This window comes from Pseudomonas sp. Marseille-QA0332, assembly GCF_054950175.1.
In genome coordinates this window covers 2861856-2975610 of record NZ_CM143106.1, presented here as the reverse complement: position 1 = coordinate 2975610, position 113755 = coordinate 2861856, and the positions used below count along the sequence as shown (strand labels likewise).

At 64.6% G+C, this 113755-nt stretch carries 103 protein-coding genes, 2 tRNA genes, 1 pseudogene and 1 riboswitch (2 of these 107 only partly in view); of the genes and pseudogenes, 66 read left to right on the top strand and 40 right to left on the bottom strand.

What is annotated here, in order from left to right; all coding sequences use genetic code 11:
* The 4 genes from ACY8GK_RS13820 to ACY8GK_RS13805 form a co-directional block, all read left to right on the top strand.
* Nucleotides 1-295: the end of a 23S rRNA (adenine(2030)-N(6))-methyltransferase RlmJ gene (locus ACY8GK_RS13820; RefSeq protein WP_196175910.1), read on the top strand. Its footprint begins 542 nt before the window's first position; only the last 295 of its 837 coding nucleotides appear in the window; its start codon lies off the left edge, out of view; its stop codon occupies nt 293-295.
* 236 nt (nt 296-531) lie between these two features.
* Nucleotides 532-2283, top strand: a complete 1752-nt coding sequence (locus ACY8GK_RS13815) for a carbamoyltransferase family protein (protein ID WP_462401461.1) — start codon at nt 532-534, stop codon at nt 2281-2283.
* Nucleotides 2273-3178, top strand: coding sequence for a glycosyltransferase family 2 protein (locus tag ACY8GK_RS13810; RefSeq protein WP_462401460.1), 906 nt, complete (start codon nt 2273-2275; stop codon nt 3176-3178). The genes ACY8GK_RS13815 and ACY8GK_RS13810 overlap by 11 nt, the downstream gene beginning before the upstream one ends.
* Before the next feature lie 108 nt (nt 3179-3286).
* A complete protein-coding gene (locus tag ACY8GK_RS13805; RefSeq protein WP_462401459.1) occupies nt 3287-4768 on the top strand; it encodes a hypothetical protein in 1482 nt (493 codons plus the stop codon).
* Between the two features lie 122 nt (nt 4769-4890).
* On the opposite strand, the gene ACY8GK_RS13800 is transcribed toward ACY8GK_RS13805, so the two are convergent.
* Nucleotides 4891-5562, bottom strand: coding sequence for a toluene tolerance protein (locus ACY8GK_RS13800; RefSeq protein WP_462401458.1), 672 nt, complete (start codon nt 5560-5562; stop codon nt 4891-4893).
* Nucleotides 5563-5693: 131 nt separating this feature from the next.
* Between ACY8GK_RS13800 and msbA the strand changes: the two genes are divergently transcribed.
* The 7 genes from msbA to ACY8GK_RS13765 all read left to right on the top strand — a co-directional run bounded on the left by msbA (nt 5694) and on the right by ACY8GK_RS13765 (nt 14132).
* Nucleotides 5694-7514: a lipid A export permease/ATP-binding protein MsbA gene (gene msbA, locus ACY8GK_RS13795; RefSeq protein WP_196175918.1), complete on the top strand. Its 1821-nt coding sequence runs from the start codon at nt 5694-5696 to the stop codon at nt 7512-7514.
* Entirely contained in the window at nt 7508-8404 is an 897-nt protein-coding gene (locus ACY8GK_RS13790) for a GNAT family N-acetyltransferase (RefSeq protein ID WP_196175920.1), read from the top strand. Before msbA ends, ACY8GK_RS13790 begins: the two co-directional genes overlap by 7 nt.
* Before the next feature lie 6 nt (nt 8405-8410).
* Nucleotides 8411-9814 carry a PIG-L deacetylase family protein gene (locus tag ACY8GK_RS13785; RefSeq protein WP_196175922.1) on the top strand — a complete coding sequence of 468 codons (1404 nt, stop codon included), beginning with the start codon at nt 8411-8413 and terminating at the stop codon, nt 9812-9814.
* A 309-nt stretch (nt 9815-10123) separates the two neighbouring features.
* Nucleotides 10124-11545: a bifunctional D-glycero-beta-D-manno-heptose-7-phosphate kinase/D-glycero-beta-D-manno-heptose 1-phosphate adenylyltransferase HldE gene (gene hldE / locus ACY8GK_RS13780; protein WP_196175924.1), complete on the top strand. Its 1422-nt coding sequence runs from the start codon at nt 10124-10126 to the stop codon at nt 11543-11545.
* Nucleotides 11546-11596: 51 nt separating this feature from the next.
* Nucleotides 11597-12571, top strand: coding sequence for a glycosyltransferase (locus tag ACY8GK_RS13775; protein ID WP_196175926.1), 975 nt, complete (start codon nt 11597-11599; stop codon nt 12569-12571).
* 4 nt (nt 12572-12575) lie between these two features.
* Complete coding sequence (locus ACY8GK_RS13770; protein ID WP_462401457.1) at nt 12576-13268, top strand: hypothetical protein; 693 nt, start codon at nt 12576-12578, stop codon at nt 13266-13268.
* Between the two features lie 60 nt (nt 13269-13328).
* Complete coding sequence (locus tag ACY8GK_RS13765; RefSeq protein WP_196175930.1) at nt 13329-14132, top strand: hypothetical protein; 804 nt, start codon at nt 13329-13331, stop codon at nt 14130-14132.
* A gap of 45 nt (nt 14133-14177) precedes the next feature.
* Here ACY8GK_RS13765 and ACY8GK_RS13760 read toward each other — a convergent pair whose 3' ends face one another.
* From ACY8GK_RS13760 to ACY8GK_RS13745, 4 genes are all read right to left on the bottom strand, one after another.
* Nucleotides 14178-15143, bottom strand: coding sequence for a metal ABC transporter ATPase (locus tag ACY8GK_RS13760; protein WP_196175932.1), 966 nt, complete (start codon nt 15141-15143; stop codon nt 14178-14180).
* Nucleotides 15144-15180: 37 nt separating this feature from the next.
* The gene (locus tag ACY8GK_RS13755) at nt 15181-15993 is read right to left on the bottom strand and encodes an aldo/keto reductase (protein ID WP_462401456.1); all 813 of its coding nucleotides are present in this window, start codon (nt 15991-15993) and stop codon (nt 15181-15183) included.
* Nucleotides 15990-17165 (bottom strand): NAD(P)/FAD-dependent oxidoreductase, encoded by a 1176-nt coding sequence (locus tag ACY8GK_RS13750; protein WP_462401455.1) that lies wholly within the window; start codon nt 17163-17165, stop codon nt 15990-15992. Before ACY8GK_RS13750 ends, ACY8GK_RS13755 begins: the two co-directional genes overlap by 4 nt.
* An 81-nt stretch (nt 17166-17246) precedes the next feature.
* On the bottom strand, nt 17247-17579 hold the full coding sequence (locus ACY8GK_RS13745) for a DMT family transporter (RefSeq protein ID WP_462401454.1): 333 nt from the start codon (nt 17577-17579) through the stop codon (nt 17247-17249).
* 85 nt (nt 17580-17664) lie between these two features.
* Between ACY8GK_RS13745 and ACY8GK_RS13740 the strand changes: the two genes are divergently transcribed.
* Both ACY8GK_RS13740 and waaA read left to right on the top strand, forming a co-directional pair.
* Nucleotides 17665-18555, top strand: a complete 891-nt coding sequence (locus ACY8GK_RS13740) for a LysR family transcriptional regulator (protein ID WP_196175939.1) — start codon at nt 17665-17667, stop codon at nt 18553-18555.
* Between the two features lie 155 nt (nt 18556-18710).
* The gene (gene waaA, locus ACY8GK_RS13735; RefSeq protein ID WP_196175941.1) at nt 18711-19979 is read left to right on the top strand and encodes a lipid IV(A) 3-deoxy-D-manno-octulosonic acid transferase; all 1269 of its coding nucleotides are present in this window, start codon (nt 18711-18713) and stop codon (nt 19977-19979) included.
* 139 nt (nt 19980-20118) lie between these two features.
* Here the strand turns inward: waaA and ACY8GK_RS13730 are convergent, their stop codons facing one another.
* Nucleotides 20119-21555 (bottom strand): TolC family outer membrane protein, encoded by a 1437-nt coding sequence (locus ACY8GK_RS13730; protein ID WP_196175943.1) that lies wholly within the window; start codon nt 21553-21555, stop codon nt 20119-20121.
* A 153-nt stretch (nt 21556-21708) separates the two neighbouring features.
* Nucleotides 21709-21815: riboswitch (TPP riboswitch) on the top strand.
* A 155-nt stretch (nt 21816-21970) separates the two neighbouring features.
* On the opposite strand from ACY8GK_RS13730, the gene thiC reads away from it, so the two are divergent.
* Together thiC and cytX are read left to right on the top strand one after the other, a co-directional pair.
* Nucleotides 21971-23857, top strand: a complete 1887-nt coding sequence (gene thiC, locus ACY8GK_RS13725) for a phosphomethylpyrimidine synthase ThiC (RefSeq protein ID WP_196175945.1) — start codon at nt 21971-21973, stop codon at nt 23855-23857.
* A gap of 78 nt (nt 23858-23935) precedes the next feature.
* Nucleotides 23936-25219: a putative hydroxymethylpyrimidine transporter CytX gene (gene cytX / locus ACY8GK_RS13720; protein ID WP_462401453.1), complete on the top strand. Its 1284-nt coding sequence runs from the start codon at nt 23936-23938 to the stop codon at nt 25217-25219.
* Here cytX and ACY8GK_RS13715 read toward each other — a convergent pair.
* Nucleotides 25188-25934, bottom strand: coding sequence for an RsiV family protein (locus ACY8GK_RS13715; RefSeq protein ID WP_196175949.1), 747 nt, complete (start codon nt 25932-25934; stop codon nt 25188-25190). The two genes, cytX and ACY8GK_RS13715, sit on opposite strands and share 32 nt — an antisense overlap.
* A gap of 184 nt (nt 25935-26118) precedes the next feature.
* Here ACY8GK_RS13715 and ACY8GK_RS13710 point away from each other — a divergent pair, with 184 nt between their 5' ends.
* The 9 genes from ACY8GK_RS13710 to ACY8GK_RS13670 all read left to right on the top strand — a co-directional run bounded on the left by ACY8GK_RS13710 (nt 26119) and on the right by ACY8GK_RS13670 (nt 35387).
* Nucleotides 26119-26736, top strand: a complete 618-nt coding sequence (locus tag ACY8GK_RS13710) for an NUDIX domain-containing protein (protein WP_196175951.1) — start codon at nt 26119-26121, stop codon at nt 26734-26736.
* Nucleotides 26691-27179, top strand: a complete 489-nt coding sequence (locus ACY8GK_RS13705; protein ID WP_230375515.1) for a DUF1249 domain-containing protein — start codon at nt 26691-26693, stop codon at nt 27177-27179. The genes ACY8GK_RS13710 and ACY8GK_RS13705 overlap by 46 nt, the downstream gene beginning before the upstream one ends.
* Nucleotides 27180-27259: 80 nt before the next feature.
* Nucleotides 27260-28075 (top strand): 3',5'-cyclic-AMP phosphodiesterase, encoded by an 816-nt coding sequence (gene cpdA, locus ACY8GK_RS13700; protein ID WP_196175955.1) that lies wholly within the window; start codon nt 27260-27262, stop codon nt 28073-28075.
* Nucleotides 28076-28186: 111 nt separating this feature from the next.
* The gene (locus tag ACY8GK_RS13695; protein WP_196175957.1) at nt 28187-28795 is read left to right on the top strand and encodes a YqiA/YcfP family alpha/beta fold hydrolase; all 609 of its coding nucleotides are present in this window, start codon (nt 28187-28189) and stop codon (nt 28793-28795) included.
* A gap of 35 nt (nt 28796-28830) precedes the next feature.
* The gene (gene parE, locus ACY8GK_RS13690; RefSeq protein ID WP_196175959.1) at nt 28831-30735 is read left to right on the top strand and encodes a DNA topoisomerase IV subunit B; all 1905 of its coding nucleotides are present in this window, start codon (nt 28831-28833) and stop codon (nt 30733-30735) included.
* Complete coding sequence (locus ACY8GK_RS13685; RefSeq protein WP_196175962.1) at nt 30732-31718, top strand: esterase-like activity of phytase family protein; 987 nt, start codon at nt 30732-30734, stop codon at nt 31716-31718. The genes parE and ACY8GK_RS13685 overlap by 4 nt, the downstream gene beginning before the upstream one ends.
* Nucleotides 31715-32233, top strand: coding sequence for a retropepsin-like aspartic protease family protein (locus ACY8GK_RS13680; protein ID WP_196175964.1), 519 nt, complete (start codon nt 31715-31717; stop codon nt 32231-32233). Before ACY8GK_RS13685 ends, ACY8GK_RS13680 begins: the two co-directional genes overlap by 4 nt.
* Before the next feature lie 10 nt (nt 32234-32243).
* On the top strand, nt 32244-34502 hold the full coding sequence (gene parC, locus ACY8GK_RS13675; protein WP_462401452.1) for a DNA topoisomerase IV subunit A: 2259 nt from the start codon (nt 32244-32246) through the stop codon (nt 34500-34502).
* A 174-nt stretch (nt 34503-34676) separates the two neighbouring features.
* A complete protein-coding gene (locus ACY8GK_RS13670; protein WP_196175968.1) occupies nt 34677-35387 on the top strand; it encodes a PqiC family protein in 711 nt (236 codons plus the stop codon).
* Between the two features lie 53 nt (nt 35388-35440).
* Here the strand turns inward: ACY8GK_RS13670 and ACY8GK_RS13665 are convergent, their stop codons facing one another.
* Nucleotides 35441-36910, bottom strand: coding sequence for a histidine kinase (locus tag ACY8GK_RS13665; protein WP_462401451.1), 1470 nt, complete (start codon nt 36908-36910; stop codon nt 35441-35443).
* Nucleotides 36911-37044: 134 nt separating this feature from the next.
* Here ACY8GK_RS13665 and serB point away from each other — a divergent pair, with 134 nt between their 5' ends.
* Entirely contained in the window at nt 37045-38268 is a 1224-nt protein-coding gene (serB, locus tag ACY8GK_RS13660) for a phosphoserine phosphatase SerB (protein WP_462401450.1), read from the top strand.
* A 114-nt stretch (nt 38269-38382) separates the two neighbouring features.
* On the opposite strand, the gene asd is transcribed toward serB, so the two are convergent.
* From asd to ACY8GK_RS13645, 3 genes are read right to left on the bottom strand one after another with little or no spacing between them, the layout of a single operon-like run.
* Nucleotides 38383-39276 (bottom strand): archaetidylserine decarboxylase, encoded by an 894-nt coding sequence (gene asd / locus ACY8GK_RS13655; protein WP_462401449.1) that lies wholly within the window; start codon nt 39274-39276, stop codon nt 38383-38385.
* A gap of 9 nt (nt 39277-39285) precedes the next feature.
* Entirely contained in the window at nt 39286-40095 is an 810-nt protein-coding gene (locus tag ACY8GK_RS13650; protein WP_462401448.1) for a rhodanese-like domain-containing protein, read from the bottom strand.
* 44 nt (nt 40096-40139) lie between these two features.
* Nucleotides 40140-41663 carry an HDOD domain-containing protein gene (locus ACY8GK_RS13645; protein WP_462401447.1) on the bottom strand — a complete coding sequence of 508 codons (1524 nt, stop codon included), beginning with the start codon at nt 41661-41663 and terminating at the stop codon, nt 40140-40142.
* 122 nt (nt 41664-41785) lie between these two features.
* Here ACY8GK_RS13645 and motA point away from each other — a divergent pair, with 122 nt between their 5' ends.
* A complete protein-coding gene (gene motA, locus ACY8GK_RS13640; RefSeq protein WP_196175981.1) occupies nt 41786-42637 on the top strand; it encodes a flagellar motor stator protein MotA in 852 nt (283 codons plus the stop codon).
* 3 nt (nt 42638-42640) lie between these two features.
* Nucleotides 42641-43669 (top strand): flagellar motor protein MotB, encoded by a 1029-nt coding sequence (gene motB, locus ACY8GK_RS13635; RefSeq protein WP_196175982.1) that lies wholly within the window; start codon nt 42641-42643, stop codon nt 43667-43669.
* 45 nt (nt 43670-43714) lie between these two features.
* On the opposite strand, the gene rsgA is transcribed toward motB, so the two are convergent.
* Nucleotides 43715-44746 carry a small ribosomal subunit biogenesis GTPase RsgA gene (rsgA, locus tag ACY8GK_RS13630; protein ID WP_462401446.1) on the bottom strand — a complete coding sequence of 344 codons (1032 nt, stop codon included), beginning with the start codon at nt 44744-44746 and terminating at the stop codon, nt 43715-43717.
* Between the two features lie 134 nt (nt 44747-44880).
* Here rsgA and orn point away from each other — a divergent pair, with 134 nt between their 5' ends.
* A complete protein-coding gene (orn, locus tag ACY8GK_RS13625) occupies nt 44881-45423 on the top strand; it encodes an oligoribonuclease (RefSeq protein WP_196175986.1) in 543 nt (180 codons plus the stop codon).
* Nucleotides 45424-45547: 124 nt separating this feature from the next.
* Nucleotides 45548-46159, top strand: a complete 612-nt coding sequence (locus ACY8GK_RS13620) for a trimeric intracellular cation channel family protein (RefSeq protein ID WP_196175988.1) — start codon at nt 45548-45550, stop codon at nt 46157-46159.
* Nucleotides 46160-46292: 133 nt separating this feature from the next.
* Here ACY8GK_RS13620 and queG read toward each other — a convergent pair whose 3' ends face one another.
* The gene (gene queG / locus ACY8GK_RS13615; RefSeq protein ID WP_462403023.1) at nt 46293-47354 is read right to left on the bottom strand and encodes a tRNA epoxyqueuosine(34) reductase QueG; all 1062 of its coding nucleotides are present in this window, start codon (nt 47352-47354) and stop codon (nt 46293-46295) included.
* A gap of 68 nt (nt 47355-47422) precedes the next feature.
* On the opposite strand from queG, the gene ACY8GK_RS13610 reads away from it, so the two are divergent.
* The 13 genes and pseudogenes from ACY8GK_RS13610 (at nt 47423) to ACY8GK_RS13550 (ending at nt 61796) form a co-directional block, all read left to right on the top strand.
* Entirely contained in the window at nt 47423-48283 is an 861-nt protein-coding gene (locus ACY8GK_RS13610; protein WP_196175991.1) for an NAD(P)H-hydrate dehydratase, read from the top strand.
* Nucleotides 48271-48744, top strand: a complete 474-nt coding sequence (tsaE, locus tag ACY8GK_RS13605; RefSeq protein WP_196175993.1) for a tRNA (adenosine(37)-N6)-threonylcarbamoyltransferase complex ATPase subunit type 1 TsaE — start codon at nt 48271-48273, stop codon at nt 48742-48744. The genes ACY8GK_RS13610 and tsaE overlap by 13 nt, the downstream gene beginning before the upstream one ends.
* Entirely contained in the window at nt 48744-50186 is a 1443-nt protein-coding gene (locus ACY8GK_RS13600; RefSeq protein WP_230375519.1) for an N-acetylmuramoyl-L-alanine amidase, read from the top strand. Before tsaE ends, ACY8GK_RS13600 begins: the two co-directional genes overlap by 1 nt.
* Nucleotides 50186-52102: a DNA mismatch repair endonuclease MutL gene (gene mutL, locus ACY8GK_RS13595; RefSeq protein WP_462401445.1), complete on the top strand. Its 1917-nt coding sequence runs from the start codon at nt 50186-50188 to the stop codon at nt 52100-52102. Before ACY8GK_RS13600 ends, mutL begins: the two co-directional genes overlap by 1 nt.
* Nucleotides 52102-53061, top strand: coding sequence for a tRNA (adenosine(37)-N6)-dimethylallyltransferase MiaA (gene miaA / locus ACY8GK_RS13590; RefSeq protein ID WP_462401444.1), 960 nt, complete (start codon nt 52102-52104; stop codon nt 53059-53061). The genes mutL and miaA overlap by 1 nt, the downstream gene beginning before the upstream one ends.
* Nucleotides 53062-53153: 92 nt before the next feature.
* Nucleotides 53154-53414 carry an RNA chaperone Hfq gene (gene hfq, locus ACY8GK_RS13585; RefSeq protein ID WP_196176002.1) on the top strand — a complete coding sequence of 87 codons (261 nt, stop codon included), beginning with the start codon at nt 53154-53156 and terminating at the stop codon, nt 53412-53414.
* 12 nt (nt 53415-53426) lie between these two features.
* Complete coding sequence (hflX, locus tag ACY8GK_RS13580) at nt 53427-54728, top strand: ribosome rescue GTPase HflX (RefSeq protein WP_462401443.1); 1302 nt, start codon at nt 53427-53429, stop codon at nt 54726-54728.
* A 96-nt stretch (nt 54729-54824) separates the two neighbouring features.
* On the top strand, nt 54825-56003 hold the full coding sequence (gene hflK / locus ACY8GK_RS13575) for an FtsH protease activity modulator HflK (RefSeq protein WP_196176006.1): 1179 nt from the start codon (nt 54825-54827) through the stop codon (nt 56001-56003).
* Nucleotides 56003-56872, top strand: coding sequence for a protease modulator HflC (hflC, locus tag ACY8GK_RS13570; protein ID WP_196176008.1), 870 nt, complete (start codon nt 56003-56005; stop codon nt 56870-56872). The genes hflK and hflC overlap by 1 nt, the downstream gene beginning before the upstream one ends.
* Nucleotides 56873-57151: 279 nt before the next feature.
* Complete coding sequence (locus ACY8GK_RS13565; protein ID WP_462401442.1) at nt 57152-58339, top strand: ATP phosphoribosyltransferase regulatory subunit; 1188 nt, start codon at nt 57152-57154, stop codon at nt 58337-58339.
* Between the two features lie 57 nt (nt 58340-58396).
* Nucleotides 58397-59689, top strand: coding sequence for an adenylosuccinate synthase (locus tag ACY8GK_RS13560; protein WP_196176012.1), 1293 nt, complete (start codon nt 58397-58399; stop codon nt 59687-59689).
* 508 nt (nt 59690-60197) lie between these two features.
* Nucleotides 60198-60890: pseudogene (locus tag ACY8GK_RS13555) on the top strand (methyl-accepting chemotaxis protein); the annotation flags it as partial.
* A 21-nt stretch (nt 60891-60911) separates the two neighbouring features.
* On the top strand, nt 60912-61796 hold the full coding sequence (locus tag ACY8GK_RS13550) for a methyl-accepting chemotaxis protein (RefSeq protein WP_462403022.1): 885 nt from the start codon (nt 60912-60914) through the stop codon (nt 61794-61796).
* A 79-nt stretch (nt 61797-61875) separates the two neighbouring features.
* On the opposite strand, the gene ACY8GK_RS13545 is transcribed toward ACY8GK_RS13550, so the two are convergent.
* The 4 genes from ACY8GK_RS13545 to ACY8GK_RS13530 form a co-directional block, all read right to left on the bottom strand.
* Entirely contained in the window at nt 61876-63441 is a 1566-nt protein-coding gene (locus ACY8GK_RS13545; RefSeq protein ID WP_196176016.1) for an ABC transporter permease, read from the bottom strand.
* Nucleotides 63441-64454 carry an extracellular solute-binding protein gene (locus tag ACY8GK_RS13540; protein WP_462401441.1) on the bottom strand — a complete coding sequence of 338 codons (1014 nt, stop codon included), beginning with the start codon at nt 64452-64454 and terminating at the stop codon, nt 63441-63443. The genes ACY8GK_RS13545 and ACY8GK_RS13540 overlap by 1 nt, the downstream gene beginning before the upstream one ends.
* Before the next feature lie 230 nt (nt 64455-64684).
* Nucleotides 64685-64771 (bottom strand) — tRNA-Leu (locus ACY8GK_RS13535).
* Nucleotides 64772-64862: 91 nt separating this feature from the next.
* A tRNA-Leu gene (locus tag ACY8GK_RS13530) sits at nt 64863-64949 on the bottom strand.
* Nucleotides 64950-65234: 285 nt separating this feature from the next.
* Here ACY8GK_RS13530 and rnr point away from each other — a divergent pair.
* From rnr to ACY8GK_RS13490, 8 genes are all read left to right on the top strand, one after another.
* Nucleotides 65235-67820 carry a ribonuclease R gene (gene rnr / locus ACY8GK_RS13525; protein ID WP_462401440.1) on the top strand — a complete coding sequence of 862 codons (2586 nt, stop codon included), beginning with the start codon at nt 65235-65237 and terminating at the stop codon, nt 67818-67820.
* Entirely contained in the window at nt 67817-68563 is a 747-nt protein-coding gene (rlmB, locus tag ACY8GK_RS13520; RefSeq protein ID WP_196176022.1) for a 23S rRNA (guanosine(2251)-2'-O)-methyltransferase RlmB, read from the top strand. Before rnr ends, rlmB begins: the two co-directional genes overlap by 4 nt.
* Nucleotides 68564-68811: 248 nt before the next feature.
* Entirely contained in the window at nt 68812-69237 is a 426-nt protein-coding gene (gene rpsF / locus ACY8GK_RS13515) for a 30S ribosomal protein S6 (RefSeq protein ID WP_196176024.1), read from the top strand.
* Nucleotides 69238-69266: 29 nt separating this feature from the next.
* Entirely contained in the window at nt 69267-69497 is a 231-nt protein-coding gene (gene rpsR / locus ACY8GK_RS13510; RefSeq protein WP_009403887.1) for a 30S ribosomal protein S18, read from the top strand.
* A 34-nt stretch (nt 69498-69531) separates the two neighbouring features.
* Nucleotides 69532-70425, top strand: a complete 894-nt coding sequence (locus tag ACY8GK_RS13505; RefSeq protein WP_196176025.1) for a YybS family protein — start codon at nt 69532-69534, stop codon at nt 70423-70425.
* A gap of 20 nt (nt 70426-70445) precedes the next feature.
* Complete coding sequence (rplI, locus tag ACY8GK_RS13500; protein ID WP_196176027.1) at nt 70446-70892, top strand: 50S ribosomal protein L9; 447 nt, start codon at nt 70446-70448, stop codon at nt 70890-70892.
* A gap of 110 nt (nt 70893-71002) precedes the next feature.
* Entirely contained in the window at nt 71003-72400 is a 1398-nt protein-coding gene (dnaB, locus tag ACY8GK_RS13495; RefSeq protein WP_196176029.1) for a replicative DNA helicase, read from the top strand.
* A 190-nt stretch (nt 72401-72590) separates the two neighbouring features.
* Nucleotides 72591-74891, top strand: coding sequence for a YgiQ family radical SAM protein (locus ACY8GK_RS13490; protein WP_462401439.1), 2301 nt, complete (start codon nt 72591-72593; stop codon nt 74889-74891).
* 199 nt (nt 74892-75090) lie between these two features.
* On the opposite strand, the gene ACY8GK_RS13485 is transcribed toward ACY8GK_RS13490, so the two are convergent.
* Nucleotides 75091-75678 (bottom strand): LOG family protein, encoded by a 588-nt coding sequence (locus tag ACY8GK_RS13485; protein WP_196176033.1) that lies wholly within the window; start codon nt 75676-75678, stop codon nt 75091-75093.
* Nucleotides 75679-76026: 348 nt separating this feature from the next.
* Here ACY8GK_RS13485 and azu point away from each other — a divergent pair, with 348 nt between their 5' ends.
* Entirely contained in the window at nt 76027-76476 is a 450-nt protein-coding gene (azu, locus tag ACY8GK_RS13480) for an azurin (protein ID WP_462401438.1), read from the top strand.
* A gap of 58 nt (nt 76477-76534) precedes the next feature.
* Here the strand turns inward: azu and nadE are convergent, their stop codons facing one another.
* The gene (gene nadE, locus ACY8GK_RS13475) at nt 76535-77362 is read right to left on the bottom strand and encodes an ammonia-dependent NAD(+) synthetase (protein WP_196176037.1); all 828 of its coding nucleotides are present in this window, start codon (nt 77360-77362) and stop codon (nt 76535-76537) included.
* 3 nt (nt 77363-77365) lie between these two features.
* Nucleotides 77366-78571 (bottom strand): nicotinate phosphoribosyltransferase, encoded by a 1206-nt coding sequence (gene pncB / locus ACY8GK_RS13470; RefSeq protein WP_462401437.1) that lies wholly within the window; start codon nt 78569-78571, stop codon nt 77366-77368.
* 499 nt (nt 78572-79070) lie between these two features.
* Between pncB and ACY8GK_RS13465 the strand changes: the two genes are divergently transcribed.
* The 6 genes from ACY8GK_RS13465 (at nt 79071) to ACY8GK_RS13440 (ending at nt 85565) form a co-directional block, all read left to right on the top strand.
* A complete protein-coding gene (locus ACY8GK_RS13465; RefSeq protein ID WP_196176042.1) occupies nt 79071-80207 on the top strand; it encodes a branched-chain amino acid ABC transporter substrate-binding protein in 1137 nt (378 codons plus the stop codon).
* A 151-nt stretch (nt 80208-80358) separates the two neighbouring features.
* Nucleotides 80359-81273, top strand: coding sequence for an ABC transporter permease subunit (locus ACY8GK_RS13460; RefSeq protein ID WP_196176043.1), 915 nt, complete (start codon nt 80359-80361; stop codon nt 81271-81273).
* 2 nt (nt 81274-81275) lie between these two features.
* The gene (gene livM / locus ACY8GK_RS13455) at nt 81276-82565 is read left to right on the top strand and encodes a high-affinity branched-chain amino acid ABC transporter permease LivM (RefSeq protein WP_196176045.1); all 1290 of its coding nucleotides are present in this window, start codon (nt 81276-81278) and stop codon (nt 82563-82565) included.
* Nucleotides 82562-83437 (top strand): ABC transporter ATP-binding protein, encoded by an 876-nt coding sequence (locus ACY8GK_RS13450; RefSeq protein ID WP_196176047.1) that lies wholly within the window; start codon nt 82562-82564, stop codon nt 83435-83437. Before livM ends, ACY8GK_RS13450 begins: the two co-directional genes overlap by 4 nt.
* On the top strand, nt 83434-84150 hold the full coding sequence (locus tag ACY8GK_RS13445) for an ABC transporter ATP-binding protein (RefSeq protein WP_196176049.1): 717 nt from the start codon (nt 83434-83436) through the stop codon (nt 84148-84150). The genes ACY8GK_RS13450 and ACY8GK_RS13445 overlap by 4 nt, the downstream gene beginning before the upstream one ends.
* 647 nt (nt 84151-84797) lie before the next feature.
* Nucleotides 84798-85565 carry an SDR family oxidoreductase gene (locus ACY8GK_RS13440; protein WP_196176050.1) on the top strand — a complete coding sequence of 256 codons (768 nt, stop codon included), beginning with the start codon at nt 84798-84800 and terminating at the stop codon, nt 85563-85565.
* A gap of 204 nt (nt 85566-85769) precedes the next feature.
* Here ACY8GK_RS13440 and ACY8GK_RS13435 read toward each other — a convergent pair whose 3' ends face one another.
* From ACY8GK_RS13435 to ACY8GK_RS13420, 4 genes are all read right to left on the bottom strand, one after another.
* Nucleotides 85770-85970, bottom strand: a complete 201-nt coding sequence (locus tag ACY8GK_RS13435; protein WP_462401436.1) for a hypothetical protein — start codon at nt 85968-85970, stop codon at nt 85770-85772.
* Between the two features lie 183 nt (nt 85971-86153).
* Nucleotides 86154-87260 carry an AGE family epimerase/isomerase gene (locus tag ACY8GK_RS13430; protein WP_462401435.1) on the bottom strand — a complete coding sequence of 369 codons (1107 nt, stop codon included), beginning with the start codon at nt 87258-87260 and terminating at the stop codon, nt 86154-86156.
* A gap of 59 nt (nt 87261-87319) precedes the next feature.
* Nucleotides 87320-87952: an HTH-type transcriptional repressor FabR gene (fabR, locus tag ACY8GK_RS13425; protein ID WP_196176056.1), complete on the bottom strand. Its 633-nt coding sequence runs from the start codon at nt 87950-87952 to the stop codon at nt 87320-87322.
* Nucleotides 87953-88056: 104 nt separating this feature from the next.
* Complete coding sequence (locus ACY8GK_RS13420; protein WP_462401434.1) at nt 88057-88467, bottom strand: phage infection protein; 411 nt, start codon at nt 88465-88467, stop codon at nt 88057-88059.
* Nucleotides 88468-88784: 317 nt separating this feature from the next.
* On the opposite strand from ACY8GK_RS13420, the gene ACY8GK_RS13415 reads away from it, so the two are divergent.
* Nucleotides 88785-90848, top strand: a complete 2064-nt coding sequence (locus tag ACY8GK_RS13415) for an AsmA family protein (protein ID WP_462401433.1) — start codon at nt 88785-88787, stop codon at nt 90846-90848.
* 209 nt (nt 90849-91057) lie between these two features.
* Here ACY8GK_RS13415 and ACY8GK_RS13410 read toward each other — a convergent pair whose 3' ends face one another.
* Both ACY8GK_RS13410 and osmE read right to left on the bottom strand, forming a co-directional pair.
* The gene (locus ACY8GK_RS13410; protein ID WP_196176061.1) at nt 91058-91588 is read right to left on the bottom strand and encodes a ferritin-like domain-containing protein; all 531 of its coding nucleotides are present in this window, start codon (nt 91586-91588) and stop codon (nt 91058-91060) included.
* A gap of 46 nt (nt 91589-91634) precedes the next feature.
* Nucleotides 91635-91976, bottom strand: coding sequence for an osmotically-inducible lipoprotein OsmE (osmE, locus tag ACY8GK_RS13405; RefSeq protein WP_196176063.1), 342 nt, complete (start codon nt 91974-91976; stop codon nt 91635-91637).
* A gap of 111 nt (nt 91977-92087) precedes the next feature.
* Here osmE and ACY8GK_RS13400 point away from each other — a divergent pair, with 111 nt between their 5' ends.
* Both ACY8GK_RS13400 and ACY8GK_RS13395 read left to right on the top strand, forming a co-directional pair.
* Nucleotides 92088-92978 carry an esterase/lipase family protein gene (locus ACY8GK_RS13400; protein WP_462401432.1) on the top strand — a complete coding sequence of 297 codons (891 nt, stop codon included), beginning with the start codon at nt 92088-92090 and terminating at the stop codon, nt 92976-92978.
* An 84-nt stretch (nt 92979-93062) separates the two neighbouring features.
* Nucleotides 93063-94070 (top strand): AI-2E family transporter, encoded by a 1008-nt coding sequence (locus tag ACY8GK_RS13395; RefSeq protein ID WP_196176068.1) that lies wholly within the window; start codon nt 93063-93065, stop codon nt 94068-94070.
* Nucleotides 94071-94174: 104 nt separating this feature from the next.
* On the opposite strand, the gene ACY8GK_RS13390 is transcribed toward ACY8GK_RS13395, so the two are convergent.
* Nucleotides 94175-95440, bottom strand: a complete 1266-nt coding sequence (locus tag ACY8GK_RS13390; protein WP_462401431.1) for an Hsp70 family protein — start codon at nt 95438-95440, stop codon at nt 94175-94177.
* 163 nt (nt 95441-95603) lie between these two features.
* Between ACY8GK_RS13390 and cbpA the strand changes: the two genes are divergently transcribed.
* Nucleotides 95604-96548 (top strand): curved DNA-binding protein, encoded by a 945-nt coding sequence (gene cbpA, locus ACY8GK_RS13385; protein WP_196176072.1) that lies wholly within the window; start codon nt 95604-95606, stop codon nt 96546-96548.
* Between the two features lie 2 nt (nt 96549-96550).
* Complete coding sequence (locus ACY8GK_RS13380) at nt 96551-96856, top strand: chaperone modulator CbpM (protein ID WP_196176074.1); 306 nt, start codon at nt 96551-96553, stop codon at nt 96854-96856.
* Nucleotides 96857-97123: 267 nt separating this feature from the next.
* Here ACY8GK_RS13380 and ACY8GK_RS13375 read toward each other — a convergent pair whose 3' ends face one another.
* The 12 genes from ACY8GK_RS13375 to cbiE form a co-directional block, all read right to left on the bottom strand.
* Complete coding sequence (locus tag ACY8GK_RS13375; protein ID WP_462401430.1) at nt 97124-97639, bottom strand: N-acetyltransferase family protein; 516 nt, start codon at nt 97637-97639, stop codon at nt 97124-97126.
* 69 nt (nt 97640-97708) lie between these two features.
* Nucleotides 97709-99112 (bottom strand): D-serine/D-alanine/glycine transporter, encoded by a 1404-nt coding sequence (gene cycA / locus ACY8GK_RS13370; RefSeq protein ID WP_196176078.1) that lies wholly within the window; start codon nt 99110-99112, stop codon nt 97709-97711.
* Between the two features lie 267 nt (nt 99113-99379).
* Nucleotides 99380-100744: a PepSY-associated TM helix domain-containing protein gene (locus ACY8GK_RS13365; RefSeq protein ID WP_462401429.1), complete on the bottom strand. Its 1365-nt coding sequence runs from the start codon at nt 100742-100744 to the stop codon at nt 99380-99382.
* A 55-nt stretch (nt 100745-100799) separates the two neighbouring features.
* Nucleotides 100800-102869: a TonB-dependent copper receptor gene (locus ACY8GK_RS13360; RefSeq protein WP_462401428.1), complete on the bottom strand. Its 2070-nt coding sequence runs from the start codon at nt 102867-102869 to the stop codon at nt 100800-100802.
* 60 nt (nt 102870-102929) lie between these two features.
* Nucleotides 102930-103355: a DUF2946 domain-containing protein gene (locus ACY8GK_RS13355; RefSeq protein WP_462401427.1), complete on the bottom strand. Its 426-nt coding sequence runs from the start codon at nt 103353-103355 to the stop codon at nt 102930-102932.
* A 19-nt stretch (nt 103356-103374) separates the two neighbouring features.
* Complete coding sequence (locus tag ACY8GK_RS13350; protein ID WP_462401426.1) at nt 103375-103857, bottom strand: copper chaperone PCu(A)C; 483 nt, start codon at nt 103855-103857, stop codon at nt 103375-103377.
* Between the two features lie 47 nt (nt 103858-103904).
* Nucleotides 103905-104294, bottom strand: coding sequence for a DUF2946 domain-containing protein (locus ACY8GK_RS13345; RefSeq protein WP_462401425.1), 390 nt, complete (start codon nt 104292-104294; stop codon nt 103905-103907).
* Between the two features lie 120 nt (nt 104295-104414).
* Nucleotides 104415-105272 (bottom strand): SPFH domain-containing protein, encoded by an 858-nt coding sequence (locus ACY8GK_RS13340; RefSeq protein ID WP_196176089.1) that lies wholly within the window; start codon nt 105270-105272, stop codon nt 104415-104417.
* Complete coding sequence (locus ACY8GK_RS13335; protein ID WP_196176092.1) at nt 105269-105736, bottom strand: NfeD family protein; 468 nt, start codon at nt 105734-105736, stop codon at nt 105269-105271. The genes ACY8GK_RS13340 and ACY8GK_RS13335 overlap by 4 nt, the downstream gene beginning before the upstream one ends.
* Nucleotides 105737-105861: 125 nt before the next feature.
* Nucleotides 105862-106581, bottom strand: a complete 720-nt coding sequence (locus ACY8GK_RS13330) for a cobalt-precorrin-6A reductase (RefSeq protein WP_196176094.1) — start codon at nt 106579-106581, stop codon at nt 105862-105864.
* Nucleotides 106578-107672 (bottom strand): cobalt-precorrin-5B (C(1))-methyltransferase, encoded by a 1095-nt coding sequence (locus tag ACY8GK_RS13325; protein WP_462401424.1) that lies wholly within the window; start codon nt 107670-107672, stop codon nt 106578-106580. The genes ACY8GK_RS13330 and ACY8GK_RS13325 overlap by 4 nt, the downstream gene beginning before the upstream one ends.
* Nucleotides 107665-108876 carry a precorrin-6y C5,15-methyltransferase (decarboxylating) subunit CbiE gene (gene cbiE / locus ACY8GK_RS13320; protein WP_196176097.1) on the bottom strand — a complete coding sequence of 404 codons (1212 nt, stop codon included), beginning with the start codon at nt 108874-108876 and terminating at the stop codon, nt 107665-107667. Before cbiE ends, ACY8GK_RS13325 begins: the two co-directional genes overlap by 8 nt.
* A 178-nt stretch (nt 108877-109054) precedes the next feature.
* Here cbiE and cobG point away from each other — a divergent pair, with 178 nt between their 5' ends.
* The 4 genes from cobG to cobJ are packed head-to-tail and all read left to right on the top strand — an operon-like array spanning nt 109055 to nt 113430.
* A complete protein-coding gene (cobG, locus tag ACY8GK_RS13315) occupies nt 109055-110380 on the top strand; it encodes a precorrin-3B synthase (protein ID WP_196176099.1) in 1326 nt (441 codons plus the stop codon).
* Nucleotides 110373-110999 carry a precorrin-8X methylmutase gene (locus ACY8GK_RS13310; protein ID WP_196176101.1) on the top strand — a complete coding sequence of 209 codons (627 nt, stop codon included), beginning with the start codon at nt 110373-110375 and terminating at the stop codon, nt 110997-110999. The genes cobG and ACY8GK_RS13310 overlap by 8 nt, the downstream gene beginning before the upstream one ends.
* Nucleotides 110996-111730 carry a precorrin-2 C(20)-methyltransferase gene (locus tag ACY8GK_RS13305; protein ID WP_196176103.1) on the top strand — a complete coding sequence of 245 codons (735 nt, stop codon included), beginning with the start codon at nt 110996-110998 and terminating at the stop codon, nt 111728-111730. The genes ACY8GK_RS13310 and ACY8GK_RS13305 overlap by 4 nt, the downstream gene beginning before the upstream one ends.
* Nucleotides 111718-113430 (top strand): precorrin-3B C(17)-methyltransferase, encoded by a 1713-nt coding sequence (gene cobJ / locus ACY8GK_RS13300; RefSeq protein ID WP_462401423.1) that lies wholly within the window; start codon nt 111718-111720, stop codon nt 113428-113430. The genes ACY8GK_RS13305 and cobJ overlap by 13 nt, the downstream gene beginning before the upstream one ends.
* Nucleotides 113431-113499: 69 nt before the next feature.
* Here the strand turns inward: cobJ and ACY8GK_RS13295 are convergent, their stop codons facing one another.
* Nucleotides 113500-113755, bottom strand: the 3' end of a protein-coding gene (locus ACY8GK_RS13295; protein ID WP_462401422.1) for a hybrid sensor histidine kinase/response regulator. 2516 nt of this gene lie beyond the right edge of the window; only the last 256 of its 2772 coding nucleotides appear in the window; the start codon falls outside the window, past its right edge; the stop codon is at nt 113500-113502.

Below are 113755 nucleotides of genomic sequence, written 5' to 3'. Positions count from 1 at the left end.
GGCCATCGGGCGCATGCGCCAGACCGTGGTCGCGATCTGGTACCCGATCAAGGACCAGCGCCAGCTGACACGCTTCTACCAGGACCTGAGCAGTACCGGTGCGCCGAAACTGCTGCGCGCCGAACTGTACGTGCATCATCAGGACAGCCCCCAGGGCTTGAACGGTTCCGGGCTGGCCATCGCCAATCCGCCCTGGGGGCTGGAAGAGCAATTGCGCGAACTGCTGCCATGGCTGGCGCGCGAGCTGGCGCAGAGTCACGGCAGCTGGCGAATGGACTGGCTGATAGCAGAGTAGCGTCTGGAAGTTTTTCAGGGTGCGTCAAGGCGGGTATGGCCGCAAGCGTCCGCTGCCCTGCGCGGCTCGTCATTGCCGGCCTGGTGGCTGAGCCGCCAGCGATGGCCGACGAGTGCCAGCTGGTCGCCGCCATTGCGCTGCATTACCCAAACCCTGCTTTGCGTTATAATCGCGCCCTTTAGCCGTCATGTACCTCCAGACGTGGCGCATCTTTACCGAATGAAGAGGCTAGACCCTTGGCATTGACGATTCTTGGCCTGTCCGGCGCCCTTAGCCATGACCCTTCCGCGGCTCTGTACATCGACGGAAAGCTGATTGCCGCCGCCGAAGAAGAGCGCTTCGTGCGTGACAAGCATGCGAAGAATCGCATGCCTTACGAGTCGGCCAAGTTCTGCCTGGAGCAGGCAGGTATCAAGCCGTCGGATGTCGATGTGGTGGCCATTCCCTTCGCGCCGATCAGCCTGTTCGGCAAGGCTCGCTGGCACTATGCCAAGCGCTATTGGTACGCCCCGGATCGTGCGCTGGACGCCATCCTGATGGGCAACCGCCGCTACAAGCGCTATCGCAGGAAGATCGTCTGGTGCCTGGAACAGTTGGGCTTCGACCCGAAGAAGGTGAAGATCGAGCCGGTCGAGCACCACCTGGCCCATGCATCCAGCGCCTACCACTGCTCGGGCTTCCAGGAGAAGACCGCGATCCTCGGTATCGACGGCAAGGGCGAATATGCCACGACCTTCTTCGGCTACGGCGAGAATGGCCGAATCCACAAGATCAAGGAATTCTTCGATCCCGACTCGCTCGGTGGCCTGTATGGCGCAATGACCGAGTTCCTCGGCTTCGAGATGCTCGATGGCGAGTTCAAGGTCATGGGCATGGCGCCGTATGGCGATGCCAGCAAGTACGACTTTTCCCGCCTGGCCAGTTTCGAGAACGGCGAACTGGTGATCAATACCGAATACGCCAACGTCATCGGCTTGCGCCGCTACAAGGAGAAGGGCAAGGGGTTCTACTTCACGCCCAAGCTGATCGAATGGCTCGGGCCCAAGCGCGAGGGTGACATCGCCGACGAGCCGTACATCCATTACGCAGCCAGCATGCAGGCGCTGTTCGAGAAGCTTGCCCTGCAGATGATCGACCATTACCTGGGCGACATCCTCAAGGAGACCGGCAAGCTGGCCTTCGCTGGCGGCTGTGCGCTGAACGTCAAGCTCAACCAGAAGATCATCGATCGCGCCGACGTCAGCGAGCTGTTCGTCCAGCCGGCCTCCGGCGATGCCGGTACCGCGGTGGGCGCGGCGGCCTACGTCTCGCATGCTCGCGGCGTGCCGGTGGAAAAGATGGAACACGTCTACCTCGGCCCCGCCTACAGCAATGAGGACGTCATCGCGGCCTGCGCCCGCCACCCGAGCCAGCCGCAGTGGCGCAAGATCGACGACATGCCCCAGCGCATCGCCAGGATCATGGTCGACGGCAATCCGGTGGCCTGGTTCCAGGGACGCATGGAGTTCGGTCCGCGCGCGCTGGGCGGTCGCTCGATCATCGGCTGCCCTAGCGTGCCGGGCGTGGCCGACCGCATCAACGAACAGATCAAGTTCCGCGAACGCTGGAGACCGTTCTGTCCGTCGATGCTCGACACCGTCGCGCCGCAGATGATCAAGGTCGACCATCCCGCGCCGTTCATGACCTTCACCTTCGAGGTGGCCGAGGAGTGGAAGACCCGCGTGCCGGAGGTGGTCCACGAGGACGGTACGTCACGCGCCCAGGTGCTCAAGCGCGAGTACAATCCGCGCTACTACGACATGATGAAAGCCCTGGAAGCGCTGACCGGCAACGGCGTTTCACTGAACACCTCGCTCAATCGGCGCGGCGAGCCGATGATCTGCTCGCCGACCGACGCCCTGAACATGTTCTTCGGCTCGGACCTGCAATACTTGATCATGGAAGACATTCTGGTGGTCAAAGAGGGCGCGAACGGATATGCAGACTGACGTGCTGATCAGCGTCGTTATTCCTGCTTACAACTATGCCAAGGTCTTGCCAAGGGCTGTAACCTCCGTACTAGCGCAGCTGGACATCGATTGTGACCTGTTGGTCATCGATGACGGGTCCACGGATGAAACACCTGAGGTGCTGCATCGACTGTCGATGCAGCATGCCGGACGTTTTCGAACCTTGCGCAAGGCCAACGGCGGCCTGTCTTCGGTGCGCAACCTGGGGATCGCCGAAGCGCGCGGCCAGTACCTGATCTTTCTCGATGCCGATGACGAGATGGCGCCTGGCGCGCTGGATGCGCTGCGCCTGCATATCGATGCCAATCCCCGCACGCGCATGGTCATCGGAGGGCACTGGTCGGTATTCGAGGATGGCTCGCGCGTGCTGCACACGGCCAAGCCATTGCCGGCCTCGCCTTATGCCCGCGTACGCGGCTACCTGGTGGACAAGACCGTTTCGCTGTCCAACGGCGCGTGCGCAATGCACCGGGAGGTGTTCGTGCACGGCAACTATCCCGAACACCTGCGCAACGTCGAGGACATCCCGGTGTTCGCCCAGGTGCTGGCTCGCTGCGAATGCACCATTCTGGACCGACCGCTGGCCTTGATCTACAAGCATCACGACAGCATGCGTCACGACTTGCAGCAAAGCCTGGCGGCCGGAGTCGGCATGGTCGACGAGGTGTTTTCGCCCACGCGCATGCCCAGCGCCTTGCACAGCCTGCGCCAGGCGTTCCTGACCCAGCGTTGCCTGTCGCTGTTCCGTGACTGCTATGGTGCTGGCGACTATGCCCGGGCCAAGGGCCTATACCTGCAGGCACTGCGTTCGGACCCCTGCTCGCTCAGGCGTTGGTCCTATACCCGCAAAGCCATTCGGTGCCTGTTCAAGTGACAGTCGCCTGTCGCTGCGGCCGCTATACAGGTTTTTCAGCGCCGAGCGGCACTTGCCAAGCATCTCGTTGCCCAATGTCCCAGCATCAATTTTCCAAGGTCTGATTCCATGCGTACCGAAGCTTCTTCCAGTCGCGCAGGCATGCCTGTCACAGGTTCGATCGGGCGCTTCGACCCGGCAGTCCTGGCCTTGGTCGGCAGCCTTCTGCTCTCGCTGATCGCCATCCTCGGCGTGGTGACGGTCGGGCGCGATGGGGCGTTCTACCTGGACCTGGCGCGCCAGGCCAGCGAACAGGGCGCCGAGGTGGCCTGGGCGCGTTTCGACTGGCCGTGGTATTCACTACTGCTGGCCGGGACCCATGGGGTGCTGCGCCTGCCGCTGGAATACTGCGCCTACCTGTGGTCGACCCTGTTTCTGGCCGGCACCTGCGCCCTGATGGTCGACGTCGTGCGCCAGCGGGCGCCGCAAGCGGCCCATTGGGCTTGCCTGGTGGTCCTGGCGATGCCAGCCATGAACGAGTTTCGTGGCGACATCATTCGCGAGTCCGGTTTCTGGTTCTTCTGCACCTTGGCGCTCTGGCTGGCGGTACGCTGGCAGGCCAGGGGCGGCTGGGGCCTGGCTGCGGCCATCTCCGTGGCCATCGTGCTGGGCAGCCTTTTCCGCCTGGAAGCCGTGCTGCTGTTCGGCGCGATCCTGGCGTGGCGTCTACCCGACCTGTTGCGGGCCGGACAGCGGCAACGTTTTGCCCAGATAGCCTGGCTCCCGGTCCTGGCAGGCGTGGCTGGCGGCCTGGCCCTGCTGGCCTGGAGCGGCCTGGAGGTACGGCGCCTGGACTACTACATCGACCTGATCCGGCCCTCGGCGATGTTCGGCGCATTCAAGCAGCTGAGCCAGCAATTTGCCGATTCGCTGATCAACAAGTATTCGGCCAACGAGGCGGGCCGCATCATCTTCATCGGACTGACAGGCTCCTTGCTGCTCAAGTGCATCGGACTGATGGGGCCTGGCGCGGTCGCCTTCGCCAGCAGGCGCTCCTGGGCGGCCTTCGCCGTCTACTGGCGTGAGTTTCGCCTGGCGGCGATCATCGGCCTGCTCTATTTCGTCGTGCTGATGCTGTTCTTCATCCGGACGCAGTTCATCAATGGTCGTTACCTGAGCCTGCTGGTGTTGCTGCTCGTGCCGCTGCTGGCCGTGGGCCTGAGTCTCTTTTCCCGGTCCCACCCACGCTTGGGCAAGGCCCTGGTGGTGGTGGGGCTGCTGGTGATGCTGGCGAACGTGATTTCCCTGGGCGCACGCAAGACCCACTATATCGAGGCCGGGCATTGGGTATCGGCGCACACCCCGGCGAATGCCTCGATTTTCTATGAGGATGGGCGGATCGCCTATTATGCGGGGCGCGGCTACGAACTCAGCGAGCTGACCCGCGAGGCTGCCATGGGGCCGGAGCTGGTCGAGCGTTACCAGTACTTCGTGATCGAGGCGGACGCCGACGAACAGTGGCTGCAGACCTGGCTGCTGGAGCATCGGCAGCGGATACTGGCGAGCTTCGCCAACCGCAAGGGTGACAAAATGCTGGTGATCGGGCGCTAGGGTTTGTGCGAAACGTCGCCGAGCGCGTTCAGGCAAGGCGAAAACAGGCAAGCAAGCCCGGTTTACGAGGGGGATGAGCATTGCGAGCCTGTTTTCAGCGCGACATGATCGTCGCGCAGACGCTATTGCAAAGCCTGGCTGGCGAGCAGGGCGCGGATACGACCGAGCAGCCTTTCGCCTGCCTTGCCTGCCCCCAGGGCCCGGGCGTAGCCCCGGAGAAAGGCCTGGCCGGCATCCTGCGCGCGTAGCCAGGCATGATCGTGACGGTAGCGCAGCATGTGCTGGAAGTTGCGCAACCGCTTGCCCTGGCTGAGCGGGCCCGACCGGTAGCTCAGGTCGGCGATATCGATCAGGCCCAGCGTCTGTCCGGGCGTCAGCACCACGTTGCCCAGGTGCAGCGAACGGAAGTACACGCCCTGCTCATGCAGCCGGGCGACGAAGGCCCCGTACGCCTCGCGCAGTTCATCCGTGGCGGCCGATTCGGCGATCAGCTGGCGCAGGGTCTGGCCTTGGAGCGGGGAATAGTACACCGCGTCTCGCTCGATGCTCTTGATCCGATAGACCGCGAGCACTTCAGGCGTGGGCACGTCGAGCCTGCGCAACTGCCGCGCATTGTCCGCGAATCGCTGGGCATAGGGAAACAGCGCTGCCGAGGTCAGCCAGCGCTTGCGCCGGAACAGCTTGAGAAAGCGCCCATCGGGCATTTGCAGCACCTTGTCTCCCGAACCATCGGCCTCGATGACTTTCGCCCCTTCGCGAAGGGCAAGATAGGCGGTGTGGTCCAGTTGCTGCATGGCGTGTCCTCGGCAGATAAGCCCGCCATGGTACCGCAGTTGGTCGGCCAAGGGCTGCTGACGGCCACCATCCGGGCGTGGTTTTGGCTGTGTTACCATTGCCGTTTCATGCCGTTATGTAATGGAAACCCATGAGTCGCCCTGAACCTCGCGCGCAATCGACGCTCAAGATCTACCTGCGCCTTCTGACCTATGTCCGCCCTTACGTCGGCCTGTTCCTGCTGAGCATCCTGGGCTTTCTGCTCTTCGCCTCGACGCAGCCGATGCTGGCGTACATCCTCAAGTATTTCGTCGATGGCCTGGCCAATCCCGAGGCCAGGCTGTTCGCCGGTCATGCCTGGCTGCCCGAGCTGCAGCTGCTGCAGGCAGTGCCACTGATGATCGTGCTGATCGCCGCCCTGCAGGGCGTGGGCTCGTACCTGGGCAATTTCTTCCTGGCGCGCGTGTCGCTCGGGCTGATCCACGATTTGCGCGTGCTGCTGTTCAACAAGCTGCTGAAACTGCCCACCTACTATCTGGACAACCACAATTCCGGACACCTGATTTCGCGTATCACCTTCAACGTCACCATGGTGACCGGCGCTGCGACGGATGCGATCAAGGTGGTGATCCGCGAAGGCATGACCATTGTCTTCCTGTTTGTATCGCTGTTGTGGATGAACTGGAAGCTGACCCTGGTCATGCTGGCCATCCTGCCCCTGATCGGGCTGATGGTGAACAGCACCAGCCGCAAGTTCCGCAAGCAGAGCAAGAAGATCCAGGTGGCCATGGGCGACGTGACCCACGTGGCATCCGAGACCATTCATGGCTTCCGCGTGGTGCGCAGCTTCGGTGGCGAACAGTACGAGCAGCAGCGCTTCGCCAGGGCCAGCCAGAGCAATACCGAGAAACAGCTGAAGATGACCAAGACCGGCGCGGTCTACACGCCGATGCTGCAACTGGTGACCTATTCGGCCATGGCGGTGGTCATGTTCCTGGTCCTGTACCTGCGTGGCGATGCCTCGCCAGGTGACCTGGTGGCCTACATCACCATGGCTGGCCTGCTGCCCAAGCCCATCCGCCAGCTGTCGGAAGTCAGCTCGACCATCCAGAAGGGGGTGGCCGGCGCGGAAAGCATCTTCGAGCAGGTCGACGAGCCGGCCGAGCTGGACGAAGGCCAGCTGGAGCCGCAGCGGGTGAGCGGCAGGCTGGAAGTGCGTGGGTTGAGCTTCACCTATCCGGGCACCGACAAGCAGGTGCTCGACGATATCAGCTTCGTCGCCGAAGCAGGCCAGATGGTAGCCCTGGTGGGGCGCTCCGGCAGCGGCAAGTCGACGCTGGCCAACCTGGTGCCGCGCTTCTACCAGCACAGCCAGGGCCAGATACTGCTCGATGGCGAAGAGATACAGCGCTATCGCTTGCACAACCTGCGGCGCCATACGGCGCTGGTGACCCAGTCGGTCACCTTGTTCAATGACACGGTGGCCAACAACATCGCCTACGGCGACCTGGCGGGCGCGCCGCTCGAGCGCATCAAGCGCGCTGCGGCGGCTGCCTACGCCGACGAATTCATCGAGCGCATGCCCGATGGCTACCAGACCTTGGTGGGAGAGAACGGCGTATTGCTTTCCGGTGGTCAGCGCCAGCGCCTAGCCATCGCCCGGGCCCTGCTCAAGGATGCGCCCCTGCTGATCCTGGACGAGGCGACCTCGGCGCTCGATACCGAGTCGGAACGGCATATCCAGGGTGCCCTGGATGAAGTCATGAAGAACCGCACCACGCTGGTGATCGCCCATCGCCTGAGTACCATCGAGAAGGCCGACCTGATCCTGGTGATGGACGAGGGTCGTATCGTCGAGCGCGGCACCCACGGCGAGCTGTTGGCGCGCAACGGCCACTATGCTCGTCTGCACGCCAGGCAGTTCGAAGACGGTCCCGATGCCCAGTCCGAGCAGGTTGCCGGTCCATGCTGAATGCATTGCGGAGCTGGCGTGAGCGAGGCTGGACGGTCATCGATGCGGCGAGCTACGCCCAGGCCTGGGCGCGCTGGGGAGGCAGTGTCGCCACGCATCCGCAGGTAGTGGAACGCCTGGCCGATCTGGCCGGGATTCCCGTGCGCTACCTGGGCTGGGAAGTTCACGGCGAGGTAGTCGCGGCCATACCCTGCTGGGGACGCCACCTGGCATTGTCGAAGGACGTGCTCAAGCGTCGCGGGCAACGTGGCTTGTTCGACCTGGGCAATGCCGAAGTCATCCTGCCAGCCAGCAGCGAGGTGCAAGTGCCGCTGCGGCAGCGGGCGCGCTACGTGTCGGAACTCAACCATGGCAGCTTTCCGACGCTTGAGTTGCAACGCGAAGGGCTGGCGCTGGCCCGGGCACCGGAAGACTATTCCAAGAAGTTTCGCTACAACCAGCGCCGCGAGCAGCGACTGCTGGAGGAAGCCGGAGGTTCGCTGCGTCCGGTGCAGGAATTCTCGCCAGCCGAGCTGGCGCTGATGTATGCCGAGCTGTTCATGCGTCGCTGGAACTTCGCCGCTCCCGGCAAGGCAAGGCTGGAAGAGGTGTTCACGCTGCTGCGCGAGTTCATGACCGGCTTCGTCGTCCAGCTCGAAGGTGCCCCGGTGGCCATCCAGGTCCTTTACAAGGTGCAGGCGCCGGCCTGGGTTTCGGTCGAATACGTCAATGGCGGAGTCGACCCGCAGAGCCGGGCGTTCAGCCCCGGCAGCGTGCTCAGCTTCGTCAACACCCAGACCGAATGGGAAGCTGCCCGTGCGCTGGGCAAGCCGCTACGCTATTCCTTCGGCCGAGCCGACCGTGAATACAAGGATCGCTGGTGCCATACCGTACCGGTCTATCAGAGGTAGAGGCCGATGAGTAACCGAAAACAGGCGCTGCTCAAGGCCCACCGGCGCGCCAAGCGGATCGCCCTGCTGGTGGCCTTGCTGGCTCTCGCGCTGGCCGGCTTGCTGCTGGGGCCATGGGCGGTGCCCTTGCTCGCGCTGCTGGGGTGGATCGCCCACGAGGCCTGGTTCGCCGATCATCTGTTCTATCGACCCAGCGACGATTACCACCATGCCTTCGCGCCGAGCACCTCCAGCCAGCCAGTGAGCACGACACCGCGGGTCGTCCTGCAGCGACCGCTGGCCGAAGGCGAAACCCTGATCCTGGAGGTCACGCTCAAGGCTGGCTGGCTAGGCCGTCTGCTCGATCCGTACGTGCTGATCGGTGACGACCAGCAAGCCTTCGAGCGCGGGGTGGCGGGGCGTCGCTACCTGAACCTGTCGGGGCAGCGCGAGGCGCTCATGGCCGGTACGCTCCAGTTGCGCCCGCGATTCTGCCGCATTGCTGGCGAAGGCATACTGCACGTGCAGGGCAATCCGGACTACACCCGCCGGCGCATCATGGTGCTCGCGCCCCATGCCGACGATGCCGAGCTGGCTGCCTTCGGGCTTTATAGCCGTTCGCCCCAGGCCTGCATCGTGACGATCACCCAGGGCGAGATCGAGGCGCAAGCCTATCAGGCGCTAGGGCTGGATCCGATGCAGGCTGCCCGCCTCAAGGGCCGGCTGCGCAGCTGGGACAGCCTGGCCGTACCGCTCTGGGGCGGGGTGCCCGCCAGTCGTTGCGTGCAACTGGGCTACTACTGCCTGCGCCTGCCCGACATGGCCGGCGCGCCCGACAGCCCGTTCGGCTCGCTGGAGTCTGGTGAAGCCGATATCCGCTCGGCGCGCCAGGCCAACCCCCTGGCATTGCCTGGCGATGCCGACGGTCGCCCGACCTGGCACAACTTGGTGGCTGATCTGGGTGCGTTGCTGCGGCACTTCCAGCCTGAAGTGGTCGTCACCCCGCATCCCCAGCTCGATCCTCACGCCGACCACCTGGCCACGACCCAGGCGCTGCTGCAAGCCATCGCCGAGTGCGACCGCAAGCCGGAGGTGGCCTTGTTCTATGCCAACCACCTGCACGACAACGACCGCTGGCCGATGGGCCCGGCGGGAGCCGGCATCGCCTTGCCCCCTGCGGTCGACGAGCCGGTGACCGATGGGTTGTGGAGCCCGACCCTGGATACCCAGACGCAGCTCGACAAGGCCATGGCGCTACGCATGCAGCACGACCTGCAGGGCCGTCCGCCCTTGAAGAAGCGGGTACGTCGCTGGATCCAGCGCCTGCTCGCCGGGCGTCGCTGGCCTGTGACAGGCGAGGACGAGTTCTTCCGCAAGGCGGTACGTCGCCATGAGCTGTTCTGGGTGCGTCGTTTATCCGACCGAGCCTAAGGCGTTTTGGCACGCCTTGGCATGGGTAGTGGTCGGCTTGCCAGGACCGCCCGCCATGGCCCACCTCCGTTAGCACGACCGGCATACGTGCGGCTGTCTTTCGAGCCTGCCAGAACCGCAGGCCGCCGCGCGCCCTATCGCGGCCGTTCCTGCGCCGGCCCTGCAAACACTCACCGATGGTGCTGGAAGCACGCAACACCCATCGATGACACCCAGGCCAGCCAGGCCTCTCCGAGCGTGCGGCATTAAGGTCGGGCACAAACCCTGTGCTAATATCGCGGCCCTGTTCCTTTTGTATGTGGGTTGCCCATGAAGTTATCCATGCCGCGTTTCGAATCGGCCCCAGTACTCGTGGTCGGCGACGTCATGCTCGACCGTTATTGGCATGGCGGTACTTCGCGCATTTCTCCAGAGGCGCCCGTGCCGGTGGTCAAGGTCGAGCAGATCGAGGACCGGCCTGGTGGCGCGGCCAACGTGGCGTTGAACATCGCCGCGCTGGGCGCGCCGGCATTGCTGGTTGGGGTCACCGGCGAGGACGAAGCCGCCGACAGCCTGGCCAACAGCCTGGAAGCCGCCGGCGTCAAGGCCGTGCTCCAGCGCATCGGCCACCAGCCAACCATCGTCAAGCTGCGGGTCATGAGCCGCCATCAGCAACTCTTGCGTATCGACTTCGAGGAAGCGTTCGCCACCGACCCGGTGCAGCTGGGCGCCGAAGTCGAGCAACTGCTCGAGGGCGTCAAGGTGCTGGTGCTCTCGGACTATGGCAAGGGGGCGTTGAAGAACCACCAGGCCCTCATCCAGGCAGCAGTCGCCCGGCAGATTCCGGTGCTGGCCGACCCCAAGGGCAAGGACTTCTCCATCTACCGCGGTGCCAGTCTGATCACGCCCAACCTCAGCGAGTTCGAGGCGATCGTCGGTCACTGCGTCGACGAGGCCGAGCTGGTCGCCAAGGGCGCGGACCTGATGAGCGAACTGCAGCTGGGCGCCTTGCTGGTCACCCGTGGCGAACACGGCATGACCTTGCTGCGCCCTGGCCATCCACCGCTGCATCTGCCTGCTCGCGCACGTGAGGTCTTCGATGTCACTGGCGCCGGGGATACCGTGATTTCCACCCTGGCCGCGGCGATCGCCGCCGGCGAGGAGTTGCCGTGCGCGGTGGCCCTGGCCAACTTGGCCGCAGGCATCGTGGTCGGCAAGCTCGGGACCGCCGCCATCAGTGCTCCGGAGCTGCGCCGCGCCATCCAGCGCGAGGAAGGTTCGGAGCGTGGCGTGCTGAGCCTGGAGCAGCTGCTGGTGGCCATCGACGATGCCCGCGCGCATGGTGAAAGCATCGTCTTCACCAATGGCTGCTTCGACATCCTGCATGCCGGGCACGTGACTTACCTCGAGCAGGCGCGTGCCCAGGGTGATCGCCTGATCGTCGCAGTCAACGACGACGCCTCGGTCAGTCGCCTGAAAGGCCCCGGGCGGCCGATCAACAGCGTCGATCGACGCATGGCCGTGCTGGCCGGGCTGGGCGCGGTCGACTGGGTGATCAGCTTTTCCGAGAGCACACCGGAAAGCCTGCTGGCCCATGTACGCCCCGACGTGCTGGTCAAGGGCGGCGACTATGCGGTCGACCAGGTGGTAGGCGCCGATATCGTGCGCGGCTATGGCGGCACGGTGAAGGTGCTGGGACTGGTGGAGAACAGCTCCACCACCGCCATCGTGGAAAAGATCCTCAACCGGTAAGCGCAACAGGCTGGTGCCCGGTGGCGCCCATGGAAAGCGATAGATGAACGTATGAAAGTCATGTTACTGGTCATGGATGAACAGCGGGTCATTCTCGACCGTCTGTACGACATCGTGCAGCAGAACTGCGAGGAGTGCGTCATTCAGCGGCTGAGCAAGCAGCAGCAGATGAACCTGGGGCCGTTCCTCGCCTCGGTGGACCACCAGCAGTTCGACCGCATCGTGATCTTTTCCAGGGTCAAGCGTCTCGCACCGCAGCTGGCGGTATTGAGCTGCATCCCCGGCCTGGTGTTCCTGGAGCATGACGCGTATCAGAACTACATGCCGTCTAGCAAGTACCGCCAGGTCTATTCCCGCCTCTACAAGCGTCTGCCCTGGGCTCGGGTGCTGGTCTCCGGCGCCGTGGTCGCCAGGCGCATGCAGGCCGAAGGCATCGATGCCGCATTCGTCTCCAAGGGCTATGACGAACAGATGCTCGACAACCTGGGCCTGCAGCGCGACATACCGGCAGGTTTCCTGGGCAGCTTGAAAAGCCGGGAGTACGCCCAGCGCAAAGCCCTGCTCGAGACGCTGGCGCAGCGTACCGGCATGCTGGTGACGCGGACCAGTTCGGGCGAGGAGTACCTGCGGATGCTCAACCGGATCAAGGTATTCGTGAGCGCCGACATCGGCATGGGCGAGTTCATGATCAAGAATTTCGAAGCCATGGCCTGCGGCTGCGTGCTGCTGGCCTGGAGCCAGGGCGAGGAAGACCGGCTGCTCGGCTTCGAGGATGGGCACAACGTGGTGTTCTATCGTTCGCTGGAAGAGGCGCTCGAGAAGCTGCGGTGGCTGGAGGACAACCCTGGGCAGGCAGCGCACATCGCTGCCAATGGCCAGGCATTCGTCCGCCAGCGCTATGGGTTCGCCCGTGTCGGACGTGACCTGGCCGAACAGATCCAGCGACCGATGCGGCCCTGGCGCCGGCCCTCGGCGCTGGTTCGGCTGTGGGTGAAATGGCGCTACGGCATGCGTGTGGCGGAGTGAGCGAATGACTGTCGAGCACGCCACCATGCAGCTGGATGCGCTACCGGGTGGGCACCAGGATGTCTTCGCCAGTGTTTCCCCCGAGCTCAAGGCCTGCCTGCGCCGCGCCGAACGGGTGGTGCTGGTGGCCAACAACCCCGCCATCAGTGCGACCGACCTGCACGCCTTGCAACTCGGTGAGCGCGACGTGGTAGTGAGCTTCAACACCTGCCTCAAAGGTGGCCTGCTCAGCCCACGCAGCAGCCACGTGCTGGTGCATGGCTACAATGCACCGGATCATTATTTCTTCGGCCTGCCCATGCACCGCGACCTGCCGGCGTGGCTGCGCGATGGTGGCGCGGGCTGCTTCACCATGCTCGTCGGCTGCACCCAGCCGCTATGCCCCTTGCCAGGCGTGAGTCTTTTTCACGAACGCATACCGCTGCCAGCGCTCTGGAACTACCCTGTGGAGCGTCCTGGCGGCAAACGTTTCGTGGGGCCTTCCACCGGATTCAATGCCTTGGTGCTGTTCGATGCATTGCGCGGCCAGCCGGGGTTCGAGTATTCGCTAGCCACCCTCGGGTTCTCCAACGAAGCGGGCAAACTGTGGGGTGGCCACGCCTGGGACTACGAGCGTGCCTGGCTACTGCGTGCCAACGTCACCGTGGTGGAACTGCAGGCTCGCCGCAAATGGTGGCAGTGGTGGCGTCGTTGCTGACGTCGGCCTGACTCGCCTGGCCGCCGAGCTTGTCACTCATCTTCAATAGGGTTCACTCGCGTGTTGAAAGTCGCCGTTGCATTTTTCGGGATTCCCCGCAACTCGAGTATCTGCTTTCCCTCCATCGAGCAGAACGTTCTTGCGCAGATCCCGGCCGGTTGCCAGGTCCGAACGTTCTATCACCTGTATCGGATCGACGCGGTGCACAACGCTCGCTCTGGTGAAAGCGGCGCGCTGCACGACGACAACTACGCGCCGTTCGAGCGCATGAGCGGACGCCTGGATTCGACCGAAGGCGTGCTGGAGCAGTGGGATTTCGAGCGTATCAAGGCTCAGGGCGATACCTGGAACGACCAGCATGCCTCGTTGCGCAACCTGGTCTACCAGCTTCATTCGCTGCGCTGCGTGACGCAGATGGTGGAGGGCTTCGACCCCGACTTCGTGGTCTTCATCCGGCCTGACAATTTCTACCATTCGCCCCTGCCAGGCTACATCTTCAGCCACGCCAGGGCCCGCAGGCTGAACGCCTACATTCCCGACTGGCAATGGTGGGGCGGGCTCAACGATCGCTTCTCGATTTGTGGGCGCGACATATACCAGGCCTATGGCAAGCGCATCGAGCAGATCTTCGCTTTCTGCGAAAAGACCGGGCGCAAGCTGCATTCGGAGCGCTTGCTCAAGTTCGTCCTGCAGCGGGCAGAGGCGAAAGTCTGCACCTTGCCGACCACCGCTTCGCGCGTGCGCATCCATGGCGAATTCGCCGAGGAATCGTTCTCGCCCAAGCGTGGCATGGGCAAGCGCGAGAATCGCTATTTTCATTTCTTCGCCCGGCTGCGTACCTGGTGGGACAGGCGCTTGGGCTGAGCCAGCCCAGCATGGCTGGCTTGCTTGTCAGAGCGGCTCGATGCGTTATTTGCGCAATGCGCCGCGCATCATTCGTACCAGGCCGCGGGCCTGCTGCTTGAATCGCTGCAGGCCGCTACGGGGGCTGTTTGGCTCCACCAGCCCTTGCTGCCTCAACCACTCCTTCCAGCGAATCCGCTCGTCCGTCACTACCCAACCCGCTTGCGGAGCGAAGCTCTCCGCCAGGTACAGGCCACGGGTATTGGCCGGGATCAGCTCGCCCTTGCGCAACGTATACAGCTCGGCCAGCGGCCGTCCATCCTCGAGCGGCATCAGGTACAGGTCCGGGCGCTTGCGATCGAGCCTCGTCACCAGCTGGTCGCCTTCCAGGCGCTCGTCGACGTGGAACAGGCTCAAGGACTTGGCCTCCTTGGGCACTTGCAGGCGCATGTCATAGACCAGTTGCAGCGAGGCCGTGGGCAGGTGCACATAGGCCCTTGGCCGCTCCAGCAGCCTGAGACCGCCGCAGTGCACAGGTAGCGCGGCGCCCGACTCGGGCGTAAGGATGAAGGGCAACGCCTCGCGGTAATGCAGCGCGGCCGCGTAGGGCGCGGGCAGCCAGGTATCGTTGAAACGTCCGCCCAGCCAGCCTTCGGGCGTTTCCAGCAGGCATTCCTCGGCGACCTCCTGTACGGCGGTGTGCAGTGGCAGGTTGAGCTCATGCGCCGGTACGTAGCCGGAAATCAGCTTGAGCACCACGTCGCCGCGATCCTGGCGACGCTGGCGCACCAGTACCCAGTAGTCGCGATGCTGCCAGTGCAGCGTGAGCCGCACCGAGACGCCGAGGTTGGCCAGTTCGACCACGAAGCGCTCGTGGTCGGGGAGCTGGATCGGCCGGCGGCGGGCCTGGGTCTGGGCGAAGTTGCGAGGCATGCCGATGCTCTGGTAGGTCAGGCCCTCGGCGGTGGCCTCGACGTGCAGCGGCAGGGTCTTGAAGTTACTCGGGTTCTTGCGGATCAACGTTCGCGCCACGGGGTTGCTCCTCGTCTCGGGCGGCCGCGCGGGCGGCTCAAGGCCGGCCCAGGATACGAGCCACGGTAGCCACGTTGTGGGCCAGGTGCAGCGGGTTGATGGTGCCGACGATAGCACTGCTCACGCCGGGGTGGGCGAACAGCAGTTCGAAGCTGGCCCGGACCGGGTCGACACCGGGCGCGAGGCAAATGTGCCCGCTGGCCAGCGCTTTCTTGACCAGGATTGCCTTGCCCTGTTCGGCAGCGTAGTCCAGCACCGGCCGTTCCGCCTGCTCGTTCAGATTGTAGGTGACCATGGCGCAATCGCCTTGTTGCAAGGCTTTCAGGCCGCCGGCGACCGTCTTGCCGGAAAGCCCGAAGCCAAGGATCTTGCCTTCGCGCTTGAGCTCGGCAAGTGTGGCGTAGACGTCCTGGTGCTCGAGGATATCCAGGTCATTGCCGTCGGAGTGGACCAGCACCAGTTCGATGCGGTCGGTTTCCAGGCGCTGCAGGCTGCGTTCCACCGAGCGCCGCGTGTGCGCGGCGCTGAAGTCGAAGCGCGAGCGTCCCTGTTCGAACTCTTCGCCGACCTTGCTGACGATCACCCAATGCTCCCGCTGCCCGCGCAGCAGAGAACCGAGGCGCTCCTCGCTGATGCCATAGGCAGGCGCGGTGTCCAGCAGGTTGAGCCCAAGCTCGCGGGCCTGGCGCAGCAGCGCACGTGCGGCTTGGTCATCCGGAATGCTGAAGCCGGAGGGGTATTTCACTCCCTGATCGCGGCCAAGCTTGACCGTGCCCAGTCCCAAGGGCGATACGCTCAGGCCGGTACTGCCCAGTGGGCGATGGTGGTCATGCAGGGTAGGCAGGCTCATGGCAACAGATGCTCCCAGGCAGGGATACTGACTACCGGGCGCGGCAGGTCGGACAGGTTTGGCCGGGCGGTGGGACGGATCTCGTCACGCTCGAGAGCCGCCAGCACGCGGTCGGCGAAATCCGGGGCCAATGCCAGTTTGGTCGGCCAGCCCACCAGCAAGCGCTGCTGTTCTGCCAGGAAGGCGTTGTCGGGGCGCACGAGGCCGGACTGCGCCGGCTCCGCGCGGTCGACCCGCAGCGTCGCCCAGTGCAGCGGGCGCTGGTCGATCCAGGGCAGCAGGCTGGCGATTTCCTTCTGCGCCGCGGCAACCTGCGCGGCAGGCTCACGGGCCACCCCTTCGGCTTCGGCCAGATCGCCCCCCAGGTACCACACCCATTGCCCGTCGGCGGCCGGGTGACTGGTGACGGTGATCCTCGGCTTGGGGCCACCCCCCAGGCAATGGGCATACAGGGGTTTGAGGGTCGGTCCCTTGACCAGCACCATGTGCAGGGGACGCCGCTGCATCGCCGGCTGGCCAATGCCCAGGGCCTGCAGCAGCTGCTCGGTGCCGGCTCCGGCGCTAAGCACGATCCGCTGTGCACGGATCTCGCGGTCATCCACGCGCAGGCCGGCCAGCTCGCCGTCATCGCGCAGGGGTTCGATCCGCTCGCCAGCCAGCAGGCTGTCGCCGGCCAGGCGGCCCAGGTTGGCCAGTAGGCTAGGCACATCGATCACCAGCTCGGCCAGGCGATAGACCTTGCCTTTGAAGGCTCGATCCTGCAGGGCAGGGGGCAGTTGCTCGCCCTTGACCTGGTCGACGCGGCCACGCACGGCCTTGCTGGCGAAGAAGCTGGTGAGGTTGCCGGCCAGGGTGCCTGGCGACCAGAGATAATGCGCCTCGGACAAGAGGCGGGTAGCGCTCAGGTCGAGCTCGCCGTGACCGGCCAGCGCTTCGCGCCAGCGTCGCGGCATGTCGGCGATCGCTTCGGAGGCACCCGTGAGCGCGCCATGCAGGGCGTATTTGGCACCGCCGTGAATGATGCCTTGGGACTTGATGGTCTGCTCGCCGCCCAGGCTGCCACGCTCCACCAGCACCGTCGAATAGCCGAGCCGTCGCAACCTGGCGTTGAGCCAGAGGCCAGCGACCCCGGCGCCGACGATCAGGACGTCAGTGGAAATGGCGGATGGCATGCGGATACCTCGGAAACTAGGACAGGGGCCCAGTATACAGGCTGCGCTCGGCCCGCATGCGTCGGCATGCCGAGTTCGCCGTCAGTGTCCGGCCGTGCTGGAGAAAACCTGGATCACCACCACCCCGGCGACGATCATGGCCATGCCAAGCATCGCGGGCAGGTCGAGCTTCTGCCCGTAGATCACCAACGCCGCCACGCTGATCAGGACGATGCCCAGCCCCGACCAGATCGCATAGGCGATACCTACCGGAATGCTGCGCACCACCAGGGTCAGCATCCAAAACGCCACGCCATAGCCGCCAACCATCAGCAGCAGCGGCAGGGGCGTGCTCAAGCCCTTGACCGCCTTCATGGACGCGGTGGCGATGACTTCGGCGCAAATCGCGATGGCCAGGTAGATGTAGGCGTTCATTGGCAAATCCTCCGTTTGGAGCGGCATTCTATCCCTCAGGCGGCTGCGATAAAGTCATTACCTATCTGTCTGGGAGATGGGTTCGATGGCTGAGCATTGGAATCTCGAGCAGCTCCGGCTGTTCGTTCGCGTCGCCGAGCTGCGCTCGTTCTCGGCCGTGGCCCGCGAGCAGCGCAAGGCGCAATCGGCCGTGAGCAGTGCCATCGCTCTACTCGAGGCTGACCTGGGCGTGGGCTTGTTCGACCGTAGCAGCGGGCGCCAGCCGCGCCTGAGCGAAAGTGGCGCGGCCCTGCTCGAGGATGCCCGTGAACTGTTGCGCCAGTGCGAGCGTCTCGATGGTCGGGCGCTGGCGCTGATGCGTGGCCAGGAGGCGTCGCTGCGCGTGGCGCAGGACGAGGCGATGCCGTACCAGCCGGTGATCGACAGCCTTGACGAGCTGGCCAGTCGTTATCCCTATCTGCAAGTCCAGCTGGCCAGTGGCGCCCAGGGCGACGTTGCGCGCAAGCTGCTCGAGCGCCGGGCCGACCTGGGCCTGTTCTTCCATCACGAACGTATTCCGGCCTCGCTCGAACGGCGTTCGCTCGGCAGCGTGGAAATGGTCACGGTATGCGCAATCGACCACCCGCTGGCAAGCGAGCCAAGGGTGACTCGTCAGCGCCTGGCTCGCCACCGTCAGCTGCTGATCACCCCGCAACAGAGCGGCTACCCAGGTGGCGAGGCGATCAGCCCGCAGGTCTGGCGTGCCGACAGTTTCTATGCGATGGCCGAGCTGCTGATGCGCGGCCTGGGCTGGGCCTGGCTGCCGCGCCATGTGGTGCAATACCCCACCTACCAGGCGCAGATGGTCGAGCTGGCTTGCGACTGGTGCCCGCCGGCGCTGGTGGTGGAGCTCGCCTGGCGCCGCGACGAACCGCTGGGGCCAGCCGCGCAGTGGCTGGCGGAGCGTTTCGCGGTGCACTTGCGTGCGATCGGCTAGGGTTGCAAGGGAGGTCGTCGAGCGGCGCTCAGGCCAGGCGAAAACGGGCGGGCAAGCAGTGCACGACGGGTGGATGAGCAGTGCGGGCCTGCTTTCGAGGCAGCATGAGCGCCGCGCAGGCACTTTTCGTACGAAGCCTAGTACACTGCGCGGTCATGAACAGAACCCTTTACACCTTGTTGTTCCACCTGGGCCTGCCGCTGGTCGCGCTGCGCCTGTTCCTGCGCGGGCGCAAGGCGCCGGCCTATCGCCAGCGCATCGGCGAACGCTTCGCCTGTGGCCTTGCGGCTTTGCGCCCGGGCGGTATCTGGGTGCATGCAGTCTCGGTCGGCGAGAGCATCGCCGCCGCGCCCATGGTCCGCGCCTTGCTCGCAGCCTATCCGGGCCTGCCGATCACCTTGACCTGCATGACACCGACCGGCTCCGAGCGCATCCGCGCGCTGTTCGCCGACGAGCCGCGGGTACAGCACTGCTATCTGCCCTACGACCTGCCCTGGACCACTGGGCGTTTTCTCGAGCACGTCCAGCCACGCCTGGGCATCATCATGGAAACCGAGCTCTGGCCAAACCTGATTCACCAGTGTCATCGACGCGGTATCCCGGTGGCCTTGGCGAATGCTCGCTTGTCCGAGCGCTCCGCCCGTGGCTACGCACGCTTCGCCGGGCTGACCAGGCCGATGCTCGGCGAGATGAGCCTGATTGCCGTGCAGACCGAAACCGAGGCCGAGCGTTTTCGCCAGCTCGGGGCACGACCCGAGTGCGTGCAAGTCACCGGTTCGATCAAGTTCGACCTGCAGATCGACGCGCAGCTGCTGCCCCGCGCGCGTGAGCTGCGTCAGCGCTGGGGCGCCAGCCAGCGCCCGGTCTGGATCGCCGCCAGTACCCACGAAGGCGAGGATGCGCTGATCCTCGAAGCCCATCGCCAGCTGCTGGCGATCCACGGCGATGTCTTGCTGATCCTGGTGCCGCGTCACCCGGAGCGGTTCGATGCGGTGCATGCCCTGTGCAGCCAACGTTTCGCCACGGTGCGACGCTCGTCAGGCGCGGCGGTCGACGGGGCTACGCGCGTGCTGCTGGGCGACACGATGGGCGAACTGCTGTTTCTCTATGCGCTGGCCGACATTGCCTTCGTCGGTGGCAGCCTGGTCGCCAACGGTGGCCACAACCCGCTCGAGCCGGCGGCGTTGTCCTTGCCGGTGATCATGGGCCCGCACGTGTTCAACTTCCTCGAGATCAGCGCCATGTTGCGCCAGGCCGGCGCCTTGCAGCAGGTGGACGATGCCGATGGCCTGGCCCTGGCGGTGCGCCAGCGGCTCGAACTGCCACAGCAGGCGCGCCGGATGGGCGAGGCAGGTCGGGCCGTGATGCAAGCCAACCAAGGGGCGTTGCAACGACTGCTGGACGGGCTCGGCCGCCTGCTTTGAACCGAATCGCGCAACTAGGCGTACCAGCCGGCTCCCGTCCACTCACCCAAGTGCCATGCTTACCCAGCGCTGGATCTGCGCCGGCATGCTCGGCGTCTGCGCCGTGGACATGCTGCGCAAGCCTTGGGTCGAGGATCGTTCACCGCTTGCGCTCGAAGTTCTTCGCCGCGGCGGCAGCCAGGTCCGGGGGCAGGAAGTCGCGGTCCGGGTTGTAGTCGACCTTCAGGTAGCGCCCCAGGTCCTGCAGGTCCTGCGGGCTCAAGGTGCCGGCCGCCTGCTTGAGGCGCAGGTTGTCGAGGATGTAGTCGTAGCGGCTGTCGTTGTAGTCGCGCACCGAGTTGTACAGCTGGCGCTGGGCGTCGAGCACGTCGACGATGTTGAGGGTGCCGACCTGATAGCCGATCTCGGTGGCCTGCAGGGCGCTCTGGTTGGAGATGATCGACTGCTTGCGTGCCTGTACCTGCTCGACGTCGGTATTGACCGCGCGATGCAGATTGCGAGTGTTTTCCACGACCTGGCGGCGCAGGCTCTCGCGCTGCTGCTCGGCCTGGACCAGGCGCTGGTAGGCCTCGCGCACCTGGGAGCTGGTCAGCCCGCCACTGTAGATCGGGATGTTCAACTGCAGGCCGATGCTGGTCTGCTCGGCATCGCCGCCATAGATCACGCCGGGCTGCGGCGCCGGGTTGGTGAAGCCGAGGCTGTCATTGTCGCCTTTCTGGTAGCGCGCCACCGCGTCGACGGTCGGCGCATGGCCGGCCTTGCGCTGGCGCACGGTCTGCTCGGCAGCGGCGACCGCGTGGTTGGTCGCCAGCAAATTGAGGTTCTGGCGCGCGGCGGTTTCGACCCAGATCGTGGCATCGTTGGGGCTCGGCACCTGTACCGGCAGGCTGTGGACCACGCCCTGGAGCGCCGGATACTCGCGGTTGGTGAGCGTGACCAGCGCCTGGAAGGCATCCTGCACCTGGCGTTCGGCAATGAGGCGATTGGCCCGGGCAGTGTCATGGCTGGCTTGCGACTGCAGCACATCGGTCTTGTCCGAGAGGCCCACGTCGAAGCGTTCGTTGGACTGGTCCAGCTGGCGCTGGAGTGCAGCTTCCTCGGCCTTGGTCGCGGCCAGGTTGTCCTGAGCCCGCAGCACCGCGAAATAGCTCTCGGCTGTCTGCAGGATCAGGTTCTGTTCGGTCGCCGACAGCTCCAGCGCCGCCTGCTCGTCCACCGCCTCGGCCGCTTGCAGCTGAAACCAGCGATCGGCGCGGAAGATCGGTTGCGAGAGGGTGGCGCTCCAGGAGTTGCCACTGCGGTTGGCGGTGTAGGCGGGGCGATCGAGCCGGGTGCGGGTGTTCATCATCTCGGCGCCACCGGACAGGTTCGGCAGCAGCCCGGCGCGCGCCTGCGGTACCACTTCGCGGCGCGCCCCATAGTCAGCCCGTGCCGCGGCCAGGTCGGCGTTGTTGTCGACCGCCTCCTGGTAGACGCTGACCAGGTCGGTCTTCACCGTCCTGGGCACGTCCGCTGCCCAGGCCATTGCAGTGGACGCACAGGACACGGCAATGACCAGTGAAAGTTTGCGCAACATAGGGCAATCCTTGAACGATGTTGAGTGACTGAACTGTCGGTTCCGTGCGATGCGCCAGTGTAGTGCCGCGGATATCCAGCAACAATCGACCACCGGCGGCGTGGATCATTCCTGTCTCGCTTGGCTTATGGGTCGCTCCAGTCTAGACTGCCGGTGTTCTTGTCGGGGTGCCTTGAGTCGAAGGCTGAGATCGGAAAGTTCCGGATCCCGTTGAACCTGATCAGGTTAGCGCCTGCGTAGGGAACAAGATTTATCGCCATCCCGGCGAATCTCTTGTGCCGGTTCCGGGATGTCCAGCAGCTGTTTCGGCTCAGGCACTTCGCGTATCCGGCACAGCGCCCAGCATGGGTGCGTCCGCGCCTGCTCAGGTTCTTCCTCCGACATCCACCGCCAGGCGCTTGTCCGGGAGCCATTGATGAGCAAACAAGAAAGAGCGATCCACCTCAGCGAGTCGGCACAGGTCGACCAGCAGTCCGTGCAACCTTTCGCGCGTTCGCGCAAGGTCTATGTCGAGGGCTCGCGCCCGGACATCCGGGTGCCCATGCGCGAGATCAGCCTCGACGACACGCCGACCGACTTTGGTGGCGAGCCCAACGCCCCAGTGCTGGTCTATGACACTTCCGGCCCGTACACCGACCCCGATGTCGCCATCGATGTGCGCAAGGGCCTGGGCGACGTGCGTTCAGCCTGGATCGAGGCGCGTGGCGATACCGAGCGCCTGCCGGGCCTGAGCTCGCATTTCGGCCAGCAGCGCCTGGCCGATGCCGAACTGGCCAGGCTGCGTTTCGCCCATGTGCGCAACCCGCGCCGCGCCAAGGCTGGCGCCAACGTCAGCCAGATGCACTATGCACGCAAGGGCATCATCACCGCAGAGATGGAGTACGTCGCCATCCGCGAGAACATGAAGCTGCAAGAGGCCCGTGCGGCAGGGCTGCTGGCGCAGCAGCACGCCGGGCATAGCTTCGGCGCCAGTATTCCCAAGGAGATCACCGCCGAGTTCGTACGTGAGGAAATCGCCCGTGGTCGCGCGATCATTCCGGCCAACATCAACCACACCGAACTCGAACCGATGATCATCGGCCGCAACTTCCTGGTGAAGATCAACGGCAACATCGGCAACAGCGCGCTGGGCTCCTCCATCGAGGAAGAAGTCGCCAAGCTCACCTGGGGCATCCGCTGGGGATCCGACACGGTCATGGACCTGTCCACGGGCAAGCACATCCACGAGACTCGCGAATGGATCATCCGCAACTCGCCGGTCCCGATCGGCACGGTGCCGATCTACCAGGCGCTGGAAAAGGTCAACGGGGTCGCCGAGGACCTGACCTGGGAATTGTTCCGCGACACGCTGATCGAACAGGCCGAGCAAGGCGTGGACTATTTCACCATCCATGCCGGCGTGCTGCTGCGCTACGTACCGCTGACCGCCAAGCGGGTCACCGGCATCGTCAGCCGCGGTGGCTCGATCATGGCCAAGTGGTGCCTGGCCCACCACAAGGAAAATTTCCTCTATACCCATTTCGAGGAAATCTGCGAAATCATGAAGGCCTATGACGTCAGCTTCTCGCTGGGCGATGGCCTGCGGCCCGGCTCGATCGCCGATGCCAACGACCAGGCCCAGTTCGGTGAACTGGAGACCCTCGGCGAGCTGACCAAGATCGCTTGGAAGCATGACGTGCAGTGCATGATCGAAGGCCCAGGCCACGTGCCGATGCAGTTGATCAAGGAAAACATGGACAAGCAGCTCGAATGCTGCGACGAAGCGCCGTTCTATACCCTCGGTCCGCTGACCACCGATATCGCTCCAGGCTACGACCACATCACCTCAGGCATCGGCGCGGCGATGATCGGCTGGTTCGGTTGCGCCATGCTCTGCTACGTCACGCCCAAGGAACACCTGGGGCTGCCGGACAAGAACGACGTGAAGACCGGCATCATCACCTACAAGATCGCTGCCCACGCCGCCGACCTTGCCAAGGGCCACCCCGGCGCGCAGATCCGCGACAACGCATTGTCCAAGGCGCGCTTCGAATTTCGCTGGGAGGATCAATTCAACCTCGGCCTGGACCCGGATACCGCAAGGGCCTTCCATGACCAGACCTTGCCCAAGGAGTCGGCCAAGGTGGCGCATTTCTGCTCCATGTGCGGGCCGAAGTTCTGCTCGATGAAGATCACTCAGGAGGTGCGCGAATACGCCGCCAACCAGCGTATCGACGCGCTGGATGTCTCGCTGGAGGAGGGCATGCGCGAGCAGGCCGAGCGCTTCCGCCAGGCGGGAAGCCAGCTGTACCAGAAGGTCTGATGCACAAGCGGCCCCGGAGCCGCGATGGGCCGCACGGCGGCCCCAACGATCTATCCATCCTTCATCGAGTATCGATCCGTGAGCACGCCTAGCCAATTTTCCCCTGACCAGCCCATCCCGCTGGGCCACCGTCCCTTCGGCGCCCGCGATTTTTTCGCCCTGTGGTTTTCCCTTGGCACCGGCCTGATGGTCCTGCAGGTTGGTGCGATGCTGGCGCCCGGCCTGGGCCTGGGCGGCTCCTTGCTGGCGATCTGCTCTGGCACCGCCATCGGTGTGGTGCTGCTGGCCGCGGCCGGGGTGATCGGCACCGATACCGGACTGTCGGCCATGGCCTCGCTGCGTCTGACCCTGGGTGCCTATGGTGCCCGGGCGCCGGCTGTGCTCAATTTGCTGCAACTGGTCGGCTGGGGCGCGTTCGAGATCATCGTCATGCGCGATGCCGCCAGCCTGCTCGGTGCGCGTGCCTTCGGCGAAGGCAGCGCCTGGAGCAGTCCGTGGCTGTGGACGCCATGCTTCGGCGTGCTGGCCACCGTGCTGGCGGTCAGCGGCCCGCTGACCTTCGTGCGTCGCATCTTGCGCACCTGGGGCATCTGGCTGCTGCTCGGCGCCTGCCTGTGGCTGACCTGGAACCTGTTCGCCAAGGCTGACCTGGCCTCGATCTGGAACCGGGCAGGCGACGGCTCGATGCCCTTGGCCGTCGGCATCGACATCGCCATCGCCATGCCGCTGTCCTGGTTGCCGCTGATCGCCGACTATTCACGTTTCGGCCAGCGCGCCAGCCGGGTGTTCGGCGCCACGGCGTTGGGCTATTTCCTCGGCAACGCCTGGCTGATGAGCCTGGGCGTTGCCTATACCCTGGCATTCACCCAAGGCAGCGAGGCCAATGCGCTACTGCTGGCATTGGCCGGCGCCGGGCTGGGCATGCCCTTGCTGCTGATCCTGCTCGACGAGTCGGAAAACGCCTTTGCCGATATCCATTCGGCGGCCGTCTCGAGTGCCTTGCTGGTGCGGCTGAAGGTCGAGCACCTGGCCGTGGCGGTCGGTTTGCTGTGCACCTCGATCGCCTGCCTGGCTCCCCTGGCCCAGTACGAGAACTTCCTGCTACTGATCGGTTCGCTGTTCGCGCCGCTGTTCGGCGTGGTGCTGACCGACCACTTCCTGGTGCGTCGCCGGCGTGCGCCGGCCGCGGTGCGAGGGCTGCACTGGCATGCCCTGCTCGCCTGGTCGGCAGGCGTGGCGGCCTACCACGCCCTCGCCAGCCTGGCCCCGCAGGTCGGCGCGACCCTGCCGGCAGTGCTGCTGGCAGGGGCACTGCACGGTTTGCTGAGCGTCAGCCGCGCCCAGGAAACAGCTCGGGCCTGAGCACGCCATTGAGGCGCGGGTAAGGAATCTTCAGCTCGATGTGGCCCATGGAATAGGGCGCGATGGAATAGACCTCGTACTTGACCACCACCGCGCCATAGGTCAGGGCCACGTGCGGGCTCTTGCGAAACGGCCAGGTCTTGACGAACTCTGGATCCTTGTCCATGCCGGTGCTGATCAGCCAGGCGCGGTGGGATTGCGCGGCGGTCTTCCAGAAGGTCTCTTCCTGGCCAGGCAGCAGCATGTCCTGCAAGGTCAGGACCTTGTCCAGCTTGCGCGAGTAGTTGATGAAGCCGCGGCCGGGCATGCCATGGGCGCCGCCGCTGTCGAGGTAGCTGGACAGCTCGATGATCACCAGCCCGTCATGCTGCTCGCGTACCTTGGCCTGCAGGTAGCTGCTGTTGCGCTTGTCGGCCTGGGCCAGGTACTGCGTTTCGTAGTCCTTGAGCGTGGCGGGCGCGCCGCCATGCTGATTGTCTTCGGTGAGCTGCAGTAGGCGGCGTTCGACGATGGCATCGAGCTTGGGCAGCGCCGGGAAATGCACGGTGTCGATGTTCACCAGCGGGCAGTCGCTTTCGCTGCAGCCGGGCTTGACGTGCTCCCAGGCTTCGCGCTTGACCTCGAGCGGTGCCCGGTAATCGGGCGTGAACAGGCTCTGGCAGGCGCCCAGAGCCAGGGCCAGCACGGCCACGGAAGTCAGTTTGACCAGCGTCATGGTGATCCTTGCAAGACAAAGGTGAGTCGGCCTTCGACCGTCGGCGGGGCCTTCGGTTCGCCACTAAGCTAACAGAGTGATGACAGCCTGTCGTGACTGGCCGAGCGGGCAACGGAAAGGGATGAAAGCCAGCGATGTGCAGAGTAGGATGGCGCGATGCGGTAGACGAGGTCACGAGGTTTTCATGTCAGATACGTTGAATTCGATACCCCGGGCGGTCGAGATCGTCGAACGGGCCAATTGTTTCCAGGGCTTCTACAAGCTCGACAAGCTGCGCCTGCGTCACGAGCTGTTCGCCGGCGGCATGGGTCGTGAAATCAGCCGTGAGCTGTTCGTGCGCCATGACGCAGTCTGCGTACTGCCCTACGATCCGCTGCGCGACGAGGTAGTGCTGATCGAGCAGTTCCGCGTCGGTGCCCTGGGCAAGACCGACAATCCCTGGCTGATCGAACTGGTCGCCGGGTTGATCGACAAGGACGAGCAGCCCGAGGAGGTCGCCCACCGGGAAGCCGAAGAGGAAGCGGGCCTGGCGTTTTCCGCGCTGTGGCCGATGACTCGCTATTTTCCTTCGCCAGGCGGCAGCGACGAATTCGTCCACCTGTTCCTTGGCCGCTGCAGCAGCGAGGGGGCCGGGGGCCTGCATGGGCTGGAAGAAGAAGGCGAGGACATCCGAGTCAAGGTCTGGTCCTTCGAGGATGCCCTGCAGGCGGTGCGCGATGGGCGCATCGCCAACGCCGCCAGCATCATCGCCTTGCAATGGCTGGCACTGAACCGTGGCGAAGTCAGGGGCATGTGGTCGTGAGCCCCTTGCGCGAACGCTACCGGGTCGACCTGGCTGGCCTGCAGGCGGCCTGCGAGGCCAACTACGCACGCTTGATGCGATTGTTGCCGGACATGCGCAGCACCCAGAGTTCGCGTCGCATCGGCATGACCCAGGGCGACCAGATGCTCGGCGTGCTGGTGCTCGAGGTGGCACTGGCCTGCCCTTATACCACCACCTTGCGCGTGCGCCAGGAACACAGCCTGCCCTGGCTGCCGGTACCGCAGCTGGAAGTGCAGGTCTATCATGACGCACGGATGGCCGAGGTGGTCAGCGCCGAGCATGCCCGTCGCCTGCGCAGCATCTATCCCTATCCGAATGCGGCGATGCACCAGCCCGACGAAAAGGCCCAGCTCAACCTTTTTCTCGGTGAGTGGCTCAGCCACTGCCTGGCCTGTGGGCACGAACTCGCCGCGGTGCGCTGAGCGCCCGGCCAGGACCGTCCGGCACGACCGACGTGCTGCCGTTCAGCAGAACCCAATTCCATTGTCCAGGAGCCGGCTTCTTGTCGCAGTCACACCACAGGTCCGATCAGTCCTCCATAGAGGTGGTCCAGCTTACCGATGCTCACCTGTTCGGCGATCCACAAGGCGCCATGCTGGGCCTCAATACCCGCGACAGCCTGCGCCATGTGGTAGCGCAGGTCCGTCGCGAACGACCGCGGGTCGACCTGCTGCTTTGCACCGGGGATCTTTCGCAGGATGGCAGCGTGGCTGCATACGAAGCGTTTCGCGACCTGACGGCCACCTGCGGCACGCGGGCCCGCTGGCTGCCTGGCAACCACGACGACAGGCGGGTAATGGCGCAGCTGGCCGGCAGCGATGAACTGTTGCAGCAGGTCACCGATATCGGCGCGTGGCGCATCGTCATGCTCGACTCGACCGTGCGCGGCGCTGCCCATGGCTGGCTCGACGAGGCGCAGCTGGCGCTGCTCGACCAGGCCCTGGATGGCGCGGGCGGGCGGCATTGCCTGGTCTGCCTGCATCACCAGCCGGTGGATATCGGCTGCGCCTGGATGGCGCCGATCGGCCTGCGCAATGCCGACAGCCTGTTCCAGTGCCTGCGGGCGCACCCGCAGGTGCGCGCGTTGCTCTGGGGGCATGTGCACCAGGCCTGGGACCAGCTCGACGGCACCCGGCGCCTGCTGGCCTCGCCGTCTACCTGCATCCAGTTCGCCGCCTGCAGCGAGGACTTTCAGGTCAGCGAGGAGCATCCCGGCTATCGCTGGCTGCGCCTGCACGCCGACGGGGGCTTGGAAACCGGCATCGAGCGTGCGCATGATTTCATCGTGAAGCTGGATTTCGACAGTCCTGGCTATTGAACAATACGTCGCTACAAAGCCTGCGTTGCATCAAGACCCGGCGAACAGGCTAAACTGCGCGTCCCTGCGCCCGCATCGATGGGCGTGTCGCCGCCACATTCCAGGAGCAGCATGTCGGCCTCGATCCTCTATATCCACGGTTTCAACAGTTCGCCGCTGTCGAGGAAGGCACGTCAGCTCGAGTCCGTGATGCAGCGTCTCGGGCTCGCCGAACAGTTGCGAGTACCGGCGCTGCACCACCATCCACGCCAGGCCATCGCCCAGCTCGAGGCAGCCATCGCCGAGCTCGGCACGCCCTTGCTGGTCGGCAGTTCGCTGGGCGGCTACTATGCGACCTGGCTGGCCGAGCGCCATGCCCTGAAGGCCGTGCTGATCAACCCGGCCGTCGCCCCGCACCGGCTGTTCGACGGCTACCTGGGGCTGCAACGCAACCTCTATACCGGGCAGGCATGGGAGCTGACCCTGGACCACGTCCAGGCGCTGGCCGAACTGGAGGTCCCAGCGCCACGGGATCCCAGGCGCTTCCAGGTCTGGCTGCAGACCGGCGACGAGACCCTCGACTATCGGCAGGCGCAGCGTTATTACGCAGCCTGCGACCTGCGCATCGAGGAAGGCGGCGACCACGGGTTCCAGGGCTTCGCCGAGCGCATCGGGCAACTGCTCGCCCTTGCCGGCATCGCTGCAGAGCGATATGCGACATTCGATTTTTCTGTACTCTGATTTTCCAGCATTCACCAGACTGACGACGAGAACCCATGGCCAATCCCAGCGCTAGCGCCTATAACGCAGACGCCATCGAAGTCCTCTCCGGCCTCGACCCGGTCCGCAAGCGGCCGGGGATGTACACCGATACCAGCCGACCGAACCACCTGGCCCAGGAAGTCATCGACAACAGTGTCGACGAAGCCCTGGCCGGCCACGCTCGTTCGGTGCAGGTGATCCTGCATGCCGACCATGCATTGGAAGTGTCCGATGATGGTCGGGGCATGCCTGTCGATATCCACCCCGAAGAGGGCGTTTCCGGGGTCGAGCTGATCCTCACCAAGCTGCATGCGGGCGGCAAGTTCTCCAACAAGAACTACCAGTTCTCCGGCGGCCTGCACGGCGTCGGCATCTCGGTGGTCAATGCCCTTTCGTCCCAGGTGCGGGTGCGGGTCAAGCGTGACGGCAACGAATACCAGATGACCTTCGCCGATGGTTTCAAGGCCAGCGAGCTGGCGATCATCGGCTCGGTCGGCAAGCGCAACACTGGCACCAGCGTTTATTTCGCGCCGGATCCGAAATACTTCGACTCGCCCAGGTTTTCCGTCAGCCGCCTCAAGCACGTGCTCAAGGCCAAGGCCGTGCTCTGCCCGGGACTGTCGATCAGCTTCGAGGACAAGGGGACTGGCGAGAAGGTCGAGTGGCACTACGAGGATGGCCTGCGTTCGTACCTGGTCGATTCGGTCAGCGAGTTCCAGCGCCTGCCCGACGAGCCGTTCTGCGGTAGCCTGGCGGGTAACAAGGAAGCGGTGGACTGGGCGCTGCTGTGGCTGCCCGAAGGCGGTGACAGCATTCAGGAAAGCTACGTCAACCTGATCCCCACTGCCCAGGGCGGCACCCATGTCAACGGCCTGCGCCAGGGGCTGCTGGATGCCATGCGCGAATTCTGCGAGTTTCGCAACCTGTTGCCGCGTGGCGTCAAGCTGGCGCCCGAGGATGTCTGGGAGCGCATCAGCTTCGTGCTATCGATGAAGATGCAGGAGCCGCAGTTCTCCGGCCAGACCAAGGAGCGGCTGTCCTCGCGCGAGGCGGCGGCCTTCGTTTCCGGCGTGGTCAAGGATGCCTTCAGCCTTTGGCTCAACGCTCATCCCGAACTGGGCATGCAGCTGGCCGAACTGGCGATCAGCAACGCCGGTCGTCGTCTGAAGGCAAGCAAGAAGGTCGAACGCAAGCGCATTACCCAGGGGCCGGCCTTGCCTGGCAAGCTGGCCGATTGCGCCGGGCAGGACCCGATGCGGGCCGAGCTGTTCCTGGTCGAAGGCGATTCGGCCGGCGGTTCGGCCAAACAGGCGCGCGACAAGGAGTACCAGGCCATCCTGCCGCTGCGCGGCAAGATCCTCAACACCTGGGAAGTCGACGGCGGAGAAGTCCTGGCCAGCCAGGAAGTCCACAACATCGCCGTGGCCATCGGGGTCGACCCGGGCGCCTCGGACCTGTCGCAGCTGCGCTATGGCAAGATCTGCATTCTGGCCGACGCCGACTCCGATGGCCTGCATATCGCCACGTTGCTGTGCGCGCTGTTCGTCCAGCACTTTCGCCCGCTGGTCGAGGCCGGTCATGTCTACGTGGCCATGCCCCCGCTCTACCGCATCGATCTGGGCAAGGAAATCTACTACGCCCTGGACGAGGCCGAGCGTGACGGGATCCTCGACCGTCTGGTGGCCGAGAAGAAGCGCGGCAAGCCTCAGGTCACCCGCTTCAAGGGCCTGGGCGAGATGAACCCGCCGCAGCTGCGCGAAACCACCATGGACCCCAATACTCGGCGCCTGGTCCAGCTGACCCTGGACGATCTGCAAGGCACCCGCGAAATCATGGACATGCTGCTGGCCAAGAAGCGCGCCAGCGACCGCAAGAGCTGGCTGGAAACCAAGGGCAACCTTGCCGAGGTGCTGGTTTGATCCGTGGATGGCTGGCCGTCACGCTTGCCTGCCTGGCCTTGTCGAGCCAGGCCGCGCAGTGGCCTGAGCTCGAGTTCGTCGATGAGCATCCGATCGATGGCATGCTCGGTGGCAATCTGTCTGGCCTGGCCATCTGCCAGGGCGCGCTGTGGGCGGTGTCCGACCGGGACGACGATCGCATCTACCGGCTGGACCAGCGCCAGCGCACCTGGCAGGCCGAGTCGCGAATCGTCAGCGTGCCGCCAGTGCCGGACAGCGGGCTGCCGTTGGGGCTGCGTTCGAGCAGTTGGGCGGCTTCCTACCTGCGCGGCGGTGCCCTGGACTTCGAAGGGATCAGTTGCGACCAGGCTGGCAATGCCTATGTGGTCAGCGAAGCCAATGCCGCCGTGCTGCACATCCCCGTCGAAGGCGAGGCGCACTGGTTGAAGATCGACTCGGCCATGGTTCGCCAGGCGCGCGCCAGCGGCATGCTGCTGCGTTTCAACGCCCTGTTCGAGGGGCTGGCGATCAACCCGGCGGGTGATCGCCTCTGGCTGGCCGCGGAGCGTGAGCGGCGCGGCCTGCTGGCGGTGCAACGCCAGCAGTCGGTATGGAACTGCACTGGCAACTGCGTGCTGTTCAGCGAGGCCGGCACCGAGGCGCCACCAACGCAGACCGGGCGCACGCGTGCGGTGCCACGGGACTTCGCCGACCTGGCTTTCTACCAGGGCAAGCTGTTCACCCTCGAGCGCAACGCCTTCCGTATTTGCCGCCGCGATGTCGACAAGGGCGAAGTGGAGCGTTGCTGGTCGTTCGCCGAGGGAGCCATGGATGAGAAGCGTCGCTATGACGAACCGTTCGGCCTGGCCGAGGCCCTGGTGATCGATGCCGAGGGAGCCTGGGTCGGGCTGGACAACAATGGGGCCAGGCGCGCCGACGGCGAAACCCGACCGATCGTCTGGCGCTTCGCCGCGCCGAAGGATGGCTGGAGCGCCAAGCCGTGAGCCAGGCGCCGGGAACGCGTGCAGGCAAGGTGCTGATGATCCTTGCCTGGGCAGCGGCGCTGTTTCTGGCCACGCGTTTCTTCGGCGACTGGGAGCAGCGTCGCGACAATCCCAACCAGGTGGTGCAGTCCGAACGTGGTGCCGATTTCATCGAGGTGCGGCTGCTGGGCAATGGTCAAGGGCACTTCGTTGCCGATGGCCTGATCAATGATCAGCCGGTGCATTTCATGCTCGATACCGGCGCTACCGACGTGGCGATCCCCCAGTCGCTGGCGCGCCGGCTTGGGCTGGAGCGTGGCGCCAGCGTGATGCTCAGTACCGCCAATGGCCGCACCGAAGGCTATCGCACCCGTCTCGACAGCCTGCAACTGGGCGAGATTCGCCTGCGCCAGGTCCGCGCCCTGGTAGTGCCGGGCCTCGACGGCGACCAGGTGCTGCTGGGCATGAGCGCCTTGAAACAACTTGAATTTACCCAGCGCAGCGGCACCTTGCTGCTGCGCCAGAACCTGAAATGACGAGGCCCGCATGAGCCAATCCCTGGAACTCAGTCTCGACGGCGTCGAGCGCCGCTCCCTGGCGGACTTCACCGAACAGGCCTACCTCAACTATTCCATGTACGTGATCATGGACCGTGCCCTGCCGCACATCGGCGACGGACTCAAGCCCGTCCAGCGGCGCATCGTCTATGCCATGAGCGAGCTGGGCCTGGATGCCGATGCCAAGCACAAGAAATCCGCGCGTACCGTGGGCGACGTGCTTGGCAAGTTCCACCCCCATGGCGATTCGGCGTGCTACGAAGCGATGGTGCTGATGGCCCAGCCGTTCAGCTACCGCTATACCCTGGTCGATGGCCAGGGCAACTGGGGCGCGCCGGACGACCCCAAGTCCTTCGCCGCCATGCGCTATACCGAGGCGCGCCTGTCGCGCTATTCCGAAGTGCTGCTCGACGAACTTGGCCAGGGTACGGTCGACTGGGTGCCGAACTTCGACGGCACGCTGCAGGAGCCGTCGGTGTTGCCGGCGCGCCTGCCCAACATCCTGCTCAACGGTACCACCGGGATCGCGGTTGGCATGGCCACCGACGTCCCGCCGCACAACCTGCGTGAAGTGGCCAGTGCCTGCGTGCGCCTGCTCGACGAGCCCAAGGCCACCGTCGAGCAGCTCTGCGAGCATATCCAGGGACCCGACTACCCGACCGAGGCCGAAATCATCACGCCACGCGCCGAGATGCTCAAGCTCTACGAGAGCGGGCGCGGCTCGATTCGCATGCGTGCGGTCTATCGCATCGAGGATGGCGACATCATCGTCACCGCGCTGCCGCACCAGGTGTCCGGGGCGAAGGTTTTGGAGCAGATCGCCGGGCAGATGCAGGCCAAGAAGCTGCCGATGGTCGCCGACCTGCGCGACGAATCGGACCACGAAAACCCTTGCCGCATCGTCATCATTCCGCGTTCGAACCGTGTGGATGCCAGCGAGCTGATGCAGCATCTGTTCGCCACCACCGACCTGGAGAGCACCTACCGGGTCAACGTCAACATCATCGGCCTGGACGGGCGCCCGCAACTGAAGAACCTGCGCACGCTGCTGCAGGAGTGGTTGCAGTACCGCATCGCCACGGTGCGGCGGCGCCTGCAGTTCCGTCTGGACAAGGTCGAGAAGCGTCTGCATCTGCTCGAAGGCCTGCTGACCGCCTTCCTCAACCTCGACGAAGTGATCCAGATCATTCGCACAGAGGATCATCCCAAACAGGCCCTGATCGCTCGCTTCGCCCTGTCCGAAACCCAGGCCGACTACATCCTCGAAACCCGCCTGCGCCAGCTGGCGCGCCTGGAAGAGATGAAGATCCGTGGCGAGCAGGACGAATTGCTCAAGGAGCAGGCCAAGCTGCTCGGCCTGCTGGCCAGCGAAGCCAAGCTGCGCAAGCTGGTACGCACCGAGCTGCTCAAGGATGCCCAGACCTATGGCGATGATCGTCGTTCGCCGATCGTCGAGCGTGCCGAGGCCAGGGCGCTTTCGGAAAACGAACTGGTGCCTACCGAACCTGTGACCGTGGTGCTGTCCGAGAAAGGCTGGGTACGTTGCGCCAAAGGACATGACATCGATGCCACGGGGCTCTCCTACAAGGCCGGCGACGGCTTCAAGGCAGCCGCGCCCGGTCGCTCGAACCAGTCCGCGGTGTTCATCGACTCCACCGGGCGCAGCTACTCGGTGCCCGCCCATGGCCTGCCCTCGGCGCGCGGGCAGGGCGAGCCGCTGACCGGCCGTCTCGCTCCACCGCCAGGCGCTTCGTTCGAGTGCCTGCTGATGCCGGAGGACGAGGCGCTGTACGTGGTCGCCTCCGATGCCGGCTACGGCTTCGTGGTCAAAGGCGAGGACCTGCAGACCAAGAACAAGGCCGGCAAGGGCCTGCTGAGCCTGCCGAAGGGCGCCAAGGTGATGAGCCCGCGTCCGGTCACCGACCGCGAGCAGGACTGGTTGGCGGCAGTGACGACCGAAGGCCGGCTGCTGGTGTTCAAGGTTGCCGACCTGCCGCAACTGGGCAAGGGCAAGGGCAACAAGATCATCGGCATACCTGGCGAGCGCGTGGCCAGCCGCGAGGAATACGTCACCGACCTGGCGGTTCTGGCCGATGGCGCCACTCTGGTACTGCAGGCGGGCAAGCGCACGCTTTCGCTCAAGGGGGACGACCTGGAGCACTACAAGGGCGAGCGTGGCCGGCGTGGCAACAAGCTTCCGCGTGGGTTCCAGCGTGTCGATGGCATGACGGCGGAAGGCCCGGCATAAGGTTGGCGACGACCGGGACGACCGCTTCGGCGGCGTTCCGGCAGAAATGCTGGAGTTGCCTGGGCATTTCGCGGATGATAGTGCCCTCTCGGCGCCAGCGTGGCTGTGTGCCTGCATGAAACCTGACACGTATCACTGCGGTTTGCCGTGTTGGCAGCCGCCTGGGTGGGATGAATGAAACTTCTGCGCCTTCCATTTGTTCTGCTGATGACTGGCGTATTGGGCCTGGCTGGATGCAGCATGCACCAGCCGGTCGCCCTGTATCAGCTCGACAGCGGCGACCCCGGCCAGCCCACGCAAAGCGCGGGCATGGCGGTCGTGCTCGGCCCGGTATCGGTGGCCGATTACCTGCAGCGTGAGACGTTCCTGCAGCGCCGCGCCGACGGCAGCTTGACCGGTTCGACCGGCGGGCGCTGGGCCGGCAGTCTGTCCTCGGACATCGACCAGTTGCTGGTTCGCCAGCTGGCCTGGCGTCTCGACAGCCAGCGCGTGGTGCTGGCCCCGGCAAGTGCCGGCTTCACCCCGGATGTCCAGGTGCTGCTCTCCATCACCCGGCTCGATTCCGGCGCCGACCAGCCTGCCGTGCTCGACGCCCAATGGCGTTTGCTCGACCGTCGTGGCAAGGTCCGTGACAACCGTATCGTGCATCTGGAACAGCAGCATCAAGGCAGCGAGGCGTCGCAGGTCCAGGCCCAGGGGCAGTTGCTGCAGAAACTGGCCGAGCAGCTTAGCACCGCGCTCAAGCCGCTGGCCAACCAGCCAGCCATCGTCGAGGAGCCCGTGAAGAAACCGGCAGCGCCGGCCCAGGTTCGCAAGGAGCCGGAAAAGCCGAAGATTCCGATGGCTACCCCGATCCGGACCGACATGGAGATCTATCGGTTCTGACCGACCGTCCATGAAAAAGCCCGCAATGCTGCGGGCTTTTTCATTTCAGACGCTCAGCGGCTGCGTTCGTGCATCCGCGCCAGCTGGCGTTCGAGCATGGACGGGTACGGCTCCATCAGCCGCTCGACGCAGCAGGCCCCATCAGGGCTGGCGATCGGTCGGATACGGGCGCGCTGGCGGATCAGCGCGTCATCGCTGACGTTGCGCTCGACCAGCAGCAGGTTGCGGCTGTGCTGGGACAAGGCCAGCGCATCCTGAGCCTTTTCAGTCAGCAACAGGTCGACCTGGCTCAGGCCATGAAGATTCTCGCCCAATACCAGGCCCAGCTGCATTTGCAGGGTGATGCCGCTGTCGGCGACCTCGATTTGCAAGTCATGGCCCAGCGCACGCAGCAGTTCACCACAACAGATGGCGTTGGTCAGGTAGTCCTCGCCACTGTCGCCGCTATTGAACAGCAGCAGGGTGCTGCCGTCGTTCAAGGTGTACATGGTGCCTTCGTACAGCGATGCAGCCTGTTCCAGGCAATCTCGATAGCGCTCCAGCAGTTCGGCCAGGCGCGTGCGCGGCAGGCGACGCAGCTGTTCCTGCGAACCGAGCTGCACGGCCAGGACGGCGCTGGTCTGGGGTGGCTCGGGTGCGGCGGCGAGCCTGTCGGCAGGCGCAGGGTCGTCGATCAGACCGGCGAAAGCCTCGTCGTCCTCGACCTCGTCGACATGCACCTCGATCCTGGCCCGAGCAGGCCTGGACGTGTTCTTGGCCACCGGTTGCACAGGGTCCAGCTCGATATCCTCTGCATACGCTTGCTCGTCGTCTTCCGGCTCCGGAGGCGGCGGGGGCGCCAGGCGGGCATGCAGCTGGCGAGCCAGATCGCCGACTTCGTCCTGACGGTCGGTCGCCGGGGTGTACGGGTGCGGCTCGCGCAGCCAGACCCGCAGTTGAAGTAGCGGCGTGGTGATGTGTCGGCCCATGCGCAGGCTCAGGGCAAGCGCCAGGGCCAGCAGGATGGCCGCCAGGATGCCCATGCTCTGCAGGCTGATCAGCATGGGCTGCTGGAACTGGCTCATGTCCAGGCTGATGCGCAACTGGCCCGCGGTGACGTCCTGGAAAGTGATCCTGGTCTGGTACAAGCCTTCGGTCTCGCCGAGCAGGCCGTTGCGAGGGCGTTGCCCGGCCTCGGCCAGGATGCGGTTGTCCGGGCTGTAGATCGCCGCGTGGGCGACCAGCGGATTCTTCACCAGGTTGCCCAGCAGCACGTTCAGGCTGAGGATGTCGTTGGCCACCAGCAGCTCGGTGGCCGAGGTGGCGGTCTGCGTGGTGAGGCTCTGGCCGAGCGCGTCCGCCTGCTCATGCATGGCCTGCTTGAACTGCAGGCCCATCACGCAGGCATAGATCACCAGGGCAAGAGCCACCAGGAAGATGTTGTGGAAGGCTATCCGCAGCACCAGCGGGACACGACGCTGGCGCAAGGCACGGAAAAGCATCACGAAGAAGTTGTCAGGCTTGACTGGCGTGGGCCGGTTCACAGAGCTCGGCTCTTTGTGGCGGAAAAGTGGTGCGCAGTATAGCGAGCGGAGTTTTGTCGGCAAAGCGTCGTCCGCGCCCGATGGTCACGAAAAATCGGTAGAATGCGCCTTTTTCATCATTCTGGAGCCAGGTCTTGCGCGAAATCGTCCTGATCAACATCACTGGTGAAGACCGTCCCGGTCTGACCGCGGCCATCACTGGCGTCCTGCTCCAGGGCGGCGTGAGCATTCTCGATATCGGTCTTGCCGTGATGCACGGTACCTTGTCGTTCGGCATCCTGGTCGACATTCCCGACAACGAAGCCGCATCGGCCCTGCTTCAGGCGGTACAGGCCAAGGCCCACGAGCTGGACCTGCTGGCGCGCTACACGCCGATCTCCGAGAGCGACTACCAGCACTGGGTGGATGGGCACCGCGAGCCACGCCATGTGGTGACCCTGCTCAGCCGCAGGATCAGCCCCGAGCAGTTGCAGCGGGTCAGCGCGACCATCTCCCGTCACGGCCTGACGATCGAGCGGATCGAGCGCCTGTCCGCCCGGGTCGCGCTCGACGCCGCGACCGACAGGGGCAAGGCCTGCATCGAGATTTCGGTACGTGGCGAACCTGACGACGCGCAGGCCCTGCGCGCGGACTTCTTCGCCTTGGCCGAGGCGCTGGACATCGATCTGGCGTTCCAGAAAGACGACCTGTTCCGCCGCAATCGGCGCCTGGCGGTATTCGACATGGACTCCACCCTGATCGAAGCCGAGGTGATCGACGAACTGGCCAAGGCTGCCGGGGTCGGCGAGCAGGTAGCGGCCATCACCGAGCGCGCCATGCGTGGCGAACTGGACTTTCGGGCCAGCTTCAAGGAGCGGATGGCGCTGCTCAAGGGCCTGGACGTAGGTGTGCTCGACCAGATCGGTGCTTCCCTGCGCCTGACCGAAGGTGCCGAGAAGCTGTTCGCCGAACTCAAGCGCCTGGGCTACAAGACGGCGATCCTCTCGGGCGGCTTCTCCTATTTCGCCAAGCAGGTGCAGGCGCGCCTGGGCATCGACTACGTGTTCGCCAACGAGCTGGAAGTGGTCGATGGCAAGGTGACGGGCGTCGCCGTCGAGCCGATCGTCGATGCTCAGCGCAAGGCTGACCTGCTGGTGGAGCTGGCGCACAAGGAAGGGGTGCAGCTGGAACAGACCATCGCGGTCGGCGATGGCGCCAATGACCTGCCAATGCTCGCGCTGGCCGGCCTTGGCGTGGCGTTCCGGGCCAAGCCGCTGGTACGCCAGTCGGCGCGTCATGCCATTTCCACGCTGGGGCTGGACGGGGTGCTCTACCTGCTGGGCATGCGCGATCGCGAAGCGCAGGGGCGCGCTGCCTGATTCTCGAGGGTGTGCCGCGGGCCGCTCGCCGGCCCCGCGGACAGCACCGATGGGCAAACACAGCCCGAGAGCTGTGTAGGACCGACCGCGGCCGGGCTGGCTTGCGCCACAAGCTCACCCTTGTGCAGGAGTGTCCTCGGAACCGACGGCCTCGGCAGGCACCGCCAGCAACTGTCCCATGTTCACCACCGAGCCTGCCATCAGCAGCTCCGCCCATTTCACCTGTTGCGGCCCGAACAGCACGATCGCCGTCGAACCAAGCTTGAAGCGGCCCAGCTCCGCGCCTTTTTCCAGGTGGATCGGCGTGCGGCTGGCTTCGTCGTAGCGGAAGGTCTTCAGCTCGCGCTTGGGTGGCGTCACCAGGCCAGCCCACACGGTCTCGATCGAGGCGACGATCATCGCCCCTACCAGCACGACGGCCATGGGCCCACGCTCGGTATCGAACAGGCACACCACGCGCTCGTTGCGCGCGAACAGTTCGGGAACGTTCTCGGCCGTGGTCTGGTTCACCGAGAACAGGCGCCCCGGCACATAGACCATCTCGCGCAAGGTGCCGGCCAGGGGCATGTGCACCCGGTGATAGTCCTTGGGCGAAAGATAGATGGTGGCGAACTCGCCGCCCATGAACGGCGCGGCCAGCGCCGGATCGCCACCGAGCAGTTCCTGCGCGCTGTAGCTGTGGCCCTTGGCCTGGAAGATGCGGCCATGCTCGATCGGGCCGAGCTGGCTGACGGCACCGTCGGCCGGGCAGAGAATGGCGCCTGGGGTCTGGTCGAGCGGCCTTGCGCCTGGCTTGAGCGCACGGGTGAAGAATGCATTGAAGTGCTCGTAGGCGGTCAGGTCCTCGACCAGCGCCTGGGACATGTCCACCTGGTAGCGCTTGGCGAACCAGGCGATGAAGGCGTTCTTGAACCAGCGCACGCGGCACTCGGCAACGCAGCCGGCCAGACGCGACAGCAGGTGGTGCGGCAACAGGTACTGGCTGATGATGAACAATCGGGATTTCATTGGGTTTCCTTAGACTTCGACAGGCGTGTCCGGATGGTTGCCCCATTCGCCCCACGAGCCGGCATAAGCCTTCACTCGCGGATAGCCGAGGTGCTTGGCCACCAGATAGGTAAAGCCGGAACGGTGGTGGGTCTGGCAGTGGGTGATCACTTCCTTGTCCCTGGTGATGCCCAGGCTCTCGAGCACCTGCGGCATGTCCCGGCGAATGCGCAGGTCATCTGCGGGGTCCATGCCGGCGGTCCATTCGAAATTGACCGCGCCCGGCACGTGCCCGCCCTTGGCCGCGAGCACCTTTTCGCCACGGTACTCGCCCGGGCTGCGGGCATCCCAGACGACCAGATCGGCCGCGCCCAGGCGGCTTTGCAGGTACTCGCGGGTAGCGGTCGGCTCGCCGTCGATCTGCAGGCTCACCGGGGTCGCGAGGCTGGCCGGGACCTGGGTGGTCAGCCGGTCGGTCGGCCAGCCCTGGATGCCGCCATTGAGGTAGTGGTAGTGCTTGTGTCCGATCACGTCGAGGAGCCAGATGAAGCGGCCTGCCCAGCCGCCACCTTCGTCATCGTAGACGACATAGACGGCATCCTCGCGATGCCCGAGTTCGGCGAACAGCCTTTCCAGGTCCGCTTGCGCGGGCAACAGCCCCGGCGCCGGCGGCAAGCCAAGCTGGGTGCGCTTGGGATCGACGAAGCGGGCGCCTGGCACATGACCGCTGGCGTAGCGCTGTGCGCTGCTCAGGTCGACCAGGATCAGCCGTGGGCTGGACAGCCGCGGCAACAGGTCGGCCGGTTCGATCACCAAGGGCAAGCCGGAAAAGTCGGTCATCGGCAGTCTCCAAGAAAGATGGATCGGCGATTGTAGCGCAAGGCTCAGGCCTTGCGGTTGCCAAACGTGGCCAGGGCACGCTCCAGGCACTGGCTGGTCCTGCTGAAGGCCTGCACCCCTATGTCGGCCAGGGGACGACCGTCCTGGTCGGCGATGACCAGCATCAACACCTGGCCATTGACCGCCAGCGAGCGCAACAGCACATGTTCGCTGCGCCAGAGCGCCTGCAGAGACGCCGGTAGCGAGGCGCTCAGGCGGGCGTGGTTGTCCGGCGTCAGGCGCAACTGCGCGGCCTGGCTCATCAGGCGCTGCAGCACGGCGCCTTGCTCCAGTGGCAGGCTCAGCCTTGCTGCCTCCCGTGCCAACCCGGCGCTCTGCAGGACCCGCAGGCACTGGTTGGGCTTGTCGAGGGTCAGCAGCATGACGCGCTGCATGCCACAGGCCAGCAAGGCTTCCCGAGCCTGGTTGCCCAGGTGCACGGCGTTGGTGAAAGGGCTGGGCTGGGCGAGCAGTTCGCCGCACAGCTTGCGCCAGTGTTCCAGCTGCTGTGGCGAAGGCGGCTCGGGAGCCAGCATGTCCGGGTGCGGGCGACGCTGGTGCCATGGCCAGAGCAATGCCTCGGCCGGGTGGAACAAGGCCTTGCGCGCGTGTTGGCGCGCGCTGGCGGCAGCTTGCTGGTGGACCTGCTGACGAACATCGTCGAGCGAAGTCTGCAGATAGAGGCTGGTAAGCAGCTGCCAGCGCAGCAGGTGCGGGTTGTCCCAGCCCACCTGGGCCGCCAGTGCCAGGCCGTTGGCCAGCATCACGGTATTGGCCGGCTGGTTGAACCAGCGGCGCAGGGCCGGTTCCTCGTCCAGACGCCGCTGCTGGGTGAGCACTTGCGGCTCGCGGGCGATGTCGAGCACCTTGGCCAGTGACTCGCGTTCCTCGATCAGCAAGTGGTAGCCCTGGGTCACCCAGGCGGGCAGGCGCCAATGTCGGGCCAGGGCCTGGCACAGCTCCATGATCCGCACGCCGAACAGTTCGTATTCCACCGCCGCAGCGTTTTCACGCTTGTGGATCACTCGCAGCTCCCAGGCATCGAGCAGCCGGGGATGGGTCATGGCCAGTGGCCAGAGCGGGGCGAGGAACAGCAGGCTGCCCCAGTGGATTTCCTGCCACAGGCGCGCCAGGCGACTGGCGAACAGGCCGCTGGCCTGCTGGCTGGCATGCTGGCTGATCAGCTGGAACTGGCGCAGCACTGGGGGAATATCGTCTGGCTGCAGCGCCGGCAGGCGAGCAAGCAACTGCGCGGTGCGCTCGAGCCCCAGCCGGTTGAGCGCGATTTCCAGGCTCTCGGCCGGTTCGGCCTGGCTGGCATTGGCCCGATGATTGGCCTCGCGCATGACACCAAGGGCCAGCGCGGGACTGTCCTGCATCAATTCGGCAATCTCGCGCAGCGAACGGCGGCTGTCGTTGATGGCCGACAGGACCCGCTCGTGGCTGGGCTTGGGCACGGGCAGGCGGATCCCGTCGAGCAGTTTCACCCATGCATCGAGCGTTGCTGGAGTCTTGGTTTCGCTTGGCATTCTGATATCAGCTCGAACTGGCTTTTCGATTTGACCGGCTTTAGTCTGGCGCGGTTCTGCCGATAAGGAGATGAGCGTCTTCAAGCTCCCGACCCAGACCCCGACAGCAAGTGTTTTGAACCATGGCAAAAATTATCGGCATCATCGTCGTATTCGCGAGCGTGCTCGGCGGCTACGTGCTTTCCCACGGCAAGATCGCGGCCCTGATCCAGCCGTTCGAGGTCCTCATCATCGGGGGCGCTGCCTTTGGCGCGTTCCTCCAGGCCAACCCTGGCTACATGACCATGCATGTGATCAAGAAGTCGATCAAGATGTTCGGCTCGCGCTTTACCCACACCTTCTACCTCGAAGTGCTTGGCCTGGTCTATGAAATCCTCAACAAGAGCCGCCGCGAAGGCATGATGGCCGTCGAGGCGGACATCGAGGACCCGGCCGCCAGTCCGATCTTCGCCAAGTACCCGGCCGTGCTGGCGGACGAGCGCATGACCGCCTACATCTGCGACTACCTGCGCATCATGTCCACCGGCAACATGGCGCCGCACGAACTCGAAGGGCTGTTCGACATGGAACTGCTGAGCATGAAGGAAGAGCTCGAGCATCCCTCCCATGCGGTCACCGGCATCGCCGACGGCATGCCTGGCTTCGGTATCGTCGCGGCGGTGTTGGGCATCGTGGTCACCATGGCCTCGCTGGGCGACGGCGACCAGGCCTCGATCGGCCTGCACGTAGGCGCGGCACTGGTCGGCACCTTCTTCGGCATTCTCGCCGCCTATGGTTTCTTCGGCCCGCTGGCTACCTGCCTGGCCCACGATGCCAAGGAAGAAGTGAACCTGTACGAGGCGATCAAGGCCTCGCTGGTGGCCTCGGCTTCGGGCATGCCACCGTCGCTGGCCGTCGAGTTCGGACGCAAGGTGCTCTATCCCAAGCATCGTCCGAGTTTCTCCGAGCTGGAACAAGCCGTTCGCGGTCGTTGAGTCATGGAAAACAATCAGCCGATTATCATCAAGCGCGTCAAGCGCTTTGGCGGCGGTCACCATGGCGGCGCCTGGAAGATCGCCTTCGCCGACTTCGCCACGGCGATGATGGCGTTCTTCCTAGTGCTCTGGCTGCTCTCGACGGCCACGCCCGAACAGAAGATCGCCATCGCCGGTTACTTCAAGGATCCGATCGGCTTCTCGGAAAGCGGCACGCCCTATGTCATCGACCTAGGTGGCTCGCCACAGTTGTCGCCGGAGAAGACCATCAACCCCGAGCAGCAGGCCGAGCCCAGTCGCGAGAACAGTGTCCAGCTCGACAAGGAGCAGGTCGAAAGCCTTGCCGAACAGGTCGAGCGCGAGCGTCTGGAGCTGTTGCTGCAAGAGTTGCAGAACAAGGTCGAGGAGAACCCCGAGCTCCAGAAGTTCAAGGACCAGATCCTCTTCGAGATCACCCAGGACGGCCTGCGCATCCAGATCATGGATGCCGAGAATCGCCCCATGTTCGCCTTGGGCAGCGCGCGTTTGCAGCCTTATTTCGAAGATATCCTGCTGGCCATGGCCGATACCATCAAGGCGGTGCCGAACAAGATCAGCATCAGCGGCCATACCGATGCCAAGGCCTATGCCGGCAGCGGCGAGTTCGGCAACTGGGAGCTTTCCTCCAACCGGGCCAATGCGGCACGGCGCGCACTGGTGGCCGGCGGCTATCCGGACGAGCAGGTGGCGCGGGTGGTCGGCTATGCCTCGTCCTCGCTGTTCGACCGCAAGGATCCGTTCAATCCGGTCAACCGACGGATCGACATCATCGTCCTGACCAAGAAGGCCCAGCGTGACATCGAAGGGGAGCAGGGCGCGCCGGCCCAGCCCGATGCCACGACCCCGCCAGCCGGTGCCGCTCCCGCCGATGCCACGCCGAAGGCTCCAGCCGACAGCCAAGGCGCCCAGGCACCGATGCAGCCGCGGGAACTGAGGCAGAAGCTGAACATCTTCGAGCAAGGCACGCTGAAGCTGGACGAGCCCCGCGAGTGATGTCCTGCCAGGCCGCACTGCTTCGCGCGACCTGGCAGGGGCCTGTCAGTACTCGTCTTCAGGCAGGCTGGCGATGATCGACCGGTAGCTGTTCATCCGCTGCGGTCGAATCCGACCGCCCTCCAGCGCGCCCAGCAGGGCGCAGCCCGGTTCCCGGTCATGCTTGCAGTCGCGGAAGCGACATTTGCCCAGCAGCTCGCGAAACTCGATGAAGCCTGCCTCGACATCGTCGCGGCTGACATGCATCAGGCCGAATTCGCGGATGCCTGGGGAGTCGATCAGGTCGCCGCCATTGGGGAAGTGGTAGAGCCGCGCCGTGGTGGTGGTGTGAGTACCTTGTCCGGACCACTCGGACAGGTCGCCGACCTTGGTTCGCGCCGCGGGGAGCAGGCTGTTGACGAGGGAGGACTTGCCCACGCCCGACTGGCCGACGAATACGCTGGTGCAGCCGTCGAGTGCCTGTTGCAAGCGCTGCATGCCATCGCCATGGTGGGCCGACACCTCCAGCAAGGGGTAGCCCAGCTCACGGTAGACCGATAGCAAGGTCTCGAGCGCTTCGGCGTTCTGCTCGTTCACCAGGTCGGCCTTGTTGAGCAGCAACAAGGGCTGGATCCCGGCATGTTCGGCGGCCACCAGGTAGCGATCGATCAGGTTGGCCTGGGGCTCGGGGGCGGGCGCGAAGACGATCACGATCCGATCCACGTTGGCCGCGACCGGCTTGAGCTGGCCATGGTTGTTGGGCCGGCACAGCTCGGTGCTGCGCGGCATCTGCGCGACGATGACGCCGATGCCCTGGTTGCCGGCGCGCCATACGACCCGGTCACCCGTGACCAGGGCCGGCAGGTTGGCGCGCAGGTGACAGCGGAAGATTTCGCCGGCCGACTCGCCGTCGCTGGCCTCGACATCGACCTGGACGCCAAAGTGCGCGATCACCAGGCCCAACTGTTCAGGGCCCAGGTCGCCGCCCTCGAGCTCCTGCAGTACCTGCTGTTCCCGTTTGGCGGCGCGCGCGGCGCGCTCACCCTGGATTTTTTCGATACGCCAGTTCTGGCGACGATTGAGCTGGCGTTTGGCCATGTATGTTCCGTGTAGGCGGGCAGAGGAAAACGGTTGGCAGTCTAGCACGCCGCGCTTGCGACAAATCCTGCCGGATCGCAGGCCCGAACCACCTGCAACTGGGCTACCATGGTGGCCTAGTCGAGGAGCTCACCATGCACAACCCACAGAACCTGATCTGGATCGATCTGGAAATGACCGGCCTGGACCCGGATACCGACGTCATCATCGAGATGGCCACCATCGTCACCGACAGCGAGCTCAACACCTTGGCCGAAGGCCCGGTGATCGCCATCCATCATGGCGACGAAGTGCTGGCGCGGATGGACGAATGGAATACCCGCACCCACGGCGCCTCGGGGCTGACCCAGCGGGTGCGCGACAGCCGCATCGACATGGCCGAGGCCGAGGCACAGACGCTGGCGTTTCTGGAACGATGGGTGCCAAAGGGCAAGTCGCCGATCTGCGGCAACAGCATTTGCCAGGATCGCCGCTTCCTCTACCGGCACATGCCGACCCTGGAAGGCTACTTTCATTATCGCAACCTGGACGTTTCGACGCTCAAGGAGCTGGCGGCGCGCTGGGCACCGCAGGTTCGCGACAGCTTCAAGAAGGGCAACGCCCACCTGGCCCTGGACGATATCCGCGAGTCGATCGCCGAGCTGCGCCATTATCGCGAGCATTTCATCAAGGTTTGAGCTACAAGCTGCAAGCTGTACTCGGTGATTTTGCAGGCGTGCTTGGCAGACCCCTCAACGCGATAAGCTTGCGGCTTGCGGCCGGGCAGGTAGACTGCGCGCCTTTGCTGCCGGGAGCCATGCCATGCTGTTGCTGCTGTATCTGATCGCCATTACCGCCGAAGCCATGACCGGTGCCTTGTCGGCGGGGCGCCGGGGTATGGACTGGTTCGGCGTGGTGCTGATCGCCTGCATCACCGCCCTGGGGGGCGGCTCGGTGCGTGACGTGCTGCTTGGACACTATCCGCTGACATGGGTCAAACATCCCGAATACCTGGTCCTGACCAGTTGCGCGGCCTTGTTCACCATCTTCATCGCGCCCCTGATGAAACACCTGCGCTCGCTGTTCCTGGTGCTCGATGCACTGGGGCTGGTGGCCTTCACCCTGATTGGCTGCATGACCGCGCTGGAAATGGGCCAGGGCATGCTGGTGGCTTCGATCAGCGGGGTGATCACCGGCGTGTTCGGCGGCATCCTGCGGGATATCTTCTGCAACGACATTCCGCTGGTGTTCCGTCGCGAACTGTATGCCAGCGTGTCCTTCGCCGCCGCCTGGTTCTACCTGGGTTGCGTCTACTTCAAGGTGCCGGCCGAGCAGTCCATGCTGCTGACCCTGTTCGGCGGTTTCCTGATGCGCTTGCTGGCCATCCGTTTCCATTGGGAAATGCCCAAGTTCCACTACAACGACCAGCCCTGAGCATCCTCCCGCCTCCCGCCTCCCGCCTCCCGCCTCCCGCCTCCAGCCGCAAGCTGCAAGCCGATCGCGACGACTTTACAGGCGTGCTCGACAGAGGCTTCGCCGCGATCGGCTCGCAGCTTGCAGCTCAGTGCTAGGGTTCGTGCTGGGCGAGGGCCCAGGCCACATGCTCGCGCACCAGCGCTGAGGGATGGTCGCGCCTGGCGCGCAGCGCTTCGAGTACCGGGATGGTCGAGGGGGCATTGCCCAGGCCGACGGCGAGGTTGCGCAACCAGCGTTCATGGCCGGCGCGGCGCAGTGGCGAACCTTCGGTGTTGCCGAGGAAGGTCGCTTCGTCCCACAGGAAAAGCGCGGCCAGGTCGGCGTTGTCCAGGCCGTGACGGGGCATGAAGTCATGTTCTGCGGTCGGCCGGGCGAAGCGATTCCACGGGCAGGTGATCTGACAGTCATCGCAGCCGAATACGCGATTGCCGATGAGCGGGCGAAGCTCGACCGGTATAGAGCCTTTGAATTCGATGGTCAGGTAGGAAATGCAGCGTCGGGCGTCGAGCTGGTAGGGACCGACGAACGCCTGGGTCGGGCAGATGTCCAGGCAGGCCTGGCAGCGTCCGCAATGTTCCGAAGCCTGGGCGTCATCCAGTGGCAACGGCAGGTCGACGAACAGTTCGGCCAGGAAGAAGTAGCTGCCGGCCTTGCGGTTGAGCAGCAAGGTATTCTTGCCGATCCAGCCCAGCCCGGCCTGTTGGGCAAGCGCCTTTTCCAGTACCGGCGCGCTGTCGACGAAGGCGCGGAAGCCGAACGGGCCGATGACCTGCTCGATACGCTCGGCCAGCTGCTGCACGCGCTTGCGTACCAGCTTGTGGTAGTCGCGGCCCAGTGCGTAGCGCGAAACGTAGGCCTTCTCCGGCTGGGCCAGACGACGAGCCATCTGCGTGTCGCCTGGCAAGTAGTCCATGCGCAGCGAAATCACGCGCAAGGTACCGGGTACCAGCTCGTCAGGATGCGAGCGCTTGCTGCCATGTGCGCCCATGTACTCCATTTCGCCGTGGTGGCCGGCGTCAAGCCAGCGTTGCAGGTGCTGCTCATGCTCGCCAAGGTCCGTTCCGGCGATGCCGACATGGGAAAAGCCGAGCGCCCGGCCCCAGTCCTTGATCGACAGGGTCAGGTCGGCGAGATCGAGAGTTTGCGCGGACATTGGGATGAACAAAGGCATTACCAGCTCAGGTGCGTATAATTCTGCCAGACATCGGAGCCTTTGACCTCATGCCCCAGACCAAACACATCGATGCCAGCCCCAGGCGGCTGGACAGTGACCATCTCGTGGGCCTGGCGCCGCGCCCGGCCCAGGCTCACAAGGGCGACTTCGGCCACGTGCTGGTGGTCGGCGGCGACCTGGGCACCGGCGGCTCGGTGCTGCTCAGTGCCGAGGCCGCCTTGCGCTGCGGTGCCGGCCTGGTCAGCGTCGCCACTCGCCCCGAGCATGTCGGCGCCGGCCTGACCCGGCTGCCGGAAACCATGTGCCTGGGCGTAAGCTCCGCCAACCAGCTGATGGGCGTGCTGGAGCGCGCTTCGGTGCTGGTGGTCGGTCCGGGCCTGGGCCAGGCCGCCTGGGGGCGCAGCCTGCTGTCGGTGGCGGCTGACGCGCAGGTGCCGCAGGTATGGGACGCCGACGCGCTCAACCTGTTGGCACGCATGCCGCTGGCGATGCCCGGTGGCAGTATCCTGACGCCTCATCCCGGCGAGGCGGCGCGGCTGCTGGGCATCTCGATCGAGGCGGTCCAGGCCGATCGCCCTGGCACGGCGCGCAAGCTGGCCCGCAGGCACGCCAGCATCTGCGTGCTGAAAGGGGCCGGAACGCTGGTGGCCGATCCACGGGGGCAGCTGGCGCTGTGCGAGCGTGGTCACCCGGCGATGGCCGGTGCTGGCCTGGGCGATGTGCTCACTGGTGTACTGGGGGCGTTCCTGGCGCAGGGGCTCGATGCCTGGTCGGCGGCGTGCCTGGGCGTCTGGCTGCATGCCTGTGCCGGTGAGCGCCTGGGCGTGAAGGGGCGTGGCCTGGCGGCCAGCGACCTGGTTCCGGTGATTCGAGAACTATTGGAGGAGCATTCAGCGTGTCAGGCATAACCTTGTATCTGGCCGACGAGCCGGCCACCGTCGCGTTCGGTGCGCGTCTGGCCGCGATCACTGGCGGCCATGGCGTGATCTTCCTGGAGGGCGACCTCGGCGCCGGCAAGACCACGCTTTCGCGCGGGCTGATCCGTGGTCTGGGGCATCAGGGGCCGGTGAAGAGCCCGACCTTCACCGTGGTAGAACCTTACGAGATCGGCGAGGTCCGTGCTTATCACTTCGACCTGTATCGACTGGTCGATCCGGAGGAGCTGGAATTCATGGGCATCCGCGATTATTTCGAAGGTGATCCGCTGTGCGTGTTCGAATGGCCAGACAAGGGCGAGGGCGTTTTGCCAAAGCCTGACCTGACCATTACCATAAGCCCGCAAACGGGCGGGCGCTCGCTTGCCTTGTCGCCGCAGGGTGCCCGCGGCGAAGCCTGGTGCGCGGCGCTTGCCGCCGAATTCAAACAGTAATGGGGAAAGGTATGCGCATACGCGCACTGGTCACGCTGGTTGGGCTGCTGCTGACGACGGTGACCTTGGACGCGCTGGCTCTCACTCAGGTCAAGAGCGTGCGTCTGTGGCGAGCGCCGGACAACACGCGCCTGGTGTTCGATCTCTCCGGTCCGGTCCAGCACAGCGTCTTCACCCTGAGCGCGCCCGATCGCCTGGTCATCGACATCAACGGCGCGAGCTTGGGCGCGCCGTTGAACGTGCCCACCTCCAATACGCCGATCACCAGCCTGCGCTCGGCACAGCGCACGCCGAACGACCTGCGCGTGGTGGTCGACCTGAAGAAGGCAGTGACGCCCAAGAGCTTCACCCTGGCTCCCAATGCCCAGTATGGCAATCGCCTGGTCGTCGACCTCTACGATGAAGAGGCAGACGCCATTGCCGCCAGCAGCCCCGCTCCGGCACCGACCCCTGTCGCGACGTCGGCAAGCACCCCGGCGCTCCCGGTGACTCCGGCGCAGCCAGCGGCCAAGCTGCCACCAGCGCCAAGCGGCAAGCGGGACATCGTCATCGCCATCGATGCCGGACACGGCGGCGAGGACCCTGGCGCCTCTGGCGCACGCGGGCAGCACGAAAAGGACATCGTCCTGCAGATCGCCAAGGAACTGCAGCGCCAGATCAATTCCGAAAAGGGCTATCGCGCCGAGCTGACGCGTACCGGCGACTATTTCATCCCGCTGCGCAAGCGCACCGAAATCGCTCGCAAGAAGGGTGCCGACCTGTTCATTTCCATTCATGCCGACGCCGCGCCTTCCAGGGCGGCCTTCGGCGCTTCGGTGTTCGCCCTGTCCGATCGCGGCGCAACTTCCGAGACCGCGCGCTGGCTGGCCGACAGCGAGAACCGTTCCGACCTGATCGGCGGTGCCGGCAACGTCAGCCTGGACGACAAGGACCGCATGCTCGCCGGTGTGCTGCTCGACCTGTCGATGACCGCGACCTTGAGTTCCAGCCTGAACGTCGGGCAGAAGGTGCTCGGCAACCTGGGCCGCATCACCCCGCTGCACAAGCAGCGGGTCGAGCAGGCCGGCTTCATGGTGCTGAAGTCGCCGGACATCCCGTCGATCCTGGTGGAGACTGGCTTCATCTCCAATGCCAACGAGGCCAGCAAGCTCGCGACCCGTAGCCACCAGCAGGCCCTGGCGCGCTCGATTCATACCGGTGTGCGCCAGTTCTTCCAACAGAACCCGCCACCGGGCACCTATATCGCCTGGCTGCGTGACAGCGGCAAGATCGCCCAGGGCCCGCGCGAACATACGGTCCGACCAGGGGAAACCCTGGCCATGCTCGCCGTGCGCTACCAGGTCAGCGTCGCCAGCCTGCGCAGTGCCAACAACCTCAAGAGCGAGGCGCTCAAGGTCGGCCAGCAGCTGGCCATTCCCAATACCACCCTGGCGTCGCAATGATGAGCGAGAAGGCCCGTATCCAGCTGCTCAGCCCGCGGCTGGCCAACCAGATCGCCGCCGGCGAGGTGGTCGAGCGTCCGGCTTCGGTGATCAAGGAGCTGCTCGAGAACAGTCTCGACTCCGGCGCCCGGCGCATCGACGTGGAGGTCGAGCAGGGCGGCGTCAAGTTGCTGCGCGTGCGTGACGACGGCAGCGGGATCCCTGCCGACGACCTGCCCCTGGCGCTGGCTCGGCATGCCACCAGCAAGATCCGTGAACTGCAAGACCTCGAAGGCGTGCTGAGCCTGGGCTTTCGGGGCGAGGCCCTGGCTTCGATCAGCTCGGTCGCGCGTCTGACCCTGACGTCGCGTACTGCCAGCGCCAGCGAGGCCTGGCAGGTGGAAACCGAGGGTCGGGACATGACGCCGCGGGTGCAGCCGGCGGCCCATCCGGTGGGCACTTCGGTCGAGGTGCGCGACCTGTTCTTCAATACCCCGGCCCGACGCAAGTTCCTCAAGAGCGAGAAAACCGAGTTCGATCACCTGCAGGAGGTGATTCGTCGGCTGGCGCTGGCGCGCTTCGACGTGGCCTTCCATCTGCGGCACAACGGCAAGACCGTGCTTGGCCTGCATGAGGCGGCGGATGAAATGGCGCGGGCGCGGCGGGTCGGCTCGATCTGCGGGCCAGGCTTTCTCGAGCAGGCGCTGCCGATCGAAGTCGAGCGCAACGGCCTGCGCCTGTGGGGCTGGGTAGGGTTGCCCACCTTCTCTCGCAGCCAGGCGGACCTGCAGTACTTCTTCGTCAACGGCCGGACGGTACGTGACAAGCTGGTCGCGCACGCCGTGCGCCAGGCCTATCGCGACGTGCTGTTCAACGGTCGTCATCCGACCTTCGTGCTGTTCCTCGAGCTCGATCCCAGCGGTGTCGATGTCAACGTGCACCCGACCAAGCACGAGGTACGTTTTCGCGAAGGCAGGATGGTCCACGACTTTCTCTACGGCACCCTGCATCGCGCCCTGGCTGACGTCCGTCCGCAGGATCAGGTGGCAGCGCCGGCCGCGATCGAGCAAGCGCCCCGTGCGACCGGCCTGCAGGCTGGCGAGTTCGGGCCGCAGGGCGAGATGCGCTTGTCCGCGTCGCTGCTCGACCAGCCGGCAGGCGCGCCCCGGCAGCCCTATTCGCCAAGTGGCGGGGATGGCAGCGGCAGCAGCGGTAGCGTCGGCCATGGCTACCAGTACACCCCAAAGCCAGCGCCCAGCGTGCCAGCGGCCGAAGCGCGTGCGGTCTACCGCGAGTTCTTCGCACCGCTTACCGGGGCGGCGCCCACGGAGCTGCCCCAGGCGCAGGGCGATATCCCGCCGCTGGGCTATGCCCTGGCTCAGCTCAAGGGCATCTATATCCTCGCCGAGAACGCCACCGGGCTGGTGCTGGTGGACATGCACGCTGCCCACGAACGCATCATGTACGAGCGGTTGAAACTGGCCATGGCCAGCGAAGGCTTGAGCGGCCAGCCTTTGCTGGTGCCCGAGTCCCTGGCGCTGAGCCAGCGCGAGGCCGATTGCGCCGAGGAGCATGCCGAGTGGTTCCGGCGACTGGGCTTCGAGCTGCAGCGGCTGGGGCCGGAAACCCTGGCGATTCGCCAGATCCCGGCACTGCTGAAACAGGCCGAGGCCAACCGCCTGGTGCAGGATGTACTGGCCGACCTGATGGAATACGGCACCAGTGACCGTATTCAGGCGCATCTCAACGAACTGCTCGGCACCATGGCTTGCCATGGCGCGGTGCGTGCCAACCGCCGCCTGGCCATCCTCGAGATGAACGCCTTGCTGCGCGACATGGAGAACACCGAGCGCAGCGGCCAATGCAACCATGGCCGCCCGACCTGGACCCAGATGGGCCTGGACGACCTCGACAAACTCTTCCTGCGCGGCCGATGATGAACGACAAGCCTCCTGCGATATTCCTGATGGGCCCGACCGCGGCCGGCAAGACCGATCTGGCCATCGAGCTGACCAAGGTGCTTCCCTGCGAGCTGATCAGCGTCGACTCGGCACTGGTCTACCGAGGCATGGACATCGGTACCGCCAAACCGTCCCAGGCCGTGCTCGCCGCGCATCCGCACCGGTTGATCGACATTCTCGATCCGGTCGACAGCTATTCGGCGGCCGATTTTCGTCGCGATGCCCTGGCCGCCATGGCCGAGATCACCGCACGCGGGCGCATTCCGCTGCTGGTGGGTGGCACGATGCTGTACTACAAGGCACTGGTCGAGGGCCTGGCCGACATGCCGGCTGCCGATGCACAGGTCCGTGCCGAGCTCGAGGCGCAGGCGCGCGAACTCGGCCTGGCGCAGCTGCACCGACAGCTGGCCGAGGTCGATCCGACATCCGCGGCGCGCATCCATCCCAACGACCCCCAGCGCCTGATCCGTGCCCTGGAAGTGTACCGGGTGAGCGGGCAGAGCATGACCAGCCACCGCGAGCGCCAGCTGGCTCAAGGCCTGAGCAGCGAAGGACCGTTGCCCTACAGCGTCGCCAGCCTGGCGATCGCGCCTGCGGATCGTCACGTGCTGCACGAGCGGATCGCTCTGCGATTTTCACGGATGCTGGAACAGGGCTTCGTCGATGAGGTCCGTATGTTACGAAACAGAAGTGACTTGCACGCAGGTTTGCCGTCTATACGAGCGGTGGGTTATCGACAGGTCTGGGACCATCTCGATGGCAAGCTCACGGCGGTACAGATGCGCGAGCGCGGAATCATCGCCACGCGCCAGCTGGCCAAGCGGCAATTCACCTGGTTACGCAGCTGGTCCGACGTACACTGGCTTGATAGCCTGGCCTGTGACAATCTGTCCCGCACCTTGAAATACCTCGGGGCCATCTCCATATTGAGCTGAGTCCTTGCAAATGCCGTCTATCATTGCGATGGCCGGCAGAAATCTCTGTTTTTTGTTGTTTTCTATTATTGATCCCTACAGGAGTGCGGCATATGTCAAAAGGGCATTCGCTACAAGACCCTTACCTGAACACTTTGAGAAAAGAAAAAGTCCCGGTTTCCATCTACCTGGTCAACGGAATCAAACTGCAAGGTTCGATCGAGTCCTTCGACCAGTTCGTGGTGCTGCTGAAGAACACCGTCAGCCAGATGGTCTACAAGCACGCCATTTCCACTGTCGTCCCCGCTCGCCCTGTTCGCCTGCCAAGCCCGTCAGATTCCGATCACGGCGACGCCGAGCCAGGCAACGCCTGATAGGAGTCTCTCTTGTTCTTTGAGCGCCACGGTGGCGGTGAACGAGCACTTCTCGTTCACTTGGAAGGTCAGAACCCTGAGGCGCGCGAAGACCCGCAGGAGTTCCAGGAACTGGCGTTGTCGGCAGGGGCCGACATCGTCGCGATGTCGAGCATCGCGCGGCATCAGCCCACCGCCAAATACCTGATTGGCAGCGGCAAGGTCGAGGAACTGCGCGACCTGGTCCATGTCGAGCAGGTGGATCTGGTGATCTTCAATCACACCCTCACTCCGAGCCAGGAGCGCAACCTCGAGCGTGTCTTCGAGTGCCGTGTGCTCGATCGTACCGGCCTGATCCTCGACATCTTCGCCCAGCGGGCGCGTACCCATGAAGGCAAGCTGCAGGTGGAACTGGCCCAGCTCGAGCACATGAGCACGCGGCTGGTGCGCGGCTGGACCCACCTCGAGCGCCAGAAAGGCGGTATCGGCCTGCGGGGGCCCGGCGAAACCCAGCTGGAAACCGACCGTCGACTGCTGCGGGTACGCCTGCGGCAGATCAAGGCGCGCCTGGAGAAAGTGCGCAGCCAGCGCGAACAGGCGCGTCGCGGGCGCCGGCGCGCCGATATCCCTTCGGTCTCGCTGGTGGGGTACACCAATGCTGGCAAGTCGACACTGTTCAATGCGCTTACGGCTTCGGACGTATATGCCGCCGACCAGCTGTTCGCCACGCTCGATCCGACCTTGCGTCGCCTGCAGCTCGATGACCTCGGGCCGATCGTGCTTGCCGATACCGTGGGCTTCATCCGCCACCTGCCGCACAAGCTGGTCGAGGCGTTTCGAGCTACGCTCGAAGAGTCGAGCAACTCCGACCTGCTGCTGCATGTGATCGACGCCCATGAGCCCGAGCGCATGGAGCAGATCGAGCAAGTGCTGGCGGTGCTGGACGAGATCGGTGCCGAAGGCTTGCCGATCCTGGAGGTATACAACAAACTCGACCTGCTCGAGGATGTCGAGCCGCAGATCCAGCGCAATGCCGACGGCAAGCCCGAACGGGTTTGGGTCTCGGCGCGTGACGGGCGCGGTCTGGAGCTGGTTGGCCAGGCCATCGCGGAACTGCTGGGGAATGACCTGTTCGTCGGTACCCTGCGCCTGGAACAACGGCTTTCCCGGCTGCGGGCGCAGCTCTTCGAGCTGGGCGCGGTGCAGGAGGAAGAGCACGATGAGGAAGGCAGCAGCCTGCTGAGCGTGCGTCTGCCAAGGGTGGAACTCAATCGTCTGATCAGCCGGGAAGGGCTGGAGCCACAAGCGTTCATTGAGCAACACACTTTGCAATAAATGCCCGACCACGTCGCCGGGCAGCCGTGACAGGCATTCTGTAGCATTGGACGGCGCGCCGTGGGCGCGTCTTTGCTTTATCAGATGGAGAGCGCTATGGCTTGGAACGAGCCGGGTGGCAACTCGAACAATCAGGATCCCTGGGGCGGCCGCCGCGGTGGCGGTGGTGGCGACAAGAAGGGGCCGCCGGATCTCGACGAGGCCTTCCGCAAGCTGCAGGACAGCCTCAACGGCATGTTCGGCAGTGGCAAGAAACGCGGTGGGGGTGACCGGAAAGTCGGCAAGGGCGGTGGCTACGGTCTGCTGGGCATAGGCCTGGCGGTCCTCGCGGCCATCTGGCTGTACAACGCCGTGTACGTGGTGGACGAGCAGGAGCAGGCCGTGGTGCTGCGCCTGGGCAAGTACCACGAGACGGTAGGGCCGGGCCTGAACATCTACTTCCCGCCGATCGATCGCAAGTACCTGGAGAACGTGACTCGCGAACGGGCCTATACCAAGCAGGGGCAGATGCTCACCGAGGACGAGAACATCGTCGAGGTGCCGCTGACCGTGCAGTACAAGATCACCAACCTGCAGGACTTCGTGCTCAACGTCGACCAGCCGGAGATCAGTCTCCAGCACGCGACCGACAGCGCCCTGCGCCATGTAGTGGGCTCCACCTCGATGGACCAGGTGCTGACCGAGGGGCGCGAGCAGATGGCGGTGGATATCCGCGAGCGTCTGCAGCGTTTCCTGGATACCTATCGCACCGGCATCACCGTCACCCAGGTCAACGTGCAGAGCGCGGCAGCCCCGCGCGAGGTGCAGGAAGCCTTCGACGACGTGATCCGTGCCCGCGAGGACGAACAGCGTGCCCGCAATCAGGCCGAATCCTATGCCAACGGCGTGGTGCCGGAGGCCCGTGGCCAGGCGCAGCGGATCATCGAGGACGCCAACGGCTACCGCGACGAAGTCATCGCCCGCGCCAAGGGCGAGGCCGATCGCTTCACCAAGCTGGTCGCCGAATACCGCAAGGCGCCGGATGTAACCCGCCAGCGTCTCTACCTGGAGACCATGCAGGAGGTTTACAGCAATTCGAGCAAGGTCCTGGTGGCGACCAAGGATGGGCAGAACAACCTGCTCTACCTGCCGCTGGACAAGATGGTCGAAGGTAGCCGCAACAACAGCGCAGCGTCGACCGGCAGCGTGTCGCCATCGGTCAACGATGCCGCCGCTCGCGCCGCCGCCGACCTGCAACAGCAACAGCAGTCGCTGCGTTCCAGGGAGAGCCGCTGATGAGCAACAAATCGCTGATCGCCCTGATTGCCGCCGTGGTGCTGGCGATCGTCGCATGGAACAGCTTCTACATCGTGGCCCAGACTGAACGCGCGGTGCTGCTGCAGTTCGGTCGCGTGGTCGAGGCCGATGTCCAGCCCGGCCTGCACGTGAAGGTTCCCTACGTCAACCAGGTGCGCAAGTTCGATGCCCGCCTGATGACCCTCGATGCCCCGACCCAGCGGTTCCTGACCCTGGAGAAGAAGGCAGTGATGGTCGACGCCTATGCCAAGTGGCGGGTCAAGGACGCCGAACGCTTCTATACGGCGACGTCCGGCCTCAAGCAGATCGCCGACGAACGCCTGTCGCGTCGTCTGGAAAGCGGGCTGCGCGACCAGTTCGGCAAGCGCACCCTGCACGAGGTGGTCTCGGGCGAGCGTGATGCATTGATGGCCGACATCACCGCATCGCTCGACCGCATGGCCAACAAGGAGCTGGGGATCGAGGTGATCGATGTGCGGGTCAAGGCCATCGACCTGCCGAAGGAAGTCAACCGCAGCGTGTTCGATCGCATGAGCACCGAGCGTGAGCGCGAGGCCCGCGAGCATCGCGCCAAGGGTAACGAGCTGGCCGAGGGTATCCGCGCCGATGCCGATCGCCAGCGCCGGGTCCTGCTGGCCGAAGCCTATCGCGAAGCCGAGGAAACCCGTGGTGATGGCGACGCCCAGGCGGCTGCCATCTATGCTGCGGCGTATACCCAGGACGCCGACTTCTACGCGTTCTACCGGAGCCTGCAGGCCTACCGCGAAAGCTTCTCCAGCAAGAGCGACGTGCTGGTCCTGGATCCGAAGAACGAATTCTTCCGCTTCCTCGACAAAAGCAGGCCTTGAGTCAAGACGGCGCATGCCGACCCTGCCTGGCAGCGAAAACGCCAGGTGGGGTGCATCCCGAGGAAAAAGGGGTGTATGATGAGTCAGCCGGGAAATTCCCGGCTTTTTTGCGTCTGCAAGGTTCATCGGCCGCTGGGACGGCCCCCGGCGCAAAGTATCCAAGGGTGTTCGCACGGCGGTTGCGCTGGGATCAGTGCTGCCCGCCGTTGGGCGCGGAGACCCGTTCCACTCATGGCTCGCCGGCAGGCAGGCCGCCCGGACCAAAGGGGAAATGGCATAATGGCAACGGTAGACCGCTGGTTGCTGCCAGATGGCATCGAAGAAGTACTGCCACCTGAGGCCGCGCGTATCGAGATCGCGCGTCGGCAGGTGTTGGACCTGTTCCAGAGTTGGGGTTACGAGCTGGTCGTCACGCCGCATATCGAATACCTGGAGTCGCTGCTCACCGGTGCCGGCCAGGACCTCGACCTGCGCACATTCAAGGTGGTCGATCCGCAGTCCGGACGCCTGATGGGTTTCCGTGCCGACTTCACCCCGCAAGTCGCGCGTATCGATGCTCATACCTTGCGTCGCGAAGGCCCGAGCCGCCTGTGCTATGCCGGTAGCGTGCTGCATGCCCAGCCGCGGGCGCTGTCCAGTTCGCGCAGTCCGATCCAGCTGGGGGCGGAGCTGTATGGCGACGCCAGCCCGACCAGCGACGTCGAAGTGATCAGCCTGATGCTGGCGATGCTGCAGTTGGCCGATGTGCCCGACGTGCACATGGACCTAGGGCATGTCGGCATCTATCGCGGTCTGGCCCGTGCCGCCGGCCTGTCCGGTGCGGTCGAGCAGCAGCTGTTCGACGCGCTGCAGCGCAAGGCTATCGATGAGGTCCAGGCGTTGACCGCCGACCTGCCGAAGGACCTGGCCAGCATGCTGCGCGCCTTGAGCGAGCTGTGCGGTGGACGCGAGGTGCTGGCCGAGGCCCGGGTGCGCCTGGGACGTGCCCCGGCTGGCGTGCTCGCGGCGCTGGACGACCTGCTGGCCATCGCCGATCGCCTGGCGGCACGCTTCCCGGACCTGCCGCTGTACTTCGACCTAGGTGAGCTGCGGGGCTATCACTACCACACTGGCGTGGTGTTCGCCGTGTTCGTGCCTGGCGTCGGGCAGTCCATCGCCCAAGGCGGGCGCTACGACGACATCGGCGCCGACTTCGGCCGGGCGCGCCCGGCCACCGGATTTTCCACGGATTTGAAGACCCTGGTCACACTGGGGCGAGCGGAGGTCGTATTGCCTGCCGGCGGCATCTGGACGCCCGATAGCAGCGATGCGGCCCTCTGGCAGATGGTCTGCCAGTTGCGCCACGAGGGCCAGCGCGTGGTCCAGGCCCTGCCTGGCCAGCCGCTGAGTGCTGCCCGCGAGGCGGATTGTGATCGGCAATTGATTCAGCAAGACGGGCGCTGGCAGGTTCTGCCGCTGACCTATTGAGTGCTTCCGTCGGCAGTTGGCCGACAACCAAGTTTGCGTGAATGAGGACAAGTTATCATGGGTAAGAACGTCGTCGTCCTGGGCACCCAGTGGGGTGATGAGGGCAAGGGCAAGATCGTCGACCTGCTGACCGAACATGCTGCCGCCGTGGTGCGCTACCAAGGTGGCCACAACGCTGGCCACACCCTGGTGATCAACGGTGAGAAGACCGTGTTGCACCTGATTCCCTCGGGCATCCTGCGCGAAGGCGTGCAATGCCTGATCGGCAACGGCGTCGTGGTCGCGCCGGATGCCTTGATGCGTGAAATCACCAAGCTGGAGGAGAAGGGCGTACCGGTGCGCGAGCGTCTGCGCATCAGCCCGGCCGCTCCGCTGATCCTGTCCTATCACGTGGCGCTCGATCAGGCCCGTGAGAAGGCGCGTGGCGAAGCCAAGATCGGCACCACCGGCCGTGGCATCGGCCCGGCCTACGAAGACAAGGTCGCTCGTCGCGGCCTGCGTGTCGGCGACCTGTTCCACCGTGAGCGTTTCGCTGCCAAGCTCGGCGAGCTGCTGGACTATCACAACTTCCAGCTGGTCAATTACTACAAGGAACCGGCCATCGACTTCCAGCAGACCCTGGACGAGTGCATGGCCTATGCCGAGCAGCTCAAGCCGATGATGCTGGATGTCACCGCCGAGCTGCACAACCTGCGTCGCGCTGGCAAGGACATCATGTTCGAAGGTGCCCAGGGCTCGCTGCTGGACATCGACCACGGTACCTATCCGTTCGTCACCAGCTCCAATACCACGGCCGGCGGTATCTCCACCGGCTCCGGCGTTGGCCCGATGTACTTGGACTACATCCTTGGCATCACCAAGGCCTACACCACGCGCGTCGGCTCCGGTCCGTTCCCGACTGAGCTGTTCGACGAGACCGGTGCCACCCTCGCCAAGCGTGGCCATGAATTCGGTTCCACCACGGGCCGCGCTCGTCGCTGCGGATGGTTCGACGCCGTCATCCTGCGTCGCGCCATCGACGTCAACAGCATTTCGGGCATCTGCCTGACCAAGCTCGATGTGCTCGACGGCCTGGAAACCATCCGCGTCTGCGTTGGCTACAAGAACGCACAGGGTGCGGTCATCGATGCACCGACCGATGCCGATAGCTACATCGGCCTGGAGCCGGTATACGAGGACATGCCGGGCTGGAGTGAGTCGACCCTGGGCGCCAAGACCCTCGAGGCGCTGCCGGCCGCCGCACGCGCCTACATCAAGCGCATCGAGGAGCTGGTCGGCGCACCGATCGACATCATCTCCACGGGCCCGGACCGCAACGAGACCATCGTTCTGCGTCATCCGTTCGCCTGATCCTCGTTCGCTTGGCAAAAGCCGCGCGCCCGAAAGGGCCGCGGCTTTTTGTCGGTCGCGGAAAAGTCGCCCTTGTGGCCTGTATACCTGCTGCGTACGGCATGACCCTTGCTGTACAAACGTTCTGCAGATGCCATCAAAATAGTGGCGCCAGGAACCCGAGGGCCTTGCCGTGTCAGCCATCCTTTCGTTGTTACGAAGCCGCCTGTTGCGGCCTGTGTTTGTAGCATTGGGTATCGCTTTTGTGGCGCAGGTCCTGGTGGCCCTTGCGCTGACCCGGAGCACGGTCACCGCGCTCGAAGCCGATCTGGGACAGCGCCTGGGAAACGACACGCGCCAGTTGGCCAGTGAGCTCGAGCAGGCCGGGCACGAGGTTCGCTCTGGGCTCGACGGCCTGTCGGCCAGTACTCGTCAACGGCTCGGCAGCGGGCTTTCCAATCGACTGCAGAGCGAACAGCAGCAGTTGCGGGCCACCCTCGAGAAGCATCTCAAGGATTCAGCCAACGACATGGCCGAGTTGCTAGCCTCGGTCGCGCCGCGGGCCATCTGGGACAGCGACGTACCGATGCTTTCCGAGTTCGCCCGACGTGCCCAGCGCAACCCCAACGTGCTTTTCGTCATCTATGACGACGCCCAGGGGCAGCATCTGACTCGCTATCTCAACCGACAGAATCCGATCAACCAGGCCCTGATACAGAACGGCGAGGGTGAGCGAACGTTGGACAGGGTGCTGGATGCAGCGCGCAAGGACGCATCGGTGTACCTGGTCGAGGCGCCAATCAGTCCCAACGGGGTCGAAATCGGCAAAGTGCTCATGGGCGTCTCGACGGCTGGCGTGGATCAGGAGCTCAAGGCGCTGGACGAGCGCTTCGCTGCGTTGATCGGCAGCGCCGGGCAACTGGTCGGCGACAGCCTGGGCGGCGCCGCGGCCGACAGTGGCAAGGCTTTGCAGGCACGCCTGGAAACCGCGCAAGGCACGGCCAATGCGATGCAGGCAAGCGCCGAGCAGACCGTGCATGAAGCCACCACGGCGCTGCGCTGGCGGCTGGGCGTGGGGCTGGTGCTGATCGGTCTGGTCGTGCTGCTGGTCGTGGCGGTAGTGCTGGGGCGTCGTGTGGTCAGCAAGTTGCGCCTGCTGATCACTGCGCTGGATGACCTGGCCGCTGGCGAAGGTGACCTGACCCGGCGAGTCCCGCTCGACAGCCGCGACGAGATCGGCGACATGGCTTCGGCGGTCAATCGCTTCGTCGCCAAGCTGCAGCCCATCGTGCGCGAGGCGGGGGAAGTGGCACAGCGTACCGGGGTGGAGATCGATGCCATGGCCCAGCGCAGCGCCGGGGCCGATGCGGCGGCCGCCTTGCAGCGTGATGCGGTGGCCGCCAGCCTGCAGGATCTGTCGAGCATGGCCGATGAAGCTCAGGCCGAAAGCCATGCCATGCAGGCGGCCCTGCGGCAGGTCGCGGATATTCGTATGGCTTGCGATGAAAACAGCCAGGTCTCTGCTCAGCTCGCCAACCTGATCGAGAGCTTGGCAGGGCAGGTCGAAACCGGCTCGGCAGTGATCGAGCGACTGGCCAGGCAGAGCGAGCAGATCGAGATGGTACTGACGGTGATTCACGGCATCGCCGAGCAGACCAACCTGCTGGCGCTCAATGCCGCGATCGAAGCGGCACGCGCCGGCGACAGTGGGCGTGGCTTCGCCGTGGTAGCCGATGAGGTCCGGGCGCTTGCCAGCAAGACCCAGCGCTCCACCGGCGATATCCAGGCACACATCGCGGCCTTGCAGCGTGGTGCCCGCGAGGCGGTCGCTTCCATTGGTCAAGCCGGACAGCAGGCCGGCCAAGGGTTGCTGGTACTGCGTGACAATCAACGCCGCCAGCATGCGATGCAGGCGGCGGTGGAGCAGGTACACACCGCGATCGGGCTGGCCACCCAGGCCGCCGAGCAACAGTCCCAAGGTGCCCAGGCGGTGCGCGGACGCGTGCAGACCATCCATGCCCAGGCGCAGCGCTCGGCCGAGATCGTGAGACAGACGTCGGCCAGCAGCAAGGTGCTCGATGACCTGGCGGTACAGTTGCGGGGGAGCCTGGGCCAGTTCAAGGCTTGAGCGAGGAGGGAATGGAACCCGCTAGGCTCTGCGAGCGCAGCCAGGCAGTGGTTTGCCGGGCTGCGCTCGCAGGCAATGCTCAGGCCTTGTTCAGGTACATGCGCGTGGTCAGCAGATAGACCGGCAGCCCCGAGACCAGCACCAGCAATGCCGCATAGGGCGCCGCGGCGGCGAACTCGACATTGGCGGTGTGTGCCCAGACTTCGGTTGCCAGGGTCGTCATGCCGGTCGGACTGAGCAGCAAGGTGGCGGTGAGCTCCTTCATGGCATCGAGGAATACCAGCGCGAACGCCGCCGCCAGGGCCGGGAAGATGATCGGCAAGGTGACCCGGCAAAATGCCGCGAAGCTGCTGGCGCCGAGCGTTCGCGCTGCCTCTTCCAGAGTCGGCGAGGCCTTGTTCAAGGCCGTGCGCACCGGTGCCTGGGCCAGTGGCAGGAACAGCAGCGCATAAGCCAGGATCAGCAGCGCGGTGGTCTGGTAGAGCAATGGCACATAGTGCAGGGCGAAGAATACCAAGGTCAGCGCAATGACCAGGCCGGGCAGGGCATGCAGCAGGTAAGGCAGGCGCTCGGCCCAGATCGCCAGGCGACCTTTGTAGCGCACCACCAGGAAGCTGATCGGCAGTGCCAACAGTACGCAGAAGCCGGCTCCGCCAAGGGAGACCGAGAGCGAGGTGAGCAAGGCCTTGCCGATCTCGGCGATCGGGAAGGCTGCCGACGAGCCGATGCTCAGCCAGTAGCCGAGCATCGCCAGCGGAATCCCGCTGCCCAGCAGCGCAAGGCCGATGCACAGCAGCTGCCCGGCGGGCATCCAGCCGCGCAGCTTCACTGGTTGCGCGCGCCGTGCCACTCCCTGGCCGATGCGCACATGCCGCGACTTGCCGCGCACCCGCAATTCGAGCCAGAGCATCACCAAGCACAGCGCCAGAAGTACCGCCGAAAGCATGGCTGCGTTGGCGTTGCTGAACTCCAGCTCGAATTGCTGGTAGATCGCCGTGGTAAAGGTTTGCAGGCCAAGGATCGACAGTGCGCCGAATTCCACCAGCATGTGCAGGGCGATCAGCAGTGCGCCGCCGAGCATGGCCGGCCATAGCAGCGGCAGGGTGATCTTGATGAACACGCCCCAGCGGCTGCAGCCCAGGGTTCGTGCCGACTCCTCCAGAGAGGTGTCGAGGTTGCGCAAGGTGGCGGCTACCGGCAGGAATACCAGCGGGTACTTGGATAGTGTCATCACCAGGATCGCCCCGCCCAGACCCTCGAAGTCCGCGCTCAGGGAAACCCAGGTAAAGCTGCTGACGAACGAAGGCATGGCGAATGGCAAGCACAGCACCACGCCCCACAGGCGTCGCCCTGGCATGTCGCTGCGCTCCAGCAGCCAGGCCAGGGCCAGGCCGATCGCCAGGCAGGCTGCCGTGACGCCTGCCATCAGCAGCAAGGTATTGCGCAGCAAGCCCCAGACGAAGGGGCGCCATAACAGGTGCAAGGCTTCGCGCCAACCGGCTTCCCAGGTCTTGAGCGCGACATACAACAATGGCAGCAAGCTCATCGCTACCAGCAACAACACCGGTAGCACCACCCAGATGGAGGGCCGTCGGCGGCGAGGTACGTAGCGAACCAGGGCTGGCTCGGGCAGGGCGGCAGTCATCAGAGCAGACCGACCTCGCGTTCAAGCTCCAGGGCTTCCTCGGCGTTGCCCAGGTCGGCCGGGGTGATCTTCGGCGGACGCAGTTCTTCGAACGGTTTCAGGCCCTGGTCGGAAACCATGCCCTTGTGCAGCGGATACTCGGCCGTGGTCTGGGTGATGACCCGCTGGCCTTCCTCGCTAGCCATCCAGTGCAGCAGCGCCTGCGCTTCCTTCGGATGCTTGCTGGCCTTGACCGCCGCCGCGCCGGAAATGGTCACCAGGCCGCCCGCATCGCCATCGGCCAGGTAGTAGAGTTTCGAATCGAGCTGGCCGCGCTCGCGCTTGAGGGCATACCAGTAGTAGTTGTTCACCAGTACCGCGGCGACTTCGCCTTTTTCCACGGCCTTGAGCGCGACCATGTTGTTGGTATAGGTTTTGCCGAAGGCTTTCAGGCCGGTCAGCCAGTCCTCGGCAGCCTCGCGCCCGTGCAGCTTCAGGATGGCCACGGCCTGTTCCTGAAAGGCACCGCTGGTCGGAACGAAGCCGACGCGGCCATCCCACTCGGGATTGGCGAAATCCATCACCGACTTGGGCAGCTCGCTTTCATCGATCTTCTTGGGGTTGAACACCACTACACGGGTTCGCGCGGTCACGCCCATCCAGGTGCCATTGGCGGCGACATATTCCTTGGGCAGCATGTCCAGCGTGGCATCATCGATCTTCGCCAGCAGTCCCAGCTCGCCGAGGTTGTTCAAAGGCGGCGATTCCTCGGTGTAGATGATATCGGCTGGCGAGCGGTCACCTTCCTCGATGATCTGGCTGGCCAGCTGGTTGCTGCTGCCCTTGCGGATATCGATATGGATGCCAGTCTTGGCCTCGTAGGCCTTGGCGATGGCCTCGCCGATTTCCTTGTGCTGGCCGTTGTACATGGTCAACGTGACCGGTTCGTCTGCCATGGCGGCCGGAGCGCCGACAACCAGGCTCAGGACGGCGGCGGCCAAGGTGCGCATCAGCGCTTGCGGACGGATCGTCATGCGGGTACTTCCTCGCTTACGGCTACATATTTGGAAACAATGGTAAACGAAATCGTTTCTCAAGTGGCCGAATGGCGAAAAATTCATGACTGAAGTGACACAGTGACGCCAGGACGGCGCGCGGCTCGCCTGCGTCAAAGGCATGGCCAGCGTGAAGCGAGACAGGCTTGGCCGTCTGGGCTGAATCACGAGCAAGAAAAAACCCACTAGCAAGCTAGTGGGTTTTTGTATGGTGCCCAGGAGAAGACTCGAACTTCCACGACCGTTAAGTCACTGATACCTGAAACCAGCGCGTCTACCAATTCCGCCACCTGGGCAAATCTTTAAATCTTCAGTCTGTAGCGTTCGAGCGCGACAGCTGATGCTACACAGTGACAGACGAATCTGTTATCTATCACTTTGAAATCTTGGTGCCCAGGAGAAGACTCGAACTTCCACGACCGTTAAGTCACTGATACCTGAAACCAGCGCGTCTACCAATTCCGCCACCTGGGCACATCATCGAGATCGCTTTCATGCAAGAGCACGGGGTGCTTTACATCGTTGCCATTCTCAACTACAACGTCGGGTGTCCGTCGTCGTGGTGCGCACTATACGGACGTGCCTGATGCCTGTAAAGCCCTGGATCGAAAAAAATATCAAAAACCTCAACCTGTTGATTTCAATGGCATGTCAGCCGCTTTCCAGGCTCGCGGCGGGGCTGTCCAACACCGAAATTTCCGGTTTCAATACGTCTATGCCAAACTCTCTCCCTATATACACCAAGGTGAACCCCTCCTGATGGCCGATTGGCAATCCCTCGATCCCGAGGCCGCCCGAGAAGCGGAAAAATACGAGAATCCCATCCCCAGCCGAGAGCTGATCCTGCAACACCTTGCCGATCGCGGCGAGCCGGCCGCGCGCGAGCAGCTGGCCAGCGAATTCGGCCTTCATGAAGAAGACCAGATCGAAGCCCTGCGCCGCCGCCTGCGCGCCATGGAGCGCGATGGCCAGCTGATCTACACCCGGCGCGGCACCTATGCCCCGGTGGACAAGCTGGACCTGATCTGTGGCCGGGTTTCCGGCCATCGCGATGGCTTCGGGTTCCTCATCCCCGATGATGGCAGCGAAGACCTGTTCCTCAGCCCGACGCAGATGCGCCTGGTGTTCGATGGCGATCGCGCCTTGGCGCGGGTGTCCGGCGTCGATCGTCGCGGTCGCCGCGAGGGCGCGCTGGTCGAGGTGATTTCCCGCGCGCATGAAAGCGTGGTGGGGCGCTACTTCGAGGAAGGCGGCATCGGCTATGTCACCCCGGACAATCCGAAGATCCAGCAGGAAGTGCTGGTGACCGCCGGTCGCAATGGCGGTGCCCGGGTCGGCCAGTTCGTCGAGATCAAGATCACCCACTGGCCGACGCCTCGCTTCCAGCCGCAAGGCGATGTGGTGGAAGTGATCGGCAACTACATGGCGCCGGGGATGGAAATCGACGTCGCCCTGCGCAGCTACGACATTCCGCACGTCTGGCCCGAGGCGGTGACCAAGGAAGCGCGCAAGTTCCGCTCCGAAGTCGAGGAAAAGGACAAGGAAAAGCGCATCGATTTGCGCCACCTGCCGTTCGTCACCATCGATGGCGAGGACGCTCGCGACTTCGACGACGCCGTCTACTGCGAGCCCCTGGGCAAGCTGCGGCTGTTCTCTGGCGGCTGGCGCCTGTACGTGGCGATCGCCGATGTCTCCAGCTACGTGCGCCTGGGCTCGGCGCTCGACGTCGAGGCCCAGCAGCGTGGCAACTCGGTGTATTTCCCCGAGCGGGTGGTGCCGATGCTGCCGGAGGAGCTGTCCAACGGGCTGTGCTCGCTGAACCCGCATGTCGATCGCCTGGCCATGGTCTGCGAGATGACCATCAACAAGGCCGGACAGATGGTCGACTACCAGTTCTACGAGGCGGTCATCCACTCCCACGCGCGGCTGACCTACAACAAGGTCAGCAGCATGCTCGAGCACGCCCGTACTCGCGAAGGCAAGGCCCTGCGCCAGGAGTACAGCGAGGTGTTGCCCGACCTCAAGCACCTGTACACCCTGTACAAGGCCTTGGTCGCGGCTCGCCACACCCGCGGCGCGATCGATTTCGAAACCCAGGAAACCCGCATCATCTTTGGCGCCGAGCGCAAGATCGCGGAGATCCGCCCGACCGTGCGCAACGATGCCCACAAGCTCATCGAGGAATGCATGCTTGCGGCCAACGTGGCCACCGCCGAGTTCCTGCAAAAACATGGCGTACCGGCGCTGTATCGGGTGCATGACGGCCCGCCGCCGGAGCGCCTGGAAAAGCTCCGCGCCTTTCTCGGCGAGCTCGGCCTGTCACTGCACAAGGGCAAGGAGCCTTCGCCGAAGGACTACCAGGCCCTGCTGGCCAACATCGCCGATCGTCCGGATTTCCACCTGATCCAGACCGTGATGCTGCGCTCGCTGAGCCAGGCGGTCTATAGCGTCGACAACAATGGCCACTTCGGCCTGAACTACGAAGCCTATACCCACTTCACCTCGCCGATCCGTCGCTATCCGGACCTGCTCGTGCACCGGGCCATCCGCAGCGTGATCCGCTCGAAGGTCGAGACGCCGCACGTCAAGCGTGCCGGTGCCCCGAGCATTCCCAAGGCGCGTATCTATCCATACGACGAGAACACCCTCGACCAGCTGGGCGAGCAGTGCTCGCTGACCGAGCGTCGCGCCGACGAGGCGACCCGCGACGTGGTCAACTGGCTCAAGTGCGAGTACATGAAAGATCGCGTCGGCGAGACCTTCCCTGGCGTGATCACCGCGGTGACCGGCTTCGGCATCTTCGTCGAGCTGACCGACATCTATGTGGAAGGCCTGGTGCATGTCAGCGCCTTGCCGGGCGACTACTATCACTTCGATCCGCTCCATCATCGCTTGTCCGGCGAGCGTAGCGGCCGCAGTTTCCGTCTGGGCGACACGGTGGACGTCAAGGTCATGCGCGTGAACCTGGACGAACGCAAGATCGATTTCGAGGTCGCCGAAAGCACGCTGGCGGCCTCGGTCGGACGCAAGGCGCGCACCGGCGCGGCGAAGCCCGCAACCCTGGCCGCCGACGAAACGCAAGGCAAGGCCGCTGCCAAACCTAAGGCGGCCGCGCGCGCGCGCAAGGGTGAAAGCGCCGAAGCCTATTTCGCCCGCGATGCGGTGCAACGCAACGCCGAAGTGCGCAAGAGCCGGGAAATGAAGAAAGCGCTCATGGGCGAGGCGCGCGGTAGCCATGGCGGCGGCAAGGCGGACAAGTCCGGCAAGTCGACCGGCAAGCCCACCAAGCATCGCAAGGGACCCTCGAAATCGAGCGCGCCACGCAAAGGCAAGAGCAAGTCATGAGTCAGCTGGAAAAGATCTACGGCGTACATGCCGTGCAGGCACTGCTCGACCATCATCCACGGCGGGTCAAACAGATCTGGCTGTCCGAGGGGCGTAGCGAACCACGCCTGCAGCGATTGCTCGAACTGGCCGCCGAGAACCGTGTGCCGGTCGGGCAGGCCGAGCGCCGCGAACTGGATGCCTGGGTCGAGGGCGTGCACCAGGGCGTGGTGGCCGAGGTCAGTCCCAGCCAGGTCTGGGGCGAGGCGATGCTCGAGGAACTGCTCGAGCGCAGCGAGCGGGCGCCGTTGATCCTGGTGCTCGACGGCGTCACCGACCCGCACAACCTCGGCGCCTGCCTGCGCACCGCTGACGCGGCCGGCGTCACCGCCGTGGTGATCCCCAAGGACAAGTCGGCGACCTTGACTCCAGTGGTGCGCAAGGTCGCCTGCGGCGCCGCGGAAGTCATTCCCCTGGTGGCCGTGACCAACCTGGCCCGTACCCTGGAGAAGCTCCAGCAGCGCGGTCTGTGGGTGGTCGGGACGGCAGGCGAAGCCGAGCAGCAGATCTACCAGCAGGACCTGACCGGCCCGCTGGTGATGATCATGGGCGCAGAAGGCAAGGGCATGCGCCGGCTTACCCGCGACCATTGCGATTTCCTGGTGAAGTTGCCGATGGCCGGCAGCGTCAGCAGTCTGAATGTGTCCGTCGCCACCGGCGTATGCCTGTTCGAGGCCGTGCGCCAGCGCCAGGCCAAGCCCTGACGGGTTGCCAGGGGAGCCCGCCACCGCTTGCAGCTTGCTTGCAACTGTATGGTGGAGTGCTCCCCGAAGTCACCATCGCTGTTCAAATAATCGCCAATCACCTTGCTTGTCCGTCGTGCCTTCTCTACAATTGCGCCCCTTGCCCGCAGGCAGGTGCGCATGTGCCTTTCTCTTGGCGAGACATACAGTGTCATTCACTCCTTGTCTGACCAGGTCGCTGGCAGACTACTAACCCGTAAGGAGCATTCATGCGTCATTACGAAATCATCTTCCTGGTCCACCCTGACCAGAGCGAGCAAGTCGGCGGCATGGTCGAGCGCTACACCAAGCTGATCGAAGAAGATGGTGGCAAGATCCACCGCCTGGAAGACTGGGGCCGTCGTCAGCTGGCCTACGCGATCAACAACGTTCACAAGGCTCACTACGTGATGCTGAACGTCGAGTGCACCGGCAAGGCCCTGGCCGAGCTGGAAGACAACTTCCGCTACAACGATGCCGTGATCCGTAACCTGATCATCCGTCGCGACGAAGCCGTCACCGGTCAGTCCGAGATGCTCAAGGCCGAAGAGAACCGCAGCGAGCGCCGTGAGCGTCGCGAGCGTCCTGAGCATGCCGAGTCCGCCGAAGGCGACGACAGCAATGACAGCGACAACAGCGATAACGCTGACGAGTAATCCACGGACCTTTTTGAGGAGCCCATTACATGGCACGTTTCTTCCGTCGTCGTAAATTCTGCCGCTTCACCGCCGAAGACGTGAAAGAGATCGACTACAAAGATCTCAACACCCTGAAAGCTTACGTATCCGAAACCGGCAAGATCGTTCCGAGCCGTATCACCGGTACCAAGGCTCGTTATCAGCGTCAGCTGGCTACCGCTATCAAGCGCGCCCGCTTCCTGGCCCTGCTGCCCTACACCGACAGCCACGGCCGCTGAGACCGGGCGATCGACAGGTAGCAAGGGATAGAGCATGCGAGCGTTGGCTGATTTCATCATGCGCGGTCGCGTGCAGGCCACTGTGGTGGTGGTCGGTTGTGCGGCGCTGCCGCTGTTGTTCTGGTTGAGTGCCGCCGCCGGGAGCCTGGTGTTCCTGCGGCGCGGTTTCAAGGACGCCTCCTCGGTCGTCGCCTGGGCATTGCTGCCCGCGCTGGCCTGGTGGGTCTTCGGCGAACCGCGCACCTTGATGGTGCTGCTGGGAACGCTGGGGCTGGCTGCGCTGCTGCGCGCCGGCCATTCCTGGAGCCGGGTGCTGTTGTACAGCGTCGCCCTGGGCCTGTTGTACGGTGTGATCCTGGGTTCGGTGTTCCGCGAACCGATCGAAGCTCTGGCGCGAGCACTTGAAAAAGTCCTGCCGCAGATGCTCGACGGTCTCTACCAGAATCTTTCGGTAGAGGAGCAAGGCCGTCTGGGAACGCTGATCGTACCGGTGCTCGTCGGCCTGTTCGCGGCGGCCCTGCAGATCGTCACCGTACTGACCCTGATGCTGGGGCGGTACTGGCAGGCCGCGTTGTACAACCCGGGTGGTTTCGCGCGTGAGTTTCAGGCGGCGCGGATCCCCCTGGTGCCAGCACTGATACTGCTGGCGTGCATGTTGTTCGGGCCCAGCTTCGGTTCAGGCCTGGCACTGCTCACGCCGCTGTGCAGTGTGCCGCTCCTGTTCGCAGGCATCGCCCTGCTGCATGGGCTGGTGGCGCGCAAACGACTGGCCAGGTTCTGGCTGATCGGGATGTACGTAACGCTGGTGCTGTTCATGCAGCTGACCTATCCGTTGCTCGTGGTCTTGGCCATTGTCGACAGCCTGATTGATTTTCGCGGTCGCACGTCTCCCTCCAAGGGTGACGGTTCCGCGAACGGTGAAGGTTAAAAGTTAAGAGGTTTTACCAAATGGAACTGATCCTGCTGGAAAAAGTCGCCAACCTGGGCAACCTGGGCGATAAAGTCAAAGTAAAAGCCGGCTACGGCCGTAACTTCCTGCTGCCTTTCGGCAAGGCCGTCGCTGCCAACGCTGCCAACCTGGCTGCGTTCGAAGAGCGTCGCGCCGAGCTGGAAAAAGCTGCTGCCGACCGCAAGGCCTCGGCTGAAAGCCGCGCTGCCCAACTGGCCGAGCTGGAAGTGACCATCACCGCCACCGCTGGCGATGAAGGCAAGCTGTTCGGTTCGATCGGCACCCACGACATCGCTGACGCCCTGACCGCCTCCGGCGTGGAAGTGGCCAAGGCCGAGGTTCGTCTGCCGAACGGCACCATCCGTAACGTCGGCGAATACGACGTTGCCGTGCACCTGCACAGCGACGTCGAAGCCACCGTTCGCGTGGTCGTCGTCGCCGCCTAAGCTGTACCGATCGGCTGGCTCCCCGCGTGCCAGCCGGTTAACATCGGGCACGCTCCTGCATCGCAGGTCGTGCCCTTTGTCTTTTTCACCACCCAGATTTTCCAGTGGACATGAACGAGATCTCCAACTCCGAACAGCTGGACCTGCAAACCGCAGCGCTCAAGGTGCCGCCGCATTCCATCGAGGCCGAACAGGCCGTGCTCGGTGGCCTGATGCTGGACAACAATGCCTGGGAGCGAGTGCTGGACCAGGTCTCGGACGGCGATTTCTACCGTCATGACCATCGCCTGATCTTCCGCGCCATTCACAAGCTGGCGGACCAGAACCAGCCGTTCGACGTGGTCACGCTGCACGAGCAGCTAGACAAGGAGGGTCTGTCATCGCAGGTTGGCGGCCTCGGCTACCTGGGCGAGCTGGCCAAGAACACTCCGTCGGTGGCCAACATCAAGGCCTACGCGCAGATCATCCGCGAGCGGGCGACGCTGCGACAGTTGATCAGCATCAGCAACGACATCGCCGACAATGCCTTCAATCCGCAGGGGCGCAATGCCGAGGAAATCCTCGACGACGCCGAGCGACAGATCTTCCAGATCGCCGAAGCCCGGCCCAAGACCGGTGGCCCCGTGGGCGTCAACGAGCTGCTGACCAAGGCCATCGACCGTATCGACACCTTGTTCAACTCCGATAGCGATCTTACCGGGGTGTCCACCGGCTATACCGACCTGGACGAGAAGACCAGCGGGCTGCAACCTTCCGACCTGATCATCGTTGCCGGGCGTCCGTCGATGGGCAAGACCACCTTCGCCATGAACCTGGTGGAAAATGCCGTGTTGCGCAGCGACAAGGCCGTACTGGTGTTCTCGCTGGAGATGCCAGGCGAGTCGCTGATCATGCGTATGCTTTCGTCGCTCGGGCGTATCGACCAGACCAAGGTCCGTTCCGGTCAGCTCGACGACGATGACTGGCCGCGCCTCACCTCGGCGGTCAACCTGCTCAACGATCGCAAGCTGTTCATCGACGACACCGCCGGAATCAGCCCGTCGGAAATGCGCGCGCGTACCCGCCGCCTGGCGCGCGAGCACGGCGAGATCGGGCTGATCATGGTCGACTACCTGCAGCTGATGCAGATTCCCGGTTCGGCCGGCGACAACCGCACCAACGAGATTTCGGAGATCTCCCGCTCGCTCAAGGCCCTGGCCAAGGAATTCAACTGTCCGGTCGTCGCCCTGTCGCAGCTCAACCGTTCGCTGGAGCAGCGCCCCAACAAACGTCCGGTCAACTCGGACCTTCGTGAGTCCGGAGCGATCGAGCAGGATGCCGACGTGATCATGTTCGTCTACCGCGACGAGGTATATCACCCGGAGACCGAGCACAAGGGCATTGCCGAAATCATCATCGGCAAACAGCGTAACGGCCCGATCGGCTTCGTACGCCTGGCGTTCATCGGCAAGTACACGCGGTTCGAGAACCTGGCGCCGGGTAGCTACAACTTCGATGACGATGAGTGATCCGTTCGTCCGTTTCGTAGCCAATCCCTAGCTTGAGCGCTGCGCATTTCAAGCAGCGGAAGCAGCGCAGCCTCGCATGGATGACAAAGACCTGGTGTGGGTAAATCCGACCATGATGGTCGGATGTGATCAAAATTTGTGCTATATTCCGCGCCCGCGATTTCCCTGCACACCAACACCGGTCATTGACATGCAAGCAGCCAAGCCTCTCTACGACTATCCCAAGTACTGGGCCGAATGCTTCGGCCCGGCGCCGTTCCTGCCGATGAGCAGGGAGGAGATGGATCAGCTGGGCTGGGACTCCTGCGACATCATCATCGTGACCGGCGACGCCTACGTCGACCATCCATCCTTCGGCATGGCGATCATTGGCCGCCTGCTGGAAGCGCAGGGCTTTCGGGTGGGGATCATTGCCCAGCCGAACTGGCAGTCGAAGGACGACTTCATGAAGCTCGGCGAGCCGAACCTGTTCTTCGGTGTCGCGGCCGGCAACATGGATTCGATGATCAACCGCTACACGGCGGACAAGAAGATCCGCTCCGACGATGCCTACACCCCTGGCGGGATGGCCGGCATGCGCCCGGACCGGGCCAGCCTGGTATACAGCCAGCGCTGCAAGGAAGCCTACAAGCATGTGCCGATCGTGCTCGGTGGCATCGAGGCTTCGCTGCGCCGCATCGCCCATTACGACTACTGGCAGGACAAGGTTCGTCATTCGATTCTGATCGACGCCTGTGCCGATATCCTGCTGTTCGGCAACGCCGAGCGCGCAGTGGTCGAAGTGGCCCAGCGACTGGCCTTCGGCGAGAAGATCGAGGACATCACCGATGTGCGCGGCACCGCCTTGGTACGACGCGATACGCCCGACGGCTGGTACGAGATCGACTCCACGCGCATCGACCGTCCGGGCAAGGTCGACAAGATCATCAACCCGTACGTCAATACCCAGGACATGCAAGCCTGCGCCATCGAGCAAGCCAAGGGCGAAGTGCAGGACCCGAACGAAGCCAAGGTGGTGCAGATCCTGGAAAGCCCGCGCATGACGCGTGAAAAGACGGTCATCCGCCTGCCCTCGTTCGAAAAGGTGCGCAATGACCCGGTGCTGTATGCCCATGCCAACCGCGTGCTGCACCTGGAAACCAACCCCGGTAACGCTCGTGCGCTGGTGCAGAAGCACGGCGAAGCAGATGTCTGGTTCAACCCGCCGCCGATTCCCATGAGCACCGAGGAAATGGACTATGTGTTCGGCATGCCCTATGCACGCGTGCCGCATCCGGCCTATGGCAAGGCGCGTATCCCGGCCTACGAGATGATCCGTTTCTCGGTGAACATCATGCGTGGCTGTTTCGGTGGATGCACCTTCTGCTCGATCACCGAGCACGAAGGGCGGATCATCCAGAACCGCTCGCACGACTCGATCCTGCGCGAGATCGAAGAGATGCGCGACAAGGTGCCGGGCTTCACCGGCGTGGTGTCGGACCTCGGCGGGCCGACGGCCAACATGTACCGCATCGCGTGCAAGAGTCACGACATCGAGAAGCATTGCCGCAAGCCGTCCTGTGTGTTCCCAGGCATCTGCGAGAACCTCGATACCGACCACAGCTCGCTGATCTCGCTGTACCGCAAGGCCCGTGCGCTGCCGGGCGTAAAGAAGATCCTGATCGCCTCGGGCCTGCGTTATGACTTGGCTGTCGAATCGCCCGAGTACGTCAAGGAGCTGGTGACCCATCACGTCGGTGGCTACCTGAAGATCGCCCCGGAGCATACCGAGCGTGGTCCGCTGGACAAGATGATGAAGCCGGGCATTGGCACCTATGACCGCTTCAAGCGCATGTTCGAGAAGTTCTCGAAAGAAGCGGGCAAGGAGCAGTACCTGATTCCGTACTTCATCGCCGCGCATCCAGGCACGACCGACGAAGACATGATGAACCTGGCGCTCTGGCTCAAGGGCAACGGCTTCCGCGCCGACCAGGTGCAGGCGTTCTACCCCTCGCCCATGGCATCGGCTACCGCCATGTACCATTCGGGCAAGAACCCGCTGCGCAAGGTCACCTACAAGAGCGAAGGCGTGGAAATCGTCAAGAGCGAGGCGCAGCGACGCCTGCACAAGGCATTCCTGCGCTATCACGATCCCAAGGGTTGGCCGATGCTGCGCGAAGCCCTGGAACGCATGGGGCGAAGCGACCTGATCGGGCCGGGCAAACACCAGCTGGTCCCGCTGCACCAGCCCCAGACAGACAGCTACCAGAGCGCGCGACGCAAGAACTCGACGCCCTCGGGCAGCCACAAGGTGGGCAAGGAGCAGAAGATCCTCACTCAGCACAACGGCCTGCCGCCACGCGCCAGTGACGGCAGCAAGCCATGGGACAAGCGTGAACAGGCCAAGGCCGAGGCTTTCGCGCGCAACCAGAAGGCGGCCAAGGAACGCAAGGAGGCGGCCAAGGGCGGCAAGGCTAACCGCAAGCAGCGCCAGCCAGTCCTGCCGCGCTGATCGAGGGTTGGGCCGGGACGATGTCTTGCGCAGGTTCCCCAGGCCCCTGTGGCGTTACCCTGGTAGCGCCATCGGTGCTGGTGAAGCGGCTCGCCGTCGAGGCGCCGGACCGGTCACGATAGGGCGCAGCGGCCTCGGGATCGGGTAAGCGACGGCGTCCTGAACGAGCTTGCAGGGATATTCGTATGGTTTGCCTTCCTCAACCCGGATTGGTCTGGACCCATTTCGGCGCCACTGGCGCCTCGAACCGCTCCATCGCGTCCAGCAGTTGGTCCGCCTGGTCGCCCAGCAGCAGCATGGCGCGATGCTGCGCACGGACGAAGCCTTCGTCGACGATGTGGTCGAGAAAGCTGCCGAGTTTCGTGTAGAAGCCGTTCACGTCCAGCAGCCCCAGCGGCTTGGCGTGGTAGCCCAGCTGGCCCCAGGTCCAGACTTCGAACAGCTCTTCGAGCGTGCCGAGCCCGCCAGGCAGCGCGATGAAAGCGTCGCTCAGCGCTGCCATGCGCGCCTTGCGCGCGTGCATGCCGTCCACCACCTCCAGGCGGGTCAGGCCGGCATGGCCTATCTCGGCATCCTTGAGACTTTGCGGGATGATCCCGATGACTTCGCCACCAGCAGCCAGGGCCGCATCGGCGACGATCCCCATCAGGCCGACCGCGCCACCACCGTAGACCAGGGTCAGGCCACGACGGGCAATGGCCTGGCCCAGGGCGATGGCTGCTTCGCGGTAGAGCGGATTGGCGCCAATGCTGGCGCCACAAAAGACACAGACGGAACGTACGGGCATTGTTCTTCTCCACTGAAAGGCCCGCACAGGATAAGGGTCGACACCCTTTCACTCCAGCGAAGCATCACTCAGGTCGAGCGAATTCGCACACGGCCGCGCCACTGGCGCCACAAGCGTAGGCAGCCAGCAGGCCGCGCATCAAGCTACCAAGGGACATCGCAATTACTCCTAAATGATCGATTGTTCGATGGTCCGATAAAAGTGCATGATGTGCCGCAAGATTATCTGCATGCGCCCCATAGAACACTTCAACTGCCCGACTGTGCATGCTTGACCTGGGTCAGACGGCAGTCGTTGCTTTCGGGCAGTCTTGCGATGGACAAGAAAACCCTGCCAAGGAGATTCACGATGTTCGCAAAAGCCGTTGCGGTATCCCTGCTGACGCTCGCCAGTACCTCCCTGTTCGCCGCCGAATGCGCGGTGACTGTCGACTCCACCGACCAGATGACCTATACCACCAAGGAATTCACGGTCGACAAGAGCTGCAAGGCGTTCACCGTCACGCTGACCCATTCCGGCAACCTGCCGAAGAATGTCATGGGCCACAACCTGGTCATCAGCAAGACCGCGGACATGCAGGCAATTGCCACCGAAGGCATGGGTCAGGGCCTGGACAAGGAATACCTGAAGGCGGACGATCCGCGGATCATCGCCCATACCAAGCTGATTGGCGCTGCGGAGAAGCAGGACAGCATCACGCTGGACCTGTCCAGGCTCGAAGCCGGCGGTGACTACAGCTTCTTCTGCACCTTCCCTGGCCACGTCGCGATGATGAAGGGCAAGGTCATCGTCAAGTGACCGATGGTTGCGACGAACGCGGGGCAAGCCGGTATCCCGGCTTGCCCCGCGTCGCATTTCATGGCGCGAAAGGCAGTTCGCGCTTGTGCTGGGTCTTGCGATAGGTAGCCACGATGGTGTCGAAGGCTTCCTGGCTGACCGGCTCGCCATGCAGGAAGGCGTCGATGTCGCGGTAGGTGACGCCATGGGCCAGCTCGTCCGGCTTGCCCGGCGCCAGGTCCTCGAGATCGGCGGTCGGCACTTTTTCCACCAGGGCGTCAGGCGCGCCGAGACGGCGGGCAATGGCACGTACCTGGTTCTTCACCAGACCGCTCAGAGGCGCCAGGTCACAGGCACCATCGCCGAACTTGGTGAAGAAGCCCATCACCGCCTCGGCCGCATGGTCCGTACCGATCACCAGGCCCTGGCAGGCACCAGCGATGGTGTACTGGGCGATCATGCGCATGCGCGCCTTGACGTTGCCGGTCACGAAATCGACCAGGCCCGGCGAGCCATCGGCAAGTACCTTGGTCTCGGCCACCAGGCCCTTGACCGCCGGCGCGATGTCGATCGTCTGGACCTCGTCGGCCTTGATCACATCCAGGCAGGCCTGGGCATCCTTTTCGTCATGCTGCACATGGTAGGGCAGGCGCACCCCGATGAAACGATAGGCCGCGTCGCCGGTTTCGTCGCGCAGTTCGTTGATCGCGCGCTGGGCCAGCAGCGCGGCGGCCAGCGAGTCGACGCCGCCGCTGATCCCCAGCACCAGTGTCTTGAGCCTGGCATCGGCCAGGCGCTGCTTGATGAACGTCACCCGTCGGGCGATCTCGCGATCGAGGGCGGCGTCGTCGGCGAACGGGGGCTGCACCTTCAGTTGCTGGGCAATTTCGCGCTGGACGGCTTGCATGGGCTACTCCTTGTTGGGGACTTTGAACACATGACGCAGGTAGGTGACGAAGTTCGCGTCGCGGCACTGGGTCTTGGCCGCCTCGTCGGAAATCTTCGCCACGGGCGACCCGTTGCAGTCGGTCATCTTGAGTACGATGCTCATGGGCGTCACACCCGGGATATCGCAGGTCAGGTTGGTGCCGATGCCGAAGCTGACATTGATACGACCACGCAACGCACGGAAGATCGCCAGGGATCGCGGCAAGTTCAGGCCATCGGAAAAGACCAGGGTCTTGGTCATCGGGTCGATGCCGAGCTTGCGGTAATGGGCGATGGCCTTCTCGGCCCAGGCGACCGGATCGCCCGAGTCATGGCGCAGGCCGTCGAACAGCTTGGCGAAGTACAGGTCGAAGTCGCCGAGGAAGGCGTCCATGGTGATGCAATCGGTCAGGGCGATGCCGAGCAGGCCACGGTATTCGCGAACCCAGCAGTCCAGTGCGGCGATCTGGCTGTCGATCAGCCGTGGCCCCAATTGCTGGTGCGCCATGATCCATTCATGGGCCATGGTGCCCAATGGCTTGATGTCGAGCTTCCAGGCCAGGTCGACGTTGCTGGTGCCGACGAAGCGCGCCGGGAAATCATCGCGCAGCACGGTCACTATCTCTTCCTGCACCCGGCTGGAGAAACGCCGACGGGTGCCGAAATCGGCGACCTGCAGGGCATCGAGCTCTTCGTCGCTGGCGTTGGCGCGCAGCCATTCGAACTTGCGATACAGCTGCTCGCGGGCTTCGCTCAGGCGCATGGCCGGATGCAGGTGACGGTTGCGCACTTCGCTGATGATCGCCAGCAGCGGCACCTCGAACAGGATCACATGGAGCCACGGGCCGCGCAGGCGCAGGAACAGCTGGTCGTTCTCGATACCGATGCGCACATAGCGCAGGTTGAAGCGGAACAGGCCGAGAAAGCGCAGGAAGTCCGGCTTGAGGAAACTGATTCGCTCGAGAAACGGCAACTGTCCGTCATCCAGGGTGAGTTCGCCGAGCAGCTCGAGCTGATGACGGATGTCGCCAAGGTATGGACGCAAGTCCTCGCCATTGCGGCAACGGAATTCCCACTCGACGTCGGCATCGGGGTAGTTGTGCAGGACGGCCTGCATCATGGTCAGCTTGTAGAAGTCGGTGTCGAGCAGGTTATGCACGATGCGCTCGGCAAATGCGCTCTCGCTCATTGAGGGGCTCCAAGGTCGGCGGCGCTAGGCGATGGGCACGAGCGCGCGGTAGTTGCAGACATTGTGCCAGCCTTTTGCGCCACGATGAGCAAAAAACCCCGATCAGTCGGTTGGCCCGCGCCTTTGATGTCGTCGCTGCGGTAGCTGCAGAAACCCTGCCGCTTTTCCGGGCAGCAGCTAGCCTTGAAACAGTGCCTTGCGTAGCAGGCGTGCACTGGCGATGTGCATATCGGTGACGTTGGCCGTTACACGCCTGCGTAATGATGGCACTACCCAGGTTGCAATGATGGCTTCCAGTGGTTGCGCCCTCAGCGGAACGGGAGTTGCGCCAGTCGCGAAGCCATCGGTCGCAAGCGTGGTGGCACGCAGTTGCCTGGCAGCCGAGAGCCTTGGCTGAAAAGTGTTTTCCCGGAAGACAAAACGAATGGCACGCCGCTTGCTCACAGCTGATCGCTCGATGTTGTAGTGCCTACCAAAAAAAATCTAGGAGCACCACCTCATGTCGCAGACGTTCTACAAGAAAGGTTTTTTGGCCATTGCCGTCGCTTCGGCATTGGGTCTCTCTTCATACGTGCAAGCCGACCTGAAGATCGGCGTGGCGGGGCCCATGACCGGGGCCAACGCAGCGTTCGGCGAGCAATACATGAAAGGTGCCCAGGCCGCGGCGGACAAGATCAACGCGGCCGGAGGCGTCAATGGGGAAAAGATCGTCCTGGTCAGAGGCGACGATGCCTGCGAGCCCAAGCAGGCCGTGGCCGTGGCCAACCGGCTGGTGGACCAGGACAAGGTGGCCGGCGTGGTCGGCCACTTCTGTTCCTCCTCGACCATCCCGGCATCCGAGGTGTATGACGAGGCCGGGGTGATCGCCATCACGCCTGGCTCGACCAACCCGCAGGTGACCGAACGCGGGCTCACCGGCATGTTCCGCATGTGCGGCCGCGACGACCAGCAAGGGATCGTCGCTGGCAACTACATCGTCGACGTGCTCAAGGGCAAGAAGGTGGTGGTGCTGCATGACAAGGATACCTACGGCCAGGGCCTGGCCGATGCGACCAAGGCGCAACTGGAAAAACGTGGCGTCAAGCCGGTGCTCTACGAGGGCCTGACCCGTGGCGAAAAGGACTTCAGTGCGGTAGTGACCAAGATTCGCGCCGCCGGTGCCGACGTCGTGTACTTCGGCGGCCTGCATCCCGAAGCCGGCCCCCTGGTCCGGCAGTTGCGCGAGCAGGGCCTCAAGGACGTGCCGTTCATGTCCGATGACGGCATCGTCACCGACGAACTGGTGGCGACCGCCGGCGGTGCCCAATACACCAACGGCGTGTACATGACCTTCGGTGCCGACCCGCGCCTGCTGCCCGACAGCAAGGCGGTGGTCGAGGAGTTCCGCAAGGGCGGTACCGAACCGGAAGGCTACACGCTCTATGCCTACGCCTCGATCCAGGCATTGGCCGCCGCGTTCAACGGTGCCAAGTCCAACAAGGGCGAGGATGCCGCCGAGTGGCTCAAGGCCAACCCGGTCAAGACCGTCATGGGCGAGAAGAAGTGGGACCACAAAGGCGACCTGACCGTCTCGGACTACGTGGTCTACCAGTGGGACGCCAACGGCAAGTATCACCAGCTGGAAAAACAACAATAACGACGCCAGCCGGCCCGGACAGCGCTTCGGGCCGGGCTCGACGGTACCCGTCTTCATTCGTGGATCTGCACGGTTCCGCGCTGCATGGGCGCGTCATTCCAGCCCCTGCGCGGTTGGCGCTGGTGCGGTCTCAATCAGGTGAGATTGCGTTATGGATGGTATTTTCCTTCAGCAACTGGTCAATGGGCTGACCCTCGGGTCGGTCTATGGCTTGATCGCCATCGGCTACACAATGGTCTATGGCATCATCGGCATGATCAACTTCGCGCACGGCGAGGTGTACATGATCTCCGCTTACCTTGCGGCGATCAGCCTGGCATTGCTGGCCTGGTTCGGCATCGAGTCCTTTCCGCTGCTGATGCTCGGCACGCTGTTGTTCACCATCGTGGTCACTGGTGTCTATGGCTTCACCATCGAGCGCATCGCCTACAAGCCGTTGCGCAACTCCACCCGCCTGGCGCCGCTGATCAGCGCCATCGGCATCTCGCTGATCCTGCAGAACTATGCGCAGATCAGCCAGGGCGCCCGCCAGCAAGGAGTGCCGACCCTGCTCGAAGGCGCCTGGCGCGTCGAGGTCGGCACCGGCTTCGTGCAGTTGACCTATACCAAGATCTTCATCCTCGTCGCCGCTTTCGTCGGCATGGGCCTGCTCACCTACGTGATCAAGTACACCAAGCTTGGCCGCATGTGCCGTGCCACCCAGCAGGATCGCAAGATGGCCTCGATCCTGGGCATCAACACCGATCGGGTGATTTCCTACGTGTTCGTCATCGGCGCGGTGATGGCGGCGCTGGCCGGCGTGCTGATCACCATGAACTACGGCACCTTCGATTTCTATGCCGGCTTCATCATCGGCATCAAGGCGTTCACCGCGGCGGTGCTGGGCGGTATCGGCTCGCTGCCGGGCGCCATGCTCGGCGGCATCGTGCTGGGCATATCGGAGTCGCTGTTCTCCGGCCTGATCAATTCCGACTACAAGGATGTGTTCAGCTTCTCGCTGCTGGTGCTGATCCTCATCTTCCGTCCCCAAGGCCTGCTGGGCCGCCCGCTCGTGGCTAAGGTGTGAACATGTCCGCTGCCAATCCTGTTTCCTCTGGTATCGATGTCAAACGCAGCCTGGTCGAGACCCTCGTCGCCGGGTTGCTGGCACTGATCGTCTTCGGCCCGGTGGTCGGCGTAGTGCTCGACGGCTACAGCTTCAACGCCGAGCCGACACGCGTGGCCTGGCTGGTCGGCGGGGTGATGGCGGGGCGCCTGCTGCTCAGCCTGTATCTGCAGAGCGCTACCGGTCAGCGGGTGCTCCAGGGCTTCGAAAGCGGTGGCTCCGGCGTGCATGTGCTGGAGCCGGGCTACAAGTCGCGGCTGCGCTGGATCATCCCCGCACTGATCGTGATTGCCGTGGTGTTTCCCTTCTTCGCCAACAAGTACCTGCTCACCGTGGTGATCCTCGGGCTGATCTACGTGCTGCTCGGCCTGGGACTCAATATCGTGGTGGGCCTGGCCGGGTTGCTTGACCTGGGTTACGTGGCCTTCTACGCCATCGGTGCCTACGGCCTGGCGCTGGGCTACCAGTACCTGGGGCTGGGCTTCTGGAGCGTGCTGCCGCTGGCCGCCATCGCCGCGGCGCTGGCAGGCTGCATCCTCGGCTTCCCGGTGCTGCGCATGCATGGCGACTACCTGGCGATCGTGACCCTGGGCTTTGGCGAGATCATCCGTCTGGTGCTCAACAACTGGCTATCGTTCACTGGTGGCCCCAACGGCATGCCGGCACCTTCGCCGACTTTTCTCGGCCTGGAGTTCGGCCGCAGGGCCAAGGATGGCGGGGTGCCGTTCCACGAGTTCTTCGGCATCGCCTACAACCCCAACCTGAAATTCCTGTTCATCTATATCGTGCTGTTCCTGGTGGTACTGGCGGTGCTGTACATCAAGCACCGGCTGACCCGCATGCCGGTGGGACGCGCCTGGGAAGCGCTGCGCGAAGACGAGATCGCCTGTCGTTCCATGGGCCTCAACCACGTGCTGGTCAAGCTCTCGGCGTTCACCCTGGGAGCGTCCACGGCGGGCCTTGCGGGCGTGTTCTTCGCCACCTACCAGGGCTTCGTCAACCCGTCGTCCTTCACCTTCTTCGAGTCGGCGCTGATCCTGGCCATCGTCGTGCTGGGTGGCATGGGGTCGACGGTGGGCGTGGTGATCGCCGCCTTCGTCCTGACCGTCGCGCCGGAACTGCTGCGCAGCTTCTCGGAATACCGGGTGCTGCTGTTCGGCGTATTGATGGTGTTGATGATGATCTGGCGACCACGCGGACTGATCCGCATCAGCCGCACCGGTGTCGAGCTACGCAAGGGGGTGGCGCCATGAGCGATGAAATCATTCTGTCGGTGGATAACCTGATGATGCAGTTCGGCGGCATCAAGGCCCTGAGCGATGTCAGCCTGAAGGTGCGACGCAACCAGATCTTCGCCTTGATCGGCCCCAATGGCGCTGGCAAGACCACCGTGTTCAACTGCCTGACCGGCTTCTACAAGGCCAGCGGCGGACGCATCGAGCTGAACCTGCGCGGCGGCCGGACCGATGTCATCCAGCTGCTGGGCGAACGCTTCCAGCCAGCGGACTTCCTCTCGCCAGCGCGCTTTGCCGAGCGGGTGTACTACAAGATGTTCGGTGGAACCCATCTGGTCAATCGTGCCGGACTGGCCCGAACCTTCCAGAACATTCGCCTGTTCCGGGAAATGTCGGTCGTGGAAAACCTGCTGGTGGCCCAGCACATGTGGGTCAACCGTAACCTGCTGGCCGGCGTGCTCAATACCCGGGCCTACCGCCAGGCCGAGAGCGATGCGCTGGACCATGCATTCTACTGGCTGGAAGTGGTCGACCTGGTGAGTTGCGCCAACCGCTTGGCCGGCGAACTCTCCTACGGACAGCAACGGCGCCTGGAAATTGCCCGTGCCATGTGTACGCGCCCTGGCATCATCTGCCTGGACGAGCCGGCGGCCGGCCTCAACCCGCAGGAAACCGAAGCCCTGAGCCGGATGATCCGCGTGCTGCGCGACGAGCACGACATCACCGTGGTGCTGATCGAACATGACATGGGCATGGTCATGAGCATCTCCGATCATATCGTCGTGCTCGATCACGGCACCGTGATCGCCGAAGGCCCGCCACAGGACATCCGTAACAATCCGACGGTGATCGCTGCCTATCTGGGCGCCGATGAAGAGGAACTGGCATGAGTGGACCGATTCTGGAACTGCGTGACCTGGACGTGTTCTACGGCCCGATCCAGGCCCTGCGCAAGGTATCGCTGCATATCGACGAGGGCGAGACGGTGAGCCTGATCGGTGCCAACGGCGCCGGCAAGTCGACCCTGCTGATGTCCATCTTCGGCCAGCCGCGCGCCGCGTCCGGCCAGGTCGTCTATCGCGGCATCGACATCACCCGCAAGTCGTCCCACTACATCGCCTCCAATGGCATCGCCCAGTCGCCGGAAGGGCGACGAGTCTTCCCGGACATGACGGTGGAAGAGAACCTGATGATGGGTACCATCCCCATCGGCGACAAGTACGCCAACGAGGACATGCAACGCATGTACGAGCTGTTCCCGCGCCTTAAGGAGCGGCGCAACCAGCGGGCAATGACCATGTCCGGAGGCGAACAGCAGATGCTGGCCATCGCCCGTGCGCTGATGAGTCGGCCTCGCCTGCTGCTGCTCGACGAACCTTCGCTGGGGCTGGCGCCGATCGTGGTCAAGCAGATCTTCGCCACCTTGCGCGAACTGGCCAGCACTGGCATGACCATCTTCCTGGTCGAGCAGAACGCCAACCATGCACTGAAGCTGTCGGACCGGGCCTATGTCATGGTCAACGGACAGATCCGCATGAGCGGTACCGGGGAGCAACTGTTGGCCAACGAAGAGGTGCGCAACGCTTACCTGGGTGGACACTGAAAGAGTGTGTCCAGTCTGGGCATCGGGCAATCATCGGCTGGCCGGCTTGTCTGCGGCCCGTTCCGGTTGCACGGAGGCGCTCCGCGGCATGTGGACAACCTGTCGCACCCTAGCGCTGTCGCGTGCCTTGCGATTCGGGCGAGCGGACGTTTTTCCACAGCCAGCGATTGTCCACGGTTCGTGTGGAACCGGCTGTGGAAAACATGGTGGTATGTCGCTGGAGCCTTCTAGAACAAAGGCCTGCGCGTATTTGTTGGTTTTTTGATCGATTGAGTACGGGAGCGTCTTGCAGGGCCTTGTCGGTACCTGACAAGGCCTTGGCTCGTGCTTGAACAAGCTGTGGACAAGTCTGTGGGCAAGCCTTGGAAAGAATGCTGTAGGCAGCATGGTTGGCAGCGTTGGGCCATCATCCTGTGGTGATGCATAAGGCGATCTAGATGCCAGGGAAATAACAGGTCGGAAAGTTTCCCCCAATCCATGGGGAAAGCCTTGTGGATAAGATGCGTATATCCCCTGGGATGCCCGTACCGGCAAGGCCTCCAAGGGATTGATCAAATTTTGTACAGATTGGCAAGCCACTTGCTGGCAACCTGAACGGCAGGCATGCTGCAACGCCTGCCGCAGATATCCACAGCAAGGAGAAGAGCATGAAGCCCACCATTTTCATCACTGGCGCCACGTCCGGTTTTGGCGAGGCGACCGCCCGCCGCTTCGCCGAGGCTGGCTGGTCGCTGGTCATCACCGGTCGCCGCAGGGAGCGCCTTGATGCGTTGCGCGAGGAACTGTCGGCCAAGGCCGAGGTGCATGCGCTGGTCGTCGACGTGCGTGACCGCCAGGCCATGGAGCAGGCGATCGCCCAACTGCCACCGGCATTCGCCAAGCTTCGCGCATTGGTCAACAACGCCGGGCTAGCGCTGGGTGTCGAGCCGGCGCAGGCGTGCAGCCTGGATGACTGGGAAACCATGGTAGACACCAACATCAAGGGCCTGATGTACACCACCCGCCTGCTGCTGCCGCGCCTGATCGCCCATGGGCGCGGCGCAAGCATCCTCAACGTCGGGTCGGTGGCGGGCAACTATCCCTATCCAGGCAGCAACGTGTACGGCGGTACCAAAGCCTTCGTCGGCCAGTTCTCGCTGAGCTTGCGCTGTGACCTGCGTGGGACGGGCGTGCGGGTCAGCAACATCGAGCCTGGCCTGTGCGAAAGCGAGTTCTCGCTGGTCCGTTTCGGCGGGGACCAGGACCGCTATGACGCCACTTATGCCGGCGCCGAGCCGATCCAGCCCCAGGATATCGCCGAAACCATCTTCTGGATGATCAACCAGCCGGCGCACGTCAATATCAACAGCCTCGAGCTGATGCCGGTGAGCCAGGACTGGGCCGGGTTCGCCATCGATCGCTCGGCAAAACGCTGAGTATCGGGCCAGGGTCCGGATCAGCGCTGCACGGATCCGAATCCCCGGTTCCTTGCCTGCTGGCCGAGGTTCGTACAGCAAGTGGCGAGCGGCGATCCAACAGGCAAGCTAGGTTCACGAGTTGCCAGTGAGCATTTCGAGCCTGTATTCAACGCGACAGGATCGTCGTGCAGGCACGCGTTGCAAGAAGCCTGAGTTGCGCTGCTAATCGGCTTTGGCACGATGCAGGTAGGTATCGTTTTCCTTCATCACGGCCAGCTGCTGCAATACATCGTTGATGGCATCGTGCAGACCGATATCCTTGCTGTTGGCTTTTTTGTTCAGGATGCGTTGCAGGCTCAACAGGTAGTCGAGCCGAGCTTGGGAGAGGTCCTTGAGCTTGTTGCCGCTGATCCTGCTTTCCACGCGTGTGATTTCTTGTTCAAGCCAGGTACCGAATGCCGGTTCAATGCCCATGATCGCGTCCCCGTCGATGAATGACAGGGCGACAATAGCATCGACAGCAGAGCGTGAAAAACTGGCAGAAATACCAGGTCGGGCCAGGACCTCGGCCCGATTGGCTGACCGTCATCGAGCGCAAGCGCCTGGTCAAGCGCCCTCCAGCCGACGCAGTCCTTCCAGGCAGGTTGCCAGGTGGTATGGCGTGGTCGACGGCATGTCCGGACGGCTGAGCTTGCCATTGGCATCGAGACATTCATGCCAGCCGGCCGGCTGCAGGAAGCGTGCCTGCAACGCCTGTAGCTGGCGAGACAGCTTGGCCTGGCTGTCAGGACGCAGCGCCAGGGCGCGCACGTACTCGGCCTGTGCCCAGATACGCTGGCTGGCATCGAGGACCTTGTCGTCCGTGTCGAGCATCGCCAATACCGCCGCGTCTCTCACGCCTGTCTGCTCGGCGTGTTCGAAGCCGCGGGCGATCGAGGCATGCAGCGAAGTGCCACGCAGCAATGGCGACGTGTCGAGCAGGAAGAACCACTCGAACTGATGCCCCGGCTCGAACCAGTTGCCAGCGGTACCACGCGGCTTTTCGAGCATCACGCCGGAGCGCGGATCGACGAAGTGTCGCTGCAAGGCTTCGCACAACTGCAGCAGAGCGCGTTCCACATTCCGCTCCGGACGCACCGCGTGCGTTTGCAGCAACGCCTCGGCCAGGTGCATCTGGGGATTTTGCAGCGGGCCACTGGCCAGGTCCGACCAGTCCTCGGCGAGGCTGGCTTCGTACAGGCCATCCGCCCTGGCGAAGCGCCGTGCGACGATGCCCAGGGCGGTGTCGAGAGTCGATTCGACCAGCCGCTCCTGAACCTTGCCCCAGTAATGCGCGCAGGCGAAGACGATGAAGGCGTGGGTGTAGAGATCCTTGCGCCGATCGAGCGGCCTGCCCTGGGCATCGATGCTGTAGAACCAGCCACCCTGCCGCTGGTCATGGAAGTGCTGGCCCAGTGAGCGGAACAAGGCCGCGGCACGTTCGGCCGCGCCCGGCTCACCGATGCGGCTGCTGAACAGATAGAGCTGCCGGGCACAGGCCATGGCGCGATAGCGCTGTACTGGCAAGGGCTTGTGCTGCTCGTCCAGCGCCTCATAGGGCAACGCCATTTCGGCGTTCCAGCCGGGTCCTTGCCAGAGTGGCACGATAGTATCGGAGAAATGCCGGGCGAATCGGGCAAGCTGGGATATGACGTCGGGCTGGAGGGCGGGCATGGGACGCTCGTTGCGGTCGGGCAGGGCGTCATGGTAGCAGAATCACTGGCCTGGCCGCTTCAGCCAGGCGTACCGAGCCCCTGCCAGTGGCGCGCGCCAACGAAGATGAAGCGCAGTTGCTGGATGATCTTGTCCTGTGCGCTCAAGGGTTGAGGGCTGGTGGCGTCCGGGCTGTCGATCAGTTCCGGCAACGTTGCGAACACGGTTTTCACCACCAGGTCGGCCATGACGGCCAAGGCCGTCTGATCCAGATGCTGCCAGCGCGGCATGCGCGCCAGGTCGGTGGCCAGGTCGGAACTGATGTCGTGACGCAGGCGAGCGATGGCCTGGCGGACGGCCTGCGATCCCCCGTACTGCTCGCGTGCCAGGAACAGGAACTGGGCGCGGTTCGCGGCGACCACATCGAGGAAGATCCGCACCGAGGCATCGGTGATACCGCCAAGCTCGAGTTCGTTCTGACGTACCAGGCGAATGGTCTGCCGAAAGGTCGCATCGACTTCATTGACCAGGGCCAGGCCGAGGGCGTCCATGTCCGGGAAGTGTCGGTAGAAACCGGTCGGCACGATGCCTGCCAGCCGGGCCACTTCACGCAGGCTGATGCTGCCGAAACCGCGGCCGCTTTCCATGAGCTGGCACGCCGCATCGAGAAGGGCCTGGCGAGTCTGAAGCTTCTGTTCGGCGCGCGGCAGCATGGTTGCAACGTTGTGAGAGGACGGGGTTCGCACTCTAGATAAAAAGACGAAGCACGGTCAATGCGCTGCAGCCGCCGCGGGGCCAGCTTGCACGGCCTGCCGGTTCATCCGACATGGCCCGTCTGGTTCAGGCGATCGGCTCCACCTTCGGCGACCCGGTCGTTGCGCTGGTTCAGGCGATCAGCTCCACCTTCGGCGACCCGGTCGTTGCGCTGGTTCAGGCGATCGGCTCCGCCTTCGGCGACCCGGTCGTTGCGCTGGTTCAGGCGATCGGCTCCGCCTTCGGCGACCCGGTCGTTGCGCTGGTTCAGGCGATCGGCTCCGCCTTCGGCGACTCGGTCGTTGCGCTCGATCAGGCGGTCCGTGCCACCTTCTGCGAGCGTGTCCAGTGGCAGGAAACGTTCGAGACGGTCAGGATGGGACTCAGCCGCCAGTTGTTGTTCGTCGGCGGGCATGGCCAAGGCATTGGCAGCCAGAACGGAGAAGGAAAGGCCAAGCAGCAGTGGGAATTTCATGATATCGGCGCTCCTCTGGAGGGCTTTGCAATAGGGACGAAGCCAATGCTACTCGCGCCTGGTCGATTCAGAAGTGCATATGAGTGATGGTGAAAATCGACGCTGTCGATGTTCATCGCAAGGGCTCTGGAACAAGGTTCTGCGCGAAATGAAAGCAAATGGCCAGGTAGCGCCCGGTGGCTTGGCCCGGTGATTTGTCCAGCGCAAATGCCACTGTCGTGACCCCTTGGATAAAACCTGGCGGGTTTTCATCAGTCCGAGGTATTACCGCACTCGTTTGCCGCCACCGTTTTCGTTGTCATCAGGAGATTCCCGCAATGACGCGCCCCGCCAGAATCGCTACCTGGATCTTTGCCAGCATCGCCACATTGCTGTTGATCCTGGTGGTGGTCATCGCCACTTTCGACTGGAATCGGATCAAGCCTCTGCTCAATGAGAAGGTCTCCGAAGCGCTCCACCGCCCCTTCGCCATCAACGGCAACCTTGCCGTGCGCTGGCAGCGCGAGCCGGAGGAAGGCGGCTGGCGTGCCTGGGTGCCGTGGCCACGCTTCATTGCCGAAGACCTGACACTGGGCAACCCCGAATGGCTCAAGGAGCCGCGCATGGTCGGTCTGCAGCGGGTGGAGTTCCGCCTCTCGCCACTGCCGCTGCTGTTCCGGCAGATCGTCATTCCACGCATCGACCTGACGCGTCCTGACGCCAGCCTGACCCGTCTGGCCGATGGCCGGGCCAACTGGACCTTCGACTTCGGACCCAAGGATGAGAATGCCGAGCCGTCCAGCTGGGAACTGGACATCGGCTCGATCGGGTTCGACCAGGGCAACGTCAGCTTCGAGGACCAGACGCTCAAGGCCAGCATGAAGGTGCAGATCGACCCGCTGGGCAAGCCGATCCCCTTCGGCGACATCGTCGGCAAGGCGACCGCGCAGAAGACCGGCGGCGCCCAGGACTACGCCTTCGGTCTCAAGGCCGAAGGGCGCTACAAAGGCCAGCCGGTATCGGGCACTGGCAAGATCGGTGGGCTGCTGGCCTTGCGCGACGCCGAGCAGCCATTCCCGCTGCAAGCCGATGTACGTATCGCCGACACCCATGTGGTGCTCGCCGGCACCTTGGTCGATCCACTCAACCTCGGCGCGCTGGACTTGCGCCTGCGTCTTTCCGGCAACAGCCTGGGCAATCTCTATCCGTTGACCGGCGTGACCTTGCCCGATACCCCGGCGTACTCCACCGACGGTCATCTGACCGCCAACCTGCAGGCCAAGGAAGGCCCCAGGTTCCGCTACGAGCAGTTCAACGGCAAGATCGGCAACAGCGATATCCATGGGGACCTGGGCTTCGTCTCCAGCCAGCCCCGCTCGAAGCTGACCGGCAAGCTGCTGTCGAACCAGCTGCTGTTCGATGATCTGGCGCCATTGATCGGTGCCGACTCCAATGCCGAGCAGAAAGCGCGTGGTGGCGCCAGCAAGCAGCCGGCCGACAAGGTGTTGCCGGTCGAAGAGTTCCGGACCGACCGGTGGCGGGCCATGGATGCCGACGTCACCTTTACCGGCAAGCGTATCGTGCACAGTGAACAGCTGCCGTTCAACGACCTGTCGGCCCATGTCATCCTCGACGATGGCCTGCTGCGCCTGGAGCCGCTGCGCTTCGGCGTGGCCGGTGGCAACCTGGATTCGCGTATCCGCCTGGATGGGCGCAGCACGCCGTTGCAAGGCCGTGCGCAGCTGACCGCGCGGGGTTTCAAGCTCAAGCAGCTGTTCCCCGGCTTCGCCCCTATGCAGACCAGCTTTGGCGAGCTCAACGGTGATGCCGACCTGAGCGGCCGTGGCAATTCGGTAGCGGCGCTGCTGGGGAGCTCCAGCGGTGATCTGCGCCTGTTGGTCAACGATGGCGCCATCAGCCGCAGCCTGATGGAAATCGCCGGGCTCAATGTTGGCAACTACGTCGTCGACAAGCTGTTCGGCGACGAGGAGGTGAAGATCAACTGCGCGGCGGCCGATGTCGGAATCAAGGACGGGCTGGCCAAGACCCGCCTGTTCGTCTTCGACACGGAAAACGCCGTCATCTACATCGATGGCATCGCCAACTTCGCCAGCGAGCGGCTGGACTTGAAGATCAGCCCTGAGTCCAAGGGGCTGCGGCTGTTCTCGCTGCGCTCGCCCCTGTATGTCCGGGGCTCGTTCGCCAATCCGAGCGCCGGGGTGCAGGCGGTGCCGCTGGCGCTGCGTGGTGCCGGCATGGTTGCCCTCGGTGTGACGGTCGGCCCCGCGGCTGGCCTGCTGGCGCTGATCGCCCCTGGCGACGACGTGCCGGACCAGTGCAAGCCACTGCTGCAGAAGATGAAGGCTGGCCAGGCGCCCAAGGCTGTGAATTCGAAGCAATAGGTTTCTTCGAAAGGTCACCAAGTGGCGACCAGGCAAGTAAAACAGGCGAACAAGCGCAGTTCGCGAGGTGTGAATGTGCATTGCGAGCCTGCTTTCAACGTAGCAGGAGCGTCGCGCCGGCACTGTTCGTACGGCAAAAGCACATCGGCCCCAGGGCGCGTCACCCTGGGGCCGATGCATGACTGACCGGGGGCCAAGCCCGGCCAGGTTCAGAGGTCGTTGAGAATGTCCGCCATGTCGTCGGCATGCTCTTCTTCCTGGGCGAGGATGTCCTCGAAGATCCGTCGGGTGGTCGGATCTTTCTCGCCGATGTACTGGATGATCTCGCGATAGCTGTCGATGGCGATGCGTTCAGCGACCAGGTCCTCGAGGACCATCTCCTTGAGCGTGCTGCCGGCGACGTACTGGGCATGCGAGTTGCGACTCAGGTTGTCCGGGTTGAAGTCGGGCTCCCCACCCAGCTGCACGATACGTTCGGCCAGCCGGTCGGCATGCTCGGCTTCCTGATTGGCATGCTCGAGGAACTCGTCGGCGGCGACGCTGGCCTTGATGCCGCTGGCCATGAAGTAGTGGCGCTTGTAGCGCAGGGTGCAGACCAGCTCGGTGGCCAGCGCCTCATTGAGCAGACGCAGGATTTCCTGGCGGTCGGCATTGTAGCCCTCGGTCACGGCGCCCTGTTCGACGTGCTGGCGGGCACGTTGGCGCAGGACGTTCACGTCGGTCAGTTCGATGCTGCTCATCGGTTATCTCCAGGCAATTCAGGTAAGGTGTTCACGGTTCGCGGGTTCAGGCGCCCGGTACCGCCTTGCGGTCTTCTTCACGTTGCTTGCAGGTCTTGAAGCCCTTGGCATCGACGTGACCGGTGGCATCGAAGCGCACGTAGTACGGCTGCTGATGACCTTCGCGGTTGAGGATGTAGTCATTGCAGGTGCCACCATTGGGCAGGTCCGTGACAGTGGAAGGGCTGCCGCCGATGGCGATCACCTTCTGCATGGTCATGCCGTTCTCGACCTGCTTGACCAGCGGCTGGTCGCGATAGGTGACATGGTCCACGGGGTTTTCCGGATGACTGCCGCAGGCGGCCAGGGTGGCGCTTGCCAGGAGAATTGCCAGGGTCTGCTTGTACATGGTGTCGTTCCTCGCTCGGATGCTGTTCTGCTTGGAGCCGCGCCGCGCTTGAGGAGTTCGATTGCGAACGCCGCTTGTCGGCGCGCAGGTCGGCGAAGAACAGGAGCAAGCATGAGTCAGGAACTGGCCACGCGATATCCACTGGTGCTGGTGCCGGGCATGTTCGGGTTCGTCCGGCTGGTCTTCTATCCGTACTGGTACGGCATCCCTGCGGCATTACGCCAGGGCGGCGCCCAGGTGTTCCCGGTGCAGGTCTCGCCGCTGCACGGTACCCAGGTACGAGGCGAGCAACTGCTGGCGATCCTCGAGGACATCTGCCAGCGTACCGGCGCCGCCAAGGTCAATCTGCTCGGCCACAGCCAGGGCGCCCTCGACGCACGCCATGCCGCGGCCCGGCGACCAGACCGGGTCGCCTCGGTGACCTCCATCGCCGGTCCCAACCAGGGTTCGGAGCTGGCTGACTGGCTCGAGCGCAAGGCACCCGACGGCTCGCCCCAAGGCAGGCTGCTCAAGGTCCTGCTAGAGGGCATCGCAGCCTTGCTGGTCTGGCTGGAAACCGACTGGCGCCGCCATCCCCTGCCCATCGATGCGCAGGCGGCGCACCAGGCGCTGACCAGCGCCGGGGTCGCCTCGTTCAACCAGGCGTGCCCTCAAGGACTGCCTTTGGCCTGGGGCGCCGAGGGGCCGGGGCTGGTCGATGGGGTGCGCTACTATTGCTGGTCGGGTACCTTGCAACCAGGCCTGACCGACCAGGGACGCAATCGCCTGGATGGCAGCCATCGCTTCTGCCGCCTGTGTGCCCGCAGCTTCGTGCGCGAGCGGGGCCAGTGCGATGGCATGGTCGGTCGCTACAGTTCTCACCTGGGCCAGGTGATCGGCGATGACTATCCGCTCGATCATCTGGATATCGTCAACCAGTCGCTGGGCGCGGTGGGCAAGGGGGTCGACCCCGTGCGCCTGTTCATCGAGCACGCTGCCAGGCTCAAGGCCGCCGGGCTGTAGGCTCATGACAGGGTCGTGTCACTATGCCTGCAGGTCGAAGGCTGGCAGACTGCAAGCTTTCCCGCAGTCCGTCGTCGAGGTTGTATGACGTTCACCCCACGCCAGGTCATCCTGGCCAGCTGGATCATCGTCTTTGCCGGCCTACTGTTGGCCTTGCCCCTGAAGTTGCTGCCGAGCCTGCTGGCCGGTCTGCTGGTCTTCGAGCTGGTGAACATGCTCACCCCGAGGCTGCAACCGTTGCTCGCCGGCCAGCGTGCTCGCTGGCTGGCGGTGGCCCTGCTTGGCACCTTGGTGGTGACGACCTTGAGCCTGTTGTTTGCCGGCGCGATCAGCTTTCTGCTACACGAGGCGGAAAACCCAGGCGCTTCGCTCGATCGCTTCATGCTGGTGGTCGATCGCGCCCGTAGCCAGTTGCCACCGTTCATCGACAGCTACCTGCCAGCCAGCGCGGCCGAGTTCCGCACCGCCATCGGCGAGTGGCTCAAGAGCCACCTCGGCGAGCTGCAATGGCTGGGCAAGGGCGCGGCGCACATGTTCGTCACCCTGCTGATCGGCATGATCCTTGGCGCCATCGTCGCGCTGCAGCGCATTCCCGATGTCTCGCGACGCAAGCCACTGGCCGCCGCCCTGTTCGAACGCCTGAACCTGCTGGTCCAGGCCTTTCGCAACATCGTCTTCGCGCAGATCAAGATCTCCCTGCTCAACACCGCCTTCACCGGGATCTTCCTGGCGCTGGTGCTGCCGCTGTTCGGCATCCACCTGCCGCTGACCAAGACGCTGATCGTGTTGACCTTCCTGCTCGGGCTGCTGCCGGTGATCGGCAACCTGATGTCCAACACGCTGATCACCATCGTCGGCCTGTCGCTGTCGATCTGGGTAGCGGTTGCGGCCCTGGGCTACCTGATCGTCATCCACAAGGTCGAGTACTTCCTCAATGCTCGAATCGTCGGCGGGCAGATCAGTGCCAAGTCCTGGGAGCTGCTCCTGGCGATGCTGGTATTCGAGGCCGCGTTCGGCCTGCCCGGTGTGGTGGCCGGGCCGATCTACTATGCCTACCTCAAGAGCGAGCTGCGGCGCGCCGAACTGGTCTGAGGGGGGAGCGAACTGCAAGCGGCAAGCTGCAAGCTGCAAGCAGATTGCGCCATCTGCAAGAGCGGCGCGATCCGCTTGCCGCTTGCCGCTTGCCGCTTGCCGTCTCAGCCGTAGCGCTTGCGAGCCTCGATGGCCAGGCCGCTGCCGATGCTGCCGAACCGGTTGCCCTCGACGTGACGGGCATTGGGCAGCATGGCCGCGATGCTCTGGCGCAGGGCCGGAATGCCGCTCGATCCGCCGGTGAAGAAGACCGTGTCGACCTGGCTTTGGCCGATGCCAGCCTTGCTCAGCAGCTCGCCGACACTGCCGCGCACGCGCTGCAGCAGCCCTTCGATGGCATCCTCGAACAAAGGCCGGGTCAGCTCGACGGCCAGGTCGGGTTCGATCCTTCGCAAGTCGATGCAGCGGTTTTGCTGCTCGGTCAGCTCGATCTTGCTCGTCTCGACCTCCATGGCCAGCCAGTGTCCGGCGCGCTGCTCGATCAGCTTGAACAGGCGATCGATGCCCACGGTGTCCTCGATGTCGTAGCGCATGCTGCCCAGCGACAGCTGTGACTTCTGCGAGTACAGGCTGTTGATGGTGTGCCAGGTGGCCAGGTTGAGGTGGTAGCTGGTAGGCATCAGCGCCTGGCTCTTCATCCGGCTGCCGTAGCCGAACAGTGGCATGACGCCCTGCAGGCTGAGCTGCTTGTCGAAGTCGGTACCACCGATGTGCACACCGCCGGTCGCGAGAATGTCGCCGTGGCGGTCGTCGAGCAGGTGGCGCTCCGGCGCCAGGCGTACCAGCGAGAAGTCCGAGGTCCCACCACCAATGTCGACGATCAGCACCAGCTCCTCGCGGCTGATGCCCGACTCGTAGTCGAAGGCCGCGGCGATCGGTTCGTACTGGAAAGAGACTTCCTTGAAGCCGATCTTGCGCGCCACTTCGGCGAGGGTGTCCTCGGCTTCCTGGTCGGCGACCGGGTCCTCGTCGACGAAGAATACCGGACGCCCCAGCACCACTTCGTCGAAGCTGCGTCCGGCATTGGCCTGGGCACGCTGCCTGAGCTCGCCGATGAACATGCCGAGCAGGTCCTTGAACGGCAATGCCGTGCCCAGCACGCTGGTATCGTGCTTGATCAGCTTGGAACCGAGCAGGCTCTTGAGCGAACGCATGAGCCGGCCTTCGTAACCTTCCAGGTACTCGTGCAGCGCCATGCGACCATAGGCCGGCCGGCGTTCCTCGAGATTGAAGAAGACCACCGAGGGCAGGGTGATCTTGCCGTCCTCCAGGGCGAGCAGCGTCTCGACGCCGGGACGGTACCAGCCGACCGTCGAATTGGAGGTGCCGAAGTCGATGCCGCAGGCGCGGGCCGGGGTTGGGTCAGGCATGGGAAGAGCTTCCGGAGGCAAAACGGCCGCGCAGTGTATGCCAGTGGCTCGCAGAATCAAGACCGATCGTCTGCGCTGCGACGCAGCCAGACACACCTTGGAAAGGCTATGCTTGACCCCTATCTTCAGTTGCAACGCACATTTTTCGAGGGTGAGCCCTTAAATGGACTTCAAAGACTACTACAAGATACTTGGCGTCGAGCCCACGGCCGATGACAAGGCGATCAAGGCGGCCTACCGCAAGCTGGCGCGCAAGTATCATCCCGACGTCAGCAAGGAACGCGACGCCGAGGACAGGTTCAAGGAGGCCAACGAGGCCTATGAGGTGCTCGGCAGCCCGGAGAAGCGCGCCGAGTACGACGAGATCCGCAAGTACGGCGGCCAGCATGGCCGGCCGTTCCAGGCGCCCCCAGGCTGGGAAGGGCGTGGCGGCGGCGGTTTCGAGAACGGCGATTTCTCGGATTTCTTCAGCTCGATCTTCGGCGCCCGTGGCGGCAGCCCCTTCGGTCGTGCTCAGCAACGTAGCGCGGGCAGGCGAGGGCAGGACGTGGAACTGGAACTGGCGATCTTCCTCGAGGAAACCCTGAGCAAGGAGTCCAAGCAGGTCAGCTTCCAGGTGCCGCAGTTCGACGCCAATGGCCAGCGCAGCGGGTTCACCACCAGGACGCTGAACGTCAGGATTCCTGCCGGCGTGACCGACGGCGAACGCATCCGCCTCAAGGGGCAGGGGGCGCCCGGTATCGGTGGAGGTGCCAATGGCGACCTGTTCATGACCATCCGCATGGCGCCGCATCCCTTGTTCGATGTCGAGGGCCACGACCTGATCATCACCGTGCCCCTGGCTCCTTGGGAGGCGGCGCTGGGCACCAAGGTGGCGGTGCCGACGTTGACCGGCCGGATCAACCTGACCATTCGCCCCGACAGCCAGAGCGGCCAGCGCTTGCGCATCAAGGGCATGGGGCTGGCGAACAAGCAGGGCGAGCGCGGCGATCTGTATGCGCAGCTCAAGGTGGTGATGCCAAGCCATTCCGACGCCAGTACCCGGGAACTGTGGAGCAAGCTTGCCGAGAAGGCCGCGTTCAATCCGAGGACTCAATGGAGTAGTTGATCATGAGCAGCACCCTGATCGTTCAGCTGGACATGCGAACCCTTTGCCAGGAGGCAGACCTCACGGCCGATTGCGTGATCGAGATCGTCGAACACGGCATCGTCGAACCGTCGGGACGAACGCCCGACGAATGGTTGTTCGACGATCAGGCGCCGCTTCTGGCCAGGCGCGCGGCCAAGTTGCGCCAGGAACTGGAACTGGAGTGGGAGGGTGTGGCCCTGGCGATGGAGCTGCTGCAGGAAGTACGGCAACTGCGCAGCGAGAACGTCATGCTGCGCCAGCGCCTGGGACGGTTTATCCAGGCATGACCAGAGCGTGCAGGCAGGACGCGGGTGCAGCCTAGCCATCACGACCAGTCCGACGCCACGGGTGCATACAGCCGTGCCAGCGAGGTGAAAGCGGTGGTCGCCTGGCAGATCCTGGCCCGTGTTGCGGGCCATTGCGGCCGGTACGGCGTCCCGGCCGCGATGGGCTGAGCAGCAGCCTCAGGATCTGCAGATGAGCACTGCTGCCGGCTGTACCTGGCACGGGCAGGAATGTTCTGGCCGGCAGCGACCCAAGGCCGCTGCGGCCGCTCACATTGGCACGGCTCCCGGCGTCAATACCAGCTGCATGAACGTCAGGTCCAGCCAGCGCCCGAACTTCACCCCGACCTGTGGCATCTGCCCGGTCACCTCGAACCCCAGTCTTTCATGCAGCCGTATCGAGGCCGCATTGCCGCGTTCGATGGCAGCCACCATCACATGCTTGCCACGACCCCGCGCCCGCTCGATCAAGGCTTGCATCAACGCGAACCCCAAGCCCCTGCCTCGCTGGTCGTCGCGCACGTACAGCGAATGTTCGACGCTGTAGCGGAACCCTTCGAACGGTCGCCAGTCGCCGAACGAGGCATAGCCCAGCACGCCGCTGTCGTCGACCGCCACCAGGATCGGATAGCCGTGCGCCGCCCGGGCTTCGAACCAGGCTTGGCGGTTGGCCAGGTCGACCGGGGTCTCGTTCCAGATCGCCGTGGTGTTGCGTACGGCGTCGTTGTAGATCGCCAGGATGGCGGGCACATCCTCGGCCAAGGCATCACGAATCTGGTAGCGCATGACAGAACCTCGCGAGTTCGATGAGCGTATCGGCGTCAGGCAGGGCCAGGCGTGGCTGGCCCTGTCCGGTCATTGCGGCACTGCCCGCCGGCTGATGCGCCTGGCTCGCACGAAGCGATAGGTGATGGCCAGGATCAGGAACCACAGCGGCGTGACGATCAGTGCCTTGCGTGTATCGTCCTCGAGGCTCAGCAATACCAGGATGAAGGCGAAGAAGGCCAGGCAGACATGGCACATGAAACGCCCGCCAGGCATCTTGTAGGTCGAGGCCTGGTGCAAGGCGCCGCGCTGCTTGCGGTATCTGAGGTACGACAGCAGGATCAGCGACCAGACGAACATGAACAGGATCGCCGACACGGTCGTCACCAGGGTGAAGGCCTCGACCAGGTTGGGAATCACATAGATCAGCGCGGCCCCGAGCAGCAGGCAGGTGCAGGAGAAATACAGCCCGTTGGCCGGTACGCTGCGGCGCGAGAGCTTCTCGAAGGCTTTCGGCGCGTCGCCTTCCTGGGCCAGTCCGTAGAGCATGCGGCTGGTCGAGAAGACCCCGCTGTTGGCCGAGGAGGCGGCCGAAGTGAGCACGACGAAATTGATCAGGCTGGCCGCGGCGGGCAGCCCGGCAAGGACGAACAGCTCGACGAACGGGCTCTTGCCAGGCACCACGTCGCGCCATGGCGTGACGGCCATGATCGCCACCAGGGCCAGCACGTAGAACACGATGATCCGCACCGGGATCGAGTTGATCGCGCGTGGCAGGGTGCGCATGGGATCCTTGGCTTCGGCGGCGGTGGTGCCTACCAGTTCGATCCCGACGAAGGCGAACACGGCGATCTGGAAACCGGCGAAGAAACCCATCAGGCCATGCGGGAACATGCCGGCGTCGTTCCACAGGTTGGCCAGGCTCGCGATTCGCCCGTTCGGCGACTCGAAGCCGATGAGCACCATGTACAGGCCGGTGGCGACCAGCCCGAGAATGGCGATGATCTTGATCAGCGCGAACCAGAACTCGATCTCGCCGAACATCTTCACGGTGATCAGGTTCAGCGACAGCAGCACGCCGACGCAGGCCAGCGCGGGCAGCCACTGGGGCAGCTCGGGAAACCAGAACTGGGTATAGGCGGCGATGGCGATCACATCGGCGATCCCGGTGATCACCCAGCAGAACCAATAGGTCCAGCCGGTGAAGTAACCGGCCCAGGGGCCAAGCAGGTCGGCGGAGAAGTCGATGAACGACTTGTAGTTCAGGTTCGACAGCAGCAGTTCGCCCATCGCGCGCATGACGAAGAACAGCATGAAGCCGATGATCATGTAGACGAAGATGATCGATGGGCCGGCCAGGCTGATGGTCTTGCCCGAGCCCATGAACAGGCCTGTGCCGATCGCGCCACCGATGGCGATCAGCTGGATGTGGCGGTTGGTCAGGTTGCGTTGCAGGTGCTGGTCGTCAGCTGGGCTGGAGGAAGTCCTGGTCATTGGCTGCATTCCATGGAGGGTCAGTCTTGTTGTGCGAGAAAGCCGTACAGGCTAACACGAGCGTACCAATTCGGGGCGTGACAGATCGACTCGACTTTTGCCGGGCAATGCCCGGCAAGCCTGCGGCAGGGCAGGCTCGAGCGCATCGGCCCGAAGGGTTTCCGCGAGTCCCAGACGGCTCCGAAGACCCCAGGCGGATCCCGAAAAGCCTTGCGCGGCAGCCTGCTCGTCGCCGCCCGGGCCGGGACGGCCGCGAACAGCCCAGGCTCAAGCCTCGATCGCTACCTTGCGTCGTACCCACAGGCTGTCGACCACCCACATCACCAGCATCGACGCACCTACCAGCGGGAAGGCCAGGCCAAGCGCAAGCATCACCGCCGTGGCGGTCTTCCAGCGTGGCAAGTCATGCCGCAAAGGAGGAACGCCCAGGCCGCCGACAGGGCGGCGTTTCCACCACATCACCAGGCCACTGGTGGCGCCCAGCAGGATCATCAGGCATACCAGCAATACCGCGATCTGGTTGAGCGGCCCGAACATCTTGCCTTCGTGCAGCATAACGCCCAGTTCGGTGGCACGCGCGACCGCGCCGTAGTCGCGCCAGCGGACATCGGCCAGGACCTTGCCGGTGTACTGGTCGACGTGCAAGGTGGCATCGTTGCGCGGATCATCGGCGAATACGGCGATGGTGAACACGCCTTCTGCGGTGGTCGGCAGGGTGATGCTGTAGCCCGGCTCGACGCCACTGGCCGTGGCGATGTCCTGCACCTGCTGCAGGCTCACCTGCGGGGCTGCCGGGGCGCTGGACATCATGTGCTGCCCCATGTGTTCGGCATGCGCGCCCGACTGCGGCATCGGCGTGTTCTCCATGGCCCAGGGCACGGTCTGGCGATGGGCATGATTGAGCTCGCGGGCCTGTTGATCCGAGGCCGGTACGGCGTTCCACATGGCTGTCGGGAAGCGATTCCACAGGTCGGCGTACTGCTTGCCCCAGAGGCCGGTCCAGGTCATTCCGCTGAGCAGCATCAGCAGTAGCAGGCCGGCCCCCCAGAAGCCACTCACTGCATGCAGGTCACGCCACAGCAGCCTGCCGCGCGCCGACAGGCGCGGCCAGAGGACGCCGCCACGCCCGCGCCCACGCGGCCACCACAGGTACAGGCCCGACACCACCAGCACGATGCCCCAGCCCGCGGCCAGCTCCACCAGGCGGTCACCGACGGTCCCGACCATCAGCTCGCCATGCAAGGCGCGGGCGATGGCTTGCAGGTTGTACTGACTGTCCTGTTCGCCAAGCAGTTTGCCGCTGTACGGGTCGACGAACACGTTCAGCTCGCGCCCATGGTCATGTACCACGAACTGCGCGCTGCGCCCGGCATCGATGGCAGGCAGGTACTGCCCTATGTGCCCTTGCGGATATGCCTGGTGCACATTGGCCATCAGGGTATCGGCCTCCAGCCGGTGGTGGCCGGCCTCGACTACCATCAGGTCGCGATACAACAGCGGGTCGAGCTGTGGCTTGAACAAATAGATGATCCCGGTGATGGCCAGCAGGATCATGAAGGGCGCGACGAACAGCCCGGCATAGAAATGCCAGCGCCACGCCAGGTTGTAGAAGGAAATCCGTGAACCGTTCATGGAACGCTCCGATAGTGGCCAGGAGGCGCGGCCAATGGCCGCGCCTGATGCGGGTTCAGAAACTCAGGTCGACTTTGGTCCAGAAGGTTCGCCCGGGCTCGTCGACGGGCCTGGGATCGTTGGCCGGATAGCCGAACCCGGCATTGCCAGCCAGGTTCAGGTGCTCGGCGTAGGTCTTGTCGAACAGGTTGTCCACACCGGCGCTGAGCTTGAGCTGTTTGTTGACCTTGTAGGCGCCATTGAGCGAGAAGACTCCGAAGCCGGCGCTGTCCTGGTAATCCTTGCCGACCACGTTGCCCTGGTTCTCGGCGACGCGATGCTGCGCCGCCACCAGCCGCCACAAGGCGCCGGCGCTCCAGGCATCCTGGCTGTAGGTCAGGCCAAGGCGCGTTTCCAGTGGCGGCATCTGCGGCAGCGCCCTGCCGTCACTGCTGTTCTTGCCCCAGGCGTAGGCCAGGGTCGCGTCGGCTTTCCAATTGTCCGACAGCTTGTAACCTGCGCCGAACTCGCCGCCCATGACCCTTGCATCGATGTTCCGTGCCTGCGAGCTGCTCATGCCCATCATGCTGGTGCGGTAGTCGAACAGGATGAAGTCGCGTACCTGACCGGCATAGGCGGACGCCCAAGCATCCAGGCGCTCGCCACGGTACTGCACGCCCAGGTCGAGCTGAGTGGTCTTTTCCGGCTTGATGCCGTCGAAGGCATTGCGCGAGCCGGCAGGCCCCTGGCTGGGCGAGAACAGTTCCCAGTAGTCAGGAAAACGCTGGGCATGGCCGATACCGAGGTAGGCCGTGGCCGGCAGCGAAGCGAGGTCGTGCTCCAGGCGCACGAAGCCGCTGGGCAAGCTGTCGGCGCGGGTGTCACCGCCGGTGGCGCTGGCCTGGCGAAAATCCCGGGCCGAAGCGCGATCCAGGCGCAGGCCACTGACCAGGCGGTCTTCGCTCGTGGCGTACCAGGTCAGTTCGGCGAAGGCACCGTAGTCATGGAAATCGGCATCCTTGGTCCAGGGCTGGCCTCGGTGCGCGTCGATGCCCATGCCACCACGCTTGCGGTGCTCGTTGGTCTGCGCGTCGAGGCCGCCGATCAGCTGCAGGTCGGCCCAGCGCCAGGTGGCCTTGACACGCGCGCCCAAGGAGCGGCGATCGACATTGCTGACCATCGGCATGCCCATCATGCCGCTGCCGGAGGGGCGACGCAGGCTGTAGTTGTCCATCACATGATCAGCATAGTTGTACCAGGCTTGCGCCTCGATCTTGTCCAGCACATCGCCGAGGCCGGACTTCTCGAAGCGCAGCCCCAGGCTCTCGCGCTTGAACTGCGAACCGTCCATGCCGCGCCCGGCATAGCGTGCCTCGCCATCGCCGCGTCCGGCGGTCAGCTCCAGCAGGGTTTCGGCGTCCGGGGTCCAGCCAAGGGTGACGTCACCGTTCCACTTGTCCCAGCGCGAAGGCACATCGTCGCCACGGCCATTGCGGTAGTCATCGGCGCGCGACTGGTTGCCGACGAAACGTGCATAGGCCTGGCTGTTGCCAGCCGCGACATCGAGCAGCTTGTCCAGGCGACCGTTGGAGCCGACCAGCAGGCTGGCATCGATGCGGCTGCCGAGTTCGCCGAAGACCTCCGGCTCACGTTCGAACAGCACGGTGCCGGCCGAGCCGCCCGGTCCCCAGATGACGCTTTGCGGACCCTTGATGACGGTCAGTCGGTCATAGGTTTCCGGCGATATGTAGGACGTGGGGGCGTCCATGCGGTTGGGACAGGCGCCGAGCATCAGGCCGCCATTGGTGAGTATGTTCAGGCGCGAGCCGAACATGCCGCGCAGGACCGGGTCGCCATTGGTGCCGCCCGAGCGGATCGCCGAGAAGCCTGGGATGGTCTTGAGGTAGTCGGCACCGTCGCTGGCCGGTACCGGCTGGCGAGGGTCCTTGGGGTTGGTGGTCACCGTCAGCGGCGAGCTGGGTGGCAGCGCGGTGATCACGGTTGGGCGCAGTTCTTTGAGGTCGCTTGGGCGGTGCTGCTCTCCAGCATCGGCCGCCACGGCGGCGAGCGGGGCCAGCAGCGAGCCACAAAGCAAGGCAAGGGTCCCGCGCAGGGATGGAGCAGGCAGACAGGTGTAGCCGGACATAATCATTCCAATCGATCGGTCATGAGGGAGCCGGCCCTTGCAGGGCAGGCAGGAAGGCGCTCAGGTGCTGATCGAATGGGGTGGGGCGCGGCTGCGGGCTCCAGGGAACACGGCCTGCCTGGCATGACCCTGCAAGGTCGCGATGGCTGGGCAGGCTGGGCATGGTACGGCGTTGGTGCCGAGCGGGCTGAGGCTTTGCGGCAAGGCCGGGCAGTTGAACAGCAAACTGCAGTAACCGCACTTTTCCCACAGCACGTGCAACTGGCCATCGTGCGAGTGGCCGTGATGATCGGACGCCTCGGCATGGTGCGCGGCCGGCATGGCCATGAGCATGTCCATGCCGGCGTGATGATTCATCGGCATCGACTGGGAAACCAGCGGACCGATGAACAGCATCCACATGGCGAACAGGCTCAGCCAGCCACCACCGGAACGCTTGCGTTCAGGGCGAGCAGGGCGGGCGAAGCGACTGCGTGGCAGGCTCATGGCCAGTATCGTCCGGGACTCAGTGCGTGTGGACCTGGCCGTTCTGGCCAACAGGCGGCTGCTTCTGGACCAGGACCTGAACGGTGATGTCGCCGGCCTTTTCGAAATGCAGTGTCAACGGGAAGCGCTTGCCGTCGCCCAGCTGGCTGCGATCCGCTGGCTGCATGAGCATCACATGGTAGGCGCCGGGTGCGAAGACCAGGTCCTGGCCGGCCCGGACCGGCACGCTCGCCACCTGCTGCATCTTCAGCGTGCCGCTGGCGTCCTGCACATGGGCATGTAGCTGTGCATCGCTGCTGATCGGACTGTCGACACCGAGCAGACGGTCGTCCTGCTTGCCATTGTTGTGCACGACGAAATAGGCGGCGACATTGGGCGCGCTCGGGGGCAGTTCCAGGGACCACGGATGGGCGATGTGCAGTTCGCCCTGGGTATATTCATGAGCACTGGCAAAGGCGCTGGGCAGCAGCAGGGCGGCCAGTATGGCCCGGTACTTGAGCATGAGGGGTTCTCCAGTCGATCGAGGTTCACGGCACGTGTCGAGTGAACTCAGACCAGAGGAGACGCCCTGGGATTGAGTGCCGGCCAGAGCTGGCGCGGTGTGGGCTGGCTGGCAAGGGGTGGCGGAGCATGCACCTGCGAGTGCGAAGGCGGGCCACGCACCTGGGCTGGCTGGCTGGAAAGGGCCAGCGCTGGCGGGCCGCCGAGGCAGCACCAGCAGTGCTGCACCTGGGCATGCTCGTCATGCTGCTGACTCAGGTCGATCTTGGCCAGGGCCTGGAGATCGGCCTTGGCCTTGCCCGTCGTGCTGGAACAGAAGGCCCCCCACAGCAGCTGCTGCGTCGGGCTTTTCGGCGCGGCGCAAGATAGCGGCATGGCCAGCAGGTTGAACAGCACCGCGAGGCAGGCTATCCAGGCAATGTGCCGACGTGGGGGCATGGAGAGATCCGGTCAGGAATCAGGCGGCTATTGTAAGCCCGAGTATAGGTAAAAAGCCGAGGGTGCGGTGAACTGCCGCACCCGGGTGTTGCGTGCCGCTCGAGGGCAAGCGCGTTGGCCTCAGGCAGGCTTGCCGCGCCCCATCAGGCCGCGCACGGTTTCCTGGAGGTCGGCGGGCAGCACCACCATCTTGGCATTGTCACTGCCAGCGAGTGTTTCCATCGCGCCGATATAGCGTTCACCCAGCAGGTACATGGCTGGCGTGATTTCGCTGCCCACCGCTTCGCGTACCAGGGTGATGGCCTTGGCCGAGGCCTCGGCCAGGCTGACCTGCGCCTCGGCATCCAGCCTGGCCGCTTGCAGGCGTGCCTCGGCCTCGAGGACGGCAGCCTGCTTGGCACCTTCGGCACGGGTCACGTCGGCCTTGCGTTCGCGCTCGGCGGCGGCCTGGCGCTCCATGGCCATCTGCATGTTGGCGGAAGGCTTGATGTCCTGGATCTCTACCGAACGCACGGTGACACCCCAGTCCTCCGTCTGTTCGGACATGGCATCGCGCAGGCGGGCCTTGATCTGCTCGCGACTGGACAGCGCCTCGTCGAGATCCATGGCCCCGACGATAGCGCGCAGCGAGGTCATGGTCAGGCTGGTGACGGCGAAGGAGAAGTCCTGCACGCCGTACGAAGCCTTCTGCGGATCGACGACCTTGGCGAAGCACAGGGCGTTGGCGACGATGACCGCATTGTCGCGGGTGATGATCTCCTGCTGCTGGACATCGAGGATGATGTCCTTGGTCGGCAGGCGGTAGGCGACCACGTCCATGTACGGAATGACGATGTTCAGGCCGGGCTTGAGGGTGCTGTGGTAGCGGCCCAGGCGCTCGACGATCCATTCCTCGCCCTGGGGCACGATTCGTACCCCCTTGAAGACGGTGATCAGGACGAAGAGGGCAAGCGTGCAGACGACGATGAGACTGGTCATGGCATTGGATTCCCTGTTGTAGCGGTTTCGGCCCGGACGATCCGGGCGATGTTGCCTTCGATGGCGGCGAGCCGGACGCGCTCGCCGGGGGCGATCTCGGTGTCGGCGATGCAGACCCACTCCTCATTGCCGAGGATCGGCTTCTGGAAGCGCACCCGGCCCTTGCGGAACTGCGAAACGCCGACCGTCAGCAGGCCGACCTCACCCAGGACGTGGTCGGCGGTCCAGCGTGTATCCGGGCGCATGCGCCGGAACAGCCTGAACCATACCGCGGTGGTGATGGAGGACAGCAGTACCCAGAGCAGGACCTGCAGGTCCAGTTGCAGGCTCGGCACGGCAAGGGCGACCAGCGCGACCAGCACGGCCCCGATGCCGAACCAGAGGATGAAGAAGGTCGGCAGGGCCAGCTCGAGCACGATCAGTGCGAAGCCGAAGACCAGCCAGACCCACCATTGCATTTCCATAGGGGACTTTCCATGTGGGGGAGCGAAGTGTATGGCAGGGTAAAGGCCGATAGCCATTCAGGCGAGTCCCGATGGCTTGTAGGCACTTTCACCGCAGGCGTCGATCCGCCTGCCAGGCCGCATGCCTAAAGCCCCAGCGCGTGCGACAGCGTCTCGACCTCGAAGAATTCCCGGTCTACCTCAGGCAGCCGCGGTCGGCTGAGCACCAGCACCGGGACACCCCGTTCACGCGCGACCTCGAGCTTCGGCTCGGTCGCGCTGCTACCGCTGTTCTTGCTGACCAGCACGTCGATCCGTCGGCTTTCGAACAGCATGCGTTCATCTTCGATACGGAACGGCCCCCGTGCGCCGATCACTTCGCAGCGGGCATTGCCGGGACAAGCCTCGAGGGCACGCAGCGTCCAGAACTGGTGCGTCGGGATCTGCTCGAGGTGCTGCAGGGGTTCCCGGCCGAGGGTGAACAAAGGGCGCCGGAAGACGGCCAGGGCCTGGCTCAGTTGCGCCCAGTCCGCGACTTCGCGCCAGTCGTCGCCCGGCTGCGGCTTCCAGGCAGAGCGGCGCAGGGCCCAGCAGGGAATGCCCAGCGCTGCCGCGGCCTGGGCTGCGTTGCGGCTGATCTGTGCGGCATACGGATGAGTGGCGTCGACCAGTAGGCCGATGCCAGCCTGGCGCAGGTACGCGGCCAGGCCGTCGGCACCGCCATAGCCACCGACCCGTACCTGGCAGGCCAGGTCTTGCGGCACCCGACCGATCCCGGCCAGGCTGTAGACATGCTGGGGGCCGAGACGGCGGGCGATGGCCAGCGCTTCGGCGACGCCGCCAAGCAGCAGGATGCGCAGGCTCATCGCCCAGCCGCCTGGCCGACGACGCCCCCTTGGCGGTCGATGGCGAAGACCTCGACCCGCACTGCCGCCGGCACCACGCCACGGGCCACTTGCAGGGCCCGGGCGCAGACCGCGTCGCCGAGCCCGATGCCCGCCGCATGGGCAAGCGCCAGGGCCTGCTGGCTGGTATTGGCGTGGGTGATGGCCGCTTGCAGCGCGCTATCGCCGCCGAGCTGGGCTGCCCATTCGGCCAGTTGCGGCAGGTCGATGCTCGAGTGCCGGCTGTGCAGGTCCATGTGTCCGGCGGCCAGCTTGCTGATCTTGCCGAAACCGCCGCACAGGCTCAGGCGAGCCACGGGCACCTTGCGCAGGTGCTTGAGCACCGCGCCGACGAAGTCGCCCATTTCGATCAGGGCGATCTCCGGCAGGTCGTAGAGCCGGCGCATGGTGTCCTCGCTGGCGTTGCCCGTGCATGCGGCAATATGCTGGTAGCCGTTGGTGTGGGCCACGTCGATGCCTTGCTGGATCGAGGCGATATAGGCGGCGCAGGAGAACGGCCTGACGATGCCGCTGGTTCCGAGAATCGACAGGCCACCGATGATCCCCAGGCGCGGATTCATGGTCTTGAGCGCCAACCGTTCGCCGTCGCGAACGTTGATTGTGACTTCGAAGCCCCCCGCATGATCATGCTCGTCGGCCAGCCGCTGCAGGTGTTCGCTGATCATCCGCCGGGGCACCGGGTTGATCGCCGGCTCCCCCACCGCCAGTACCAGCCCGGGGCGCGTCACGGTGCCTACGCCTTCGCCTGCCAGGAAGCGGATGCCGGGCGTCGTGGTCAGGCGCACCTGGCTGTAGAGCAAGGCACCGTGGGTGACATCCGGATCGTCGCCAGCATCCTTCAAGGTGCCGGCCTCGGCCTGTTCGCCGGCGCGGCGGCAGAACTCCAGGCGCATCTGTACCTGCCGGCCCTTGGGCAGGGTGATACGCACGGCATCGCTGCTCAGGCCGGTGAGCAGCAGGCGCGCCGCCGCCAGGCTGGTGGCCGTCGCGCAGCTGCCGGTGGTCAGGCCGCTGCGCAGCGGCGCGGCGCGTTCCTGGGTTTCCTCACGCATCGCTTGGCTTCACCACGTCCAGCAGGGTGATCGGCAACGCCTGACGCCAGGTGTCGAAGCTGCCCAGTGGCTGGGCCTGGGCGACATGCAGGCGAGTAAGCTCGCCGCCGTGCAGCTCGCGCCAGCGGGCCAGGGTCAGTTCGCTCTGCAGGGTCACCGCATTGGCGACCAGCCGCCCGCCGGGGCGCAGCCGCTCCCAGCACAGGGGCAACACGCCTTCGCGGGTGACGCCACCACCGATGAAGATGGCATCGGGACGCTCGAGCGTCTGCAGAGCGTGTGGCGCGCTGCCCCGGACCAGATGCAGGCCAGGCACGCCGAGCTGATCGCGGTTGTGCTCGATCAGCGCCTGGCGCCCTGCGTCGGCTTCGATGGCCAGGGCCCGGCAGCTGGGGTGGGCACGCATCCATTCGATCGCGATCGAACCGCAGCCTGCGCCCACGTCCCAGAGCAGTTCGCCCGGGCGTGGCGCCAGGCGTGCCAGGGTGATGGCGCGGATGTCCCGCTTGGTCAGCTGGCCATCGTGGCGAAAGGCACTGTCGGGCAAGCCGCAAGCCAACGAGGCCAAGGCTGCGTGAGGCGTGGCCCGGCATTCGAGGGCCACCAGGTTGAGCGCCGCGACCGGTTCATCGGGCCAGTCTTCGGCGCTGGCTTGCAGGTGACGTTCGAGAGCGCCGCCCAGGTGCTCGAACACATGCATCCGGCTCGGCCCGAAGCCGCGTTCGCGCAACAGCCCGGCGATGGCGGCAGGACTGCCAGCGTCGTTGCTCAGCAGCAGCAGACGCCTGCCGTCGAACAGTTGGGCATTGAGCAGCGCCAGCGGACGGGCGACCAGCGAGACCACCGGCACATCCTGCAGCGCCCAGCCCAGCCGCGCGGCGGCCAGTGTGCAGGACGACGGCGCGGGGAACACCTGCATCTCGTCGCTGCCGACCTGGCGCGCCAGGCTGGCCCCGACCCCATGGAGCATCGGGTCCCCGCTGGCCAGCACGCATACCGGTTCGCCGCGCAGTGCCAGGACCGCAGCGAGGGAGAACGGGCTTGGCCAGGCCAGGCGTCGCGCGCTCACGCAACGCGGCAGCAAGTCCAGCTGGCGGGAGCTGCCAAAGACCTGCGAGGCGCCCAGCAACGCTCGTCGGGCCTGCTTGCCCAGGCCGCTGAAACCGTCTTCTCCGATACCCACCACCGTCAGCCAGGGTGTCATTGCATACCTCATCCACCATGTGAAAAGCGCATTGCCGGCAGGATCGCTGGGCCGGGCGCCAGGACACGGGCCACTTCCCGATTCGTCATCACGTTCGATCGCCGGCTTTTCATGCAAGCGAGCAAAGCAGGCATAATACCGTGCCTTCTACACTGAAGTGCTCTTTCACGATTGTCGGATGCCCTCCTTGAAGCCGGTCCCGCCCCCAGCTGTATCGCCTCGTCCCTCGGCCTGCCCGGGGTTGTGGCGCATCGTCGCCGCCCGTGACGGCGGGATCTGCCGCATCAAGCTGCCCGGCGGCCTGCTGCTGGCCGACCAGGCCGATGCGGTGGCCCTGGCCGCGCAGCGCTTCGCGGGCGGCCTGATCGAGGCCACCAACCGAGGCAACTTGCAGATCCGTGGCATCGGCCACGATCATCGCGGCCTGGTCGAACACCTGTTGGCTGCCGGGCTGGGGCCACGCGAGGCGGCCGGCGACGATGTGCGCAACCTCATGCTCAGCCCGCTGGCCGGTGTCGATCCGCAGATGCGCTTCGATGCCCGGCCCCTGGCTGCGCAGATTCTCGCCATGCTGGAGGGCACGCCGCGCCTGCACGCGTTGTCGGCCAAGTTCGCCGTGCAGCTCGATGGCGGCGAGGGGCTGGCGATGCTCGAGCATCCCCATGACCTCTGGCTGTCGGCGCTGGAGCTCGACCAGCAGATCTGGCTGGCGTTCGGCCTGGCCGGCTGTCCCGGTCGCGACCGGCCGGTCGGGGCGGTGCCGCTGGCCGCCGGGCTAGCGCTGGTGCGCGCGGTGCTGGAGCGCTTCCTCATGCTTGCCACGCCTGAACAGACGCGTATGCGCCAGTTGCTCGAGACCTGCACCGTCGAGACGTTCGTCGCCGGGCTGGATCTGCCGCTGCGCCGTGACGAAGGGGTACTGCGCTGGCAGCGCGGCAAGGCGTCGAGCCCTTGGCTCGGCGTGCTTCCCCAGCGCCAGGGCATGGCTCTGGGCGTGGCACCACCGCTGGGGCGCCTCGAACCGGCCATGCTGCGTGGCCTGGCGCGAATCGCGCGCGAGGTGGGAGACGGCAGCCTGCGCCTGAGTCCCTGGCAGAGCCTGGTGCTGACCAATCTCGACCCGGCCGGCCTGGCCGAGGCAGGCGAGCAGCTACGCCGGCTCGGGCTGCTCTGCGAAGCGACAGCGCCATTGGCGCGCCTGACTGCCTGCACGGGCTCGCGTGGCTGCGCCAAGGGACTGGCCGACACCAAGAACGATGCCGTGGTGCTGTCGAGCCTGCTGCGCGGCGGTGGGGCCGGCAGCGTCCATCTCAGCGGCTGCCCGCGTTCCTGCGCCGCCGCGCATGTCGCCCCGGCGACCTTGCTGGCCCGCTCGCCGGGCCGCTATGACCTGTACCTGCGCGATGCGCGCCTGTCTGGCTTCGGAGCCTTGCGCGCACGCAACCTTACCTTGAAAGAAGCAGGCGCCATGCTCGACCTGCCGACGGAGCACCTTGATGATTGACTACATCCGCGATGGTCAGGAGATCTATCGCAATTCCTTTCGCATCATTCGCGAGGAGGCCCGGCTCGAGCGGATCCCCGCCGACCTCGAGAAGCTTGCCGTGCGGGTGATCCACGCCTGCGGCATGGTCGAGGCGATCGATGGCCTGCAGTTCTCCGAGGGAGCCGGCAAGGCAGGGCGCGAGGCCTTGGCCCAGGGCGCGCCGATCCTCTGCGATGCGCACATGGTCGCCGAAGGCATCACCCGTGCCCGCTTGCCGGCGAACAATGCGGTGATCTGCACCTTGCGCGATCCGCGGGTGCCGGAGATGGCCCGCAGGGCAGGCAACACGCGCTCCGCGGTCGCCCTGGAACTGTGGCGTGAGCACCTCGAAGGCAGCGTGGTGGTGATCGGCAACGCGCCGACAGCGTTGTTCTACCTGCTCGAGATGCTCGACGCCGGGGCGCCCAGGCCGGCCTTGATCCTGGGCTTTCCAGTAGGCTTCGTCGGCGCTGCCGAGTCCAAGGCGATGCTGGCCGCCGATAGCCGCGCGGTGCCTTTCGTGATCATGCAGGGCCGCCTGGGCGGCAGCGCCATGGCGGCCGCCGCGGTCAATGCCCTGGCCACGGAGGTGGAATGATGTCGCCACGTGGACGGCTGTTCGGCCTGGGCGTCGGCCCCGGTGATCCGGAACTGATCACGGTGAAGGCCCTGCGCCTGTTGCGCGAGGCCCCGGTGGTGGCGTACTTCGTCGCCAAGGGCAAGCGCGGCAACGCCTTCGGCATCATCGAGGCGCACCTGCAGGCCGAGCAGACCCTGCTGCCGCTGGTCTACCCGGTTACCACCGAGGTCCTGCCAGCACCGTTGTCCTACGAACAGGTGATCAGCGACTTCTACGACCAGGCTGGTCTGGAGGTGGCAGCGCACCTGGATGCCGGGCGTGACGTGGCGGTGATCTGCGAGGGCGATCCGTTCTTCTATGGGTCCTACATGTACCTGCACGATCGTCTGGCGCAGCGCTATGAGGCCTGCGTGGTACCGGGTGTCTGCTCGATGCTCGGCGGTGCTTCGGTACTGGGTGCGCCGCTGGTCTATCGCAACCAGAGCCTGTCGGTGCTTTCGGGCGTGCTGGAGCATGACGAGCTCAAGCGGCGCCTGGCCGACGCCGACGCGGCAGTGGTGATGAAGCTGGGTCGCAACTTCCACAAGGTCCGCCAAGTGCTGGTCGAGCTGGGGCTGGCGCAGCGAGCGCTGTATGTCGAGCGGGCGACCATGGGCAACCAGAAGATCGTCCCGCTCGACCAGGTCGATCCACAATCGTCGCCGTATTTCTCGCTGATCATCGTACCGGGGGAAAAATGGCAGGGATGAGCATGCACAAGGCACCTGCCATCATCGTGCTGGGTCAAGGCGGGCTGGCTACGGCCCGGCGGCTCCAGGCGCTCTACCCCCAGGCTCGGGTCCACGGTCTGCAAGGCCGCGTCGAAGGCGCCGACAGCACCTACGCTTCATTCGGCGAAACCCTGCGCGCCTTGTACCGGCAGGACACGCCGATCATCGCCTTGTGCGCGGCGGGGATCGTCATTCGTAGCTTGGCCGGCCTGCTGAGCGAGAAGGGCAGCGAGCCGCCCGTGCTGGCGGTGGCCGAGGATGGCAGCGCCGTGGTGCCTTTGTTGGGCGGGCTGGGCGGGGTCAATGGCATGGCCCGACAGATCGGCGCCGAGCTCGATGTATCCGCAGCCATCACCACCAGTGGCGAGTTGCGTTTCGGCACCTGCCTGCTCAATCCGCCACAAGGCTATGTCCTGGCGGACCTGGAGCAGGGCAAGCGGTTCGTCTCCGACCTGCTGGCTGGCGAAGACGTGCGCATCGAAGGCCAGGCACCGTGGCTCGAGCAGGCGCGCCTGCCAGCCAGCGAAGCCGCCCGGCGTACCATCCGTGTCAGTCACCAGGCGCATCCGGCGAGCCGCGAGCAGCTGTTGATCCATCCGCGCACGGTGGTGGTGAGCATCGAGGCCGGCGTGCCGGAGCCGGCGCGAAGCGTGCAAGCGGCACTCGAGGCCCAGGGCATCGCCCAGGCCTCGCTGGCCTGCCTGCTGGCTGGCGAACGGCAGATGGCCGATTCGCAGCTACGGCAGGCGGCCCAGGCACTTGGCACGGCGTTACGTTTCGTTCCCGAACGGCCGTCCGTCGAGCACTGGCTGCGCCAGGCCATGCCCGCTGGCCAGTCGCTGCCAAGCGCTGTGCCAGGCCTGGGCCTGAGCGTGGCTGCGGTGCCGGTCGACCCAAGTGGCATTGGCCGCGCGCGTGGCCGGCTGGCGGTCATTGGCCTGGGGCCAGGCGCGACCGAGTTCATGGTGCCCGCGGTCAAGGCTGAACTGGCGCGTGCCCAGGACGTGCTCGGCTATGAGACCTACGTGCGCATGGCCGGGCCGTTTCGTGACGACCAGGTGCTGCATTGCACCGACAACCGCGAGGAAATGCAGCGCGCCCGGCACGCCTTCGAGTTGGCGGCGCAAGGGCGTTCGGTGGTGGTGGTGTCGTCTGGCGATCCGGGCGTGTTCGCCATGGCAGCTGCCGTCATGGAAGCCTTGCATGAGTCGGACGATCCGGCCTGGCACCGGGTCGAGCTGGAGGTGCTGCCTGGCGTTTCCGCTTCGCTGGCCACGGCCGCGCTGGCAGGGGCGCCGCTGGGGCATGACTTCTGCGTCATGTCGCTTTCGGACAATCTCAAACCCTGGTCGATCATCGAGACACGCCTGGCGCTGGCGGCCCAGGCCGACCTGGCGCTGGCCTTCTACAATCCGATCTCCCGCGCCCGGCCCTGGCAGCTGGGCAAGGCCCTGGACGTGGTGCGCCGTCATCGGGACCCAGCGACGCCGGTCGTGCTCGGCCGCGATGTCGGCCGGCCAGCCCAGGCGCTGCGGGTGGTCAGTCTGGGCGAGCTGGCGCCGGAAATGGTCGACATGCGGACCATGGTGCTGGTCGGCTCCTCGACCACCTGTGCCTTCGAGCGCGTCGGTGGTGGCAGCTGGGTATACACGCCTCGCTGGTACGGCAGCAAACCCTGAACCGAGCCGGGCCCGGCCGCCTGGCCTGGCCCGCTGGCGGGGCGCACGGATTCAAGGCCCCGCTTGGCCTCAAGGCGTGCGCAAGGCTCCCGCCTGCTGCTCGCGCTGGCGTGCCCAGTACTGAACCAATTCGCGCAGCTGCGACAATTCCACCGGTTTGGCCATGTGTCCATCCATCCCGGCCTGCTGGGCCCGCTCCTTGTGTTCCGAAAGGATATGCGCGGTCAGGGCCACGACCGGCGTGCGCGGGCGATCCTGAGTCTGTTCCCAGGTGCGCAGCTGCTGGGTCGCGGAGAAACCGTCGAGAATCGGCATCTCGCAATCC

Bases quoted from the DNA above. Each gene is read 5' to 3' on its own strand.
- parE (WP_196175959.1), top strand. From the start codon at position 28,831: ATGGCCAATCCCAGCGCTAGCGCCTATAACGCAGACGCCATCGAAGTC.
- ACY8GK_RS13785 (WP_196175922.1), top strand. From the start codon at position 8,411: ATGAGTAACCGAAAACAGGCGCTGCTCAAGGCCCACCGGCGCGCCAAG.
- parC (WP_462401452.1), top strand. From the start codon at position 32,244: ATGAGCCAATCCCTGGAACTCAGTCTCGACGGCGTCGAGCGCCGCTCC.
- ACY8GK_RS13325 (WP_462401424.1), bottom strand. From the start codon at position 107,672: ATGCGTGAGGAAACCCAGGAACGCGCCGCGCCGCTGCGCAGCGGCCTG.
- azu (WP_462401438.1), top strand. From the start codon at position 76,027: ATGTTCGCAAAAGCCGTTGCGGTATCCCTGCTGACGCTCGCCAGTACC.
- rsgA (WP_462401446.1), bottom strand. From the start codon at position 44,746: ATGGCCAAACGCCAGCTCAATCGTCGCCAGAACTGGCGTATCGAAAAA.
- rpsF (WP_196176024.1), top strand. From the start codon at position 68,812: ATGCGTCATTACGAAATCATCTTCCTGGTCCACCCTGACCAGAGCGAG.
- livM (WP_196176045.1), top strand. From the start codon at position 81,276: ATGTCCGCTGCCAATCCTGTTTCCTCTGGTATCGATGTCAAACGCAGC.
- ACY8GK_RS13775 (WP_196175926.1), top strand. From the start codon at position 11,597: ATGAAAGTCATGTTACTGGTCATGGATGAACAGCGGGTCATTCTCGAC.
- ACY8GK_RS13650 (WP_462401448.1), bottom strand. From the start codon at position 40,095: ATGACCGACTTTTCCGGCTTGCCCTTGGTGATCGAACCGGCCGACCTG.
- hldE (WP_196175924.1), top strand. From the start codon at position 10,124: ATGAAGTTATCCATGCCGCGTTTCGAATCGGCCCCAGTACTCGTGGTC.
- ACY8GK_RS13310 (WP_196176101.1), top strand. From the start codon at position 110,373: ATGATTGACTACATCCGCGATGGTCAGGAGATCTATCGCAATTCCTTT.
- ACY8GK_RS13350 (WP_462401426.1), bottom strand. From the start codon at position 103,857: ATGCTCAAGTACCGGGCCATACTGGCCGCCCTGCTGCTGCCCAGCGCC.
- ACY8GK_RS13505 (WP_196176025.1), top strand. From the start codon at position 69,532: ATGCGAGCGTTGGCTGATTTCATCATGCGCGGTCGCGTGCAGGCCACT.
- ACY8GK_RS13805 (WP_462401459.1), top strand. From the start codon at position 3,287: ATGCGTACCGAAGCTTCTTCCAGTCGCGCAGGCATGCCTGTCACAGGT.
- ACY8GK_RS13410 (WP_196176061.1), bottom strand. From the start codon at position 91,588: ATGAGCAGCATCGAACTGACCGACGTGAACGTCCTGCGCCAACGTGCC.
- ACY8GK_RS13375 (WP_462401430.1), bottom strand. From the start codon at position 97,639: ATGCGCTACCAGATTCGTGATGCCTTGGCCGAGGATGTGCCCGCCATC.
- rlmB (WP_196176022.1), top strand. From the start codon at position 67,817: ATGAGTCAGCTGGAAAAGATCTACGGCGTACATGCCGTGCAGGCACTG.
- ACY8GK_RS13560 (WP_196176012.1), top strand. From the start codon at position 58,397: ATGGGTAAGAACGTCGTCGTCCTGGGCACCCAGTGGGGTGATGAGGGC.
- cobJ (WP_462401423.1), top strand. From the start codon at position 111,718: ATGGCAGGGATGAGCATGCACAAGGCACCTGCCATCATCGTGCTGGGT.
- ACY8GK_RS13695 (WP_196175957.1), top strand. From the start codon at position 28,187: ATGTCGGCCTCGATCCTCTATATCCACGGTTTCAACAGTTCGCCGCTG.
- orn (WP_196175986.1), top strand. From the start codon at position 44,881: ATGCACAACCCACAGAACCTGATCTGGATCGATCTGGAAATGACCGGC.
- rpsR (WP_009403887.1), top strand. From the start codon at position 69,267: ATGGCACGTTTCTTCCGTCGTCGTAAATTCTGCCGCTTCACCGCCGAA.
- ACY8GK_RS13380 (WP_196176074.1), top strand. From the start codon at position 96,551: ATGAGCAGCACCCTGATCGTTCAGCTGGACATGCGAACCCTTTGCCAG.
- hflC (WP_196176008.1), top strand. From the start codon at position 56,003: ATGAGCAACAAATCGCTGATCGCCCTGATTGCCGCCGTGGTGCTGGCG.
- ACY8GK_RS13800 (WP_462401458.1), bottom strand. From the start codon at position 5,562: ATGCAGCAACTGGACCACACCGCCTATCTTGCCCTTCGCGAAGGGGCG.
- fabR (WP_196176056.1), bottom strand. From the start codon at position 87,952: ATGCTGCCGCGCGCCGAACAGAAGCTTCAGACTCGCCAGGCCCTTCTC.
- ACY8GK_RS13715 (WP_196175949.1), bottom strand. From the start codon at position 25,934: ATGACGCTGGTCAAACTGACTTCCGTGGCCGTGCTGGCCCTGGCTCTG.
- ACY8GK_RS13485 (WP_196176033.1), bottom strand. From the start codon at position 75,678: ATGCCCGTACGTTCCGTCTGTGTCTTTTGTGGCGCCAGCATTGGCGCC.
- hflK (WP_196176006.1), top strand. From the start codon at position 54,825: ATGGCTTGGAACGAGCCGGGTGGCAACTCGAACAATCAGGATCCCTGG.
- msbA (WP_196175918.1), top strand. From the start codon at position 5,694: ATGAGTCGCCCTGAACCTCGCGCGCAATCGACGCTCAAGATCTACCTG.
- ACY8GK_RS13620 (WP_196175988.1), top strand. From the start codon at position 45,548: ATGCTGTTGCTGCTGTATCTGATCGCCATTACCGCCGAAGCCATGACC.
- ACY8GK_RS13330 (WP_196176094.1), bottom strand. From the start codon at position 106,581: ATGAGCCTGCGCATCCTGCTGCTTGGCGGCGTCGCCGAAGCGCTGGCC.
- ACY8GK_RS13355 (WP_462401427.1), bottom strand. From the start codon at position 103,355: ATGAGCCTGCCACGCAGTCGCTTCGCCCGCCCTGCTCGCCCTGAACGC.
- rnr (WP_462401440.1), top strand. From the start codon at position 65,235: ATGGCCGATTGGCAATCCCTCGATCCCGAGGCCGCCCGAGAAGCGGAA.
- miaA (WP_462401444.1), top strand. From the start codon at position 52,102: ATGAACGACAAGCCTCCTGCGATATTCCTGATGGGCCCGACCGCGGCC.
- pncB (WP_462401437.1), bottom strand. From the start codon at position 78,571: ATGAGCGAGAGCGCATTTGCCGAGCGCATCGTGCATAACCTGCTCGAC.
- ACY8GK_RS13645 (WP_462401447.1), bottom strand. From the start codon at position 41,663: ATGCCAAGCGAAACCAAGACTCCAGCAACGCTCGATGCATGGGTGAAA.
- osmE (WP_196176063.1), bottom strand. From the start codon at position 91,976: ATGTACAAGCAGACCCTGGCAATTCTCCTGGCAAGCGCCACCCTGGCC.
- waaA (WP_196175941.1), top strand. From the start codon at position 18,711: ATGAACAGAACCCTTTACACCTTGTTGTTCCACCTGGGCCTGCCGCTG.
- ACY8GK_RS13730 (WP_196175943.1), bottom strand. From the start codon at position 21,555: ATGTTGCGCAAACTTTCACTGGTCATTGCCGTGTCCTGTGCGTCCACT.
- dnaB (WP_196176029.1), top strand. From the start codon at position 71,003: ATGAACGAGATCTCCAACTCCGAACAGCTGGACCTGCAAACCGCAGCG.
- asd (WP_462401449.1), bottom strand. From the start codon at position 39,276: ATGAAATCCCGATTGTTCATCATCAGCCAGTACCTGTTGCCGCACCAC.
- ACY8GK_RS13740 (WP_196175939.1), top strand. From the start codon at position 17,665: ATGGCTGAGCATTGGAATCTCGAGCAGCTCCGGCTGTTCGTTCGCGTC.
- rplI (WP_196176027.1), top strand. From the start codon at position 70,446: ATGGAACTGATCCTGCTGGAAAAAGTCGCCAACCTGGGCAACCTGGGC.
- ACY8GK_RS13745 (WP_462401454.1), bottom strand. From the start codon at position 17,579: ATGAACGCCTACATCTACCTGGCCATCGCGATTTGCGCCGAAGTCATC.
- ACY8GK_RS13345 (WP_462401425.1), bottom strand. From the start codon at position 104,294: ATGCCCCCACGTCGGCACATTGCCTGGATAGCCTGCCTCGCGGTGCTG.
- ACY8GK_RS13450 (WP_196176047.1), top strand. From the start codon at position 82,562: ATGAGCGATGAAATCATTCTGTCGGTGGATAACCTGATGATGCAGTTC.
- ACY8GK_RS13415 (WP_462401433.1), top strand. From the start codon at position 88,785: ATGACGCGCCCCGCCAGAATCGCTACCTGGATCTTTGCCAGCATCGCC.
- ACY8GK_RS13490 (WP_462401439.1), top strand. From the start codon at position 72,591: ATGCAAGCAGCCAAGCCTCTCTACGACTATCCCAAGTACTGGGCCGAA.
- ACY8GK_RS13460 (WP_196176043.1), top strand. From the start codon at position 80,359: ATGGATGGTATTTTCCTTCAGCAACTGGTCAATGGGCTGACCCTCGGG.
- ACY8GK_RS13365 (WP_462401429.1), bottom strand. From the start codon at position 100,744: ATGAACGGTTCACGGATTTCCTTCTACAACCTGGCGTGGCGCTGGCAT.
- ACY8GK_RS13545 (WP_196176016.1), bottom strand. From the start codon at position 63,441: ATGACTGCCGCCCTGCCCGAGCCAGCCCTGGTTCGCTACGTACCTCGC.
- ACY8GK_RS13770 (WP_462401457.1), top strand. From the start codon at position 12,576: ATGACTGTCGAGCACGCCACCATGCAGCTGGATGCGCTACCGGGTGGG.
- ACY8GK_RS13710 (WP_196175951.1), top strand. From the start codon at position 26,119: ATGTCAGATACGTTGAATTCGATACCCCGGGCGGTCGAGATCGTCGAA.
- ACY8GK_RS13335 (WP_196176092.1), bottom strand. From the start codon at position 105,736: ATGGAAATGCAATGGTGGGTCTGGCTGGTCTTCGGCTTCGCACTGATC.
- ACY8GK_RS13565 (WP_462401442.1), top strand. From the start codon at position 57,152: ATGGCAACGGTAGACCGCTGGTTGCTGCCAGATGGCATCGAAGAAGTA.
- ACY8GK_RS13395 (WP_196176068.1), top strand. From the start codon at position 93,063: ATGACGTTCACCCCACGCCAGGTCATCCTGGCCAGCTGGATCATCGTC.
- ACY8GK_RS13705 (WP_230375515.1), top strand. From the start codon at position 26,691: ATGGCTGGCACTGAACCGTGGCGAAGTCAGGGGCATGTGGTCGTGAGC.
- cycA (WP_196176078.1), bottom strand. From the start codon at position 99,112: ATGACCAGGACTTCCTCCAGCCCAGCTGACGACCAGCACCTGCAACGC.
- ACY8GK_RS13445 (WP_196176049.1), top strand. From the start codon at position 83,434: ATGAGTGGACCGATTCTGGAACTGCGTGACCTGGACGTGTTCTACGGC.
- cbiE (WP_196176097.1), bottom strand. From the start codon at position 108,876: ATGACACCCTGGCTGACGGTGGTGGGTATCGGAGAAGACGGTTTCAGC.
- ACY8GK_RS13340 (WP_196176089.1), bottom strand. From the start codon at position 105,272: ATGACCAGTCTCATCGTCGTCTGCACGCTTGCCCTCTTCGTCCTGATC.
- ACY8GK_RS13670 (WP_196175968.1), top strand. From the start codon at position 34,677: ATGAAACTTCTGCGCCTTCCATTTGTTCTGCTGATGACTGGCGTATTG.
- ACY8GK_RS13755 (WP_462401456.1), bottom strand. From the start codon at position 15,993: ATGAGCCTGCCTACCCTGCATGACCACCATCGCCCACTGGGCAGTACC.
- cobG (WP_196176099.1), top strand. From the start codon at position 109,055: ATGCCCTCCTTGAAGCCGGTCCCGCCCCCAGCTGTATCGCCTCGTCCC.
- mutL (WP_462401445.1), top strand. From the start codon at position 50,186: ATGAGCGAGAAGGCCCGTATCCAGCTGCTCAGCCCGCGGCTGGCCAAC.
- queG (WP_462403023.1), bottom strand. From the start codon at position 47,354: ATGTCCGCGCAAACTCTCGATCTCGCCGACCTGACCCTGTCGATCAAG.
- ACY8GK_RS13750 (WP_462401455.1), bottom strand. From the start codon at position 17,165: ATGCCATCCGCCATTTCCACTGACGTCCTGATCGTCGGCGCCGGGGTC.
- ACY8GK_RS13550 (WP_462403022.1), top strand. From the start codon at position 60,912: ATGGCTTCGGCGGTCAATCGCTTCGTCGCCAAGCTGCAGCCCATCGTG.
- ACY8GK_RS13430 (WP_462401435.1), bottom strand. From the start codon at position 87,260: ATGCCCGCCCTCCAGCCCGACGTCATATCCCAGCTTGCCCGATTCGCC.
- ACY8GK_RS13810 (WP_462401460.1), top strand. From the start codon at position 2,273: ATGCAGACTGACGTGCTGATCAGCGTCGTTATTCCTGCTTACAACTAT.
- ACY8GK_RS13790 (WP_196175920.1), top strand. From the start codon at position 7,508: ATGCTGAATGCATTGCGGAGCTGGCGTGAGCGAGGCTGGACGGTCATC.
- hfq (WP_196176002.1), top strand. From the start codon at position 53,154: ATGTCAAAAGGGCATTCGCTACAAGACCCTTACCTGAACACTTTGAGA.
- motA (WP_196175981.1), top strand. From the start codon at position 41,786: ATGGCAAAAATTATCGGCATCATCGTCGTATTCGCGAGCGTGCTCGGC.
- ACY8GK_RS13465 (WP_196176042.1), top strand. From the start codon at position 79,071: ATGTCGCAGACGTTCTACAAGAAAGGTTTTTTGGCCATTGCCGTCGCT.
- ACY8GK_RS13440 (WP_196176050.1), top strand. From the start codon at position 84,798: ATGAAGCCCACCATTTTCATCACTGGCGCCACGTCCGGTTTTGGCGAG.
- motB (WP_196175982.1), top strand. From the start codon at position 42,641: ATGGAAAACAATCAGCCGATTATCATCAAGCGCGTCAAGCGCTTTGGC.
- ACY8GK_RS13610 (WP_196175991.1), top strand. From the start codon at position 47,423: ATGCCCCAGACCAAACACATCGATGCCAGCCCCAGGCGGCTGGACAGT.
- ACY8GK_RS13600 (WP_230375519.1), top strand. From the start codon at position 48,744: ATGGGGAAAGGTATGCGCATACGCGCACTGGTCACGCTGGTTGGGCTG.
- ACY8GK_RS13305 (WP_196176103.1), top strand. From the start codon at position 110,996: ATGATGTCGCCACGTGGACGGCTGTTCGGCCTGGGCGTCGGCCCCGGT.
- ACY8GK_RS13360 (WP_462401428.1), bottom strand. From the start codon at position 102,869: ATGTCCGGCTACACCTGTCTGCCTGCTCCATCCCTGCGCGGGACCCTT.
- nadE (WP_196176037.1), bottom strand. From the start codon at position 77,362: ATGCAAGCCGTCCAGCGCGAAATTGCCCAGCAACTGAAGGTGCAGCCC.
- ACY8GK_RS13400 (WP_462401432.1), top strand. From the start codon at position 92,088: ATGAGTCAGGAACTGGCCACGCGATATCCACTGGTGCTGGTGCCGGGC.
- cbpA (WP_196176072.1), top strand. From the start codon at position 95,604: ATGGACTTCAAAGACTACTACAAGATACTTGGCGTCGAGCCCACGGCC.
- thiC (WP_196175945.1), top strand. From the start codon at position 21,971: ATGAGCAAACAAGAAAGAGCGATCCACCTCAGCGAGTCGGCACAGGTC.
- ACY8GK_RS13540 (WP_462401441.1), bottom strand. From the start codon at position 64,454: ATGACGATCCGTCCGCAAGCGCTGATGCGCACCTTGGCCGCCGCCGTC.
- ACY8GK_RS13420 (WP_462401434.1), bottom strand. From the start codon at position 88,467: ATGAAATTCCCACTGCTGCTTGGCCTTTCCTTCTCCGTTCTGGCTGCC.
- ACY8GK_RS13390 (WP_462401431.1), bottom strand. From the start codon at position 95,440: ATGCCTGACCCAACCCCGGCCCGCGCCTGCGGCATCGACTTCGGCACC.